Raw genomic sequence first — 113,037 nt, forward strand, 5'->3', positions numbered from 1 at the left:
GACCCCCGCAGCAACACCGCCGCTCGCTGGCGCGAAGATCGGCGGGCCGTTCTCGCTGACCGATCAGGACGGCAAGACCGTCACCGACAAGAGCCTCGGCCCCAAGTATCGCATCATGTATTTCGGCTACACCTATTGCCCCGACGTCTGCCCGACCACCGCGCAGACGATCGGCGCGGCGATGCGGAGCCTGGACAAGAGCGATCCGGAAGTGTCGGCGAAAGTGACGCCGGTGTTCGTGACGGTCGATCCGGCGCGCGACACGCCCGCGGTGCTCAAGCAATTCGTCTCGGCCTTCTACCCGCGCTTCGTCGGGCTGACCGGGAGCCAGAATGCGATCGACATGGCGCGCACCGAATATGGCGTGTTCGCGGCCAGGGATAAGCCGTCGCCGGGCGGCGGCTATCTGGTCGAGCATTCCAACGCTGCCTATCTGATGGACCCGACCAACAAGCCGATCGCCTTGCTCCCGACCGAACAGGGGGCGGCAGCGGTCGCCGACGAGATCAAGCGCTGGGTCAAGTGAGCGATAGATTCTGGGAGACGAAGACGCTGGCCGAATTGGATCGCGGCCAGTGGGAAGCGTTGTGCGACGGCTGCGGCAAATGCTGCCTCCACAAGCTCGAGGACGATCAGAGCGGCGAGCTCTATCCGACCAACGTCGCGTGCAAGTTGCTCGACCGCCGCACCGCGCAGTGCAAGGACTATCGCAACCGCCGCACGTTCGTGCCCGATTGCGTGCGGCTCGACATCGCCAACGTCTTCACCACCGACTGGCTGCCCTCGACCTGCGCGTACCGGCTGCGCGCCAATGGAGAGACGCTGCCCGACTGGCACTATCTGGTCAGCGGCGACCGCGAGGCGGTGCACCGCGCGGGCGAATCGACGCGCGGCTGGACGGTCAGCGAGGACGATGCCGGCGAGCTCGAATTCCATCTGGTCGATCGTACGCTGTGACGCCTGACATCCATATCGTCCGCCATGCGCGCGCGCGGCGGATGCGGCTGTCGGTCGATCCGGCGAGCGGGCGCGTGCGGCTGACCTTGCCGCCGCGGGCGTCGTTGAAGCGCGCAATGGCCTGGGCGGAGGAGCATCGCGGCTGGATCGAGGCGCAGCGCGGGCGCTTCCCCGACGCGCGGCCGTTCGCGCCGGGCGCGCTGATCCCGGTCGAGGGTGAGGACGTGGTGATCGACTGGTTGGCGGAGCGCCCGCGGACGATCCGTGTCGAGGAAGGGCGGCTGGTTTGCGGCGGTCCGCTCGAGGGTCTGTCGCGGCGCATCGAAAGCTGGCTCAAGCGCCGCGCGCTCGCCACGCTCTCCGACGAAACCGCCGAGTTCGCCGCCAGGGCCGGCGTCGCCGTCACCCGCGTGACGGTCGGCGATCCCAAGGCGCGGTGGGGGAGCTGCGCCTCGACCGGGGCGATCCGCTACAGCTGGCGGCTGATCTGCGCGCCGCCGCACGTCCGCCGCGCGACCGTCGCGCACGAAGTCGCGCACCGGCTGCACATGGACCATTCGCGCGCGTTCCACACGGCGTTGCGCGGCCTCTATGGCGCCGATCCGGCACCGGCGCGCGCGTGGCTCAAGCGCCACGGCGCGAGCCTTCACTGGCTGGGGCGGTGTTCCTGAACGTCGCGCGGGCGATCCGCCGGGCCTGAGCGGTCGGGCGCCGGATTGCGCGGCGGCGGCCGGCCGCCGCTCGCATCGCCGCCTGTCACTCGATCGAGCCACCTTCTGTCGAGCCGCTGCGGCGGCGCCGGGGGCGCCGAGTCGCCGTCGGGCGCCATCTGCGGCTGGTCGTCCTCCGAAGAAGGCGGCAAACCCGCGTCCCCGCCGCCCGTCTGTGTGTCGGGCGCGATCTGGTCTTGCGGGATCGGGTTGCCGTCGGGATCGACGAACACGCCGTTGTCGGGGCCGCCGAAATCGCCTTCGTTATCGAGCTGGAGCTCGGGCAAGGTCACCGCCGTGTCGAACTGCTCGACCGGGCGCCCGGCGACGGCGACCTTCATGAAGGCGGCGAACGCGCGCGCCGGCGCGGTGCCGCCTTGCAGCCCGGGTACCGACCGAGCGTCGTCGCGGCCCATCCACACCCCGGTGGTCAGCCCCGACGAAAAGCCGAGGAACCAGCCGTCCTTGTTCGACGTCGTCGTGCCGGTCTTGCCCGCCACGGGACGGCCGATCTGCGCGGCGCGGCCGGTGCCGGTATTGACCGCGGTCTGGAGCAAATCGGTCATCTCGGCGGCAACGTAGGGCGCGACCAGCACGTGGCTGCGATCGACCTCATGGCTGTAGATCGTCTCGCCCATGCTCGTGACCTTGGTGATCCCGTACGGCGTCACCGCCACGCCCTTGGCGCCGACGCTGGCGAACGCGCGAGTCATGTCGATCAGGCGGACGTCGTTCGACCCGAGCACCATCGACGGATAGGTCGAGATCGGCGTGGTGATGCCGAACCGGCGCGCCATGTCGGCAATGGTGGAGAAGCCGACTTCCTGGCCAAGCTGCGCGGCGACGGTGTTGACCGAGTAAGCGAACGCCGTGCGGACATCCATTTCGCCCGAATTGTGCCCCGACGAATTGCGCGGGGACCAGCCGTCGATCGTCACCGGCTGGTCGACGACTCGATCGCTCGGCCGCTTGCCGGCTTCGAGCGCCGCCAGATAGACGAACAGCTTGAACGCCGATCCGGGCTGGCGCAGCGAGGTCGTGGCGCGGTTGTAGATCGACGAGACGTAATCCTTGCCGCCGACCATCGCGCGCACCGCGCCATCGCGGTCGAGGCTGATCAGCGCGCCCTGCGCATTGCCGGGCGCGTTGGCGCGGATCGCCTGGTCGGCCGCGGCCTGCATCTTGATGTCGATCGTCGTGTACACTTCGAGCGGGCGAGTCGGCTCGTCGATCAGATTCTCGAGCTGCGGCAGCGCCCAGTCGGTGAAATAGCGCACGCTGTTCTGGTTGGACTCGGCGGCGAGCTTGACCGCCTTGGGATCGGCCGCCGCGGCTTCGGCGGGGGTGATCTTGCCGGTTTCCTTCATCAGCCCGATCACGACCCCGGCGCGGCCGACCGCGGCCTCGGCATCGGCGGTCGGCGAATAATGCGATGGCGCCTTGACCAGCCCGGCGATGATCGCCGCTTCGGACAGCGAGAGATGGTCGGCACCATGGCCGAAGAATTTGCGGCTCGCGGCATCGATGCCGTACGCGCCGCCGCCGAAATAAACCTTGTTGAGGTAGAGCTCGAGCACCTGGTCCTTGGTGAACTTGCGCTCGAGTGCCAGCGCCAGGATGCCTTCGCGGAACTTGCGGCCGAACTGCTTCGCGGAGGACAGGAAGATGTTGCGCGCGAGCTGCTGGGTAATGGTCGATCCGCCCTGCATCCAATGGCCTTCGCGGATGCGGACCTGGATCGACCGGACGACGCCGACGGGGTCGACGCCGATATGGCTGCGGAAGCGGCGATCCTCAACCGCGACCATCGCGTCCTTCATGACTTGCGGGATCTGGTCGTAGGTCAGCCATTCGCCATAGCTTGGCCCGAGGCTGACGATCGGCGTGCCGTCGGCGGCGAGGACTCGGATCATCTGGCCGTTGGGCGACGATTTGAGCTCGTCGAAGCTCGGCAGCTGCGACCGCGTGACATAGACCGCGATGATCAGCGCCAGCAGCCCGAGGACGAACGCCAGCCCGGCGATGCGCAAGCTCCACACCAGCCAGCGGCGCCACTTGGGATAAGTACGAACGACGCGCGCCACGGGCGGGTGGATACCGACTTAGCGGACTCTCGACAAGCGGCTGGTTAGCGGGGATGGTGAACGCGCGGCATGCAAGGCGAGCACCTCGAAAGCGAAAGTGTCTTGGTCGTCACTGCCTGATCCTCTAGCAAGTGCGAATATTCAGCCGGGGGGGCAGCGTGGTTTGGATTATCATCAGCGCGGCGCTCATCGCGACACTTGTATTATTCCTGCGTCCCAAATCCTCGCAGTCATCGTCGGCCACCCTGCATCAGACGACCCGCGCCGCACAAACACGCGCTATCGACCTCCCGCCTGAAGAGCGGGGCCGTTTGGCATCGGAGATCAGGGCCTCGGCGCTCGATGAGTACGATCGCATCGGCGAAGCCGCCCGGAGAGCTGGCAAAGACGAGTCATTCGCGCATCAAGCGGGTGTGCTCCAAGCGCTCTCCGCCATCACGGCCCCGGGTCGGCAACTGACGCCCCACGATCAGCGCGAACTTCAAATGGAAACAGTTCCCTTCAACAAGGCGCCGCCCGCCGAGGGGCGCATAGCCATCGCAGAGTACGCGGTCTGGAAATTCTTCGCCGCTGAGGCCGACGTGAATCTCTTTGCACCAGCGCTGCGTCGATTCCGCGACGAGATATATAACGACGAGAACGTGTCCAGCGATGTGACGTACGGCCTTCTTTACAGCATGAAGTACGACTGGCAGCGCTGGCTTTCTGATCACCGCACCGCCAGCGATCCCGCCTGATGCAACGCGCCACTAGAAGCCGTGAAGTTTCGTGAGCTTATTCCGAAGCGGCCGATGAACGAGCCGCCCGCGCCCGGAAGTCCAGGCTGACCGAGTTCATGCAATAGCGCAGCCCCGTGGGCGGCGGGCCGTCGGGGAAGACGTGCCCCAAATGGCTGTCGCAGCGCGCGCAGCGGGTCTCGGTGCGAGTCATGCCGTGGCTGGTGTCGGTGTGGTTGACGACGTGATCCTCGTCGATCGGTTGGGTGAAGCTCGGCCAGCCCGACCCCGAATCGTATTTGTCCGCGCTGTCGAACAAATCGAGCGCGCACGCCGCGCAGGCGTAGATTCCGTCCGCTTTATTGTCGTTGTAGAGCCCGCTGAAGGCGCGTTCGGTGCCGGCCTCGCGGAGCACGTGATACTGTTCGGGGGTCAGGCGCTTGCGCCATTCGGTTTCGGACAGCGAGAGATGTTCCATAATGCGATCCTTCGGCACGCGGTGGTCAGCCGTCAAGCCGCGAGTGATTGATCCTGGTCAGGTGCGCCGCGATTCGCGCAAGTTGTGGCGCGAGGCGCACAGCCCCGGTCAAGGCGGTCGCCCAGATTGGGCGCTCGGCGGCACGGCGGATCGCGCCGGCGATCGCGAAGGGGCGGGCGAGGCCGGCCGTCAATCGCTGCTGATAGCCGATCGCCGCTTCCGGGCCGTCGCGCAGATACGCGGTGGCGGCGCGCAAGCCGCTTTCGATCGCGATCCCCATGCCCTCGCCCGCGAGACTCGGGATGCACGCCGCCTGGTCGCCGAGCCGGAACAGTCCGGGCGCGGTGTCCCGGGCGCGCCAGCCATAGGGAACGTTGGCGATGGCATCGATCGCCGCGCCGCCGTCGCGAAGCGCCAACCGCTCGCCGAGCCGCGGCGACTCGACGGCGAGCGCGTCGAGCAAGGCGTCGGGCGACCCCGCTTCGCTCAGCCGCGAGCGGTGCACCGCCATGCAGCAATTGACCGTCCCGTCCTCCTGCCGCGCCAGCCCGGCATAGCCGCGATCGAACAGATGCAGCTCGATCGTCGCGCCGACCAGGCGGTCGAGCGCTCCACAGGGGCCCAGCCGGACGCGCAGCCCAAGCGCGGGGTCGCCGTCGCGCTCGACCGGGCGGGCGAGCCCGCGCAGGTCGTGCTTGCCGGTCGCGAGAAACAGCGCGTCGGCGGCGATCGCGCTTTCGTCGGCGAGGTGGACGGTGAGGCCCTGGCCCCCGCGTACCGCGACGCCGCGCTCGACTGCCCCGCCGGCGTCGATCGCATGGTCGAGCAGGATCGTGTCGAGCCGCCGGCGCGACACCGCGAGCGCCGGTTTGGGCAAGCGAGCCTCGGCGATGTGCCGCCCGGCGAACACTCTCAGCCGCTGGATGTCGTCGCGGTTGAGCGAGTCGCGCGGGATGCCGATCGCCTCCAGGGTCTCCAGCGTTCGCCAGCTCAGGAACCCGCCGCACAAGGCGTCGCCGGTTTCGCTGGTGCGCTCGACCAGCAGATGCGGCGCACGCGCGCGTGCCAGCATCAGCGCCGCGACCGCCCCCGCCGGCCCGCCGCCGACGATCAGCGCAGGCGTTCGACGCACAGCCGGAAGGGAAAGGCGCGATAGACTCGCGCATCGGTAACGCCCGCCTCGGCAAGGATCGGCGGCCATTCGTCCGGGCGGTACGACCGTGCGATCGACAGCGTGCCGTCGAGCCGCACGATGCGATGCCAGCCGAACGCGCGCGCCAGCACCGGGAAGCCGCGATGCGCGAAGCCGTGGCGGTGGAGGTCGTTGACCAGCCATCCCATCGCCGACTCGGCCTGCATGAAGCGCAAGAACGCAACCAGTTGGTCGTGGGTCATGTGATGCGCGACCAGGCTGGAGACCACCATGTCCCAGCCCTGCCCGGCAAGATCGGCATAGTCGCCGGTGATCCAGCGGATCGGCATGCCGGGCGGCGTGTGCTGCTTCGCTGCCAGCTCGCTGCGCGGGTTGAGGTCGACCCCGACCAGTTCCGCATCGACGCCCCGCTTCGCCGCCCAGCGCGCGATCGTCCGCAGCATGTCGCCATCGCCGAACCCGACATCGAGCAGCTTGAACCCCCGCCCTGCGCTCGCGCGCCGCACGAAATCGAGCGTCGGGCGCCGCGCCATCGTCACCCCGTTGACTCGCGCAAGGTCGCCGACGACCGCGGCGTAGGTGGCGGGATCGAGATCGTCGGCGTCCATCAGCTCCTCGGCGATGGCGCGCTCGGCCAGGCTCACGCGGCGCTCCGGAATCCGAATCCCTCGGCGGCGAGCCCGGGCCCGAACGCCAGCGCGACGCCATGCTCGACGCTGGGCCCGCCGAGCATCTTTTCGAGCGCGAACATCAACGTCGCGGACGACATGTTGCCGTAGTCATGGAGCACCTCGCGCGACGCCCATAATGCGCCCTGCGGCAGCTCATAGGCGCTTTCGACCGCGTCGAGGATCGACCGGCCGCCGGCATGCACCGCCCAGCCGTCGATCTCCTCCGCGCGCCGCCCGCCGAGCGCGGCCGCCGCGAAATCGGGATCGGCGAGCCCCGCCGCGATCCGCCCCGGCACCTCGCCCGACAAGTGCATCGCAAAGCCCTGATCGGTGATGTCCCAGCGAATCAGCCCGGCCGAATCGGGCAACGTCGTCGCGAACGGCGCATCGAGCGCGAAGCCCGCCGGCTCGCTCGACACCAACGCCGCCGCGGCGCCATCGCCGAACTGGAGCATCGCGAGCAATTTCTCGACCTCGGGCGTGTCCTGCAAGTGCAGCGAGCACAGTTCGACGCACACCACCAGCACGCGCGCGCCCGGTTCCGACCGCACGATATGCCGCGCGCTGCGCAATGCGGCGACCGCGGCATAGCACCCCATGAACCCGACCAGCAGCCGCTCGACATTGAACGACAGGCTGATCCGCGCGGCGACGATCTGGTCGATCCCCGGGGCCACGAACCCGGTGCAGCTCGCCACTACCAGATGCGTGATGCCGCGAATGTCGACTTGCTCGGCGAGGGCGTCAATCGCGGCGATGCTCAGCGCGGGAGCTTGCTCGGCATAGACCGCCATCCGCGCCGCCGTCCCCGGCATGAAGCCGCCCTCGTAGAACCCGCCGGGCGCGATCGGCGACCCGCCGCCCGGGGCTTCGGGGAGCACCGTCCAGCGATGCTCGATCCCCGACCGCGCGACCATCCGCCCGAAGATTTTGGCGAGCCGCGGATCGGCGATCCTGGGCGCCGCCCAGTCGATGAACGCCTGGTGCGCTTCATGGCCCGGCGCCGCGGTGCCGATGGCGTTGAGATAGGCGGTACGATCCTGCACGCTGATCTTTCTTGTGGCGGTTCGACAATCAACGCGCGACGCCGCAATTCGGCTTCTATGTCGCGATCCGGGCATCGATGGTTCAACGACGCCTGTCCGGATCGGAGCGCGAGGACTGCCAGCGGGCTACCCGCGATGGCGGCTTGTCCGTCGCGGAATATTCCGGCTAGACGAGACGCCGGATGTTTATTTTCAAATTCATGTGGTTGGCCGCCGCGGTCGCATTGGCACCCCTTCCGCCTGTGTCGATGATCATCGCAGCAGACGAATCGACGACGCCCTTTGCCGACATTCCGAACGTGACGGTCATTTCCTATGACGTGGCGGGCCGAAATCCCGCGGCGATCCGCCGTTCCATCAACGCGGCGCGACCCACGGACCCCAACGACGGCATGCGGGTCGACGGATTGAGCCATTACGAATTTCGTTGGCGCTGGCGGCGCGATGCGCAGGGCGCGTGCAGCGTGGCGCCCGAAGACGTTCTTTTCAGCGCGACAGTGACGGTCCCACGGCTGATCGGTGATGACGCTTCGGCCAAGTTGCGCGAACAATTCGACCGCTATCGTCAGTCGCTGCTGGCCCACGAAGACGGGCATATCCGCTATGCCTGGAATCATCGCGGCGACATTGCCGCTGCGATGAACGCCGCGACCTGCGCCACCGCCAGCGAAGCCGCCAAAGCGGCGGTGAAGGCGATTGCCGACCACGACATCGCGTACGACAAGGTTACCCGACACGGCGCGACCACCATCCTGCCGTTTGGCTAGGCACAACGACAAGCCTTCTTTCGAATGCCGAGCCGGTGACGGCCCTCGGTCGCGCTCCCGGTGGTTCGAACTCGCGCGGGTCGAGCGCGGCGGGCGGCGCCGGACGTTGCCGCTGTCGCCCCCGAACCCTAAGGGAGCGCGATGACCGTCACGCGTTTCGCGCCGAGCCCGACCGGCTCGCTCCATATCGGCAATATCCGCACCGCGGTGCTCAACTGGCTGTTCGCACGGTCGACCGGCGGGCATTTCGTGCTCAGGATCAACGACCTCGATCCGCCCATCGAAATCCAGCCTGCCGCGCTTGACATCGTCGCTCAATAGCGACCGGATGCCCTCGATTGCCTTCGCTCGGGCGGCCGCCAAGCTCGGCAGCTCGAACCCTTCCTCATCCTGCGCGAAGCCGAGCTTGTCGTGGATGTTCAGGAAGAACAGGGGCACCCGCTCTCATCTCCTTGCCGACACCCCAGGTTTCAGGCTGCTTGGCAGATATCTGCAGATCCGCCGGACTCTCGTGAGCACGATCCAGATAAAGCCCGGCAAGCATCGAGTGCGCCTTGCGCGCCTCCGGGTTCGTCGCCTGTTCCGCGAGCCTCAGCTCCGCTTCGGCTCGGCGCAGAAAATAGGCTGCGTCCTCATTCCGCATTGCTGGCCCTTTCCTGTACAGATTTGCGGCTCCGAACCGCCTCCTCGGGTTGGATGTGTAAATAGTCGTCGCTGAAGCCCGCGACCGAGGCCAAGCTCTGCCAATCGGCTATCGTGATCGACTTCTTCTGACGCTCAATCAGCCCTTCCTCGGAGAGTGAGCGCAGGACGCGGTTCACATGAACGCCAGTGAGGCCGGTGGCGTCGGCGATCTGCTCCTGGGTTAGAGGGAGGTGGAATTCGATCGGGGTTCCAATCTCGGCCGCCTGTTGCAGGACAGCCTGTTCGCACAGAAGATGGGCAAGCCTGCTCCGTGCGTCTCTCCGCCCGACATTGGCCACCCACTCGCGATGGATGGAAGCATCTACCAAGGTGTCGGTCCATAGGGCCCGCCCGACTGCGGGCCGGCTGAAGGCGAGGCTCAGAAGCTCAGCGTGGGAAATGACGGCTGCCTCGACGCTGCCCAATGCCTGAATGCTATGGTCGGCGTGCGAAAGCAGCGCTCCCTCCAGATCAACCAGATCGCCCCTGGTATGCACCGACACGATCTGCCGACCGCCGTCGCTGACGATTTTGTGCCGGCAAACAAAGCCCGAGAGTATCAGCTGGCAGCTGCGCGACGTCTCACCCTCCCGAACGATCCACCCGCCGGGCTCGAACCGCCGGACCGAATGGGGCAGCGCGAGCAATGCGGCACGGTCCTCTGGGGACAGCGATGAGCGGAGTTCGAGCTTTTGAATCAAGGGTAGCAAAGGTGATTTAGGCATAGTCACGAGCATCCGGTGAATGTCGAAAGCCTGCCCTCACGATAATCGGAAGGCGCGGCGCGCTACAGACGGAACAGGCGAGCCGGAGGGCGTGCAACACGCAGCTCGGCCTACCCAATCTAGCTACGGAACCTTGATCAGGGCGTCTGTTCGGTTTCGCACCAAGCCGTTGAATGCATATATTTTGCCGATCCATGCCGGTTTCGCACTAGGTGATCGGCGCGTTCGCTGCTAAGCCCTTCCCCATCGTTCGCACGCTCCCAGGGCGCGAGCGGCTGAGAGAGACGCGCTCCCGCCCCAATTTCAAGGGGCTTTCGTGTCTCTCATAGATCAGACGGAATCCGGGAACTGGCTTCTCCAGACCCTCAGTGAGAGCGACTTCGGGTTGCTCCAGCCGCATCTGAGGCGAATAGACCTCAAGGTCCGCGACAATCTCTATGAGCCTGACCAGCCCATTGAGCACGTGCACTTCCTCGAGGCAGGGGTCGCATCGATCGTATCGGCGCAGGAGGGTGGCGAGCAGATCGAGATCGGTCTCTATGGCCGCGACGGGATGTCCGGCTCGGCGGTGGTGCTCGGCGCAGGTCAATCACCGCACGGTTCGATGATGCAGGTCGATGGCGCGACATCGCTTCGGATCCCCTCCGACCGGCTGGCCGATGCCTGCGACGAGAGCCGGAGTTTGCGCAATCTCCTGCTCCGTTATGTCCAGACGCTCGCCTTGCAGGCTGCCCAGACAGCCGCCGCGAATGCCCATTACGCCCTTCCGGAGCGGCTCGCCCGCTGGCTCCTTATGTGTCACGACCGGGTGGACGGAGACGAGATCCCCCTGACGCACGAGTTCATGGCGATGATGCTGAGCGTCCGTCGCTCGGGTGTGACGGTAACCGTGCATACGCTCGAAGCGACCGGCGCGATCGGAGCCAGCCGCGGCTTGATCGTTGTCGCCGACAGGGACCGGCTGGAGGAAATCGCCGGCGAGTCCTACGGCGAGGCCGAGACTGAATATCGGAGGCTGATCGGACCTTTCGGCAAGAACCGCGCGTAATCCGGGCAGATCACGCCCCTGTTTGTCGATGGCGCTCGGTTCGCGCCGTTGCCGCTGTCGCCCCCGAACCCTAAGGGAGCGCGATGACCGCCACGCGTTTCGCGCCGAGCCCGACGGGCTCGCTTCATATCGGCAATATCCGCACGGCGGTGCTCAACTGGCTGTTCGCGCGCTCGACGGGCGGGCGGTTCGTGCTGCGGATCGACGATACCGATCGCGAACGCAGCGAAGAGCGGTTCGTCGAATCGATCCGCGCCGACCTGGCGTGGCTCGGGCTGACCCCCGATGCCGAGGTGCGGCAGTCGGCGCGGTTCGATCTCTATCAGCGCCGCTTCGAGGAGTTGCGCGCGGCGGGCCGGGTCTATCCGGCCTACGAAACCGCGCAGGAGCTCGACCTCAAGCGCAAGGTGCAATTGGGGCGCGGGCTGCCGCCGATCTACGACCGCTCGGCGCTGGCGCTGAGCGATGCCGAGCGGGCCCGGCTCAAGGCCGACGGCGTGCGCCCGCATTGGCGTTTCAAGCTCGATCCCGGGATGATCGAATGGGACGATTTGATCCGCGGCCACCAGCATTTCGATGCGGCGACGATGAGCGACCCCGTCATCCGCCGCGCCGACGGGTCGTGGCTCTATATGCTGCCCTCGGCGATCGACGATATTGATCTCGGGATCAGCCATGTCGTGCGCGGCGAGGACCATGTCTCGAACACCGCGCTCCAGCTGCAGATGTTCGAGGCGCTGGGCGCGCCCGTCCCGGCGTTCGCGCACGCCGCGTTACTGACCGGCGCGGAGGGCAAATTGTCGAAGCGGCTGGGGTCGCTCGGGGTCGAGCATTTCCGCGCGGGAGGGATCGAGCCGCAAGCGATCGTCGCGTTGCTCGCGCGGATCGGCACGAGCGATCCGGTCGAGCCGTTCGCCGATCCCGCGCCGCTGATCGCGGCATTCGACTTTTCGCGCTTCGGGCGCGCCCCGGCGCGGTTCGACGAGGGCGAGCTCGCGCAGTTGAATGCGCGCATCCTGCACCAGCGCGATTACGGCGCGGTCGCCGATCGCTTGCCGGCCGGCATCGACCAAGCGGCGTGGGAAGCGATCCGGCCGAACCTGACGACGCTCGCCGATGCCGCCGACTGGTGGCACGTGATCGAGGGCCCGGTCGAGGCGAGCGTGGATGCAGAGGATCGCGACTTCCTCGCCGCCGCGCATCGCATCGCCGGGGCGATCGATTGGGCGAATGACCCGTGGCACGCGCTGACCAACGCTCTCAAGGAAGAGACAGGGCGCAAGGGCAAGCCGCTATTCCTGCCGCTGCGCCGCGCGCTGACCGGGCGCGACCATGGTCCCGACATGGCGGCGTTGCTCCCGCTGATCGGCCGCGACCGCGCGCTGGAGCGGCTCGCGGCGCTTTGATGCAGGTGCTGCGGCGCAGGCCGGAGCGTTGGCGAAGATGTGCTGCCCCTGGCCAAGGCTCCGGCCTGCGCCGGAGCACGGTATCTGTGAAGCTTTTCATTGACCTGTTGTAAACAATAATGTGACGTTGTATCATCACGCGAGTCGCGACACCAAGATCGCGCCAACGTGAGAGGATATGGCGATGTACGCAGACAGACATGCGGGCCGGCCCGCGATCAAACCGGGAAGCATGACCTTGGCGCTGGCGATGACCGCGCTGCCGATCGTCGGGCTGATCACATCGACCCAGGCGTCGCGGATCATCGCGGCGCTCGACCCGCCGATCACCATCCTGACCGTGCCGCCGGTCAAGGATCCCCCGCTCGATCCGCCGAAGCAAAAGACCAAGGCCGCCGATCCGATCGACCAGAAGATCTACGTGCCGCCGGTCGACCTGCCGCCGCTCGACCACCCCAGGCTCGACACCACGCCGACCTTCCCGCCGTTCCCCCCGCCGCCGCTCCCGCCGGGCGCCGGCACGGCGATCAAGGCGGTCACGCCGCCGCCCCCGCCGGCGGTCATGGTCAACGCGGAATACGATCCGCGTTACGCCTATGCGCTCCAGCCGACTTATCCCACATCCGAAATCCGCGCGGGCAATAGCGGGCGAGTCGTGCTGCGCGTGCTGATCGGCCCAGACGGGCGCGTGAAGCAGGTCGAGCGCGTGTCGGCCGCCAGCGACGCCTTCTTCGCCGCCGCCGAGCACCAGGCGCTGACCAGGTGGCGTTTCAAGCCGGCGACCCGGGACGGCGTGGCGATCGAGCAATGGAAGACGATGAGCCTGAGCTTCGTGCTCGACGAGCAATGACGTCTTTTTCCCGCTCACGCGGGAAGCGGTGCCGACCCACGCCCCCGCCCGGCCGCCCATAGAATATCCTGACTGGGCGGTCGGGCGGGGGTGTGGGCCGGCACCGCAAATTGACGGCTATTGGCATCGCGCCGGCCCAGCGCCTATCTTGAGGCGATGAGTGTTCTGCGCCGTTTCAATCCGTTCCGTGCCGTCGGCGATCTGCGCCGCTACCTCGCCGCGCGCCAGCGGCACGAGGTCATCTTCCTGTTCGTGTCGCTCGCGGCGGTGGTGCTGATCCTATCGGTGTTCGTGGCCGGATCGCAGGTCGAGAAGCCATACAAGCCGCCCGACATCATCTACGTCCAGTCGTGGCGCGCCGATCGCAGCGACGCCGATATCATCGCCCAGCAGAAGATCGACGCCGCCAAGAAGAAGATCCAGGACGCCAAGGAAGCCAAGTTCGAGGCAGAGAAGCGCGCCGCGTTCAAGCGCGCGAGCGATACGCTGCGGAAGTTCGGCATCTGAGCGCCGACGCGCGCTGGATGCACGCCGCGCTGGCGCTGGCCGAGCGTGGCCGCGGGCGGACCGCGCCCAATCCCAATGTCGGGTGCGTCATCGTCCAGCCTGCCCCGGCGAAGGGCGGGGGCAAGGTGGTGGGGCGCGGCTGGACTCAGCCCGGCGGGCGCCCGCACGCCGAGGCGATGGCGCTGGCGGCGGCGGGCGAGGCGGCGCGCGGGAGCACGGTCTACACCACGCTCGAGCCGTGCGCGCATGTCAGCCCGCGCGGGCCGGCGTGCAGCGATCTGCTGGTCGAGGCGGGGGTAGCGCGAGTCGTCGCGGCGCTCGGCGATCCCGATCCGCGCACCGACGGGCGCGGGCACGATCGGTTGCGCGCGGGCGGCATCGTCGTCGAAACCGGCGTCGAAGCGGACGGGGCGGCGCGATCGATGGCGGGGTTCCTGACGCGGCGCTCGCTCGGGCGGCCGCACGTCACGCTCAAGCTCGCGACTTCGCTCGACGGCTGCCTCGCGCTGGCGAACGGCGAATCGAAGTGGATCACCGGTGCGGAGGCGCGCGCGCACGCGCATCTCGAACGTGCGCGGCACGAGGCGATCCTGGTCGGGCGCGGGACGTACGAGGCGGATGCGCCCAAGCTCGATGTGCGATTGGCTGGATTGGAAGGTCGTTCGCCGCGGCGCCTCGTTCTCTCTTCCCGTCATCCCCGCTTTCGCGGCGGTGACGGTTGGGAGATGGTGACGTCCCCGCAATCTGTCGCGACCCTCGAAACTGTCGACCACCTCCTCGTCGAAGGCGGTGCGCAAACCGCCGCGGCCTTCCTCGCCGCCGACCTCGTCGACCGCCTCCTCCTCTACCGCGCACCGATCCTGATCGGCGGCGGCAAGCCCGCGATCGGCGATATCGGCCTCGCCAGCCTCGCCGACGCGCATCGCCGCTGGCGGTTGCGCGACCGGCGGATGTTGGGCATCGACACTTTCGAAGAATTCGAGCGAGTACGCTAAGCCATGTTCACCGGAATCATCACCGATATCGGCGCGATCGAGAGCATCGAACAGCGTGGCGACCTGCGCGTGCGGATCGCGACCGCCTACGACACCGCGACCGTCGATCTCGGCGCGTCGATCGCGTGTTCGGGCGTGTGCCTCACGGTCATCGACAAGGGCCCGGGCTGGTTCACCGTCGACGTGTCGGGCGAGACCGTATCGCGCAGCGCGCAGGGCCAGTGGCGCGAAGGCCGCAAGCTCAACCTCGAACGCGCGATGAAGCTCGGCGACGAACTCGGCGGGCATATCGTCACCGGGCATGTCGACGGAGTCGCCGAAGTCGCGTCGGTCGCGCCGTCGGGCGATTCGCGGGTGGTCACCTTCCGCGTCGCCGCCGACCTCGCGCCGTTCGTCGCTGCCAAGGGGTCGATCACCGTCGACGGCGTGTCATTGACGGTCAACACAATTGCCGATGGCGCCGACGGCAGCGAATTCACCGTCAACCTCATCCCGCACACCCAGGCCGTCACCACGCTCGGCGCGCTGGCGGCGGGGCATTCGGTCAATATCGAGATCGACGTGCTGGCGCGCTATCTTCAGCGGATGCAAACCCTCGCGGGGAAATGAAGGCTGGCAATGTTGGATTCGATCTGACATCGACCTTCACATTCCAAGGTGAAGGCGACGATGGCGAGCGCTCCATTCTTCTTCTTATTTGCGCGAGATTCGGGAAATTTCCCGCGGCGCTCGGTCGCGCGGTGTGACTTCCGGCTTGCCAGATCACATCGTGATGTGATAGGCGGCACGCCATGAGCACGATGCTGATCGATCGCGTCCGCGATCTCGTCGCCGCCGGCGGGATTTCCCGCTCCGGCCTCGCCCGCGCCGCCGGGCTTCACGCCAACTCGCTGCGCAGCCTCGACGAGGCCGAGTGGAACCCCACCGCCGACACCCTCAGGAAACTCGAATCGTATCTCGACCTGCGCGAAAGACGCCCCGCGCTCGTCCCGATCGAGGAGATCATCGAGGAAGCCCGCAACGGCCGCATGTTCATCCTGGTCGACGACGAGGATCGCGAGAATGAAGGCGACCTCGTCATCCCCGCGCAGATGGCGACCCCCGACGCGATCAATTTCATGGCCAAGCACGGCCGCGGGCTGGTCTGCCTAGCGCTGACCAAGGAGCGCACCGACCAGCTCGGGCTCGAGCTGATGAGCCGCAACAACGGCACGCGTCACGAAACCGCCTTCACGGTCTCGATCGAAGCGCGCGAGGGCGTCACCACCGGTATCTCGGCGCACGATCGCGCGCGCACCGTCTCGGTCGCGATCGACGCATCGAAGCACAAGCAGGACATCGTCACCCCCGGCCACGTCTTTCCGTTGGTCGCGCGCGATGGCGGCGTGCTGGTTCGCGCCGGGCATACCGAGGCGGCGGTCGACGTCGCCCGGCTCGCCGGACTCAATCCGTCGGGCGTGATCTGCGAGATCATGAACGAAGACGGCACGATGGCGCGGATGGACGACCTCGTCGCGTTCGCCGACAGCCACAAGCTCAAGATCGGGACGATCCGCGACTTGATCGCCTATCGCCGCCAGCACGATCATCTGGTCGAGCGCCGTGCCGAGGCGCGCTTCACCAGCCGCTGGGGCGGCGAATGGACCGCGACGACGTTCTACAACAAGGCCACCGGCACCGAGCAGATCGCGCTGATCAAGGGCCGGATCGACCCCGACCAGCCGACGCTGGTGCGGATGCACGCGATGAACGTGTTCGCCGACATATTCGGCGAGGAAGGCCCGCGCGGCGCGTTGCTCGCGCGATCGATGGAGTTGATCGGCGAGGCCGGATCGGGCGTCGTCGTCCTGTTGTCGCAGACGGGGCCCGGCGGGTTCACGCAGGCGCTGCAGCGCAAGTCGGGCGGGCCGCCGGGGGACGAGTTGCGCGATTACGGCGTGGGCGCGCAGATCCTGACCGATCTCGGCGTCGAGGACATGATCCTGCTCACCAACACGCACCATATATTGGTCGCGCTCGACGGCTATGGCCTCTCGATCGTCGGCGAGCGCGCGATCACGCCGCGGTGAGCGACCCGCAGCCGTTCCTGCCCAAGCGTATGCGCACGGCGGCCGACGAGGCGGCCGCGCCCAAATATGCGCATTGCGAGCGCGAGCGGCGCTGGCTGGTCGATGCCGCCGCGCCGCCGCCGGCGGTCGATCCGATCGAGATCCACGATCGCTACATCACCGGCACCCGGCTGCGGCTGCGCGAGATGCGTCGCGATGGCGAAATCGTCTGGAAGCTCACCAGGAAATACGAATGCGCCGACGCCTTGGCGCGCCCGATCGTCACCGCCTATCTGACGCGCGCGGAATATGACGTGCTCGCGGCGCTGCCGGCGCTCGGCGTCGCCAAGCAGCGCTTCCGGGTCAGCGAAGGCGGACGAGATTTTTCGCTCGACCGCTTCGCAGGCGCGCTCGACGGACTGGTGCTGTCGGAACTGGAAGCCGAGGACGACGCGACGCTTCGCGCGCTGGCCGACCCGGCATGGACGGTCCGTGACGTCAGCGACGACCCCCGCTACCAAGGCGCCAGGCTCGCCGCGCACGGCATCCCGAAAGGATATCCATGGCCAGAGTGCTGATCGTCGAAGCGCGGTTCTACGACCATCTCAACGACCTGCTGCTCGCCGGGGCGCGCGCCGCGATCGAGGCGGCGGGCCACGCGCACGAGACGGTGACGGTGCCGGGTGCGCTCGAAGTGCCGGGCGCGATCGCGCTCGCGGCGGAGACCGGCCGTTACGATGCGTTCGTCGCGTTGGGGGTGGTGATCCGCGGCGAGACCTACCATTTCGAGATCGTGTCGAACGAAAGCGCGCGCGGCGTGTTGGCGCTGACGATGGACGGCATCGCGATCGGCAACGGCATCCTGACGGTCGAGGACGAAGCGCAGGCGATCGCCCGCGCCGACCCGGCACAGCTCGACAAGGGCGGCGGCGCGGCTAGGGCGGCGCTGGCGATGCTCGAATTGAAACGGCGCTTCGGCTGATGCGGCTCGAAGCGCCCCCCTCGCGCTACCGCGTGATCGAGCGCGACGGGCGGCTGGTGGTGATCGATCGGCAGGCGGGCGAGCAGCAGCTCCCGCTCTCGCTCGCGTCATCACCGCTCGTTCGGGTCGAACCGCCGATTTCGTCTCGACCGGCGAGTCCTTCGCCCAAGAGCATGATCGCCGACCCGCCCGGTCTGTTGCGCAGCGTCGCCGCCGCGGTGACCGGCGAGGTCCGCGACGACGACGGGCGCCTGCTGCTCGACACCGCGAACTGGTTTGATTCGAAGGCGCCGCGCACGATCGCGCTAAGCCCGGCGGGCGAGCGGCGACTCGGCGCGGTGGTGCTGGCGCTGGCCGCGGCCGCGCTCGTCGCGATCGCCCTGGTCGTGACGGGCAACGTGATCGGCTGGGTGATCGCGATCGGCGGGTTTGCCCTCGTCAGCAACGGCAAGCCGCTCGCGAGCAGCTGGCTCGACGGGCTGGCGGATGCCTAAAGCCGCGCGATCAGACGCGCTGGATCACCCCGCGGCGGTGGAGCAGATCGAGCACCTTGCGCCATACCGGCATCGACATCAGCCCGGGCTGGCCCAGCCACGGATTGACGAAGCACAAAGCCAGCGCCGTCGCCGTGCCGAGCAACACCGACCAGCCGCGCCGCCGGATCAGCGCAGCATATTCGGGGTCGAGATCGTCCGCCGCGACCGGCGGGGTGATCGCCATGCTGTTGTTCCACAAATTGCAGACGCCGACGAGCATCAGCCACAGGATGTAAGCGGCCGACGGCACCAGCTTGCCGTAATAGTCGCTGACCAAGGCGGTGAAGAACGGCATCCCGGCGACCGAGCAGAGCAGGCAAAGATTGGGCATCATCAGCTTGGGCGACCAACGCCGCGCACAGTCGAACGCGCGATGATGTCCGCCCCAGAACGCGCCGATCACGAAAAACGACACGAAGAAGCCGATGAACTGCGGCAGCATGTTGATCAGCGTGACCAGGAAATCCCGGTCACTCGCCGTTTTCGGCAAATGTGGGAATTTAAGCTCGATCACCAGCAACGTGATCGAGATCGCGAACACCGCGTCGGAAAAGAACACCAGCCGCTCGAGCGCATGCGCAGGCGCGCCGTGATGCATCGGGTGATCGGCTTCGATCGCTTTGCTCATGTTGGTCCCCCTGCGCCGAACCACGTTGCCGCAAACCATGCTGCCCGCCCCGACGCCGCTTGCCAAGCGCCCGCGTCGCCCGCCACAAGGTGAAGCAGGGAGAGCCGCATGTCCGACCAGAGCCTTTATCCGGTCCCCGCCGACTGGGCCAAGCACGCGAAAGTGAACCGCGCGGGGTATGAGAAGCTCTACGGCCGCAGCCTCGCCGATCCCGGCAGCTTCTGGCTCGAGCAGGCGCGGCGGCTCGACTGGATCAAGCGGCCCGAAATCGCGGGCGACTGGTCGTTCGACAAGGCCGATTTCCACATCAGCTGGTTTTCGGACGGCGTGCTCAACGTCTCGGCCAATTGCCTCGACCGGCACCTCGCGAAGAGCGGCGATACAATTGCCTTGATCTGGGAGCCCGACGATCCGTCGGAAGAGCCCAAGCGGATCACCTATCGCCAGCTCCACGCGCAGGTCTGCCGGTTCGCCAACGCGCTCAAGGATCGCGGCGTGCAGAAGGGCGACCGAGTCACGATCTACCTGCCGATGATCCCCGAAGCTGCGGTCGCGCTGCTCGCTTGCGCGCGGATCGGCGCGATCCATTCGGTAGTGTTCGGGGGCTTCTCACCCGAAGCGCTGGCGGGGCGAATCGAGGATTGCGGGTCGACCGTCGTCATCACCGCCGACGAAGGGCGGCGCGGGGGGAAGAAAGTGCCGCTCAAGGCCAATGTCGACGCCGCGCGCAAGCTCGCGCCGGGGTTCGAGACGGTGATCGTCGTCAAGGCGACCGGCGGCGAGGTCGCGATGAGCGACGGCGACCATTGGTACCACGAGCTGATCGAGGCAGCCGCGCCCGAATGCCGGCCCGAGCCCATGTCGGCGGAGGATCCGCTGTTCATCCTCTACACCAGCGGATCGACCGGAAAACCCAAGGGCGTGCTCCACACCTCGGGCGGTTATCTCGTCTGGGTCAGCCTCAGCCACGAACTGACCTTCGATTACCGGCCGGGGCAGATCTATTGGTGCGCCGCCGATATCGGCTGGGTGACCGGGCACAGCTACATCCTCTACGGCCCACTCGCCAATGGCGGCACCAGCCTGATGTTCGAAGGCGTCCCCAACTGGCCCGACGCGAGCCGCATCTGGCAAGTGTGCGACCGTCACCAGGTCGAGATACTCTACACCGCGCCGACCGCGCTTCGCGCGCTGATGCGCGAGGGCGACGCGTACGTTACGCGCACCAGCCGCGCGTCGCTCAAGCTGCTCGGTACGGTCGGCGAGCCGATCAACCCCGAAGCATGGCGCTGGTATCACGCGGTGGTCGGCGAAGGCCGCTGCCCGATCGTCGACACATGGTGGCAGACCGAAACCGGCGGGCACATGATCACCCCCTTGCCCGGCGCGACCGATCTCAAGCCCGGTAGCGCGACCTTGCCGTTTCCGGGAGTCGACCCGCAGATCGTCGATGCCAATGGCGACGTGCTGACCGGCCCGGCCGAGGGCAACCTTTGCATCGCGCGGAGCTGGCCGGGTCAGATGCGCAGCGTGTGGGGCGACCACGAACGCTTCTTCCAGACCTATTTCACCGCCTACAAAAGCAAGTATTTCACCGGCGACGGCTGCCGCCGCGACTCGGACGGCTATTACTGGATCACCGGCCGAGTCGATGACGTGATCAACGTTTCGGGGCATCGCCTGGGAACGGCAGAAGTCGAGTCGGCGCTGGTGCTCAACCACAAGGTCGCCGAGGCCGCGGTCGTCGGCTTCCCGCACGACATCAAGGGGCAGGGGATCTACGCCTATGTCACGCTCAAGGCGGGGGAGGCGCCGTCGGAGGCATTGCGCAAGGAATTGATCGGCTGGGTCCGCGCCGAGATCGGTCCGATCGCGGCACCCGACGCGATCCAGTTCGCGCCGGGCCTGCCCAAGACTCGCAGCGGCAAGATCATGCGCCGCATCCTGCGCAAGATCGCCGAAGGCGACACGTCGAACCTAGGTGACACCTCCACGCTCGCCGACCCGGGGGTCGTCGACGATCTGGTCGCGAACCGCGTCGGCTAGATGAAACAGGCGACGGCGCGCATCCCGGGCGGGAGCGGATAGCCCGTCACCTTGACGCCCGCGGCGTCGAGCCAGGCGTGCGCGTCGATCGGCTTGGCGTCGGTGATCTGGGCGCCGAAATACATCACGCTGACGATCCCACGGCGGCGGAGCATGACCTGCGCCGCCATCGCCTGTTGGAGGCAGACCGACCGGAACGGCATGAACGGCGCCGCGGCGCGGATCGCCCAGCGTACGTCGCGCGCGATCCGTGCCTCGACTTCGGTCGTGGCAGCGGCACGGGCGGTGGCGCGCGGATCATCGATTTGGGTGAACTCGCCGAGCGATCGCGCCACCTGCGCGAACGGCCGAGTCGCGAGCCTGAGCCGCGCCCCCAGCATCGCTGCACAGGCTTCGGCAACCAGCGCCTGGCGCCGCACGCCGACGGTGGCGAGGGTCTTCACCTTGCGGGGCATCGCGCGTGACATTGCCAGCGCGGTGCCACGAAAGGCCCGGCAAGTCGATTGCGTGTTCCCGACGGCCCCGCTATAGCGGCGTAACACACACCGGGTGGAGAGATTTTCGATGAATACCCAGGCATTGACTCGTCTGGCGCTGGGCGTCGCCGCGCTGGCGATCGCGATCCCGACGGTCGCGCAAGTCGCCAAGCCGCGCTACGGCACGTTCGGCATCGACCTGACGTCCGAGGATAAACAGGTGAAGCCAGGCGACGACTTCTGGACCTATGCCAACGGCGCCTGGGCCGCGCGCACTGAAATCCCGGCGGACAAGGGCGGCGTCGGCTACGGCAACATCCTGACCGACGAGGCCGAGGCCAACGTCCACGCGATCCTCAACGACATGGCTGCCAACCCAGCCGCTTATGGCGCGACCGGCAAGCAGGTCGGCGATTTCTACGCGAGCTGGATGGATCAGGCGGGGATCGACGCGAAGGGCACCGCGCCGCTCAAGCCGTATCTCGACCGCATCTTCGGCGTGAACGACCTGACCGGTTTGCAGACCTTGTTCGCGAGCGTCGGCTACGCCTCGCCGATCGAGGTCGGGGTGATCCCCAGCCTGTCTGACCCGACCCACTACACCGCGGTCGTCGGCCAGGGCGGCCTCGGCATGCAGCGCGATTATTACCTGCTGCCGGGCGAGAAGTACGATGCCTTCCGCGCGGCCTACAAGGCGTATATCGGGCACATGCTGCAGCTCGCCGGTGTCCCAGATGCCGGGGCGAAGGCGGAGGCGATCTTCGCGCTCGAAACCGCGATGGCCAAGGACCAATGGTCGCCGGCCGAAAGCCGCGACATTGCCAAGCTCAACGATCCCGAGACGATCGCGGGGCTCAAGGCCAAAGCGCCCGACGTCGACTGGGCGCTGATGCTCAAGACCGCCGGACTCGATTCGTCCCCGATGGTGCTGATGGCGAACAACACCGCGTTGACCGCGATGGGCAAGATCATGGTCGCGACGCCGTTGCAGACCTGGAAGGACTATCTCGCCTTCCACTTCATCAGCGATCACGCGACCTTCCTGCCCAAGGCTTTCGACGACGCGCAGTTCGATTTCTATTCGAAGACGCTGGGCGGCGTGCCGGTGCAGCGCGATCGTTGGAAGCGCGGCGTGCAGCTGATGAACGGCGCGCTCGGCGAAGCGGTGGGCGAAATCTACGTCAAGAAGTACTTCCCGGCGACTAGCAAGGCCAAGATGGGCGAGCTGATCGACGATCTTCGCGCTGCCTATGCCGAGAAGATCAGCAACGCGCCGTGGATGGACGCCACGACCAAGCAGAAAGCGCTCGCCAAGCTCGCGGCGTTCGAGCCGCGCGTCGGCTATCCGGTCAAGTTCATCGACTATTCGTCGCTCCAGGTCGACCGTGGCGATCTGCTCGGCAACGCGATGCGCTCGGGCGAATTCGAGCACCAGCTCGAACTGTCGCGCTTCGCCAAGCCGGTCGACCGGACCTTGTGGGGTATGACCCCGCAGACGGTGAACGCCTATTACAACCCGCTGGCGAACCAGATAACCTTCCCGGCGGCGATCCTGCAGCCGCCTTACTTCGACCCGAACGCCGACGCGGCGGTCAATTACGGGGCGATCGGCGCGATCATCGGCCACGAAATGGGCCACGGCTTCGACGATCAGGGCAGCCAGTTCGGCCCCACCGGCAAGTTCGAGAATTGGTGGACCCCGGAGGCGAAGAAGGCCTACGCCGAACACACCGCCGCGCTCGCCGCGCAATACGACCAGTATGAGGCGATCCCCGGGACCAAGATCAACGGCAAGCTGACGCTCGGCGAGAATATCGGCGACCTTAGCGGGATCGAGGCGGCCTATGCTGCGTACCAGCGTTATCAGGCGAAGCACGGCAAGGCGCCGGTGATCGGCGGGCTGACCGGCGACCAGCGCTTCTTCCTCGCCTTTGCCCAGGCGTGGCAGACCAAGGTGCGCGATGATCGCCTGCGTCAGCAGCTGCTCGGCGATCCGCACTCGCCGGCCAAGTACCGGGTCAACGGCGTCGTCCGTAACTTCGACCCCTGGTACAAGGCGTTCAACATCAAGCCGGGCGACAAGCTGTATTTGCCGCCCAACGAGCGCGTGCATATTTGGTAGGCGCGGACGGCCCGGATTTGCCTCGGCAAATCCAGGACTCGTCGCGGCGGCCGGCAAGCCGGCTCGTCCGGCTTGTCCGATGGCGTGACTTGGAGGGGCGCTCGCGGCGACGCGGCGCCCTTTCTGTTGACGCTCTCCCTTCGCCCTGACACGCCGACCAGCATGAAGGCGCTCGTCATCTCCGCGTTCGTTTCGGACTTTGCCGGTTGCACGCTGGCGGAGGTGCCCGATCCGGTTCGCGCACCGGGGCAAGTCCTGATCCGAGTGCGCGCGGCATCGCTCAACTTCCCCGATCTGCTGATGACCGAGGGCAAGTATCAGCTCAAACCCGACCTCCCGTTCGTGCCCGGCATGGAAGTCGCGGGTGAGGTTGTCGCGGCCGATGTCGACAGCGGCTTCGTAGCAGGCGATGCGGTGGTCGCAGGAACTCGGCTCGGTGGATTTGCCGAACGCGTCGCGGTCGACGCGCGGAGCGTTCGCGCGATGCCGGGTAACCTCGACTGGGCCACGGCGGCGAGCGTCGGCGCGGCATACAACACCGCCTATGTCTCTCTAGTCCGGCTCGCGAACGCTCGACCCGGCGAGTGGGCGCTCGTCCATGGTGCAACCGGGGGAGTCGGGCTCGCCGCCGTCGATCTCGCCAAGGCACTCGGCTGCCGCGTGATCGCCACCTCGCGTTCGGCGGACAAGCTCGCGGTCGTGGCGAAGGAATACGCGATCGATGCCGTCTTGCCAGCGCCGGGTTTCCGTGACGCGGTCAAGCAACTCGCCGGCGGTGGCGCGGACGTGATCTTCGATCCGGTCGGCGGCGATGTGTTCGACGAGAGCACGCGCTGCATCGCGTTCGGCGGGCGACTGCTGGTGGTCGGCTTCACTTCTGGACGCATCGCGACCGTTCCCACCAACATCCCGCTGATCAAGGGTTTCTCGGTGATCGGCGTCCGCGCGGGCGAATATGGGCGGCGCTTTCCAGACTTAGGCCGCGAGAACGCCGATGCGATCTGGTCGATGGTCGCCGGCGGCCGCCTGCGTCCGCGCGTCGATCGCCGCTATGCGCTGACCGATTGGCGCGACGCGTTCGAGGCGATGCGCGACAGCCGGATGATCGGCAAGATCGCGATCGAGCTCTAGATCCCGGCGAATGCGCGCAACGCCGCGCGATCGGTGACGAGCAGCGAGCGATAGAGCGGCACGACCCATTCGCGCCGCGCGAGCGCGAGGATATGGCCGCTCGCCGACTTGCGACTGAGGCCGCACATTTCGGCCAGGTCGGTTTGAGTCGCCGGCACCACGCCTTCCTCGTCGGCCAATTGCGCGAGCCGCGCGGCGATCCGCTGGCGCGGGTTGAGGCCGAGGTTGAGCGCGGCGGCGTGCACTGCCGCGTCGAGCTGGTCGTAGAGCAATGCGATCACCGCCGCCCACACCCCCGGCGCGCGGTCGGCGATCGCTGGGAGGGCGGCATCGGGCACCAGCAGCACGTGCGCCGGTCGCTGTGCGCTCGCGGTGACGATCCGCCGTCCGCCGCCGAAGCGCCGCGACTGGCCGATCGCCTGCCCCGGCCCGACCAGTCCGATCAGCACGCCCCGCTCCAGCCCCGCGCTGGCTTCGAGCCGCAACACGCCGTCGACGACCAGGCACAGCCCGGGCTCGGCGTCGCCCTCGCTGTAGATCCATTGCCCTTCGTCGAGCGCGCGGGTGCGGCCCGCCGCGACCAGCGCTTCGGCTAGCGCGGGATCGAGAGCGGCAAACCAGCGGCCGCGTTTTAGCGCCTCGATTACGTCCATCGCCAATTGCTACGATCGTAGCATTCGTATCGCAAGCGGTTTGGTATTAGCGGCGCGAGGGAGAGAGACGATGACCATCCATATTCAGCCGATCGCCGACCATTGCGGTGCCGAAGCGTCCGGCATCGACCTGCGCCAAATCGACGACGCCGGGATGAGCGCGCTCAAGGCCGCGGTTGCCGATCGCGGCGTGCTGTTCGTTCGCGATCAGGAGCTCAGCCCCGACGATCATATCGCGTTTGCGCGGCGTTGGGGCGACATCGACGTCAACAATTATTTCCCTGCAAACGGCGGCTATCCCGAAATCGCCGAGGTGCGCAAAGCCGAGACTCAGACGACCAATATCGGCGGCGGCTGGCATACCGATCACAGCTACGACCAAGTCCCCGCAATGGGATCGATCCTCCTCGCGCGCGAAACCCCGCCGAGCGGCGGCGACACGCTGTTCGCGAGCCTTGGCGCGGCGTACGACTCGCTATCGGATGGCCTCAAGGCGACGCTCGAGGGTCTGCGCGCGGTGCATTCGGCCGACCACATCTACGGCCAGGACGGCATCTATTCGAAGACCGACCAGGGCGCCGACCTCAAGGGGCACGACATCCATGCTGCCGCGGTGCACCCCGCGGTGATCCGTCACCCGGTGACGGGGCGCAAGATCCTCTACGTCAATCCCGCTTTTACGCTCCATTTCGAAGGCTGGACTCGCGAGGAGAGCCTGCCGTTGCTGTCGTACCTCTACTCGGTCGCGATGCGGCCGGAGTTCCACTGCCGCTTGCAATGGGCGCCGGGGAGTCTTGCGGTATGGGACAATCGCTCGACCTGGCATTGCGCGATGAACGATTATCAGGGGCAACGGCGACTGATGCACCGGATCACGATTTCGGGGGTGGCGCTCAATTAACTCGTCATTCCGGCGAAGGCAGGGATCGCTCAATTAACCGGCGGCCCCGGCCTGCGCCGGGGCGACGGTCATTTCATCAGCACCAATTCCTCCGCCATCGTCGGGTGCAGCGCGACGGTCTGGTCGAACGCATCCTTGGTCAGCCCGGCCTTCACCGCCACGGCCGCGGCCTGCAATATCTCCGCTGCCTCCGGCCCGATCATGTGGATGCCCAGGATCTTGTTGGTCTCGCCGTCGCAGATCATCTTATAGAGCGCGCGTTCGTTGCGGCCGGCCAGCACGTTCTTCATCGGGCGGAAGTCGCTGACATAGACCTTGACCGATCCGTGTTTCTGCTTGGCCTGGCTCTCCGTCATCCCCACCCCCGCCATCTGCGGGTGGCTGAACACCGCGGCGGGGACGCAATGATAATCGACGCGGGTCGGCTTATTGCCGAACACTGTGTCGGCGAACGCTTGCCCCTCGCGGATCGCCACCGGGGTCAGCTGAATGCGGTCGGTGACGTCGCCGACCGCGTAGATGCTCGGGACGTTCGATCGGCTGTCCTCGTCGACCTTGACCGCGCCTTTCTCGTTGGTTTCGACGCCCGCCGCGTCGAGCCCCAGATTCTCGGTGTTGGGGACGCGCCCGGTCGCAAACATCACGCAATCGACCTCGATCGGCGCGTGATTCGACATCGACACCTTGAGCGCGCCGTCCGCCTGCTGTTCGATTCCTTCGAACTTGGCGTTGAAGCGGAATTGAAGGCCCTTGGTCATCGATATCTGGAGCAGACGGTCACGGATCTGCTCGTCATAGCCACGCAGGATCTGGTCGCTGCGGTTGATCAGCGTCACTTCGGCGCCGAGTTCGTGGAAGATGCCGGCGAATTCGTTGGCGATGTACCCGGCGCCCGCGATCAGAATTCGCCTGGGCACGCTGTCGAGGTGGAACGCCTCGTTCGAGGTGATGCCGTATTCGTGTCCGGGGCAAGTCGGGATGTGCGGCCGCGCGCCGCTCGCGATCAGGATGTATTTGGCGGTGACTTCGCGCCCCGAGGCCAAGCGGACATTGTTCGGCCCGGTCAGTTCGGCGCGCTCATGGATGATCTCGGCGCCATGGGTTTCGAGCGTGGCGGTATAGGCCTTGTTGATCCGGTCGACTTCCTCGAAGACGTTGCCGGTGAGCACTTTCCAGTCGAAGCTGCAATCGGGAACGTCCCAGCCGAAACGGCGCGCGTCGGCGAGATCCTCCGCAAAGTGCGCACCATAGACGAGCAGTTTCTTGGGTACGCAGCCGCGGATCACACAAGTGCCGCCGACTCGATATTCCTCGGCCACCGCCACCCTGGCGCCGTGCGCCGCGGAGACTCGTGCGGCGCGCGTGCCCCCCGATCCCGCGCCGATAACGAACAGGTCGTAGTCGTATTTGGCGTCGGTCATTCTCTACCTCTCGTCATGCTGTGTTTTCAGCATCCACGTGCCACCGGCACAGGCTTTCCTTGTTGCACGTTGGACCCTGAAACAAGTTCAGGGTGACGGCGCGTTGGGGATCAACCGAACGCGCGCTTCAACAGATCGGTCGTCGAAACGTCGAAATCCTCGCCGCCCTTCTGCGCTGCCTTGGCCATTTCCTTGCCGAGCTCGACCCCGAACTGATCGAACGAATTGATGTTGAGCAGCACGCCGTTCACGAACACGCGATGCTCGTGATACGCGATCAGCGCGCCGAGCGTGCGCGCGTCGAGGTCGTCGAGCAGCAACGTCGTCGATGGGCGGTCACCGGGATAAGCGCGGGCGAGGTCGTCGGGGGTGACCTTGCCCTTCATCAGCGCGGCGCCTTGCGCGAACATGTTGGTGAGCAGCGCCTTGTGGTGATCCTCCGCCAGCGTGTCGCCGGGCTCGACCACGCCGATGAACTCGAGCGGAACGAGGTGCGTACCTTGGTGGAGCAGCTGGAACACTGCGTGTTGCGCGTCGGTGCCGACCCCGCCCCAGGTGATCGCCGCGGTAGGGCGCCCGACCGGCTGACCGTCGAGCGTCACGCCCTTGCCGTTCGATTCCATCTCGAGCTGCTGGAGGTAGGACGGGAGCAGCCGCAGCCGCTCGTCGTAGCAGAACACGCCGCGAGTCTCGCAGCCGAACGTTTGCGTGTAGAGCAGGTCGGAAAATGCGGCGAGCACGGGGACGTTCTCGTGCAGCGCCGCAAGCCGGAAGTGGCGGTCCATCTCCGCCGCGCCCTCAAGCAGTTCCGAGAACGCGTCCCAGCCGAGCGAGATCGCCGCCGGAAAACCGATCGACGACCATAACGAATAGCGTCCGCCCACGGTGTCCGCGAACGGCAGCACGCGCGTTTCGTCGACGCCCCATTCGATCGCCTTGTCGGGCTCGGCGGTCAGCGCGACGACTCGGCCATAGGGGTCGTCGACCCCGCCCTCGCGCATCCATTGCAGCACGCTCTCAGCGTTGAGCATCGTCTCGGTGGTGGTGAAGGTCTTCGACGCGACCGCGAGCAACGTCGTGGCGGGATCGAAGCGTTTAAATACATCCTCGAGTGCGACGCCATCGACGTTGGAGACGATCGCGACGTCGTAGCGAGTCTCGTCGCGGCCGAGCGCGTCGCACAGCAGATCGGGGCCAAGCGCCGACCCGCCAATCCCGACATGGAGGATGTTGCGGATCGGCCCCAGCGCCCCCGCTTCGATCGCATCGATCAGCGCGCGCATCCGGGCATGGAGCGCCTGCGCCTTGGCGACATCGTCTTCGGCCCCCTCGCCGCGCTCCGCGGTGTGCGTGACCGCGCGATCCTCGGTGGTGTTGATGACCTGGCCCGAAAACAGCGCCTCGCGCTTGCCGGCGAGGTCGCATGCCTTGGCCAGCCGCTCGAACGCCCTCATGCTGTCGTCGGTGAGGTGGGTCTTCGACCAGTCGAAATGGATGCCCGCAACATCGGCGCTGTACTTGGCGAGACGGTCGGGATCGGCGGCGAACAATTCGGTCAGCGGGGTGCGCTTCAGCGCCTCGATCTCGCTCCAGTCGGCCATCCATTCACTCCTTCTCGACTCGTCGGGCTTCCAATGGGCGTTCGCCTGCTTGGGTTCAAGGAACGCGCGGGGAAGAGGGAGGTGCCTTGACCTTGCCACACACCATGCGCAAACCGCCCGCCATGACCGACACGCCAGAGGCGCCAGCCGCCGCCCCGGAACCGACGCCAAGCGAGCCGGCGGCAGAGACCGTTGCCGCCAAGCCCGCCAAGAAGGAGGATTGGAAGGACACGCTCGGCTTTCTGGTGAAGCTCGCGATCGTCGTGTTCATCTTCCGCAGCTTCCTGTTTTCGCCCTTTTCGATCCCGTCGCAATCGATGCTGCCGCGGCTTTACATCGGCGACTATCTGTTCATCTCGAAATGGAATTACGGCTATTCGCGGCACTCGCTGCCGTGGAGCTTGCCGCTGATCCCGGGACGGATCTTCCCCGGCACGCCCACTCGCGGCGATGTCGTCGTGTTCAAGAGCCCCGCCGGCAATGGCGAGGACGTGATCAAGCGCGTGATCGGCATACCCGGCGACACGATACAGATGCGAAACGGCCAGATCATCCTCAACGGCGTTCCGGTGCCCAGGGCGCGAGTCGCCGATTTCGTCATCCCGCTGACTCCGAATTATCGCGACCCCAAGCCCGGCGACGATGGCTGCCCGCCGCAATCTCGCGATGCCGCGCAGACCGTGTGCCGCTACCAACAGTTCCGCGAGACGCTGCCCGCGGTCAACGACAAACCGGCAGTCAGCTACAACGTGCTCAACCGCGGCAACTATCCTGGTGCGGATTATACCGGCCTCTACGCCGTGCCGGCCGGTCGCGTCTTCGTGATGGGCGACAATCGCGACGACAGCGGCGACAGCCGGTTCCCGGTTCCCGACGGCATGGGCTACGTGCCTTTGGAGAATGTCGAGGGCAAGGCGCTCTTCACCTTCTGGTCGACCGACGGCAGCGCCCAGTGGCTGCTGCCCTGGACGTGGTTCACTGCGGCACGATGGAGCCGAATGGGGCAAGGGTTTTGAGCGATAGCGATCTTGCCGCCTGGATCGGCAAGACGTTCGATCACCGGCCGAACGATCTCGCCCTGTTCGAGCGCGCGCTGACGCATGGCAGCCAGGCCGCTGACAATTATGAGCGGCTGGAGTTTCTCGGCGACCGCGTGCTGGGGCTTGCGGTGGCGGAATGGCTGTACGCGACCTTCGCCGTCGAGCCCGAAGGCGCGCTGTCGAAGCGATTGAACGCGCTGGTCACCGGCGCGGTGTGCGCGGAGGTGGCGCGCGGGATCGGCGTCCAGGCGTATCTACGGCTCGGCAAGCAAGCGCGCGACGACGGCGCGAGCGAGAGCGACAACGTGCTGGGGGACGTGATGGAGGCGCTGATCGGGGCGCTCTATCTCGACGGCGGCTACGCCCCGGCGCGCGACTTCGTGCGCTCGGCCTGGCGTGCGCGAGTCCATGCCGGCACCAGCGCGCCGCAGCACCCCAAGTCGGCGCTCCAGGAATGGGCGGCGGCGCACAACCGCAAGACGCCGACCTACGAAGTGATCGACCGCGCCGGCCCGCAACACGCGCCGCGCTTCACCGTCCGGGTCAGCCTCGGCAGCTTCGCCGAAGCCGAGGCGAGCGGCACGAGCAAGCAGGAAGCCGAGACTGCGGCGGCGGCGGCATTGCTGGCGCGCGTGCAGCCTTAATTATCCGCCGTTCGTGCTGAGCTTGTCGAAGCACCGCTCTTATTCGTAAGTGAGCTTATGAGCTTCTGGTGTTACATGCTCCATTGTCGCGGCGGGGCCTTCTACGTCGGGCATACCGATGATCTCGACGCGCGAATTAGTCAGCACCAGAGCGGACTGATACCGGGGTTCACCCGGACCTATGCGCCCGTGACGCTGGTTTGGAGCCAGGAGTTCGCTTCGCGGACCGAGGCGCTCGAAGCCGAACGCCGGATCAAGGGATGGAGCCGCGCGAAGAAATTGGCGTTGATTCGCGACGATTGGGTCCTGATTTCCGCTCTGGCCAAGAACAAGAACGGCCCTTCGACGAGCTCAGGGCGAACGGGTGTGGGGGCGGTCTCATGACTCGGCACTGCGGTCTCGTCGCGGTGCTCGGCGCGCCCAATGCGGGCAAGTCGACGCTGGTCAATGCGCTGGTCGGGCAGAAGGTCGCGATCGTCAGCCCCAAGGCGCAGACCACGCGCACGCGGTTGCTCGGCGTGGCGATCGCCGGCGAGACGCAGCTGCTGCTGGTCGATACGCCGGGCATCTTCGAAGCGCAGCGGCGGCTCGACCGCGCGATGGTCGCGGCGGCGTGGGGCGGAACCGAAGGCGCCGACGTCACCGCGCTGGTGGTCGATGCCAAGGGCGGGCTCGGCCCCAAGGTGATGCCGATCGCGGAGAGCATCGCCGGGCGCCCCGAGCGCAAGTTCCTGGTGCTCAACAAGGTCGATCTCGCCGACAAGGCCAAGCTGCTGGTGCATGCCGAGCGACTCAATGCGGCAGTGGCGTTCGACGAGACCTTCTTCGTGTCGGCGGCGACGGGCGACGGCTTGCCCGAGCTCAAGCAAGCGCTGGCGCAGGCAATGCCCGAGGGACCGTGGCATTTCCCCGAGGACCAGGTCAGCGACGCCACCGAACGCGCGCTCGCGGCCGAGGTGACTCGCGAGCAGCTCTACCTCCAGCTCCACGCCGAATTGCCCTATGCCAGCGTGGTCGAGACCGAAAAGTTCGACGAACGCGAGGACGGATCGGTCGAAATCCACCAGCAGATCCTCGTCGCTCGCCCGACGCAACGCGCGATCGTGCTGGGCAAGGGCGGCGCGCGAATCAAGGAAATCGGCGCGCGCGCACGGGCCGAACTCAAGACCGTGCTCGACCGCCCGGTCCACCTCTACCTCCACGTCAAGGTCAAGCCCGATTGGGACGAGGACCGCGACGTCTATCGCGGGATCGGGTTGGATTGGGTGGACTGAGCGCTGCAACGAAATAGCGGAGCTATTTCAAGCCCGGCAGCGCTCACGTCCGGTGCCGCGTCAGCGGCGGCCGACGGCGCGAATTCACTTCGCGCCGATGCCCGGCAGGCTCTCGACCCAAGCCGGCACCAAGTCGCCCGCTGCCCCTCGCAGGCTCTCTCCAAACCAGCCGCTGCCTTCCGAGCGATCGAGGTTGAGCTCGAGCGTGTCCGCCCCATGATACCGCGCGGTCTGGACGAACCCAGCGGCGGGATAGACCGCGCCCGACGTGCCGATCGACACGAACAGGTCGGCCTCCGCCAACGCGCGCTCGATGCGATCCATGTGATACGGCATCTCCCCGAAGAACACGATGTCGGGGCGCATCCTCGGCGACCCGCACGCGGCGCAGACGGTGCCCGGCGGCAGGTCGCCATGCCACTCGCGCCTGTCACCGCAATCCGCGCAAAGCGCCGACTTCAGCTCGCCGTGCATGTGGAGCATCCGCGTCGCGCCGGCGCGCTCGTGAAGGTCGTCGACATTCTGCGTGACGATCAGCAATTCGCCCGGCCATTCGGCGTCGAGCCGTGCAAGCGCGCGGTGCGCAGCGTTGGGTTCGACGCTCGCCAGTGCGGCGCGGCGCAGATCGTAGAACCGATGCACAAGCGCAGGGTCGCGCGCGAGCGCCTGCGGGGTACAGACGTCCTCGACGCGGTGCCCCTCCCACAGTCCGCCCGGCCCACGAAACGTCGCGACCCCACTTTCGGCGGAAATCCCGGCACCGGTGAGGACGACGATATTGCGAATCGCGCTCATTTCGAGCCGCCGAAAGTCACGAAAGTCATGGCACGTCAGCGTCGAAATGCGGTGAACCGATGGGGCGTGGCAATCGCCATGAGAGTCACCGTGTCAGAGGAAATCCAACATTGCCAGCGCCTCTTTACATCGCGCCGATTTGCGGGCCTGACGGCGGCATGACCGATTTCGCGGCGACCCGGCGGCTGTTCCACCTGCCCGAGGGGATGATCTATCTCGACGGCAACTCGCTCGGGCCGTTGCCGGTCGCGGCCGAGGCGCGGGTGCGCGACGTCTTGGCTCGCGAATGGGGCGGCGAACTGATCAAGGCGTGGAATAGCGCCGACTGGATCAACCTGCCGGCCCAGGTCGGCGATCGGATTGGGCGGTTGATCGGGGCGCCGGTGGGGAGCGTCGCGACCGGGGACACGCTGTCGGTCAAGGTGTTCCAGGCGCTCGCCGCGGCGCTGGCGTTGCGGCCGGAGCGCAAGGTGGTGCTGTCCGACACCGGCAACTTCCCGTCGGACCTGTATATCGCCGACGGGCTGCTCAAGGCGCTTGGCGGCGGGCTCGAGCTGCGGCTGGTCGCGCCCGAGGACGTGGCGGACGCGATCGACGACAGCGTCGCGGTGACATTGATCACTGAAGTCGATTACCGCACCGGACGGCGCCACGACATGGCGGGGCTGACGGCCAAGGCGCATGCCGCGGGAGCGATCGCAGTATGGGATCTCGCGCATTCGGCGGGGGCGATCCCGGTCGATGTGACCTCGGCGGACGCCGATTTCGCGGTCGGGTGCACGTACAAATATCTCAACGGCGGGCCTGGCGCGCCAGCGTTCATCTATGTCGCGCCGCGCTTTGCCGAGTGCGCGCGGCCGATCCTGTCGGGATGGATGGGGCACGAAGCGCCGTTCGCGTTCGATTTGGATTACCGCCCACACAGGAGCGTCGAGCGGATGCGAGTCGGGACGCCGCCGGTGCTCGCGCTCGCGGTGCTCGACGCCGCCCTCGACGCGTGGGAGGGCGTGAGCATGGCGGACGTTCGTGCCGCGTCGATCCGCCTGTCGGAACGCTTCATCGCCGAGGTCGAAGCGCGCTGCCCCGACCTCACCCTCGCTTCCCCGCGCGACCCCGCGATGCGCGGCAGCCAGGTCTCGTTCCGCCACCCCCAGGGCTATGCGATCATGCAGGCGTTGATCGCCAATACTGTGATCGGCGATTTTCGCGCGCCCGATTTGGTTCGCTTCGGCTTCACGCCGCTCTATCTGTCGGAGGATGCGGTGGTCGATGCTGCCAAGGTGCTCGAACGCGTGATGCGCGAGCGGTTGTGGGACGATCCGGCATACGCGACACGGAGCGCGGTGACATGACAGATGAGCCCGAAACCGATTTCGTCAACAAGATGGCCTATGGCGATTACCTCCGCCTCGACCTGATCCTCGACGCGCAGTCGCCGCGATCGACCGCGCACGACGAATTGCTGTTCATCATCCAGCACCAGACCAGCGAATTGTGGATGAAGCTCGCGGTCCACGAGCTCGAATCGGCGCGCGACGCGATCGCCGCCGACGAGTTGCCGCACGCGTTCAAGATGCTCGCACGCGTGTCGCGTATATTGGAACAGCTCAACAACGCCTGGGACGTGCTGCGCACGCTGACGCCGAGCGAATATACCGAGTTTCGCGACAAGCTCGGCCAATCGTCGGGGTTCCAGTCGCACCAATATCGCGCGATCGAGTTCCTGTGCGGCAACCGCAACGCCGCGATGCTCAAGCCGCATGCGCACCGCCCGGCAATCGTCGGCGAGTTGCAAGCGATCCTCGCGCGCCCGAGCCTGTACGACGAAGCGGTCCGGCTGCTCGCGCGCTCCGGGTTCGATGTCGGCGAGGAGCGCGGCGATCTCGCCGAACAGCGCACCGAGAGCGACAAGGTCCAGGCGGCGTGGCGCGCGGTGTACCAGGCGCCCGGCCAGCATTGGCCGCTCTACGAACTCGCCGAGAAGCTGGTCGATCTCGAGGATTATTTCCGGCGCTGGCGGTTCAACCACGTCACCACGGTCGAGCGCGTAATCGGCCTCAAGCGCGGGACCGGCGGCACGCAGGGCGTCGCGTACCTGCGCCGCATGACCGAGGTCGAGTTGTTCCCCGAGCTATGGCACGTGCGGACCGAACTCTAGCCCCGCCATTGCGAGCGCAGCGAGGCAATCCACGGCTGTTCCCCGACATGGATTGCTTCGCTGCGCTCGCAAAATCGATCGATGGGGTTGACGGCACCATACCCGATCTTCCAATTCCGTCGAGCCCAGCATCCGTCAAGCGATGCGGCACGGGAGAGCCGGATGACCGCGTGGGTCTATGCCAATATCTGGGAATCGGTCGCCGCTTCGATCCCCGACGAACCGGCGATCGTCCAGGGCGACCGAGTCGTCAGCTTCGCCGGGTTCGATGCGCAGGCCGATGCGCTCGCGGCGCACTTGCTGGCGGCGGGGCTGACTCGGCAAGCCAAGGTCGCGGTCTACGCCACCAACCGCCCGGAATTCCTGATCGCCTATTTCGCCGCGTTCAAGGCCGGGCTCGCGCCGTTCAACGTCAATTATCGCTACGGCCCCGAAGAAGTCTGCTACCTGCTCGACAATGGCGATGCCGAAGCGGTGGTGTTCGAGGCCGCGTTCGCGAGCATCCTCGAACCGATCCGCGCCGCGATGCCGCAGGTCAAAAGCTGGATCGCGATCGGCGACGGTGCGCCCGATTGGGCGGAGGATTTCGCCTCGCTCGCCGCGCAAGTGCCCGTCGAGCGCCCAGTCGTGGCACCATGGAGCCGGCACGAGGACGATTTGCTGCTGATCTTCACCGGCGGCACCACCGGCATGCCCAAGGCGGTGATGTGGCGGCAGGGCGATTTGATGGCGAAGGGCGGTTATGGGTCGAACCCGCTGCTCGGGATCGGGCCGCTGGAGAAGCCCGAAGATGCCGGACCGCGCGCACTCGCTACACCGATCAAGCTGCGCTCGCTGATCGCGCCGCCGCTGATGCACGCGACCGGGCTGATCGCGGCGTTCGGAGCGATCGGATTCGGCGGCACCGTGATCCTGTTGCCGCACGGCAAGTTCGATCCGGAGCAAGTGTGGGATTCGGTCGAGCAATGGCGCGCGACTCGGATGACGATCGTCGGTCAGCCGTTCGCGCAGCCCTTGCTCGAAGCGCTCGATGCCAATCCCGGGCGGTGGGATCTGAAGTCGCTGTTCGTGATCGGATCGTCGGGCGCGATGTGGAACCGCGAGAACAAGCTCGGACTGATCCGACACATGCCCCAGATCCAGCTGATGGACAGCTATTCGTCGTCCGAAGCCTTCGGGATGGGTATTTCGAACACCAACGCGCAAGGCGAAAGCGCGACCGCCTCCTTCGCCCTCGGCCCCGATTGCGCAATCTTCACCGAGGATGGGCGCCGCGTCGAGCCGGGATCGGGCGAGAGCGGCCGGCTCGCGGTCGGCGGGTACATCCCGCTCGGCTATTATAAAGACGAAGCCAAGACCGCTTCGACCTTCCCGACCTATGAGGGCAAGCGCTGGTCGATGCCCGGCGACTGGGCGAGCGTCGACGCCGACGGCACCGTGCGCATCCTCGGCCGCGGATCGCAATGCATCAACACCGGCGGCGAGAAGGTGTTTCCCGAGGAAGTCGAGGAAGCGCTCAAGCGCCACCCGGCGGTGCGCGACGCCGCGGTGACGGGAGTGCCCGACACTCGGTTCGGCGAGCGGATCGTCGCTCTGGTCGAGCGGCATCCGGGGGCGGCAGTGGACGAGGCGCAATTGCGCGAGCACGTCAAGAGCCAGCTCGCGACCTACAAGGCACCGCGGCACGTGCTGGTGGTCGACTCGGTCGCGCGCGCGCCGAACGGCAAGCTCGACTACAAGGCGATCAAGGAGCGCGCACTGACGGCGTTCGGGGAGCAAGCGGCGTGACGATCCGGAACAAGGCCTACATCGCCGGAGCGTTCGAGCATCCGACGCGGCTCGCGCCCGACAAGTCGACGCCGCAGCTTCACGCCGAATGCGCGGCGGGGGCGCTCGCCGATGCGGGGCTGAGCCTGGCCGACGTCGACGGCTATTTCTGCGCGGGCGACGCGCCGGGGTTCGGCGGGATGTCGATGGCCGATTACCTCGGGCTACGCTCGCTGCGCCACATCGACAGCACCGAGACTGGGGGGTCGTCGTACATCCTTCACGTCAGCCACGCCGCGCAGGCGATCGCCGCGGGCAAATGCTCGGTCGCGCTGATCACGCTCGCCGGCCGCCCGCGCTCGGAGCCGTTCACGCGCGGCCGCCCCGGCGCGCCCGAGGAAGCGTTCGAAGGATGGGTCGGGCAGTCGACGCACAACAGCTACGGGATGTGCGCCGCGCGGCACATGCACGAATTCGGAACGACCTCTGACCAGCTTGCCTGGATCAAGGTCGCGGCGAGCACGCATGCGCAGCACAACCCGCACGCGATGCTGCGCGACGTGGTGACGGTCGACGATGTGCTCGCCTCGCCGATGATCTCGGACCCGCTCCATCGGCTCGATTGCTGCGTGGTATCGGACGGCGGCGGTGCGTTGCTGGTCGTCGCACCCGAAGTGGCGAAGGCGTTGAAGCGCCCGCTCGTCGCGGTGCGCGGCGCGGGCGAGCATATCAAGGGTCCGATGGGCGGCATGAACCTCGACCTCACCACGTCCGCGGCTGCGGTCTCGGGGCCGGCGGCGTTCGCCGAGGCGGGGTGCGGCCCGGGCGATATCAAATACGCCTCGATCTACGACAGCTTCACGATCACTGTGCTGATCCAGCTCGAGGATCTGGGGTTCTGCGCGAAGGGCGAGGGCGGGCGGTTCGTCGCCGACGGCAACCTCATTTCGGGCGTCGGCCAGCTGCCGTTCAACACCGACGGCGGCGGGCTTTGCAACAATCACCCGATGAACCGCGGCGGGATCACCAAGGTGATCGAGGCGGTGCGGCAATTGCGCGGCGAGGCGCATCCGGCGGTGCAGGTGCCGAATTGCGATCTCGCGGTCGCGACCGGGATCGGCGGCGCGCTCGGCGCTCGGCATGGTGCCGCGACCCTCGTGCTGGAGCGGCAGTGATGAGCAATGGGATGACCGAGCAACGCAAGATCCCGGCGCCGCAGCCGAACCCGGAGAACCAGCGCTTCTTCGACGCCGCGGTCGAGGGCAAGCTGCTGATCGGGCAGTGCGCTGCGTGTGGCCAATCACATTATTATCCGCGCGCGCTGTGCCCGTTCTGCCTTGCCGAGAGCCGCTGGGTCGAGAGCGCGGGAAACGGCGCGATCTATTCGCTGTCGACCATGCGCCGTGGCGCGGGCGCCCCCTTCACGCTCGCCTGGGTGACGCTCGACGAGGGGCCGGCGGTGCTCACCAATATCGCGACCGACGATCACGACGGTTTGCTCATCGGGCAGCGTGTGATGGTCAGGTTCACCCCGACCGAGGGCGGTCCGCCGGTCGCGATGTTCGCGCCGGCCGAGGTTTGAACGGCTTGCCCCCACCCTCCCGTCACCCTGAACCCGTTTCAGGGTCCAATCTTCCACGGGCGGTGGTTGCGATTGTAGAGCGATGGATGCTGAAACAAGTCCAGCATGACGGATGGTTGTGATGGAAGGCGAGGTCGCGCCATGATCGCGATCCCCGGCGACACGCGCACCCTCGCCGAACGCGAAGCGGAGTATGATGCGTTCGTCGGCGCCAACCTTCGCCGCAACTACACCGCGCATTTCATCCACGGCATGCTGGGAATGACCGGGTTCCGGCTGATCTACGCGCCGACCTTCATCCCGACCTACATCCACCGTCTGACCGGATCGGACGCGTTGGTCGGGCTCGGCACTGCGTTGCTCCAGTTCGGCGCGATCCTGTCGCCGATCTTCAGCGCGTCGCGGTTCGAGACCAAGGCGCGAATCCTGCCTTACGCGATCCGCACCGGCACGATGATGCGAGTGATGATCCTGGGGATGGCGCTCGCCGGCTGGTTCCTGTCGGGCGACGTGCTACTCGTCGTGACGCTCGGCCTGTTCTTTCTGCTCGGCGCGTTCAACGGGACTCAGCGCGTCGCCTTCCAGATGCTGATGTCGAAGGTCATCCCGATCAACCGCCGCGGCCGGTTGCAGGCGTATCGCAACGTCACCGGCGGGATCATCGCCGCCGCCTTGTCGTACGCGGCGGGGCGCTGGCTGATCGGCGGCAATGTGCTCGGGAACGGCTATGCCACGACGTTCTTCGTCGCGTTCGTGCTGACCAGCATGGGGCTGACCGTGCTCAAGCTTCGGATGGTCGAACCGGTGCCGGTGACGCTTCGCGCGCCGATGAGATTCATCGACCGAGTCCGCACCTTCCCGCAATTGCTCGAGGATCGCGGCTATCGCTGGTTCATCCTGGCCGAGGCGTGCTGCGTGTGCGCGCGAATCTCCACGCCGTTCTACATCCTTTATGCCGGGCAGCAGCTCGGGCTGTCGGGGGTGGTGATCGGCGAATTGTCGCTCGCCTATCTCGGTGCCGATACCGTCTCCAACCTGCTCTGGGGCAATCTCGGCGATCGTACCGGATACCGATCGACCTTCACGCTCGCGGCTTGCCTGTGGGCGGGTGCGATCGTGCTGCTGCTCAGCGTCCACCATCCGTGGGCGGTGTTCGTCGCATTCTGCGGGCTCGGCGCCGGCAATTGCGGGTATCAGATGAGCCAGCAGACGATGGTGCTCGAATTCGGCGAGCGCGCCGATGTCGCGATGCGGCTGGCGCTGTCGACGACGATCGAAGGGACGATATCGGCCATCGGCCCGCTGATCGGCGGGCTGATCGCGTATCGCTTCGGCTATCCGCCGGTGCTGTGGATCGCGTTCGGGTTTCTCGGCATCGCAATCGTGCTGCTGATCTTTCGCGTGCGTGACCCGCGACAACGCCATGTCGCGCCGGTATTGGAGGGCGATCTTCCCAACCCCGAAAGCGCATGATGACCCTTCCGACGCGCCAGATCGGGCCGTTCACCGTCTCTTCGATCGGCCTCGGCTGCATGAATCTGTGCCACGCCTACGGCATTCCGCCGTCGCCGGAGGATGGCGCGAAGCTGCTCAACCGAGCGCTCGATCTCGGCGTGACCTTCCTCGACACCGCCGCGATCTACGGCCTCGGCGCAAGCGAGCGGCTGATCGCGAGCGCGGTGATGCACCGCAAGGACGAGTTCACGCTCGCGTCCAAAGGCGTGATGGACGCGATCGACGGCAAGCGCGTGCTCGACGGCTCACCCCTTGCGATCACAGCGACGCTAGACCGCGCGCTGCAACGGCTCGGGACCGATCGTATCGACCTCTATTACCTTCACCGGCTCGACCGGAAGGTGCCGATCGAGGAGTCGGTCGGCGCGCTGGTGCGGGCCAAGGAAGCGGGCAAGATCGGCGCGATCGGCCTCAGCGAAATGGGCGCCGCCACAATCCGCCGCGCGCATGCCGTCCATCCCATCGCCGCGGTGCAGAGCGAATATTCGCCGCTGGTGCGCAATCCCGAAGTCGCGGTGCTCGATACCTGCCGCGCGCTCGGGATCGGCTTCGTCGCCTTCTCGCCGGTCGCGCGCGGGATGCTCGCGCGGGGCGTGCGCGACGATGGTTACGAGCCGCACGACATCCGCACCACGATGCCGCGCTTCCTGGGCGACAATCTCCTGCACAACCTCGAAGTCGTCGCGAAGTTCGAGACGCTCGCCGCCGGCATCGGCTGCACACCGGCGCAGCTCGCGCTCGCCTGGGTACTCGCAAAGGACGACAACATCGTCCCGATCCCGGGCACGCGCAGCATCGCGCATCTCGAGGAAAATGTCGGTGCCGCGTCGGTCAGCCTGACGCACGAAACGCTTGCGGCAATCGAGGCGATCTTCGCCGGCACGATCCGCGGCGCGCGCTATGCGCCGTTCGCACAAGCGACGGTGGACACTGAACTGCTCCCCGACGAAGAGCTCGCCTAGGCGTCGTCGCGAAGCCGCTCGTGGTGGCGGATCACTTCGTCGATGATGAAGCGCAGGAACTTCTCGGTGAATTCGGGGTCGAGCCGCGCATTGGCGGCGAGCGAACGGAGCCGCGCGATCTGACGCTCCTCGCGCGCCGGGTCGGCCGGCGGCAGCCCGGCCTTCGCCTTGTACCGCCCGACCGCCTGGGTCACCTTGAAGCGCTCGGCGAGGATGTGGACCAACGCCGCATCGATATTGTCGATGCTGCTGCGATAGGCGTCCAGCATTTCGTCACTCATCGTGGGTGCTCCCTCGCTGCGGCCTTACTGCGCATGCAGCCCGGGTTGCGCAAGCCGCGCTTGCCATCACGAGCGCGCTCGGCCACAGCGCGGCCACGATGAGCGCCACGATCCATCGCCTCGATCCCAGCCGTCCGCAACCGAGCCTCGAGCCGATGATGGCGCTGGTCGCCGCCGACATGAACGCGGTCAACGCGGTGATCCTCGACCGCATGCAGTCGGAAATCCCGCTGATCCCGGAGCTGGCCGGTCACCTCATCGCAGGCGGCGGCAAGCGGATGCGGCCGATGCTGACGCTCGCGAGCGCAAAGCTGCTCGGCTATACCGGAACGCGCCACCACGCGCTCGCCGCCGCGGTCGAGTTCATCCACACAGCGACGCTGCTGCATGACGATGTCGTCGACGGCAGCGACTTGCGCCGCGGCAAGCGCACCGCGAACCTGATCTGGGGCAACCCGGCGTCGATCCTCGTCGGCGACTTCCTGTTCAGCCGCAGCTTCGAGCTGATGGTCGAGGACGGCAGCCTTAAGGTGCTCAAGATCCTGTCGAACGCATCGGCCGTGATCGCTGAAGGGGAGGTCAACCAGCTCACCGCCGCGCGCCGGGTCGATCTCGGCGAGCAACGTTATCTCGACATTATCGGGGCGAAGACGGCGGCGTTGTTCGCCGCCGCGTGCCGCATCGCCGCGGTGGTCGCCGAGCGCCCCGAAGGCGAGGAAGCCGCGCTCGACGCGTTCGGCCGCAACCTCGGCATCGCGTTTCAGTTGGTCGACGATGCGATCGACTACGTGTCCGATGCCGGCACGATGGGCAAAGACAGCGGCGACGATTTTCGCGAAGGCAAGGTCACGCTGCCGGTGATCCTGGCGTACGCGCGCGGCGACGAAGCCGATCGCCAATTCTGGAAGGACGCGATCCTCGGCCACCGCGCGTCGGATGCCGACTTCGCGCGTGCGGTCGAACTGGTCCGCGACACCCGCGCGATCGACGACACGCTCGCGCGGGCGCGCCACTATGGCCAGCGCGCGATCGACTCGATCGCCGGTTTCGCTCCCTCAAAGGCGCGCGACGCGATGAGCGAGGCCGTCGAGTTCGCGGTGGCGAGGGCGTATTGACGGGCGCAGGCGCGGCCACGTCCGCGCCGGTGCCGAAGGCAGCGCTCGGCACGGCCGGCGGTGGCGCAGCCCACGGCCGACGACGGCTTTGCCGTCGTCTCGCTCGTCGGCTACGACCGTCCAGCTTGGAGGGTGAGGCGCGTGACAAAGCTGAATCGGCAGGAAATCCATGAGCGGGCACTGCAGGCGCTTGACGCCCATCCACAGGGCATTCGCTGGTCTGATTTGCTCCGCATCGTCGAAGCTGGCGCGGAAGACACGCCTCACAACAGCATTCACGGCGGTATTCATAATCTGTTGACGACACGAACCGCGGACATCGTGAAGGTGGCACGGGGAACTTACCAGCTCTCCAAGTATGTAGAGGCCGACGACGCGGTCGCGACAGCGCAAGAGGTGGAAGTTGTTGATCTGACGGTACGGTCAGAAACGGCTGGGCCTTATACGCTGACCGAGCAGGATTTTTACGCAAGCTTCGCCGAGTGGCTGGAAGAAAATGATGAAGCGACGGTGGCTGCTGCCCTTGGGCGCGCTAGTCTAGGCGGAAAGTGGGGTACGCCGGATGTAATTGGCGTGCTGAAGCCGCGCGCGCAGGACATTTTCAAATTCGAACCCCAGATCGTCACAGCCGAGATCAAGGCCGTGCCAGGCCAGCCAGTCGTCGCGTTTGGCCAAGCCGTCGCTTACCGTTTGTTCTCGCACAAAAGCTATATCGTCGTACCGAAATCTACGAGTAGTGACGACATGAACCGGCTCAAGTCGCTGTGCAGCATTCATGGGGTAGGCCTTATAACTTTCACGCTGGATAAGGATCGGCCAGACTACGCTGTAGTCGTTCTTCCGGAAACGGCAGCCCCGGACATGTTCTATGTTAACAACATGCTTGAGCGATTGAAATCCAGCGAACCCAAACTGCTGAACCGGCTATTTTGAACTGCCGGGCGCGGCCTAGCAATCGGTCCCACAACTTCCGTCGCGCTCGATCTGGATCGTCGCGTGGCCGATCGCGAAACGCTGGTGGAGCATCGTCGCGGCATCGGCCAGTAGGGTCGCGCCAGGGTCAGTGCGCACCACCAGATGCGCGGTCAGAACCGTTTCGGTGGTCGACATCGGCCAGATGTGGAGATCGTGCATCGCGCTGACCCCCGGCAACGCGGTTAGCGCCGCCTTGACCTCGTCATAGTCGATCGCGCGCGGCACTGCGTTCAACGACATCTCGATCGTTTCGCGCAGCAGCCCCCAAGTCTGCCAGAAGATGATGACAGCGACGACGATCGAAACGACCGGGTCGATCCACCCGGCGCCGCTCCACCAGATCGCGACGCCCGCCAGCATGACGCCCGCCGAGACGGTCGCGTCGGCGGCCATGTGGAGGTAGGCGCCGCGCAAATTGATGTCCGATTTCTGCCCGCGCGCGAACAACCACGCCGTCGCGGCATTGACCAGGATGCCGATCGCGGCGACCACGACGACGACGGCGCCCTTGACTGCGCTGGGCTGGCCGATCCGCATCACCGCCTCGAACACGATCGCGCCCATCGCCATCAGCAGCAGGAGGGCGTTGAGCAACGCGGCGAGGATCGTCGAGGCCTTGAGCCCGTAGGTGAAGCGCTTCGACGGCAGCGCCTTCGCCAAGGTCGCGCCCGCCCAGGCGACGCTCAAGCCGAGGACATCGGACAGGTTGTGCCCGGCATCGGCCATCAGCGCGACCGAATGCGCGACGAAGCCTGTGCCGAACTCTGCGATCACGAACAGGATGTTGAGCGTGATGCCGATCGCGAAAGCGCGGTCGAAGGTCAGCGGGCCGTGGCTGTGCCCGCCGTGCCCGTGCCCGCCGGCGCCATGCTTGTGCTTATGCGCGTGACCGTGGTCCTGGCTGTGGCCGTGATGGTCGTGCCCGTGCATCTGTACGAAGCGTAGCATCGCGGTCGGGAGATGCTAGCGCACAGTTCGCGTCGGAAATTTCATGCTTGAAATTTCTCGCCGAGCGGCCGACGCTGCCGGCATGGCGCTGGACAGCCCCGAGCGGATCGCGATCGTCGGCGGGGGACCGGCCGGGCTCTATTTCGCGATCAGCATGAAGGTGCGCGACCCCCGCCACGACGTGACGGTGTTCGAGCGCAACCGTGCCGACGACACATTCGGCTGGGGCGTCGTGCTGTCCGAGGAGACGCTCCAGAACCTCGCCGCCAACGACCCCGACAGTGCCGCCGCGATCCGCGAGCATTTCGCTTATTGGGACGATGTCGCGGTGGTGAAAGGCGGCACGCGCACGGTATCCACCGGGCACGGTTTCTGTGGGATCGGCCGGCGGCAATTGCTGCTGTTGCTGCAGGAGCGCGCGCGCGCTCTTGGCGTCGATCTGCGGTTCGAGGACGAAGTGGCGGACGTCGCCGCGCTGATGGCGGAGCACGACCTCGTGGTCGCCGCCGACGGGCTCAACTCACGCTCGCGCGACGCATTCGCCGACGTCTTCCACCCCGACATCCAGCTCTATTCGAACAAGTTCGTCTGGCTCGGCACGCACCAGAGCTTCGACCAGGCGTTCACGTTCATCTTCGAGCCGACCGAGCATGGCTGGATGTGGGCGCACGCCTACCAGTTCGAGCCCGGCACCGCGACGTTCATCGTCGAATGCTCGGAGGCGACGTGGGCGCGCGCGGGGTTCGGCGACATGAGCCGCGACGGATCGATCGCGGCGTGCGAGGCGGTGTTCGCCGCGCATCTCGGCGGGCACCGCTTGCTGTCCAACGCCAATCATCTGCGCGGGTCGGCATGGATCAGCTTTCCGCGTGTGCTGTGCGATGCATGGCGGCACGATAATCTGGTGTTGATGGGCGATGCGGCGGCGAGCGCGCATTTCTCGATCGGATCGGGCACCAAGCTCGCGCTCGAAAGCGCCGTCGCGCTGGCCGACGAGCTGCATGCCGGAAAGCCGCTCGACGAGGCTCTGGGAGCGTACGAGGAGGCGCGGCGGATCGAAGTGCTGCGGCTGCAATCGGCGGCGCGCAATTCGGCCGAATGGTTCGAGGAGGTCGAGCGCTATCTCGACTTGGATCCGATCCAGTTCGCCTATTCGCTGCTCACCCGGTCGCAGCGGATCAGCCACGAGAATCTGCGGCTGCGCGATCATGCCTGGCTCGGCGCGGCGGAAGGGTGGTTTCAGGAGCGGGCGGGCGGCAGCAATGCGCCGCGCGCGCCGATGTTCGCGCCCTTCAAGCTGCGCCGGATGACGCTCGCCAACCGAGTCGTCGTCTCGCCGATGGCGCAGTACAAAGCGATCGACGGCTGTCCGACCGACTGGCATTTCGCGCATTACGCCGAGCGCGCCAAGGGCGGCGCGGGTTTGGTCTATACCGAGATGACTTGTGTCAGCCCGCAGGGGCGGATCACGCCGGGCTGCCCCGGTCTTTACGCGCCAGAGCACGAGGCGGCGTGGAAGCGGTTGGTCGATTTCATCCATGCCGAAACGCCGGCGAAGATCTGCGCGCAGCTTGGCCATTCGGGCGCGAAGGGATCGACGCAATTGGGGTGGGAGGAGATGGACGTGCCGCTTGCCGAGGGCAATTGGCCGTTGGTCGCCGCGTCGGCAGTGGCCTGGTCGCCGGCCAATCAGACCCCCAAGGCGATGGACCGCGCCGACATGGATGCGGCACGCGACCAGTTCGTTGCCGCCGCGCGCATGGCCGACCGCGCCGGGTTCGACATGGTCGAGCTCCACATGGCGCACGGCTATCTGCTGTCGAGCTTCATCACCCCGCTGACCAACCGCCGCGACGATGACTATGGCGGCAGCCTCGAAAATCGCATGCGCTATCCGTTGGAAGTGTTCGCCGCGGTGCGCGCCGCCTGGCCCGACGACAAGCCGATCTCGGTGCGCATCTCGGCGAGCGACTGGGTCGGCGAGGACGGCGTGACATCGCAGGAAGCGGTGGCGATCGCGCGAATGCTCAAGGACGCCGGGGTCGACATCGTCGATGTCTCGGCGGGGCAGACTTCGCTCCAGGCGCGGCCGGTATATGGCCGCATGTTCCAGACGCCGTTCTCCGACCGAATCCGCAACGAAGTCGGCATCGCGACGATGGCGGTCGGGAACATCTATCTGCCCGATCACGTCAACTCGATCCTGATGGCGGGGCGGGCCGACCTCGTCTGCCTCGCGCGGCCGCATCTCGCCGACCCGTACTGGACGCTGCATGCGGCGGCGCGATTAGGCGATGCGGGCGTGGCCTGGCCCGAGCCGTATCTCGCCGGGCGCGACCAGCTCTATCGGCTGACGGAAAGGGGCGAGATATGAGCCACGCGTTGGTCACCGGCGGCGGCAGCGGGATCGGCCGCGCGATCGCCCTGGCGCTGGCCGAAGCAGGGATCGCGGTGACGATATGTGGCCGGCGTGCGGAGGCTTTGCAGGCCGTCGAGCATCCGCGAATTCACGGCATCGTCGCCGATGTCACCGATCCGGCATCGATCGCCGCGCTGTATGACCAAGCACACGCTGCGCGCGGACCGTTCGACATCGTCGTCGCCAATGCCGGCGCGTCCATGAGCGCGCCGGCGGCGAAGGTGACGCTCGACGAGTGGCGCGCGGCGCTCAACGTCAACCTGACCGGCGCGTTCCTGACGGTGCAGCCGGTGCTGGCGGCGATGACGAAGGCTGGCCAAGGCCGGATCGTGTTCGTCGCTTCCACCGCGGGCCTCAAGGGCTACCCCTACGTCGCGCCCTATGTCGCGGCGAAGCACGGCGTGATCGGGCTGATGCGCGCGCTCGCTGCGGAGACGGCGAAAAGCGGGGTGACGGTCAACGCGGTGTGCCCGGGCTTTGCCGAGACCGTGATGCTGGAGCGATCGATCGACGCGATCGCCGCCAAGACTGGCCGCTCCGAGGCCGAAGCGCGCGCCGCACTCGCCAATCCGCAGGGGCGGTTTGTCACGCCGGAGGAGGTCGCCGCGGCCGTGCTATGGCTGGTCAGTGACGCCGCGCGGTCGGTTACCGGGCAGGCGATCTCGATATCGGGCGGCGAGACGTGGTGAGCGTCGTCGCCTGGCACGACGACGATCGCAGTCGGCTGCGGCTCTGGCTGCGGATGCTGCGCACGACGCGCGCGGTCGAGCGGCAATTGCGCGAGCGGCTGTCCGCCGAATTCGGCACGACGTTGCCGCGCTTCGATGTCATGGCCGCGCTCGACCGCGCGCCCGCGGGCATGATGATGGGTGAGCTCTCACGCTTCCTGCTGGTGTCGAACGGCAACGTTACCGGAATCGTCGAGCGGCTGGTCGCCGACGGGCTGGTGACTCGCAATCCGCGCGACGGCGACCGCCGCGCCGCGATCGTGCGGCTGACCGAGAACGGCCGCTCCGCGTTCGCCGCGATGGCGGCGGCCAATGCGCGCTGGATCGACGAACTGCTCGGCGGCGTAACAGCTGCCGAGGCGAAGCAAATGACCGCGATCCTGGGATCGTTCCGCAGCCAATGGGAGGACCGGCAATGAGCAACCTGGCAGGGCTGACGCCGCGCCATTTCCTGTGGGAGATGCATGGCCGCGTCGCCGCGATCCGGCTGGCGCGGCCCGAACGCAAGAACCCGCTGACCTTTGATAGCTATGCCGAATTGCGCGACACGTTCCGCGCGCTGGCCGATGCCGACGACCTCGACGCCGTGGTGATCCTGCCCAATGGCGGCAATTTCTGTTCGGGCGGCGACGTCCACGAGATCATCGGGCCACTCGTAGGCATGGACATGAAGGGGCTGCTCAAGTTCACCCGGATGACCGGCGATCTGGTCAAGGCGATGATCGGGTGCGGCAAGCCGGTGATCGCGGCGGTCGACGGCGTTGCGGTGGGCGCGGGGGCGATCATAGCAATGGCGAGCGACCTCCGGCTCGCGACGCCCGAGGCGAAAACGGCGTTCCTGTTCACCCGCGTCGGGCTCGCGGGGTGCGACATGGGCGCATGCGCGATGCTGCCGCGGATCATCGGTCAGGCGCGCGCGGCGGAACTGCTCTACACCGGGCGCACGATGCGCGCCGACGAGGGCGAGCGCTGGGGGTTCTACAACCGGCTGGTCGCCGCCGACGCGATCGAGGCCGAAGCGCTCGACCTCGCGCAGCGTATCGCCGCCGGACCGACCTTCGCGCACGGCATCACCAAGACCCAGCTCAACCAGGAATGGTCGATGGGGCTGGAGCAGGCGATCGAGGCCGAAGCGCAGGCGCAGGCGATCTGCATGCAGACTCGCGATTTCGAGCGCGCCTATCGCGCGTTTGTCGCCAAGCAGCAGCCGGTGTTCGAGGGCGACTGATATGCCGCAGGCAGCGCTGGGGCCGACCGGTCATATCGACGGCTTCGCCCGCGCCAATCTGCCGCCGGTCGAGCAGTGGCCAGACCTCCTGCTCGATGAATTCGATTATCCCGAGTGGCTTAACGCGGGCGTCGAATTGTGCGACGCGCAAGTCGCCGCCGGGCATGGCGATCGTGTCGCTCTGATCGGCAACGGGCGGTCGCGGACCTATAAGGAACTCGCCGATTGGTCGAACCGGATCGCGCACGCGCTGGTGGAGGATTACGGCGTGATCCCCGGCAATCGCGTGCTGATCCGCGGACCCAACAATCCGGCGATGGTGGCGTGCTGGCTCGCGGCGACCAAGGCCGGCGCGGTGGTGGTCAACACGATGCCGATGCTGCGAAACAGAGAGCTCGCCAAGATCGTCGACAAGGCCGAGGTGAGCTTGGCGCTGTGCGACACGCGCGCGCTCGACGAGTTGGTCGCCTGCGCCAAGCATAGCCGCTTCCTCAAAGCGGTAATCGGGTTCGACGGCACCGCGAACCATGACGCCGAACTCGACCGCGCGGCGCTCGCCAAGCCGGTGCGGTTCGACGCGGTGCGCACCGGGCGCGACGACGTGGCGCTGCTCGGCTTCACCTCGGGCACGACCGGCGAGCCCAAGGCGACGATGCACTTCCATCGCGACTTGCTGATCATCGCCGACGGTTATGCCAGGGAAGTGCTCGGGGTGACGCCTGACGATATTTTCGTCGGGTCGCCGCCGCTCGCCTTCACCTTCGGGCTCGGCGGGCTGGCGATCTTTCCCTTGCGCTTCGGCGCGGCGGCGGCATTGCTCGAACAAGCCTCGCCCGCCAACATGGTCGAATTGATCGAGCGCCACCGCGCGACGATCAGCTTCACCGCGCCGACCGCATACCGCGCGATGATGGCGGCGATGGCGGAAGGCGCGGACCTCTCATCGCTGCGCCTCGCCGTGTCCGCGGGCGAGACCTTGCCCGCACCGGTTTACGAGGAATGGACTCGGCGCACCGGCAAGCCGATCCTCGACGGCATCGGCTCGACCGAATTGCTTCACATCTTCATCACCAACCGCGTCGATGATCGCGCGCCCGGCGCGACCGGGCGGCCGGTCGGCGGCTACGAAGCGAGGATCGTCGACGACGAGATGCGCGACGCCACGCCGGGCGAGATCGGGCGGCTTGCGGTGCGCGGGCCCACCGGGTGCCGCTACCTCGCCGACTCGAGACAGCGCGATTACGTGCGCAACGGCTGGAACCTGACCGGCGACAGCTTCTACCAGGACGACGACCGCCGCTTCCACTTCGCTGCGCGGTCGGACGATATGATCGTATCGGCCGGGTACAACATTGCCGGGCCCGAGGTGGAGGCAGCGTTACTCGCGCACGCTAATGTTCGCGAATGCGCGGTGATCGGTGCGCCCGATGCCGATCGCGGACAGATCGTCGAGGCGCATGTCGTGTTGGTCGAAGGCGTGGCGGGCGACGCGGAGATGGCCAAGCTGCTCCAAGATCACGTCAAGGCGGCGATCGCGCCGTACAAATATCCGCGCTCGGTGCGCTTTGTTGAGACACTGCCCAAGACCGCGACCGGCAAGATCCAGCGCTTCCGCCTGCGCGGCGCTTCGGGAGATCGATGATGCACCACATCCTGCAGCCACCGGGCTGGGCGCCCCCCATCGGCTACGCCAACGGGGTCGCGGCGGAGTCTGGCCGCACGATCCATGTCGGCGGCCAGATCGGCTGGAACGCCGAGCAGCAGTTCGAAAGCGACGATCTCGTCGATCAGGTCGAGCACACGCTCGCCAACGTCGTTGCGGTGCTCAACGAAGGCGGCGCGACGGCTGCGCACCTCGTCTCGCTGACCTGGTATCTGACCGACGTCGACGATTATCTCGCCAACGCCAAGGCGGTCGGGCGCGCGTATCGGGAGACGATCGGCCGGCACTATCCCGCGATGGCGGTCGTAGGGGTGACTCGGCTGGTCGAACGCCGAGCCAAGGTGGAAATCCAGGCGGTGGCGGTGGTGCCGGACTGAACGCCCGGATCAGCGGTCTGCTATTTCCACCACGACAAGCGATACATTGTCGGTGCCATCGCGGCGGAGCGCGTTGCCGAGCAAACGGTCGCACAATTGTTCGGTGTCGCCATCGACCGCGTCGTCCGGCTGGAACGAGCGCGACAGCCCGTCCGAGCACAGCAGCAGTCGATCGCCTGGTGCCAGCGGGGCACTGGTCATTTGCAAACCCGGATCGTCGCAGATGCCGAGCGCGCGGGTGACGACGTTCGATTGCGGATGCCGTTCGGCGGCCGCGGGCGTCAACAGCCCGGCATCGATCAACTCCTGCACCAGGCTGTGATCATGCGTGAGAAGCTGGAGCCCGCCGTCACGTATGCGATACGCGCGGCTGTCGCCGGCCCAGGCGATGTGCGCGGTGGCGCCATCGATCAGCGCCGCGACGACGGTCGTGCCGGCGTCGAACCCGTTGGTGTCGTTGCGGTGGCGGATATCGGCGTTGGCCTGGCCGAGCGCGACGAGCATGTCGGTGAAGTCCGCCACGCGGCGCGATGCGGTCAGTGCGCGCAACCGTTCGACCACGGCTTGCGCCGCCAAGTCGCCGCCGCGATGCCCGCCCATGCCGTCGGCGACCGCCCAGATGCCGGCTTCGGGACAGTCGAACACGCGATCCTCGTTGATCGACCGCACGCGGCCGACATGGCTGCGCGCGACCGAGCGGAAGGCGGTGGCGGGATCGGCGGCGATCGGCGCTACGGGCAGCGCGTTCACGAGCGCTCCTCCGCATTGGCTTGCGCTTCCGCGGCGTCATAGGCCGCGACGAACGCGCGTTCGAGCGACCCGCCATCGCCCTCGGCGAGCTGGCGCAAGAGGTCGGCGTGGCGCTGGGCGACTTCCTCGGCCTGGCACGCGGCGCGGCTCTTGAGCAGCCCGGCGCGGTCGCCGACGGCGGCGTCGAGCGCGGCGGGATCGAACGTGTCGATTGCCGCATGCAAGCTGCCGTGCAGCCCGGCAAAGGTTGCGATCAAGTGGCGCTTGATGTCGCGGAACGATGCCTTGAGCGCGGCCGGGCCCGACAGGAAATTGCCGCTTCCGGCAAGCAACAGGTCGATCGCGAGCCGCTGCGTCGGCGCCCATTTGAACGGATTGTTGTTGCTGCCGCCGATCGTCGTGCGCGACAATTTATACTGCCCGCGCGCTCGGTCGCGCTCAGTCATGAGGTCGCCGATGCCGAGCACCATCTGGCGATACACCGCGCCGGCGCGGCGCATGATCTCGGCGGGGTCGTCGCTGGACAGGAGCGACGCGTCGAGCCCTGCGCCTTCGCAGAATGCTTCGAGCAGCGAGCCGTTGCCGCTGGGGAGCGGGGCTGATCCGTCGCTCCAATCGTCGGGCACCGCGGTCGAATCGCCGAGTGGCGGGGTCAGCACCATCGTCCGCGCGGCATCGACCGGTTCGTCGCCGTGCGGCGCATGGCTCGCCTTCAGGCGGAAGCGGCCGAAGCGCAAGGTCGATGGGATCGGCACCGCGACGTCCACCGCGTCGGGGAAGCGATCGCCGGTGGCGTCGTCGAACACGCCGTTGGCGCCGAGCGCGCGGAGTTTGAGCGCGCCGTCGGCGACTTCGAGCTCGCAATGCGCGCGCGACAATTCGCAATCGGGGTCGGCGATCGACCAGTCGGCGGCGCTGTCGCGCCCGATCCGCATCAGACCGTCGCGGATCAGTCGAGCGTCGATCGGTTGCAGGTCGTTCGCCGTGTCGAACAATTGAAGCATGTACATAAAAGCGCGTTCCGTCAGGCGGCGATGCGCGACACGCGCGCGATCCGCGTCGCCAGTACCGCGGCCTCGGCATCTTCCTGGCTGCCGCCCGCGAGCTGCGGCTCGACGCTCGCGGCGGCGCGGTTGAACGCGTCGAAGGCCGCGCCGAATTCGTCGCGGCGGCGGTGCGATATGCGTAGCGCGAATCCGCTGTTGCTTGCTTCGTCGAGCGCGCGGCGCAACCGGCCGAGCGGTCGCGCGACCATCGCGCCGCTGAGATAGCCGATCAGCAGCACGACCAGCATCACCACCGCCGACAGCATGATCAGCGAGGTCCGCGCGTTGGCGATCGCGGCGTCGAGCGCGGTGCGCGTGACGACCAGATCGACCTTGCCGAAATCGGCGCCCGCGTAACGGATCGGCCGCACGAAACGTATCCCCGCTCCGCGGCCGCTATCGGGCGCTGCGGTGACGCTGGTCAGGCTATCGGCTTCCATCACGGGCTCTCCGGAGCGCGCGTAGCTGTGGCCGACCAGCTTGGTGTCGCCCGCTGCGCGGATGACGCCACCGGTATCGACGACGACGAGGTCGCGGATCGCTGGGTCGCGGCTGGCGGAGATGGCGAACGCCTGAAGCGCCGACCAGTCCTGCTGATCGGCGGGCAGTCCGGCGTTTTCGGCAGCGAGCACCGCGGCGTTGTTGGTGACGAACGAAGCGGTCGATTTGCCCGAGACGATCGCCATGTGTTCGAGCGTCTGGCGCTCGCGGCCGAGCGTGGTGGCGACGCAGGCGAACAACGCGGCGGCGGTCACCGCGGCCAGCGTGAGCGGCAGTTTGAAGCGTAAGGGAAGCCCGCGGCGGTTCGCGGTCGGCATGTCCTGTTGCGCGGCGATCTCGCGCGCCAACGCCGCTTCGAGTGCCTCGCCGTCGGCGAAGCGCTGTTCGGGCTTCTTGGCGAGCAATTTGTCGATGATGAAGCGCAGGCCGGGCGGGCAGTCGGCGGTGCTGCGGTCGATCGGCTCGACCTTTTCCTGCGCGATCTTGATCGCCAAGGTCGCCAGCGCGGTGCCGGGGAACGCGACCTTGCCGGTGATCATCTCGTACAGCACGACACCGAGCGAGAACAGGTCGGAGCGCTGGTCGACCGGGAGGCCAAGCGCTTGCTCAGGACTCATGTAGCGCGGCGTACCGATTAGCTGTCCGACCTGCGTCTTGGCGAGCTGGCGGTCGGCGGTGGCGGCGTCCATCTCGGCGATCCGCGCGACGCCGAAGTCCAACAGCTTGGCGGTCTTGCCGTCGGCCGAGAGCAGGATGTTCGACGGCTTGATGTCGCGATGGACGACGCCGTTCTTGTGCGCATAAGCGAGTGCTGCGGCAAGCTGCTGCCCAATCGAGAGTACGCGTTCGTAGGGCATCCGCCCCTGCGTTTGGAGCACGGCGTCGAGCGGCTGGCCGTCGATCAGCTCCATCGCAATATAGGCCGCGCCGCCCGCCTCGCCGACGTCGTAGATCGTCGCGATATTGGCGTGGCTCAGCGCGCCCGCCGCGCGTGCTTCGCGCAGGAAGCGCGCGCCGAGTTCGGGGTCGCGCGCGAATTCGGGTTTGAGGACCTTGATCGCGACGGTGCGGCCGATATCGGGATCGTGAGCGCGATAGACGTCGGCCATCGCGCCTTCGCCGAGGCGGTCGTCAATTCGATAGCGGCCGAGCATGGTCATCGCCTGTATCCCGATCCCAGGTCCGGGACTGGCCATAAGTTCAAAGGTTTAAACATTTGCTGCCGTTACTTGCGTGCGCGCACGGTCGCGGCGATGCGCTCGGCACGCGCGAGGTCGCGCGCAATCGCTGGATTGCCGGGGTCGAGCTGCGCGGCGCGGCGCAACAGCCCGACCGCGCGGCCGACATTGCCCTGGTTGAGCGCGGCCAGCCCTGCGGTACGCGCCTGGCGCGCCGCGACGGGATTGCCGGCGGGAGCGGTGACGGTCGGCGCCGCCGGCTTGGGTTTGGGCGCGGGCGTGGTCGGCGTCGATCTGCCCGGCGCCGGCTCGGAGCGGCGGACCGGCTCGACTCGGGGAACCTCGATTCGTGGGGGCTCGCCGGGGATGCGCAGGACCTGGCCCTCGACGAGCGTCGCCGGCGCCTTCAGCCCGTTATAGCGCAGCAGCTGATACGCCTTCATCCGGTTGCCGAGAAAGCGTTCGGCGAGGCCGACGATCGTGTCGCCCGGACGCACGACATAGGGATAATTTTGCGGGCCGAGCAGCTCCTTGGGGTCGCGCGCGATCGAGTCGCTGAGCAATTGCGCGCCGGCGTTCATCGGCTCGCGCTTCTGCACCGCCTTCAGCCGCTTCCTGGCGCCGGCTTCATCGCCCTGCATCAAAAGGCCGAATGCCGCGTCGACGTCGCCTGCCGAGGTCGCGGCGGGCGGCGCGGGCACGTTCTTGACGCGTGCGGGCCCCCCAGAACAAGCGGCGAGCGCCAGCGCGCCCAGCCCCACCGCGGCCATCTTGAAACGCACCATCGTCATGCCCTCAACCTTTCTTCGATCTGTTTCGGCGTCGTGCCGAGCCGCAATACATCGCGCAGCTTGTCGGTATCGCGGACGAACGCGGCGAATGCCTCGCCGCTCATCGGCCGCGCGAAATAAAAACCCTGGAAATGGTGACAGCCGTGGCGGCGCAGCCATTCATATTCCTGCCGCCGCTCGACCCCTTCGGCGAGCACGCGGATGCCGAGACCCCGGCCGAGCGCGACGATGCTCTGGCAGATCGCCTGGCTGTCGCGCCGCGAGTCGACACCGGTGATGAACTCGCGGTCGATCTTGATCTTGTCGAACGCCAGCGTGCGAAGCGAACTGAACCCCGAATAACCGGTACCGAAATCGTCGACCGCGAGCTTGACGCCCATCGCGCGCAGTTGCTGGAAGATGCGGCGGCAATGGTCGGTATCGCTGGTCGCGATGCTTTCGGTGAGCTCGATCTCGAGCGCGGCGGCGCCGAGGTCGTGACGCTCGAGCGTGCGCTGGACGAGGATCGGCAGATCGTCGCGTTCGAGCTGGAGCCCCGAGACGTTGACCGCGATGCGCAGATTGCCGAGGCCCGCCGCACGCCATTCGGTCGCTTGCCGCGCGGCGGCGTTCAATGCCCACATCCCGATCTCGCTCGCCAGCCCCATCGCCTCGACGATGGGGATGAATCGGGCTGGCGGGATCGACCCGCGCTCGGGATGGTTCCAGCGGATCAGCGCCTCGGCACCGCACGCGCGCCCCGCGCCGGCATCGATCAGCGGCTGGAAATCGAGCCGCAGCTCGCGCCGCGCGATCGCCTGGCGCAGATCCTGTTCGAGCGCGTAACGGTCGCGCGCGAGATCGGCATAGTCGCCGGCCGGCGTCGTTGCCGCCGCGGCTCCGGCGGACAAGGTGAACGAAGCGAGCGTTCGGGCGAGGAACGCGCCGGCCTCGATCCCGCCGCCCTGATCGAACTCCGCGAGCCGGACCTTGATCTGCGGGACGATCCTCTTGCCGTCGGCTTCGATTTCTTCGCCCAAAGCGTAGGCAATCGCGTCGAGCTGCGCGCGCGCCTCCGATTCGGTTGCCGAGACGCCGAACCAGATGCCGACATGGCCGCGATCGACCTGCGCGATGAATCGGTCGGGCGGCAGCATCGCGCGAAGCCGCGCCGCCGAGGTCGCGAACACACGCTCGCCGAGCGCCGGGTCGAACGCGGTCAGCCGGTCGAAATCGGCGAATGCGATCGCACCGAGCAGGCCATGCCGATCGGCGTTCATCTGCGCGAGCAACGCTTCGCGCACTGGCAATCCGCTGACGGGATGCATCGGCGCCAGGCGATGATGGAGCGCGGCGAGCCGCTGCTCCAAGCTGTCGATGCCGCCGTTGGTCGATTCCGAAGTGTCGGGGAGAGTGGTTTGGATCGCTTCGAGCCGCGCGGTAGCGCGCGTCATGCCGCGGTCGAGGTGCCAGTTCCATGCCAGCAGCGCAGCCGCGACGACCACGAACGATGCCGTTGCGATCGTGCCGTGCGCAACCGCGGCGAATGCCACGGCCGCCGTAATCGCGGCGGCAGGCAACGCTCGACGAAGCACGCGCCGCCGGGGGGGGAGCAGGTTGGCCACACCGCGAGTCCTACCGGCAAAAGGATACGACCTCGTTAAAACAAACTTGATGCAAATCAGGCTGTTGCCGACGCCATGCTGATCGCGTTCGGCACGAGGAGCACGGTCTCCGACCGGTGCCCGCTCGTATTTCGGAGCATGTCGCTCGTTCATGCGTTGCCGCTGGATAACGAAAGGGAGCTTATGGTGGCGCAAGCCCAATCGACTCGCGCGCGGCTGGCTATTCCGATCCACGGAATCCTCGGCGCCTACCCTCTGGTCTGCTTCACCGCGGCGCTGATCACCGACCTGGCCTATGCCGATACCGCCGAGATGCAGTGGGCGAACTTCTCGGTCTGGCTGATCGCCGGCGGCGTGGCGATGGGCGTCATCGCGGCGATCGCGGGGGTGGTCGACGCGATGGTGACTCGCGCGCGGCGGCAAGCACGATCGTGGCATTCGGTCCTGACGATCATCATGCTGATCACCGCGATCATCAACGGCTTCATCCATAGCCGCGATGCCTGGACCTCGGTCGTGCCGAGCGGACTGGTGCTGTCGGTGATCACGAGCATTCTCGCTTTGGTCACCAGCTGGCTGGGCTATTCGGCGGCTGCGCTGCCGCGGACGGAGGCGGCATGATGCGCACCACTCTTATCGCCGCGACCGCGCTCGCGCTGGCCGGATGCGCGCGCGGCGGCGGCAATGCCGACGAACAGCTCGGCCCCGATCCGAAGCTCCCTGCGATCAATCAGTATCTGATGCCGCCGATGCACGTTGCGGGGGTGGCGCCGTGGGGCAACGACAAGCCGACCGTCGCGCCGGGCCTAAAGATCGAAGCGTTCGCGACCGGGTTCAAGGACGTGCGCTCGATCTACGTCCTGCCCAATGGCGACGTGCTGGCGGTCGAGCCCAAGGGCCCCGACCGCCCGATCCTCCGTCCCAAGGACTTCGTTGTCGGCTGGATCGAAGGCTTCGGCCACAGCAAAGTCGAGGGCGGCAACCGCATCACCTTGCTTCGCGATGCCGATGGCGACGGCAAGCCCGAGCTGCGCAGCATATTCCTCGACCATCTGATCGGGCCGTTCGGCGTCGCGCTTGTCGGCAGCGACCTCTACGTGGCCAATGACGATGCGATCGTGCGCTATCCCTACGTCACCGGCCAGACTCGGATCACCGCGCCGGGCACGCTGCTGACCGAGCTGCCCGGCGGCCCGATCAATCACCATTGGACCAAGAGCCTCGCCGCCAGCCCGGACGGCAGCAAGCTCTATGTCGGGATCGGATCGAACAGCAACATCACCGAAAACGGCATCGGCGCGGAAAGAGGGCGTGCGCAAATCTGGGAGGTCGATCGCGCGACGGGCGCACACCGGCCCTATGCGACGGGCCTGCGCAATCCCAACGGCCTGACCTTCAACCCCGATACGGGTCAGCTCTGGACCGTGGTCAACGAACGCGACGAACTCGGGCCGGACCTCGTCCCCGATTACGTCACCTCGGTGACGCCGGGCGCGTTCTACGGCTGGCCGTACAGCTATTGGGGTCAGAACGTCGACCCGCGAGTCCGGCCGCAGCGGCCCGACTTGGTCGCGAAGGCGATCAAGCCCGATTACAGCCTCAGTTCGCACGTCGCCCCGCTCGGTCTGACCTTCTACACCGGCACAGCATTGCCCCCGCCGTTCCGCAACGGCGCGTTCATCGGCGAGCATGGCAGCTGGGATCGCGGCAAGCTCAACGGCTACAAGGTGATCTTCCTGCCGTTCGCCAACGGCCGCCCCTCCGGCAAGCCGATCGACGTCGTCACGGGCTTTGTCGGCCCGGGCGGCAAGGCGCGGGGCCGGCCCGTGGTCGTCGCGATCGATCGCACCGGCGCACTCCTGGTCGCCGACGATGTCGGCAACGTCGTCTGGCGAGTCACCGCGGCGCGGTGATGCATTGGCGTGCGATAGGGTTCGCGGCGGTTGCGCCGGCGGTGTTGACGGGATGCGGCCACGCTGGCCCTCCCGGCGAAGATCCGCAGCGCGGTGCAATCGCCATTACGCGCCAGGCGTGCGGCTCGTGCCACGTGATCCCGGGGATCGCGGGAGCCGACGGCAGCGTCGGCCCGCCGCTCACGCACTTCGCGTCGGAGGCCATGCTCGAGGGGCAGCTTCCGAATACCCCCGCCAACGCGATGCGCTTCATCAGGTCGCCACGGAGGTTCGTGAACGGCAGCGTGATGCCTGATCAGGACCTGAGCGATGCGCAACTGGGCGACGTGGCCGCCTATCTCGAAACGTTGAAATGACGGCATGACCAAACCGACCATCAAGATGCTGGCCTGGGGGTGGCTGCTCGGCATCGCCAGCGCGGCGCTGGTCGGTATCGTCATCCTCGTGCTGGTGCTGACCGGGGTGGCCTTCAACACCAGCGCCACCAGCGCGGATTCGCAAATATTCGCCGCGGCGATCCACGCGACCATGACCAACTCGGTCAAGCGGCGAGCGTCCGGTGGCGCGCCGCGCTTGCCGCTCGATACCGCGACATTGCTGGCGGGCGCGCGCGAATATGAAACGCACTGCATCGCGTGCCACGGCGGGCCGGGCGTGGCGCGGGCGCCATGGGCGAGCGCGATGTTGCCGACGCCGCCCTATTTGCTCGATACGCCGAACCGCTGGTCGCACGCCGAACTCTATACGATCGTTCATGACGGGGTGAAGATGACCGCCATGCCGGCGTGGGGCGAAGTCGAGTCGGATCGCCAGATCGCGGCCATCGTCGCCTTTCTCGAAGTCTTGCCCAAAATGACGACGGCGCAGTTCGACCGCGTCCGGCAGCGCGCGCGCCCTCCGTTGCTCGCGCGCTGATCGTTCGGACCGGCGATCGAGCTTCATGGCGGCAGTGCGCTAGCGATAGGCCAGGTCGTCGGCTTCCGCGGGCACGCGCGCTCGTGGAACCAAGACATGCAAGAGACGTTCGGTTACGGTCGAATTGTGCAAAAGGGGTTTGACGATTTTTAGGGGGCGAGCCGCGCAAACCGGCCTGGGCATCGTGGCGGCGCTGGTTGCCTCACCCGCATGCGCGCAATCGGTCGACGAGCTGAAGTCGCTGTCGCTTGAGCAACTGGCCAAACTCGACGTGACTTCAGTGACGAAGTCGAGCGAAACGCTCGCCGATGCGCCGGCATCGATCTTCGTGATCAGCCGCGACGACATCGTTCGTTCGGGCGCCACGACGTTGCCGGAGGCGTTGCGGCTGGCGCCCAACCTCCAGGTCGCGCGGCGCGGCGCGGCGGATTGGGTCATCACCGCGCGCGGACTGTCGGGCAATGCCGGGGCGCAGAACTTCCCCAACAAATTACTCGTCCTGATCGACGGCCGCAGCGTCTACACGCCGCTCTATTCGGGCGTCTATTGGGACATGCAGGACGCCGAGCTGTCGGATGTCGAGCGGATCGAAGTGATCAGCGGCCCCGGCGCGACCTTATGGGGGGCGAACGCCGTTAACGGCGTGATCAACGTCATAACGCGAAAATCGGCCGACAGCCAGGGCTTGCTCGCCCAAGCGGTGGGCGGTCCGCGCGAGGCGAACGGCAGCCTGCGGTACGGCGGACGCATCGGCGCGAACGCGACCTACCGCGTCTATGCACGCGGATCGTGGGACGACAGCTTCGCCACCACGACCGGCGCGTCGGCGCGCGATCCGTGGTGGCGGCTCCAGGGCGGCTTCCGGGTCGATTGGGCGCCGTCCGCGCGCACCGGAGTCACGCTTTCGGGCGACGCCTATCGCGGCTTGACCGGTCACTTCGGCAGCGACGAGACGATTGCGGGGCGTAACCTGACCGCGCGCTGGACTCGGACGACCAGCGATTCGCCGACCGCCGGCACTTTGCAGGTCCAGCTCTATTACGACCGCACGATGCGCAGCGACCCGTCCAACGGGCGCTTCGCGCTCGATACCTACGATTTCGATGCGCAGGACGATTTCACGTGGGGGCGCCAGCATATCGTCTGGGGCGGCGGGTTGCGCCTGTCGCGCTACGATATCGCCGGCACAGCGGGCCTGACCTTCTCGCCGCCGCGCCGCACATTGTTCCTCGGCAACGCCTTCGTCCAGGACAGCCTGACGTTCGGGCCTGCGACGTTGATCGTGGGGCTGAAGGCGGAGGACGATCCCTATGCGGGTGTGTCGCTGCTGCCGTCGGTGCGCGCATCGCTCAAGCTGGGTCCCAACTTCACCGGCTGGGGCGCGATTTCGCGCGCGGTGCGCTCACCCACGCCGTTCGACGTAGATGTCGTGGAGCTCGGCGGTGGGGCGGTGTTGTTGAATGGGGACAAGAATTTTCGCACCGAAAAGCTGACTGCGTTCGAAGGCGGTTTGCGCGGCCAGATCGGCAAGCTGGTGACGATATCGATCGCCGGCTTCTACAATGTCTATGACGATCTGCGCAGCATCGAGCCGGCCCCGGGCGGCTTCTTTCCGCTGCGCTGGGACAATCAGATCAACGCGCGCACCTGGGGCCTCGACGCCAGTGCGGTGATCCAGCCGGCGCCGTGGTGGCGCCTGACGGCGGGCTACAATTTGCTGCGCGAGCGGGTCGATTTCGATCCGGGCGCGAGTGGCCTTGCGGGTCCTTCGCAGGTTGGCGACGACCCGCGCTGGCAGGCCTCGCTGCGATCGACGATGGATATCGCGCGCGGATTTACCTTGGACGCCGCGTTGCACCATGTCGGCGAACGCCCGAATCCGCTCGTCCCCGCCTACACCGAGGCCGATCTGCGGATCGCGTGGCGCGCCTCGCCGCGGCTCACATTGTCGATCGCCGGACAGAATCTGCTCCATGCCTGGCACATCGAATATGCCGGCGGCGAGCGGGTGCCGCGTTCGATCCTGGCGGGCATTCGATGGACGCCTTGAAGTGCGGGCTCGGGCTCATCAGCGCGCTGGCATTGTGCTGGGCCCCGGCCGCCGGCGCTGACACCGGCGTCGCGACCGCGGTCAAGGCGACCTATCTCGTCAAGTTCGCGCAATACGTCGCCTGGCCGCCATCGACGTTCGCCAACCCGTCCGCGCCGATCAATCTATGCATCGTGGGCCGCGATCCGTTCGGGTCGGGGATCGATCAGGCCGCGAAGGGCGAGCGAGTCGATCGCCATCCGATCGTCGTCCGCCGGATGGCGTCGATCGACCGCAATTCGCCGTGCCACATCGCCTTCGTCGCCGGTGCGGTCGCCGCGAAAGCGCTGCCCGCCGTCGAGGGCGCGCCGATTCTTACGGTGACCGATTTGAGCGAAACCCGGCTGCACGGATTGATGCAGTTCGACTTGCGCGGCGGGCATATCGGGTTCCAGATCGACGATGTCGCCGCGCGCCGCGCCGGCCTCGACATCAGCTCGCGACTGCTCGCAATCGCCTTTTCGCTCACCTCGCGGCCGGCGCAATGAGCGTGGAGGCGCCCCCCGCCCGCGCGCCGCTCGGGCCGCGCGTCGCGCTCGGGCTGGCGCTGATGCTGCTGATCCTCGGGGTCGCCGTGATCTTCTACAGCGATCATCAATATCGATTGGAGCAACAGCAGCAGATCGAAACGCAAGCGCGCGTCGTGGCGTCGGGGATCATCGCGCCGCTCGACTTCGACGATATCGCGTCCGCGCAGGATTATCTCTCCGCGCTCAGCGCCGATCCGCGGGTCGCCGACGCGACGGTGCGCGATCGTGCCGGGCGCGCGTTCGTCACTTATCGGCGTTCCGGCGGCGCGACGCTGGCGACGACCGCCACCGCCACCGTGCCGGTGCTGCGCGGGCAAGACAGGATCGGGTCGGTCACCCTGGTCGAGACGATCGATCCGCTGTGGCGCCGCCTTACGCGTTATTCGGTGCTGATCCTGCTGACCGTGATGGCCGGGCTGTTGGTGATCGTGTTCGCGATCGGGCAGGCTGCGCTGCACCGCGCCAATGCGGCGTTGTCACAGCGCGCCCGGGCGCTTGGCGAAGCCAACGAAGCGCTCGGACGAGAGATAGAGGATCGTGCGCGGGCCGAAGATCAGCTGCGCCAGGCGCAGAAGATGCAGGCTTTGGGTCAATTGACCGGGGGTATCGCGCACGATTTCAACAACCTCCTGACGGTGGTGCGCGGCACCGCCGACCTGTTGCGGCGTCCGGGCCTGGCCGAGGCGCGGCGCATGCGCTACGCCGAATCGATCGCGCAAGTCGCCGAACGCGCGGCGCAACTCACCAGCCAATTGCTCGCGTTCAGTCGCCGCCAGCCGCTGCACCCGGAGGTGGTCGATCTAAACGCGCGGCTGCAGGGCATGCTGATGATGTTCGAGCGGTTGCTCGGCGCGCAATATTCGGTCGATACCGACTTCGATCCCGGCCTGTGCCCGGTCGAAGTCGATCCCACCCAGCTCGAGGTCGCCATCCTCAACATCGTCGTCAACGCGCGCGATGCGATGGCGGAGGGCGGGATGCTGACGGTGACGACCAGCCGATGGCCGCGCGACGCCGCGGAAGACGACCAGAAATTCTCGGCAGTGAGCATTTCGGACACCGGCACCGGGATGGACGCCGAGACGCTGGCGCGTGCGATGGAGCCGTTTTTCACGACCAAGATCGTCGGGAAGGGCACCGGTCTGGGGCTGAGTCAGGTCTATGGCTTCGCCACGCAGTCCGGCGGCGAGGTCATGATCGACAGCATCGTGGGCCGCGGCGCGACGGTGCGGCTGATCCTGCCGTGCACCACCAACCAGCGCATGGTCGAGATCGGGTCCGCGTCGGTGCCGGCTTCGGGCTGGCGCGGGCGCATCCTGTTCGTCGAGGACAATGTCGAGGTGGCGGCGTTCGCGCGGACGTTGCTCGACGAGCTCGGCCACGACGTGCTCTACGCGCAAACCGGCGAGGCGGCGCTCGAACTGGCCGCGCGCAACGCGCCGTTCGATCTGCTGTTCAGCGATATTGTCATGCCGGGGATGAGCGGCTTCGATCTGGCGGAGGAGGTGCGGCGATTGCGGCCCGACGTGCCGATCTTGCTCACCACCGGGTATAGCGACCGCTACAATGAGGAAGGATCGCGCGGCTTTCCTGTTCTCACCAAGCCCTATTCGCTCGACCAGTTGCTGGCGGCGATCGAAGCCGCCGTCGGGCGCGAAGGTACTGAACCGGCATAGAGCCGCGCCTGTGCTCAGTTGTTGAGGCGCACACGGACGTGGTCAGCCGACGCTAGCTCGATCTCGTCACAATTATCCCCGGGGCCGGTCCGGTCGATGACGAGAAAGTCGCTCTCCGCCTCCAACGCGAGCACGAAATGGTGCCAGACGTTCTTGGCGTAGTGCACGCCCTGATGCGGCTCGGCGTGAAACAGCCGCACGCGGGCCGGATCGAACGCGCCGTCCGGCGCGACCGCGACAAGATAGGGCCGCCCGCTTAGCGGCATGAAGCTCTGGCTGCCGAGCGGATGGCGTTCGAATATCTTCAGCACCAGCGGGTCGAGCGGCCGCGCGCGGAAGATGCTGATCGCGCCGCCGCCGCCTTCGTCCGCGACGTCGAGTTCGGCGAGACGATCGAAACGGTCGGTCCAGCCATAATTGATCGCGATCCGCTCAGCGCGGTCGGAGACCTCGATCACGCTGCCGAACGGCGCAAACGCGGCGGCGGTGAGCGGCTCGGGGACCATGTCGCGCATCAATCGCCCTTCGCGCCGGCGTTAATCCACGCGCCGAGCTTGGCGCGCTCGGCGGGGGTCATTCCGGTCTCGTTGCCCAGCGGCATGTTATTGGTCAACACCGCGCGCTGGTAGATTTCGGGCGCGTGCCGGCGAAGCGCGTCGGCGCTGTCGAACACCGCGCCGTTGGGCGGCGCGGTGATCCCCGGATGCGTGGGCGTGGTCGAATGGCACATGGTGCAGTGCCGATCGACCAGCGCGCGAATGTCGGCATAGGCCGGGGCGCCCGCCGCGGACACGGCGGGGCGCGGCTGCGCGCTCTGGTTGAGTTCGGCGACCACGATGAACACGATCGCGCCGACCGCCAGCACCCAGGGACGCACGATCCCTGCATTCTTCAAATTGAAGAAGTGGCGAATGGTGGCGCCGCTGATGCATAGCCCGACCAGCCACAGCCAGTTGAGCGGTGCGCCGAAAATCATCGGGTAATGATTGCTGATCATGATGAACAGCACCGGCAGCGTCATGTAATTGTTGTGGATCGACCGTTGCTTGGCCTGCGCGCCGAGCCGAGGATCGGGGGTCTGGTGCGCCAGGACCTGTGCCACCACCTTCTTCTGGTTGGGGATGATCACGAGGAAGACGTTGGCCGCCATCACCGTGCCGATGATCGCGCCGACATGCATGAACGCGCCGAGATCGGCGAAGATACGCGTCAGGAAGAAGCCGGCGGCACCGATGACGGCGAGCCAGACGATGCCGAATAGCGCAAGGTTCCTGATCGCGCGGCACAGCAATTCGTAGACGATCAGCCCGCCCGCGATCGATCCAAGCCCGATCAGCACCGCTTGCCATGGATCGATCGCGAGCTTGCTGCGGTCGATCAGGTTGGCCTGCGCGCCCATGTAGAAGATCAGCGACAGCAGCAGGAAACCGCTGATCCACGTCCAATAGGCTTCCCATTTGAACCAGTGGAGCTGCTCGGGCATCTCGGCCGGGGCGACGTTGAATTTGTGCTGGCGATAGAAGCCGCCGCTATGGACGCTCCACAATTCGCCCGCGACGCCCTCGCGCGGCGGCACCGGCGGGCGCAAATGGCTGTCGAGCCACATGAAGTAGAAGGACGATCCGATCCAGGCGATGCCGGCGGTGACGTGCAGCCAGTGCACCGCCAGCTTGACCCAATCTCCCCAACCGCCCCCCATGCCGCAATTCACTCCCGTACTTTGCCCACGCCTCGATAGGGCAGCATGAATCCCGGGGGCAACCCCGGGCGCAGTGCGGCAGAGCGATCGCATTTCGCGGGTTGCGCGCCAAACGCCCGCGTTTCATCTTGGCGGTTTATGCGGGGCTCGACTTGAACCACGAAGATTATCCGCGCGACCTGACCGGCTACGGCCGCACGCCGTCGCAGGCACAATGGCCCGGCGGCGCGCGGATCGCCGTGCAGTGCGTGCTCAATTACGAGGAGGGTGCGGAAGCCAATATCCTCGACGGCGATCCCGGCGCCGAAACCTTCTTGTCGGACATCGTCAACGCCGCGCCGGTGCCGAATGCTCGGCACATGAGCATGGAGCAGATCTACGAATATGGCGCGCGCGCCGGGGTGTGGCGACTGCTTCGGCTGTTCGAGCGCTACAATTTGCCGCTGACGGTGTTCGGCGTTGCGCTGGCGATGCAGCGCAACCCCGCGGTCGTCGATGCTTTCCTCGAGGCGGGGCACGAAATCGCCTCGCACGGCTGGCGCTGGATCAATTATCAGACCGTGCCCGAAGCCGAAGAGCGCGCCGACATGGCGCGTGCGATCGAGGTTCACACGCAATTGACGGGCGAGCGCCCGCTCGGCTGGTACACTGGGCGCACCAGTCCCAACACGCGCCGGATCGTCGCGGAGGAGGGCGGGTTCCTGTACGACGCGGACGATTATTCGGACGATCTGCCGTTCTGGACCTCGATTGCAGGGCGACAGCAGCTGATCGTGCCCTATTCGCTCGAGACCAACGACATGCGGTTCGCCGCGACCAGCCTGAACACCGGCGACCAGTTCGGCGATTATCTGCGCGATGCGTTCGACGTGCTTTATGCCGAAGGTGCCGAGCGGCCGCGGATGATGTCGATCGGGCTGCATTGCCGGCTGGCGGGGCGGCCGGGCAAGATGGCGGGCCTCGAGCGGTTCCTGCGTTATGCGCTCGGCCATCAAGACGTGTGGTTCTGCCGGAGGATCGACATTGCCCGGCATTGGCGCGCGGTGCATCCGCATGCGGCCTAGCGCGCTCACGAAGCGGGCGTTCGTCGACCGGTTCGGGCCGGTCTACGAAGCCTCGCCGTGGGTGGCCGAGGGCGTGTGGCCCGCGGTCGAACACGGCAGCCTCGACGATTTGGAGACGCTGGCGAGCGCGATGCGCGAGGTGGTCGACTCCGCGCCTCGCGAACGTCGGCTCGATCTCATTCGCGCGCATCCGCAGCTGGCGGTGGCGAGCAACATGGCGCCGGCGTCGATCGACGAACAGCGCGGCGCGGGTCTCGACCGCTGCTTGCCGGAGGAGCTGGCGGAGTTTCAGCGGCTCAACGCGGCCTATGTCGAGCGCTTCAGTCATCCGTTCATCGTCGCGGTCAAGGGATTGTCGCGCGGTGACATACTCGCGGCCTTCGAAGCGCGGCTGGATAACGACGCCGAAGCCGAGTTCGCGACCGCGCTGAGCCAAATTCACCGTATCGCGGGATTTCGCCTTGCGGCACTCTTCGGTACGGAATGACGATGTTCGACAGCTTGCGCCGCCAGTACGTCAATCTCGCTCAGCCCCGCCTCGGCGCCGAGGTGGTCTATGCCACCGACGATTTCTTCGCTGATAAAGCGCGACTGATCGACCCTGCGGAGCCCGTATTCATCCCCGGCAGATATGACGAGAACGGCAAGTGGATGGACGGCTGGGAGAGCCGTCGCAAGCGCATTCCCGGCCACGATTGGTGCGTGGTTCGGTTCGGCGTGCCGGGGCTGGTCGCCGGCTTCGAGATCGATACGCGGCACTTCACCGGCAACTACCCGCCCGGCGCCGAGATCGAGGTGTGCCGGAGCAACGCGTTCGTGCCCGACGACGAGGCCTGCTGGACCAAGGTCACGCCGCGCCTGTCGGTCAACGGCAACGACCGCATTTACGTGCCCGTCGACCATGCCGACCCGGTGACGCACGTACGGCTGCATATTTTCCCCGACGGCGGGGTTGCGCGACTGCGCGTGTGGGGGCGCGTGGCCAAGGATTGGTCGATGGTCGACGCCGGCACGAGCATCGACTTGCTCGCGATGGAGAATGGCGGGCGCGGGATCATCGCCAATGACGAGCATTTCGGCGTCGTCGAAAATCTCACTGCGCTCGGGCGCGGGGTCGACATGGGCGACGGCTGGGAAACTCGGCGCCGGCGCGAGCCGGGACATGATTGGGCGGTGCTCGAACTCGGCGCGCCGGGACGGATCGAGGAAGTAGTGGTCGATACCGCGCACTTCAAAGGCAATTACCCCGACCGCTGCTTCATCCAGGCCGCGGCGGAGGCGGCAGGTTCGCCCGACGAGATCGCAGCACGGTCGGAGGGTTGGCCGGTGCTGTTGCCCGAGGTCAAGCTGCAGGCCGACCACGTCCACGTTTTCCGCGACGGACTGGCCGATCTCGGTCCAATCCGCTTTGTCCGCCTCAACATCATCCCCGATGGTGGGGTAAGCCGATTGCGGCTGATCGGAAAAGCGGCATGACCAGCTTGAGCACGCACGTCCTCGACACCGCCCACGGCCAGCCAGCGCGCGGCATGAAGCTGTCGCTGTGGCACGATGGCGCGCGATTGTATGACGGCGCGACCGACGACGACGGGCGGTGCCTTGGGCTTGGCGCGGGCAAGTCGTTCGCCGCCGGGGCGTACAAGCTGCAGTTCCACGTCGCGGATTACTTCCGAGCGCAGGGCGTGACGCTGCCCGACCCGCCATTCCTCGGCTTGGTCTCGATCGACTTTGGCATCGCCGACGACGGGCATTATCACGTGCCGTTGCTCGTCTCGCCGTTCGCCTATTCGACCTATCGGGGCAGCTGAATGGTGCCCGATTCCGACATTGGTTTCGTGCTCGACGGCGAGATCGTCAGCGTCGCCGCAACCGAGCCCAGCGCCACCGTGCTCGACCTGCTGCGCTACCGCCTGCGCCGCACCGGCACCAAGGAAGGCTGCGCCGAGGGCGACTGCGGCGCGTGCACGGTGGTGCTCGGCGAGCTCGACGGCGACAGCGTGCGGTGGCGCGCGGTCAACGCCTGCATCCTGTTCGTGCCGATGCTCCATGGAAAGGCGCTGGTGACGGTCGAGAGCCTGTCGCGGGACGGCACCCTGAACCCAGTCCAGCGCGCGCTGGTGGAGGGACACGGCTCGCAATGCGGCTTCTGCACGCCGGGCTTCGTGATGTCGCTCTATGCGCGCAGCATCGGCGCCGAAGGCACGCGAGCGACGCCGGTCAAGGATGTCATCGCTGGCAATCTTTGCCGCTGCACCGGCTATGGCCCGATCCTCGCGGCCGGCGAGGCCAATCCGGCGCACGCAGCCGATGACGGCGCGGTCGTGGCGCTGCTGCGGAGCATCGAACCGCGGCGGAGTGGGTCAGGCTGGTTCGCGCCGCGCGACAGCGACGAGCTGGCGGCGCTGCTGCTCGAACACCCGGAAGCGCGGATCGTCGCGGGCGCGACGGATGTCGGGCTGTGGGTCACCAAGCAATTGCGCGACCTCGGCACGATGATCTTCGTCGGCGATGTCGCCGACCTGCGGCGGATCGAAGAGGACGACGATGGCCTGACGATCGGCGCCGCCGTCCGCTACAGCGAAGCGCGCGACGCGCTGGCGCGACTGCACCCCGATCTCGGCGAACTCGTCCGGCGGATCGGCGGGCTGCAGGTGCGCAACGCGGGGACGATCGGCGGCAACATCGCCAACGGATCGCCGATCGGCGACATGCCGCCGGCGCTGATCGCGCTTGGCGCCGAGCTGACGCTGCGGCGCGGCAGCGGGCGGCGGACGATGCCGCTCGAGCAATTCTTCCGATCCTACGGCGTCCAGGATCGCCAGCCCGGCGAGTTCGTCGAACGCGTCCGCATCCCGCGCCCCGCGCCCGACACGCTGATCCGAATCGTCAAGCTGTCGAAGCGGTTCGACAGCGACATCTCCGCGCTGTGCGGCGCGTTCGCGTTGCGCCTGGAGGGCGGCCGCATCGCCTCGGCGCGTGTCGCGTTCGGCGGGATGGCCGGAATTCCCGCGCGCGCGCCGGGTTGCGAAGCCGCGCTGACGGGGGCGACCTGGAGCGAGGAAACCGCCGAAGCTGTCGCTCAGGCGCTGGCGCACGATTACGCGCCGCTCAACGATCTGCGCGGATCGGCAGAGTATCGCATCGCCGCCGCGGGCAACTTGCTTCGCCGATTGTGGCTCGAGTCCGAAGAGTCGGTCAGCGTGCTCGATGGCTGACGCTGGCCCCCTGCCGCCCGGCGCGGTCCACGCCGCGCTGCCGCACGACAGCGCGGTCGCGCACGTCGCGGGCAGCGCGCGCTACGTCGACGATATGCCCGAGGCGCCTGGCACGCTGCACCTCGCCTTCGGTCTCGCGGCCGAAGGGCATGGACGGATCGTCGCGCTGGACCTGACCGCCGTCCGCGCCGCGTCCGGTGTCGTCGCCGTGTTCACCGCCGCCGACATTCCCGGCGTCAACGATGTCAGCCCGGTAGTCCACGACGACAAGCTCTTCGCCGAGGACGAAATCCTCTACCCCGGCCAGCCGCTGTTCGTCGTCGCGGCGACCGGCAACCGCGCAGCGCGGATCGCGGCGCGGCTGGCTGTCGTCGAGATCGAGCCACTTCCCGCGCTCGTCACGATAGGCGCGGCGCGCGACGCCGGATCGGTCATCGAGGAGACGCAGCGCATGGCCCGCGGCGATGCTGAAACCGCACTGGCCGCGGCGCCGCACCGTCTGTCGGGCAAGGTCGCGATGGGCGGTCAGGAGCATTTCTATCTCGAAGGGCAGGCCGCGCTGGCGACCCCCGGCGAGCAAGGCCAACTCCATGTGCTGAGCTCGACCCAGCACCCCAGCGAGCTGCAACACCTGATCGCCAAGGTGCTCGGCCTGAGCCACGCCGACATCACCGTCGAAGTCCGGCGGATGGGCGGCGCGTTCGGCGGCAAGGAAAGCCAGGCCGCAGCGTATGCCGCCGCGTGCGCTTTGGTCGCGGCGAAGACCGGGCGGCCCGCCAAGATTCGCGCCGACCGCGACGACGATTTCGTGATGACCGGCAAGCGTCACGATTTCGCGATCGAGTACGACGTGGGGTTCGACGATGCCGGACGGATCGAAGGCATCCGCTTTGACCTCGCCTCGCGCTGCGGCGCCACCGCGGACTTGAGCGGCGCGATCAACGACCGAGCGATGTTTCACGCCGACAATGCCTATTATTTTCCGGCAGTCGAGATCGTCTCGCACCGGCTCAAGACGCACACGGTGTCCAACACTGCGTTCCGCGGGTTCGGCGGGCCGCAGGGGATGATGGGGATCGAGCGCGCGATCGATGCCATTGCCGCGCATCTCGACCTCGATCCGCTCGATGTACGGCGCGCTAATCTCTACGGCCCCGGCCGCGATGTGACGCCGTATTACATGACAGTCACAGACAACGTAGCACCCGAACTGATCGCCGAACTGGCCGAGCGCAGCCGTTATGCGGCGCGGCGACAGGCGGTGGACGAGTTCAATGCGGCGCACCGCGTGCTCAAAAAGGGGCTAGCGCTGACCCCGGTCAAGTTCGGCATCTCGTTCACCACCAGCCATCTCAACCAGGCCGGCGCCTTGGTCCATGTCTATGCCGATGGGTCGATCCACCTCAATCACGGCGGCACCGAAATGGGGCAGGGGCTGATGATCAAGGTCGCGCAAGTCGTCGCCGATGTTTTCGCGGTGCCGGTCGACCGCGTGAAGGTCTCGGCAACGCGCACCGACAAGGTGCCCAACACCTCCGCCACAGCGGCATCGTCGGGCGCGGACCTCAACGGCATGGCCGCGTTCAACGCCGCGGAGACGATCCGCCAGCGCATGGCCGAGTTCGCCGCCGGACATTTCGGGGTCGATCAAGCGGCAGTGCTCTTCGCCCGCGACGGCGTGGTGGCGGGGAACGAGCGCGTGGCGTTCGACGATCTGTGCCGCCTCGCGCATCTCGGTCGCGTGTCGCTGTCCTCGACCGGCTTCTACGCGACGCCGCACCTTCATTACGACCGCGCGACCCATACCGGCCGCCCGTTCCTCTATTTCGCGTACGGCGCGGCGCTGAGCGAGGTCGTGATCGACACGCTGACCGGCGAGCATCGCGTGGTCGCGGTCGACATCCTCCACGATGCCGGGCGTTCGCTCAATCCGGCGATCGATCTCGGCCAGGTCGAGGGCGGCTTCGTCCAGGGAATGGGCTGGTTGACCACCGAGGAACTGGTGTTCGACGATCGCGGCCGGCTGCTCACGCACGCACCATCGACCTACAAGATCCCGACCGCGAGTGATCGGCCCGAGCGGATGACGATCGAGTTGTGGCAGCGCGGGCGCAATGTCGAGCCGACGATCCACCGTTCCAAGGCCGTCGGCGAGCCGCCGCTGATGCTCGCCATCTCGGTCTTCTCCGCGCTCACGCAGGCGGTCGCCGCCGTCGCCCCGGGCAAGGGCTTACCGACCCTCGATGCCCCCGCGACGCCCGAGCGGATCCTCGCAGCGATTACCGAGCTGCGCGCGCGATGATCCCGGATTGGCTGGAGGCATTGCGCGCCGCGCGCGGCCATGAGCCCGTCGCGCTCGTCACGATCCTCTCCACCGAAGGCTCCGCCCCTCGCCGCGCCGGCACGCGCATGGCGGTGACCGGCGGCGAGAGCATCGGCACGATCGGCGGCGGCGCGCTCGAGCATCAGGCGATCGACCAGGCGCGCCGCCTGCTCGCCGAGCCGCCGGGAAGCTGGCGCGTGCAGGACTGGCCGCTCGGGCCGTTGCTCGGCCAGTGCTGCGGCGGACAGGTGCGACTGATGATCGAGCACGTGGATGCCGACCCAGAGCGCTGGGACTGGACCGATTATGTCGAGCGCCGCAAGCCGATCGCGACCTTCTTCAACGACGGCAAAGCCCCGGTGACTCGCTTCCCCGCCGAGCATGTCGAAGCGGGCGTCCAGCCGCCGCTGCCGCCGCGCTCGGCCAAGCCCGCCAAGGGCACGATCTTCATCGAGCCCGACGATCGGCGGCCCGAGCGGCCGCTGCTGATGTTCGGTGCCGGCCATGTCGGCGTCGCCATCGCCGCGCGGCTGCCGCGCTTGCCGTTCCGGCTTGCCTGGTTCGACTCGCGCCAGAACCGCGCGATCCCCGGCGTGTCGCTCCAGGACGAGGATGCGATGGCGGCCTGCGCCGGCGAGGCGGAGGACGGAGCGGCGGTGCTGATCTTCACGCACGACCACGCGCTCGATTACCGCCTCACCGCCGCGGCGCTGCGCTCGCCGGCACGCTTCGTCGGGCTGATCGGATCGGAGACCAAGCGCGCGCGCTTCCTGTCGCGGCTGAAGGAGGATGGCGCGGATGCGTCGCGCCTGACCTGCCCGATCGGTGTCGCCGGCATTCCGGACAAGCATCCCGACGTCATCGCCATCGCGGTGATCGCCCAGCTCCTGACGCTGGCACCCGACGCATGAAGGCGTTTCGCGGCGAAATTCTGAGTGTGCCCGAAGACCCCGCGACGGCGGGTGCCGAGGCGGTTCGTCACTTGGCGGACGGGCTGCTCGTCGTTGAGAATGGTCTGGTCATTGCGCGCGGCGCTTACGCCGATCTGGCTCAACGGTTCGCCGAAGTGGAGACGGAAGCCCTGCCCGGGCTGATCGTCCCGGGGTTCGTCGATGCGCACGTCCATTATCCGCAGACCGAACGCATCGCCTCGCACGGCGAACAATTGCTGCACTGGCTCGACCGTCACATCTTCCCGGCCGAAGCTGGGTTCGCCGATCGCGACCATGCCGACGCGATCGCTGCCTTCTTCCTCGACGAGCTGCTGCGCAACGGCACCACCTCGGCGTTGGTGTTCGCGACCGTCCACGCTTGCTCGGTCGACGCGCTGTTCGAAGCGGCGCTCGCGCGCAACATGCGGATCGTTTCGGGCAAGGTGCTGATGGATCAGGGGCCGGCGACGTTGCGCGATACCGTCGCCGATGGGCGCGCCGATACCGAAACGCTGATTGCGCGGTGGCGGGGGCGGGGGCGGCTCGGCTACGCGGTGACGCCGCGTTTCGCGCTAACCTCGTCGGATGTGCAGCTCGTCGATGCCGGCGAGTTGCTCGCGGCGCACCCCGACGTGCTGATGCACACGCATCTGTCCGAGAATTTGGGTGAGATCGCCGCCGTGGGCGATCGCTTTGCCGACGCGCGCGATTATCTCGACGTCTATGATCGCTTCGGCTTGGTCGGTCCGCGATCGGTGTTCGCGCATTGCGTGCACATGAGCGATGCCGCGCTGGCGCGGATGGCGCAGGCGGGCGCGGGAATCGTGCTGTGCCCGACCAGCAACCTGTTCCTCGGTTCGGGCTTGTTCGACCTCGCGCAGATCGACCGGCACGGGGTCAAGATCGGCATCGGCACCGATATCGGCGCGGGCACCAGCTTTTCGGTGCTCCACACGCTGGGTGAAGCGTACAAGGTCTGCCAGTTGCGCGGGGCCAGCCTCGACCCCTTCCGCGCGCTGCATCTGGCGACCGCGGGCGGCGCGCGCGTGATGGGGATCGCCGACCGGGTCGGTGCGCTGGAGCCCGGGCAGGAGGCCGATTTCGTCGTGCTCGACCCCGCGGCCACGCCCCTGCTCGCGCGCCGCACTGCGGGCGCCAGCCTGTTCGACCGGCTGTTCGCACTGCAGGTGCTCGGCGACGATCGCGCGGTGGCGGCCACCTACGTCGCCGGTGATCGAGCTTATGCGCGCCCGCCTTGCCAAGCCCGGACGATCCACGCCTAGGCGTCGGGCTTGAACTCGGCGATCAGGTCGAAGCGATCGCCCGGGAATAATTGCCGCACCCTGGTCACGGGCGCACCGTTGCGCCACGTCGTCCTCAGCAGCTCCAGACACGCGGTGCGCGGGCGCAGATCCAACATCCTGGCTTCGGCGCGGTCGGCCTCGGTCGCGCGGATGCGGTGCCGGGCCGACGTCCACGGCACGTGCTGGAGCAACCACGTCCCAGGCGCTTCGGCGGCAAAGCTTTCGTCGGCAGCGCCCGGCACCGCGCCGAGACTGATCAGCCGCTGCTCGAGCGCAAAGGGCGCGCCGCTTTCGAGATGAAGTCCGTCGATTCGAAGCGCGGGCGACGGGAAGTCCGCCACGACCGTTTCGACCCGCCGATTCATCAGCGACCAGCGATAATCCCCGCCGCGCGCGGCGATGACTTGCGCCAGATCGGGGACTTCGAGCACCGCCGAATGGACTTGCGGATGCGCGACGAACGACCCGGCCTTGCGCCGGCGCTCGATCAGCCCGGCGTTGGACAGGCTGCTGAGCGCCTTGCTCACGGTCGCGCGCGAGCAACCGTAAGCCGCCACCAGCTCATGCTCGAACGGGATGCGATGCCCCGGCTTCCATTCCCCCGAATAGATGCGCGCTTCGATCTCCTGGCGAATGCGCGCCTCGACCGTCATGCCAGCAGGGCAGCCACGGTCGCCCGGTAGCGTTCGGCGATCGAGTCGGCGGCAAGGTGTCGCCCGTGCTCGACCACCTTTTTGCCGCCGCGCCAGACGCGGTCGATCGCCGGCGAGCCTGCCGCGAAAATCCAGCGGTCGAGAAGGTCGGTTCCCGCACCGGCCATCGAAGGATGATCGAGGTTGAGCGACACGATGTCGGCTGCATTTCCCGCTGCCAGGCCGCTCGTCACGCCCAAGGCTTGCGTGCCGCCGCTTTGCGCCATGGCGAACAGCTTGGCGCCGACCGATGGCTCGTTTTGGTCGACCAAGAGCGCGCGCTTGCGGCGCGCGAGCCGCTGCGAATATTCGAGCGCGCGCAATTCGCCCGCCGCGTCGATCAGGATGTTGGAATCGGTGCCGACGCCCAAACGCCCGCCCGCGGCGAGATAATCGACCGCCGGGAAGATGCCATCGCCGAGATTGGCTTCGGTTACCGGGCAGAGACCCGCTACCGCGCCGCTCGCCGCCAGGCGCGCGGTCTCCTGCGCGTCGATATGGGTCGAGTGGATCAGGCACCAGCGAGCGTCGATGTCGGCGTTGTCGAGCAGCCATTGCACAGGCCGCGCGCCGCTCCACGCGACGCAGGCCTGGACCTCGCGCACCTGTTCGGCGGCGTGAATGTGGATCGGGGCGCCATCGGCGAGCGGGAGGATGGCGGCAAGCTCCTCGGGCGTGACCGCTCGCAACGAATGCGGCGCGATGCCGAGCACCGCGTCCGCCGGAAGCTTGACCCGGCTCGCCTCGACCAGCCGCGCGAAACCGTCCACGTCGGAAATGAAACGGCGCTGGCCCGGCGTCGGCGGCGCACCCCCGAAATCGCCATGCGCATAGAAGACGGGGAGCAGCGTCAGGCCGATCCCGCTCGCTTGCGCCGCCGCGACGATCGACCCGGCGGTTTCCGCGGGATCGGCGTAACGTCCGCCGCTCGCGTCGTTGTGGAGGTAGTGGAACTCGCCGACGCGCGTGAAGCCGCTTTCGAGCATCTCGACATAGGCTTGGGCACTAATGGCGGCGATGTCGTCGGGCGTCAGCCGGTCGAGGAAGCGATACATCACTTCGCGCCAGCTCCAGAAATCGTCGTCGGGGCGGCCGCGGCGTTCGGACAGGCCCGCCATGCCGCGCTGGAAGCCGTGGCTATGGACGTTGCATAGGCCGGGGATCGCGGCGCTGTGCCGCGCGTCCTCGACGCCCGGCTCGACCCCCGTCTCGAGCGCGGCGATCGTCGCGCCATCGACCGTGACTCGAACCCGTTCGGCCCAACCTTGCGGCAGCAAAGCGCGTTCGAACCAGAGTTGCGGCATCGATCCTCCCGTTGATTATGTCTAGACATAATGGGGGTCGCGGGCAAGGATGCCGGGCATGGAGCGGACCTGGACCAATGCCCGACTCGCGACGATGGCCGGCGACGGTCTGGGCATCGTCGAGGACGGCATCGTGGTGTGTCGCGACGGCCGGATCGCGTATGCAGGCGCAACGGCGGATTCGCCGCAGCCGGTGGGCGAAGTGATCGATTGCGGCGGCCGCTGGATCACCCCCGGGCTGATCGATTGCCATACCCATCTCGTCCATGCCGGCGACCGCTCGGGCGAATGGGCGCAGCGGCTCGAAGGCGCGTCGTACGAGGATATCGCCCGCGCCGGCGGCGGCATCGTGTCGACGATGCGCGCGACTCGTACGGCGAGCGAGGCGGATTTGGTCGAGATCGCGCTGCCGCGGCTCGACGCATTGCTCGCCGAGGGCGTGACGACGATCGAGATCAAGTCGGGATATGGCCTCACCGTCGAGGACGAACTCAAGATGCTCCGCGCAGCCCGCGCACTAGAGCGCGAGCGCCAGGTGCGCGTCGCGACCACTTTGCTCGGCGCGCACGCTCTGCCCCCCGAATATGCCTCGCGCGGCGACGATTACGTCTCACTCGTCACTGACGAGATGATCCCCGCCGCACGCGGCCTCGCCGATGCCGTCGACGCGTTCTGCGAAGGAATCGGCTTTTCGCCCGCGCAAACCGATCGCGTGCTCGCCGCCGCACGCGACGCCGGGATGCCGGTCAAGCTCCACGCCGAGCAATTGTCCGCGCTCCACGGCGCGAGCCTTGCCGCGCGCCACGGCGCGTTATCGGCGGATCATCTCGAATATGCCGACGAGTCCGACATCGTCGCCATGGCGGCGGCGGGAACGGTCGCGGTGCTCCTGCCCGGCGCTTTCTATTTCATGCGCGAGACCAAGCTGCCGCCGGTCGACCTGTTCCGCGCGCACGGCGTGCCGATCGCGATCGCGACCGACTGCAACCCCGGCACCTCGCCGACCACGTCCCTGCTGTTGATGCTCAACATGGCGGCGACGCTGTTCCGGCTGACCGTGGGCGAGGCGCTGCGCGGCGTGACGGTCAACGCCGCCCGCGCGCTCGGGCTTGTCCAGGAGATCGGCACGCTCGAGGCCGGCAAGGCGTGCGATCTCGCGATCTGGGACGTCTCCGACCCGGCCGAATTGGTTTACCGGATCGGCTTCAATCCGCTCCACGCCAGGGTGAAGGACGGCGCATGCTGCTGACTCCCGGCGCCGTCCGCTACGCTGCGTGGCAGGCGATCTACGAAGGCGCGGTGCCGACGCTCGACCCTGCCTGCCGCCCGGCGATCGCCGAGAGCGCGGCCGCGGTGGCGCGCATCCTCGCGCGGCACGAGCCGGTCTATGGCATCAACACCGGCTTCGGGAAGCTCGCCAGCGTCCGGATCGGCGACGAGGATCTGGCGACGCTCCAGCGCAACATCGTGCTGAGCCATGCCGCGGGCGTCGGCGATCCGATGCCCATGCCGATCGCGCGGCTGATGATGGCGCTCAAGCTCGCGAGCCTGGCGCGCGGCGCGTCGGGCGTGGCGCCGGCGACGGTCGAGCTGCTCGAGGCGATGCTGGCCAAGGGGCTGATGCCGGTAGTGCCCGCGCAAGGATCGGTCGGCGCGTCGGGCGATCTCGCCCCGCTCGCGCACATGACCGCGGCGATGATCGGGGTCGGGGAGATCTTTGTCGGCGAGGAGCGGATGCCTGCTGCCGACGCGCTGGCCGAAGCCGGGCTCGCGCCGCTCGAGCTTGGGCCGAAGGAAGGGCTCGCGTTGCTCAACGGCACGCAATTTTCGACCGCTTATGCGTTGGCCGCGTTGTTCGAAGCCGAGCAGCTGTATCGGGTGGCGCTCGTCACCGGCATCCTGTCGACCGAAGCAGCCAAGGGATCGGACGCGCCTTTCGATCCCCGTATCCACGCGCTGCGCGGCCATCGCGGGCAGATCGAAACCGCCGAAGCGCTGCGCCGAATGATGGAAGGATCGGCGATCCGCGCGTCGCATCGCGAGAGCGATGCCCGAGTTCAGGACCCCTATTGCCTGCGCTGCCAGCCGCAGGTGATGGGCGCGGTGCTAACGCTGTTGCGGCAAGCCGGCGAGACGCTGGTCACCGAAGCCAACGGCGTGTCCGACAATCCGCTGATCTTCCCGGAAACCGACGAAGCGCTGTCGGGCGGCAATTTCCACGCCGAGCCGGTCGCCTTCGCCGCCGACATGATCGCGCTGGCCTTGTGCGAGATCGGCAGCCTCGCCGAGCGCCGCATCGCGATGCTGGTCGACCCGGCGCTGTCGGGGCTGCCCGCGTTCCTGACGCCCAGACCCGGGCTCAATTCCGGCTTCATGATCCCGCAAGTGACCGCCGCCGCCTTGGTTTCGGAGAATAAGCAGCGCGCTACGCCGGCCAGCGTCGATTCGATTCCGACCTCGGCCAATCAGGAGGATCACGTGTCGATGGCGGCGCACGGGAGCCGGCGGCTGATCGAAATGGCCGCGAATGTCGATGCGGTGCTCGGGATCGAGTTGCTTGCGGCCGCGCAAGGCTGCGATTTCCACGCGCCGTTGCTGTCGAGCGAGCCGGTCGAGCATGCCCGCCGGCTGTTGCGGGAGCGCGTGCCGACGCTGACCAAGGATCGCCACATGGCACCCGATATCGCGGTGGCGACCGAGCTGGTGCGGTCGAAGCGGTTTTTGGTCGCGGTGGGTGAGTTGCCGGGGGTGGCGCCATGACCTGGCTCCACGTCGAACCGCGCGACACGCCGCTGATCCTCGCCTTCCCCCACGGCGGGACCGAAATCCCCGACTCGCTTCTCCCAAGCTTCCGCTCGCACTGGTGGGCAATCCGCGATGCCGACTGGCACATCCGTGCGCTCTATGACGGGCTCGCCGACGCGACGATGATCTGGACCGACGTGTCGCGCAGCGTGATCGACTGCAACCGTGATCCGTCGGGTGCCTCGCTCTACCCTGGGCAGGCCACCACGGGACTTTGCCCGACCGAGACGTTCGACGGCGAACCGCTCTATCGCGACGGCGCCACGCCCGACGTGGCGGAGCGGAGAGAGGCCTGGTTTGCGCCCTACCACGCCGCGATCGAAGCGGAGATCGCTCGCCTGCGAACGCTCCATCCGCGCGTCGTGATCTACGATTGCCATTCGATTCGCAGCAACATCCCGCGCCTGTTCGATGGCGAGCTGCCCGAACTCAATATCGGTACGGATAACGGCGCGACTTGCGACGCGGCGTTGAGCGACGCGGTGGTCGCGGCATGCGCCGGCCGCAGCTACGTGCTCAACGGCCGCTTCCGCGGCGGCTGGACCACGCGGCACTATGGCCGCCCCGAGACCGCGGTCCACGCGATCCAGATGGAAATCGCGATGCGCGCTTATCTCGACGAGCCGCAGGGCGAGCCCGACGAGAGTAATTGGCCGCCCGCCTGGGATCCCGACCATGCCGCCCCACTGCGCGCCGACCTCGCGCGCGTGCTTGCGGCAGCACTCGCGTTCGCCAAGGACTCCGCATGACCCGTATCGACAATCAACGTCACATTGCGGCGCCGACCGGCACCGATCTTTCGGCCAAGTCCTGGCTGACCGAAGCGCCGCTACGCATGCTGATGAACAATCTCGACGCGCGCGTCGCGGAAAACCCGCACGAACTGGTCGTCTATGGCGGGATCGGCCGCGCCGCGCGCGACTGGGAAAGCTACGACCGCATTGTCGAGACGTTGCGCCGGCTCGAAGGCGACGAGACGCTGCTGATCCAGTCGGGCAAGCCGGTCGGGGTGTTCCGCACCCACGAGAACGCGCCGCGCGTGCTGCTCGCCAACTCGAACCTCGTACCGCACTGGGCGACCTGGGAGCATTTCGCCGAACTCGATCGCGCTGGGTTGATGATGTACGGCCAGATGACCGCCGGATCGTGGATCTATATCGGCAGCCAGGGCATCGTTCAGGGGACCTACGAGACCTTCGTCGAGATGGGCCGCCAGCATTATGGCGGTAGCCTCGCGGGCCGCTGGCTGCTCACCGCGGGCCTCGGCGGAATGGGTGGCGCGCAGCCGCTCGCGGCGGTGATGGCGGGTGCGTCGTGCCTCGCGATCGAATGCCAGCCGAGCCGGATCGAGATGCGGCTGGCGACCGGCTATCTCGATCATCGCGCCGACACGATCGAGCAGGCAATGGACATCCTCGACAGCGCCAAGGCCGCGGGCAAGGCAGTATCGGTCGGGCTGACAGGCAACGCCGCCGAATTGCTGCCCGAGATGTTCCGCAGCGGCATCCGCCCCGATTTGCTGACCGACCAAACCTCGGCGCACGATCCCGCCAACGGTTATCTCCCGCTGGGCTGGACACTCGATCAATGGTTCGAGGGCCGTGAGCGTGACCCCGAGGGCGTGGCGAAGGCGGCCAAGGCGTCGATGGCGGTCCACGTCCGCGCGATGCTCGATTTCCAGAAGGCCGGCGTGCCGACGGTCGATTACGGCAACAACATCCGCCAAGTCGCCAAGGACGAGGGCGTCGCCAACGCGTTCGATTTCCCGGGGTTCGTGCCCGCGTACATCCGCCCGCTGTTCTGCCGGGGGATCGGACCGTTCCGCTGGGTGGCGCTGTCGGGCGATCCCGAGGACATCTATCGCACCGATGCCAAGGTGAAGGAACTGCTGCCCGACAACGCGCCGCTTCATCGCTGGCTCGACATGGCGCGCGAGCGGATCCAGTTCCAGGGACTGCCGGCGCGGATTTGCTGGGTTGGCCTGGGCGATCGCCATCGGCTTGGGCTCGCGTTCAACGATATGGTCGCCAGCGGCGAATTGAAGGCGCCGGTGGTGATCGGTCGCGACCATCTCGACAGCGGATCGGTCGCCAGCCCCAACCGCGAGACCGAGGCGATGCGCGACGGCTCGGATGCAGTGTCCGACTGGCCGCTGCTCAACGCATTGCTTAACACCGCGAGCGGCGCCACCTGGGTGTCGCTCCACCATGGCGGTGGCGTCGGCATGGGCTTTTCGCAGCATGCCGGCATGGTCATCGTCGCCGACGGAACGCCCGAAGCGGCGGCGCGGATCGAGCGCGTCTTGTGGAACGACCCGGCATCGGGCGTCATGCGGCATGCCGATGCTGGTTACGACAGCGCGATCGATTGCGCGCGCGCGTCCGGGCTCGATCTGCCAAGCGTCGGCCGCTGACACCGCTAAGTTGTTCTGGACAGAGGCGAACCACCGTCCCACGATAGGTTCGGTCAAAGGGGACGGGCATGGCATCGGGATATAGCGAGACCGGGCGGACGGTATCGATCGGCCGCATCTTTTCGCGAACGTTCGGCGCGATCGGCAGCAATCCCGCGGTAATGCTGTTGATCGCCTTCGTGATCGGCGCGCTCCCGCAAACCGTGATCAGCTATTATCAGCAGACGCTCGAGGGGCCGATGCGGGCGGGGCTGGTCCGCCAGCGCGATTATTACATCGTGATGATCCTCGGCCTGCTCGCAAACATGGTGCTCGGCCTGATCGTCCAGGGCGGGCTGGTGCGCGCGACGATGACCGCGGCGGAGGGGCATCGCGCGACCTTGGGGGAATGCCTGTCGACCGGCTTGCGTCGCGCCCTGCCGCTCCTGGGGTTGGCGATCGTCATGGGCCTCGGCCTCATCCTGGGCTTCGCGCTGCTGATCGTGCCCGGCGTGATCCTGTATCTCGTCTGGTCGGTCGCGGTGCCGGTGACCGTGGTCGAACGCCGCGGCGTGATCGAGTCGCTGGGTCGCAGCGGCGAGCTGACCAAGGGCGCGCGCGGCACGATCTTCGCGCTGTTCGTGATCGTCTGGGCAATCATGCTCGCGGCGACGATGGTCGCGAGCGCGGCGGTGATGGCGATCTACGGCCTTCAGGGCTTCGCGCGCGCGCTGCAAAGCGGGCTCCCGGTGGCGTTCTTCATCGTCAATGGCGTGGTCACGACGCTGGTGAGCGTGTTCACCTCGGCGCTCCCGACGGCCCTTTACGTAGAGCTGCGCGACTGGAAGGAAGGCCCGACTGGCGAAACGCTGAGCGACATCTTCGCCTGATCGGCGGTGCGGCAGGGGAGCTAATGGCCCACCGGCATGGCTCTGGACTTCCGGAGCGATAGCTGTAGCCGTTATCTGGGGCTTCATGGACGAGTGAGGTTTGATGACTGCACTCGCCGGCTTCTGGGCACTGGACGGCTCGGGGGACCCGGCCGCCGCTTGCGAGCGGATGCTCAAGGCGCAGCAAATCTATGCCCCTTCCGATCGTCCCGTCGTGTGCCGAGACGATGGTGCGGCCATCGGCCGGCGGCTCTTCCGCCTGCTGCCGGAGGATCGCTTCGACCAGGGCCCCGCCCGTGGCCATGGCCGTTCCTCGCTCCTCGTCGCCGATGCGCGCCTGGACAATCGCCAAGACCTTTGCGCCGCGCTCGGCATCGGAGCGGAAGAAGCGCAACGTCTGCCCGAAAGCGCGCTGATCATGCAGTCCCTGGAGCGCTGGGGCGTCGAGTGCGTCGATCGCCTGCGCGGCGACTTCGCCTTCGCTTGGTGGGACTCGGCCGAGCAGCGGCTCGTCCTCGCCCGAGACTTTTTCGGCGGCAGGCCGCTCCATTTTCACCGTGGCAATGGCTTCTTCGCCTTCGCCAGCATGCCAAAAGGTCTCCATGCGCTGAGCGAAGTCCCGCTCGGGCCTGACGCGGAGGCCGTGGCCGGGTTTCTGGCGGTGATGCCGGAATCGGGAACGCGGACATTCTTCCAGGACATCGAGCGAGTCCCGCCCGCGAGCGTCTGCATCGTCACGCCAGAGAGCGTTTCGCTGCAGCGCTATTGGAATCCGGCTCCGCGCTCGCTGGCGCTGAGTCGCGAGGGATATGCGAGCGCGGTCCGAGCGCAGCTTGAGAAGGCAACTGTCGCGCGGCTGCGAGGGGTGAATGGCCGGGTTGCCAGCCATCTGAGCGGGGGCCTCGACAGCAGTGCCGTCGCCGCGACGGCGGCTCGGCTGTTGGCTCCCGATGGTCGGGTGGTGGCGTTCACGGCCGTGCCGCGTGCCGGCTATGATGGGCGTCTCGGCCCCGGCCGCTTCGGCGACGAAGGCGATCACGCGGCGGCGGTTGCCGCGCTCCACCCCAATCTCGAGCACATTCTGATCCGGAGCGGCCACCGCTCTCCGGTCGAACGGATCGACCGCCACTTCTTCATCTACGAACGGCCGCTGCTCAACCTGTGCAACGCCGTGTGGTCGGATGCCATCATGGACGCCGTCAAGGGACGCGGGATCTCCGTGCTTTTGACCGGCCAGTTCGGGAATACCAGCTTCAGCTATTCTGGACTCGAGCGGCTTCCCGAGCTGCTCGCCGGTGGCAGACTCATCCGGCTTTGCCGCCTGATGCTCCGCCTGCGGCGCACCGGCATGCCGCTTCGGAGCACCGCATCGCACGCGCTCGGACCTTTGCTTCCCGCCTGGCTGCGGACTGCGGTCGATCGATTGCGCGGACGCCGCACGACGATCAGCGACTATAGCGCGATCGATCCATCAGCGGCCGAGCGGGTTCGTGGTGACGCCCGCGCGGTGGGACGCGATTTTTCGGATCGCTTACGCCGCGATCCGGTTGCGGCGCGGCTCTGGACCATCGGACGATTTGACCCGGGACCTTACCAAAAGGGGTATTTGGCGGAATGGGGGGTCGATGTTCGCGATCCGACCGGCGACCGCGATCTGGTCGAGCTCTGCCTTTCGATCCCGTTGGATGCCTTTTTGGCGGGAGACCGCGCGCGCGGTCTCGCTCGCGACGCGTTCGCCGATCGACTCCCGCCGGCAGTGATCGACGAGACCAGAAAAGGCTTGCAGGCGGTGGACTGGCATCACGGGCTAGTCGCGGGGCGTGAGGCACTTTGCGATGAGGTCGACCGCATCTCCCAGCTCGCGGAAGCCGAGGGGCTGATCGACACTCAGATGCTGAGCCGTCTTGCCGCTGACTGGCCGGAAACCGATTGGAACGTCGGCGGCAATCAGGGCCGATACCGCCTCGCGCTGTTGCGCGGCGTCTCGGCTGGGCATTTCTTACGCAAGGCCACCGGCCGCAACTGACCCGCACACCCTGGAGGAGGCGATCCGCGAGCCGCCCGGTGGTTGAACGCTGCCCCTCAGGAGCCGAAGGCATTGTCCGGAAGGTAAAACGGACCTTGCTCGGTTGCGCTCATATCCAACTTCGACAGCTTCGGTTCCACCCACGGCCTGCGGCCATCCGCCGGTTGGGCTGGTCCTTGCGGAGTTTTCTCGGAATTACCGTCCATGATCTTCTCCGTCAGAGGATTCAGCAGCAACTCGTTTCAAACGTACGTAACCTAGCGCGACCGTCATGCCAAGAAGTCCATGTCCAGCCGATCGCGCAACGCCTGCGCAGCCTCCGCGTCGGCACTGCGCGACACCAGCCGCCGCCAATGGAGAACCACCCTTTCACGCGCCTCCCTGTCCGGCGACCGCAGCCGCCGCACGAAAAGGTCGGCGATCCGTTCGAGCTCGTCCTGTCCAAGTGGGGCGTTGCCGACCGCGAGGTCAAAGAGGGATCGCTCGTCCGCATCGGCCTGCGGCACGAGCTGCGCAAGATGCTGCATCTGGAGCTGGCGCTGCCGGTAGGCGGCAAGGGCGACGAGCCGATTGGTCTTCTGGCTGGGATGGATCCGGTAATCGGTGAGGATCCGCGGCAAGTTGGCGGTTCGGTATCGGGGCAATAGATGCAGCAGCTGCACCATCTCCGTCCGGACCACTGCCGAAGGAGGATAAGGATTTTCGCGCAGCACCTCCCCGCGAAACAAGGTGGCCGAATCGAGGATCGGACACGTGAACAGCGCCTCGTATCGTATGGCTTCATGCCCGCACGGAAAGCGTATCACGTCGCTCGCGTCGCCGAACCTGCGGACCCAGCTGCCGCAGACGTCCAAGCTATTCTCGGTCATATGGATGATCTGCGCGGCGAGCCGGTCCCGATGCCACAGGTCGTCATGGTCGATCCGCGCGAGATACGCGCCCTGCGCCTCTGCGATGCCCTCGTTCAGCGCCAGCGCCTGACCGGCATGGCCGCGCTTGAGGAGCTTTACGCGCGGGTCGCGCTGAGCCCAGCCCCGGACCAGATCCCGCGTCGTATCGGTGGAACCGTCGTCGACGACCAAGAGCTCCAGCGCCTCGTGGCTTTGCGCGAGGACCGAAGCGATCGTCTCGTCGATGAAGTTCGTGCCGTTGTGAACGGCCATGATCACCGAAACGAGGGGTCGGCCCCGTTCTAGGGCACGCAAGCGAAAAGGCCTTGGTCCAGCAGCGCTTCGACGGTGCTGAGCACTTGGCTTTCGCACGCGCCTCGATCGACCGCATAGAGAAGCAGAAGGGCGTCACAAATTTCGCCGACGCAGACCGGCCGAGCTGCCGCTTCCCATATCGCGACGCCGCTGCCCTGGAGCGCAAAGCAGTCGTTCAGCGCCTCCCGGATCAGCAGCAGCTCGTCTTCCCCCGGGGCGGCCAGCACGCCAGGCGCCTGCACGACGCGGGTGTGCAGCGACAATGGCGAAACCGCCGTCACAGCGAAGCCAGGGCGCGTTCGGCGCAGGCGACGGTGCCAAAAAATATCTGCCTCACCCCCGGTGTCTTGCATGGTCGCAATGGGGGCGCAACGGCCGAAGGACGCCGACAGCGCTGGATGCCCCGTGAGGATTCGAACCTCAATTAACGGAGTCAGAGTCCGTGGTCTTACCTTTAGACGACGGGGCACCAAGGATCGCGTGCTAGGCGGCGCGCTCTAGGGCAAGCGCGGCGAGCGGGTCAAGGGGCTCGCGCGCGGCCGTTCGCGTCCCGGCCGGTTCGGGCCTTCGCCTTGTCGCGCCCGGCCGAATGCGCTAGTCCTGCTCCCAAGCAGCGGAGGGCTTTGGGCCGGACCGCAAGAATATAAAGAGCGACGGCATGGGAGATGATCCCACGACGATGCCGCACCGGGACCGCGCCGCGCCGCAAGGCCCGGTACCGCCCCGTCCGGCCCCCAGCCCCAAAAGGCGCTGGCACGACGCGCCGCATTACGCCGCGCTCGACCTCGGCACCAACAATTGCCGGCTGCTGATCGCGCGGCCCACGGGGACCGGGTTCGCGGTGATCGACGCCTTTTCGCGGATCGTCCGGCTCGGCGAGGGGCTGGCGGCGACCGGGCAGCTGTCCGACGCCGCGATCGACCGCACCATCGCCGCCCTTCGCGTCTGCGCCGACAAGCTCCGCCGCCGCAACGTCACCGTCGCGCGGTCGGTCGCCACCGAGGCGTGCCGCCGCGCCGCCAATGGCGCCGACTTCATCGAGCGCGCGTATCGCGAGACCGGCATCCGGCTCGACATCATCTCCGCCGAGGAAGAAGCGCGGCTCGCGGTGCTCGGTTGCCATGCGCTGATCGAGCCCGGCGACGGGCCGGCGCTGATCTTCGACATCGGCGGCGGGTCGACCGAGTTGGTACTGGTCGACATGGCCGGCGACGAACCGCGCGTGCTCGACTGGCATTCGGCGCCGTGGGGGGTGGTGTCGCTGACCGAGCATGCCGGCGGCGGCGACGACGAGGCGGCGCGCCTCGCCGCCTATGCGCGGATGCGTTCGCTCGCCGCGGAGAGCTTCGCCGCGTTCGCCGAGCGGCTGCCGCCATCGCCGGTGCGCCCGCGCTTGCTCGGCACTTCGGGCACCGTCACCACACTCGCCAGCGTCTATCTCGAGCTCGACCATTACGATCGCGCGCAAGTCGACGGCCTGATCGTGCCTGCCGAATCGATGCGCCGGATCAGCAGCGACTTGTCGGGCATGTCGCTCGGCGAACGCGCGCGCTTCCCGTGCATCGGCACCGAGCGCGCCGACTTGGTGGTCGCGGGCTGCGCGATCCTCGAAGCGATCCTCGACGTCTGGCCCGCAGAGCGGCTTGGCGTCGCCGACCGCGGCATCCGCGAGGGCATCCTGCGCCGCTTGATGGGGGCGAACCGGCCATGAGAGATTTGGCATGAGGGGAACCGGCGGCGGCCGCACGCGAGTCAAAACCGCGCGCCGGCGGACCGCGCAATCGACCCGCTGGCTCGAGCGCCAGCTCAACGACCCCTATGTCAAGCGCGCCAAGGCCGAGGGCTATCGCAGCCGCGCTGCGTATAAATTGATCGAGCTCGACGAGAAGTTCGGGTTCCTCAAAGGGGCCAAGCGCGTCGTCGACCTTGGTCTCGCGCCCGGCGGCTGGAGCCAGGTCGTGCGCCGCGCGGCGCCCAAGGCGGCGGTGGTCGGCATCGACTTGCTGCCCGTCGATCCGATCGATGGCGTCACCATCCTGCAGATGGACTTCCTCGCCGACGCCGCACCTGCGCGGCTGATCGAGGAACTCGGCGGCGCGCCCGATCTGGTGTTGTCGGACATGGCGGCGAACACCGTCGGCCACCCGCAGACCGACGCGCTGCGCACGATGGCCTTGGTCGAGACCGCGCTGGCGTTCGCGATCGACGTACTGCAGCCGGGCGGAACGTTCGTGTCGAAGGTGTTCGCCGGCGGCGCGGATTCGGCGCTGGTGGCAGAGATGAAGCGGAATTTCGCGAGTGTGAAACACGCCAAGCCCCCGGCGAGCCGCAAGGGCTCGGTAGAGTGGTTTGTCGTGGCGCAGGGGTTCAAGGGGCGGCCGGAGGGGCTTGACGCCTGAAATCGATCGGGCAGGATCGTCATCGCTTGGCTGGGGAGCCGCAGCGAAAGGGGGCGTCGATGTTTTTCATTTCCTGGGGCTCAAGAGGCGCGATCTCGGAGGTCGGCCCAGCGGGGTTGCGTCACTGTCTGCGCTGCGACCAAGACTCGTGGTTCACGAAGATGGTCGCTTACCGGGTTCGCCATATATACTGGATCTTCCGCTGGGTGACGGAGCGTGTTCCGTACATGATTTGCGGCAATTGTGGCGCGGAACACAGCGCGGACGAAGGCGATTACGATTCGCCCGAGACGAAGGGCGCGATTTCGAAGTGGGATCGTCTGGGCTGGGCAATCGGCGCCGGCGGTATCGGTGCGTTGATCGCCACTGGATCGGTGGCGATGGCGTTCGACAAAGCCGCCAATCAAACCGAGATCGCGACCCCACGGATCGGCGATGTCTACGAAACCAATCTCGCCAAGCTTGTGACGAAGCCTGAAGCGCCAGTGATGTTCGGCGCGATGCGCGTGGTGAAGGTCAGCGCGACCGAAGTCGAGCTGGAAGTCAGCAACACGTATTACACCGACTCGCGCGGGGTTGAGCGCGATATGCGTGAAGGCAAGACGGCGGACGAAAGCTACTACGGCGGGAATCATCTGAACGTGCCCAAAGCATCGCTGGAGAAGATGTATGCCGACGGTGCCGTCACCGACGTGAGCCGCTAGCTCGACGTCGCGAGCGCCCGTACATCTGCAGACGCTTTTGATCCGGTATGTCTGTGAAGCTTAGCGCGATCGGCCGCGCCGCGACACCGTGAAGTTTGTGAACTTTGGCGCGCCGGTCGTTCACGCGTGCCCTTGCAGCTTGCGCGCTCGCCTCTATCCTGCCGCTTCCCAACGGAGGCACGCGTGGACGAGAAATCGGGGCGGATCGCCGGCGCTGTCGCCTGGCTCCGCAACAATGGCGGCCACGTCCTCGTCGAGGCGTTGGTCAATTTCATCCTGCCCTACGCGATCTACACGTATGCGGAAGCGCCGCTCGGTGAGGTCAAGGCGCTGGTCGCTTCCTCTGCACCGCCGACTCTGTGGAGCCTGATCGAGTTCGCGCGGCACCGCCGGATCGATGCGCTGTCGGTGCTGGTGCTGAGCGGAATCGTTTTGTCGTTGCTGGCGATGCTCGGCGGCGGCGGGCCACAGTTCCTGCTGCTGCGCGAGAAGCTCGTCACCGGCGCGATCGGGCTAGTGTTCCTCGGCTCGGCGCTGATCGGCAAGCCGCTGGTCTACGAACTGGCGCGTGCGAGCATGCGCCGCAAGTCGGAGGACCAAGCGCAGGAGTTCGAGGCACTTCGGGTCCACGCCGCATTCCGCCGCACGATGACGGTGATGACGTTGGTCTGGGGGTTCGGCCTGATCGCCGATGTCACGGTGGCGGTGGCGCTGGTGTTCACGCTGAGCGTGCGCGAATATCTGATCGTCAATCCGATCCTCGGCTATGGCACGATGGGCGCGCTGACCTTGTGGTCGTTTCTCTACGCGCGGCGGGCGAGGCGGCGCGGCGAGGCTCGGCGCGCGGCGGCGGAGGCGGAAGCGGTGGGGCTGGAGGGTGCGGCTGGGTAGGGGCGGTTACGAAGAAGGGCCCGCGATTGCTCGCGAGCCCCTTCTCTATCTCGCTGCGCCGCGGCAAAGCCGCGTCGTCGGTCGGGCTTCGCCGCCGGCCGTGGTCTCGGCTAGTTCCGGAATTAGCTTTCGCTAATTCCGGGCCTCAACCATCATAATCCCCACCCAGATTCTGGTTCCGCGGCGGCGCCGCCGCGGTCAGGCGGAGCGCTTCGGCCGATTGCGACAGCGAGCCGACCTCGTCGGGCGTGTCGTCGTCGTCGACCTGGACCTTCTGCATGCCGCTGATCACCGCTTCCTGCAAGTGATCGGGGCGCACCGTTTCCTCCGCGATCTCACGCAAGGCGACGACCGGGTTCTTGTCGCGGTCGCGGTCGATGGTGAGGTCGGCTCCGCCCGAAATCTGGCGGGCGCGCTGGGCTGCGAACAGCACCAGGTCGAAACGGTTGGAAATCTTGTCGACGCAATCCTCGACGGTGACGCGCGCCATGAAACGCTTCCTTCGCAAAAACCGGAATATGGGAAGTCGGGGCGCATAGGGCAACGCGCGCCCGAGAGTCAAGAAAATCGCGCGCTTGCCCGCGGCCGTAACGCTCGCGATATGAGGGGGTAATGGCCGCGCAACCCAGCTTCACCGTCGATGGCGATACGCTGCGGCTGATCACCGAGGGGCCCGAGCGGTTGCAAGCGTTGCTCGACCTCATCGCCGGGGCCGAGCAGTCGCTGCGCGTGCTCTATTACATCTATGTCGACGACGAGGCGGGGGCGAAGGTCCGCCAGGCGCTGATCGATGCCGCCAAGCGGGGAGTCGACGTGCGGCTGATCGTCGATGGGCTGGGCAGCGAGCATGCGCAGGCGCACAATTTCTTCGATCCGCTCAACGAAGCCGGCGTGGCGGTGTGCCGCTTCGTGCCGCGCTGGGGCCGGCGCTATCTGCTGCGCAACCACCAGAAGCTCGCGCTCGCCGACGAGAGCCGCGTGATCATCGGCGGGTTCAACATCCAGGATTCGTATTTCGGCACCGCCGAGGATCAGGGGTGGCGCGATCTCGGTTTCTATGTCGAGGGCCCGTCGGCGGCGCATTTGACGGGCTATTTCGACGCGCTCGATGCCTGGGCGAAGCGCGAGCATCCGCCGCTCCGCTCGCTGCGCGCCTTGCTGTCCAAGTGGAGCGAGCCGGCGGGCAAGACTCGCTGGCTGTTCGGCGGCCCGACGCGCAATCCGTCGCCATGGGCGCGGTCGGTGCGTGCCGATCTCGACCGGGCGATGCGCGTCGACCTGATCAGCGCTTATTTCGCGCCGAGCCCCGGCATGCTGCGCCGCCTAGACCGGGTCGGGCAACGCGGCGCCGTGCGGCTGGTGCTGGCGTCAAAGAACGATCACGGTGCCGCGATCTGGGCGTCGCGCTTCACTTATGCGGGGCTTCTCAGGAAGCGCGTCCGGATCTACGAATACCAGCCGACCAAGCTCCATACCAAGCTCTTCGTGATCGACGATATCGTCTATGTCGGCTCGGCCAATTACGACATCCGCAGCCTGTTCCTAAACCTCGAGCTGATGCTCAGAATCGAGGACAAGGCGTTCGCGGACTATGCCAGGGGCTATGTCGATGGCGAGATCGCCAATTCGGAAGCGATCACCCCGACGCTCTACAAGGCGCGCACGAGCCTGTGGACGCGGATCAAGCAAGCCGCGGCATTCTTCGTGATGACGGTGCTCGATTACAACGTGACTCGGCGGCTCAATTTCGGCCGAGAGAAGCTGACGCGCGACGACGTCAGTTAGCGTCGCCTGTGTCTTTCCACGCCCAGAAATTGTGGCTCGGCGGAATCGCGCGCCATTCGACCTTGTAATCGATCTTCGACCAGTGCGGCGTCAGGAAGTCGCGCACCTTGGGACGGAATTGATAGACCAGGAACGCGCCGCCGGGTTTGAGCGCGCGGTGGGTGGCGGCGGCGATTTGCGGCGCGACGCCCTTGGGCAGCGTGGAGAAGGGCAGCCCCGACAGGATATAGTCGGCCTTTTCAAACCCGTGGTCGGCGATGATCTTCTCGACGTCCTCGGCCGACCCGAGCACCGGAATGAAGCGCGAATCGGTGAACTTGATGCGCAGGTAATCGATGAAATCGGGGTTGGTATCGATCGCGATATAAGTGCCGTCCGCGGGCAGCCGGTCGAGGATCGCCTGGCTGTAGGTGCCGACTCCGGGACCGTATTCGACGAACAATTTGGTGTTCGGCCAGTCGACTCGCTTGAGCATCGTGTTGATCAGCGATTTCGACGACGCGATCACCGAACCGACCATCACCGGGTGCTTGAGGAACCCGCTCAGGAACATCGCCCACGGCGAAGGGAGCTTGCGCGCACGCGTCTCCTCATGGTCGAGGGCTAGGCGGGGGTTGGCCATGATCTTCCTTAGCTGTTCCGGCGCGCGGGCGCGGGGCGAGCGGCCCCTGTCGCAAAGCCCGAACGTTCGATCAAGCTTTTAGGACGCAGCCGGATCGCGTGAACGGGTTGCACCGGGGCCTTCGCGGGTTCATCGGCGCGGGATGGTGCAGCGACCGGCTGGTGAAATCGCGGTGATCTTCGTTTCGGATGTCACCGGCACCGATTCGGACGGGTACGAGGCCGCGGCGGCGGCGATGGGGGCACTGGCCGCGTGCCAGCCCGGCTATCGCGGGATCGACAGCGCGCGCGGCGGTGACGGGAGGGGAATCACCGTCTCCTATTGGGCCGACGAGGCGGCGGCCGTGGCGTGGCGCAAGAATGCCGAACACGCCGCCATCCGCGAGCGCGGGCGGGGCGTGTGGTACAAATCCTATTCGCTCCACGTTGCCCGCGTCGAGCGGAGCTACGACTGGCAAAAGCCGTGATCGCGCCGCGGCGGTTCGACCGCGATTTCGCGTTGCTGTTCACCGTGATGCTGACGATCGCCGCGGGCAATACCGCGTTGCAATCGGTGCTCCCCGCGATCGGCCGTTCGCTCCATGTTCGCGACAATGCCGTCGCCGCCGCCTTCTCGGTCTCCGCGCTGTTGTGGGTGCTCGCGGCGCCGTACTGGGCGGCCCGATCGGATCGCCAGGGACGTCGCGCGATGATCCTGCTGGGCGTGGGTGGCTTCACCGTCTCCCTGACCTTGTGCGGCACATTTCTGCTCGCCGGGATCAACGGCTGGATCGGCGGGACCGCGGCGTTCCTGCTCTTCATCGTCGGGCGCCTGATCTACGGCACGCTCGGCGCCGCCGCGCCGCCGGCGGTGCAAGCGATCGTCGCAGGGAGGACGACGCGCGAGGAACGAACCAAGGCGCTGACCCTGCTCGGCTCGGCGTTCGGTCTCGGCACGATCCTGGGTCCGGCGATCGCGCCATATCTGTTGCTCGGCGGCATCGGCGCGGTGACGATCGGGCTGTCCGGCCCGGCTTTCCTGTTCGCTTTGTTCGGGGCGGGCATGTTCGTCACCGTCCGCCGCATGCTGCCCGACGACCGCACCGAGGCATTGCTGGAGGAACCCGGCAGCCATGGCGCGGTCAACGCCTATCCGTCGATCGGCGGGCAGTCGTCGGGCGCCAGCATCACCGCCGCCACCGCGCTGCGCAGCGAAGCCGTGGGCTTCCTCGACCCACGCGTGCGAGCCTGGATGATCGCCGGCCTTGTTTTTGGACATGCTCAGGCGATGACCGGTCAGGCGATCGGGTTCCTCGTGATCGACCGGCTGCATTTGCCGCCGACCGAGGCGCTCCAGCCGACCGGCATCGTGCTGATGATGGGCGCGGGCGCGGCGCTACTGGTGCAATGGGGGCTGATCCCGTTGCTCAACCTGACCCCGCGCTGGATGATGCTGGTCGGGCTGGCGATCGCTGCGGCGGGATGCGCGCTGACCGGGCTCGCCACCTCGCTCTACGGCATCGCGACGGCCTACGCGCTCGCCAGCGTCGGGTTCGGCTTCACCCGCCCGGCCTTTACTGCGGGCTCGAGCCTCGCGGTCGGCCCCGACGCGCAAGGATCGGTCGCGGGGAAGGTCACGAGCGTCAACGGCGCCAGCTTCGTGCTCGGGCCGAGCATCGGCGTCGGGTTGTACGAGGCGCAGCATTCGCTGCCCTACCTGGTCGCGGGAGCAGCGTGCCTGGTGCTGGCAGGCTATTGCTGGCTGGTGCTCCGGCCGGCCTCCCATCGGGTGTGACCGGCTGCGGTTGAGGATTATCCGTGCCCGCGCCGATCTCCGCTAGCGGGTTCGTCGGATCATCCGACTTTTGGTTGTCGGACGACGGACCATGAGGGGGCTACGCTTGGCCACAGCCGCCGCCACGCGCTCGCTGTTCAGATAGGCGCGAGCAAATCCGGTGTCCGCAGTCGCAACGACGTCCGCGATGCAATTGGCCTGTTGTTTCTCGTCCCGGATCGGCAGGCAGACCTTTCTTGCGATCGAAATATCGAGTGTCTTGGGCACGACCGGCGTTTTGTTGATGACGCACGCCCCGGTCTGTGGCGGCCAGCTTTTGACAGTGAACGAGCCAGTCGAGGCACCCGCGGCATAGTCGAACAATGTCGTGGCATTTGTCACTCGCCAGCTGTTCGCAAATTTGCCGTACAGGTCCGCGTAACGCTGGGGCGGCGCCGCCGGCAGCGGGCCGAGCGACCCGCCGTTGGCAAGTCTCGGCAACCAGCTGTCGGCCGCGATCGCGCCCATGATCCCGTCGGATGCGCGGGTGTTGATGACGGCGATGCTCAAATACCAGATGTTATGCGGCGCGCCCCAGAAGTTCGGTAGGAGCGTGATCGTCGATCCGTCTGGCGTGTCCACCAGCAAACCGCCGCCGGCGGGCGACAGGCGTCCGCCTCCTGGCAGGCCGAAACCGCCGGCGGGGACAGGCGTCAAAACGCCGTTGACGCGTACCTGCATCCCCGATGCGTTGCTTTGAGCGCTCGGGTTCGGTTGGTAGGTGACGCGGTTGCCGCCGACGCGCATCGCTGCCGCCGTGTTCACGCTGACGCAACTCGAAAGCCCGGTATGTGCGTTGTAGACGATCGCTCCCGTCGGGACCGGCGTCTGGCGGGTCTGGAGTTCCAGGCTGCCATCGCGCAGCGCGACGAATTCGCCGGCAGCCTGAAAATCGTAGGGGACGCCGTCGACCGTGGTGATATGCGGATCACCGTCATTCTGCCCGGTGGAAAGTGACCCCCAATGCAACAACTCGTTGGGAGAGCCCGCGCCGCGACTGCCGATGCCGGACCAGCCGGAGGTGCCAGGGTTCAGGTCATCGGCAGCGTGGATCGCCGCCCAGACTTGGGCGGGCGTGGCCAGAGGGTTGAGTTGGAGGAACTTGGCGGCGGTGCCGGCAACGTGCGGCGACGCCTGCGACGTTCCGGAAAAAGTACTCGTGGCAGTATCGCTGCCATTGCCTGCCGCCTGGATGTTCACACCGGGCGCATACAAATCGAGGCAGGTGCCAATGTTCGAAAATCCCGCTTGTACGTCGCTGCCCGGGTCGATCGCGCCGACGGTGATCGCGTTCGCGACATGCGCGGGAGAAAACGTACAAGCGTCCGCACCGCTGTCGTTGCCCGCCGCAACTACATAGGTCACGCCGCTTGTGATCGAATTGTTTATCGCGGTGTCAAGCGCGGGCTGAACGGGGCCGCGCAGACTCATGTTCGCCACTGCTGGATGGACGGCGTTGGCGGTAATCCAATCGACTCCGGCAACGAGAACCGACGTCGTCGCGCCGCCGCCTGCGCAGGTGAAGACGCGAACCGGGTGCAAGGCAACGTTCTTGGCGACGCCATACGTCCCCCCGCCGACGATACCGGCAACATTGGTTCCGTGGCCGTGGCAATCGTTCGTGCCGTTGCCGTCCATGATCTCCGTCACGCCGCCACTAACGCGACCGCCGAACTCGACATTGGTCGCCCGGATTCCGGTGTCGACGATGTAAACATTCACGCCTGCACCGGTCTCGGAATAGGTGTATCGATGGTCGAGCGGTAGCAGCCGTTCGCTGGTCCGGTCCAAGCCCGGCACCGGGTTGAGTTGAATCGTGGTCAGTTCGTTCAATTGGTCCGGTTCGATATAGTCGATACTAGGATCCGCACGGAGCTCTTTCAGCCCCTTCGGAGAGATCCTGACGCTGAACCCGTTCAGCGCGGTGCGATATTCGTGTAGAATCGTTCCACCCAGAGCCTTGACGCGTTCACGTGTCGCGGACGTTACAGCGCGCGCGACGCCCTTCTTGAACACGACGATATATTGATCGGGCACCACTTTGCCCTCGACGCGCAGGATCGGCGCCAAGCCGGTTTTGCCGGTTCGCTGGGCCACCGCCGCACCGAACACGGCTAATCCAGCCAAGACTGCAACCACTAAGAGCGTGGCGAACTTGTTCATGATCCCCTCCCGAGATTTAGAACAGTAACTCCGCCTATCTTCTCATCTCTATTTTAGAGAGAGTCAAGGTTCCGTATTGTTAAAGGGTCTATTGAAATCCGTAAAAATACATCCAATGCGAGTTAGGCGAATCATTTAAGCTATAGCTGGCGCCATACTATAGCTAAGGCCATGTTCGATAGGGTATTTATCGTCGTGCTAACGCGCACCTCGCGACTGTGAGGTGCGCGCGTCGAGTGAGCCAGGATGACTTTACGCCACCACAAACAGTCTTCGTGAAAGATGTAGAGATAATCTTGGGATTGAGCAGGCATCGCGCGCGGCAAGTTTACGCGGCGGACGATCGCGACAAATGCGCGAATCAGGCCATGTCGCCTAATCGATCCCCTTCGGTCCGTGCGGCCGCAACTGTCCCGGTGCAATGAACCCGATCGGCTGCAGTGCGGCCGCATCCTGTTTGAGCCGCGCCGCCATCTGTTCGTAGTCGCGCTCCATCTCGGGCGTCACGCTCGCGCGAGACTCGTCGAGGGCAACGTCGAAATCGGCAATCGTCACCGTCTTGGCATCGAGGCTCTTGCGTAGCGCGGTCAGGCCGGCGCGGCGCGTGAGATCCTCGAGGTCGGCGCCGGTGAAGCGGTCGGTGCGTGCCGCCAGCGCGTCCAGGTCGACGTCGTCGGCGAGCGGCATCTTCCCCGTCTGAATCGCGAGGATCCGCCGCCGCCCCTTCTGGTCGGGGACGCCGACATAGATTAACTCGTCGAACCGGCCGGGCCGCAATAGCGCGGGATCGATGAGGTTGGGGCGGTTGGTCGCGCCGATCACCACCACCGACTGCAGCTCTTCCAGCCCGTCCATTTCCGACAGGATCGTGTTGACCACGCGCTCGGTGACTTGCGGTTCGCCCAGGCCGCCGCCGCGCGCGGGCACCAGGCTATCGAGCTCGTCGATGAAGATCACGCACGGCGCGACCTGGCGCGCGCGGGCGAACAATTTGGCGATCTGCTGCTCGCTTTCGCCATACCATTTGCTGAGCAGGTCGGAGGACTTCGTCGAGATGAAGTTCGCCTCCGCCTCGCGCGCTACCGCCTTTGCCAGCAAGGTCTTGCCGGTGCCGGGCGGGCCATAGAGGAGGAAGCCCTTGGCCGGGCGGATGCCGAGCCGACGGAATGCGTCGGGGTCCTTCAGCGGCAGTTCGACGCCTTCCTTCAACCGCATCTGCGCATCGTCGAGCCCGCCGACATCGTCCCAGCGGACGCGAGGCGCCTCAACCATCACTTCGCGCATCGCCGACGGCTGGACGCGTTTTAGCGCGTCGAGGAAGTCCTCGCGAGTCACCGCCAGCGTGTCGAGGACCTCGGGCGGAATCGTGCGCTCCTCGAGATTGAGCTTGGGCATGATCTTGCGCACCGCCTCGATCGCCGCTTCGCGCGCCAGCGCGGCGAGGTCGGCGCCGACGAAACCATAGGTCGTGCGCGCCAACTCGTTGAGATCGACCCGGTCGCCGAGCGGCATACCGCGCGTATGGATCGCTAATATCTCGCGCCGCCCGCGCTCGTCGGGCACGCCGATAACGATTTCGCGGTCGAACCGGCCGGGGCGACGCAGCGCTTCGTCGATCGCTTCGGGGCGATTGGTCGCGGCGATCACCACCAGATTGGCGCGCGCCTCGAGCCCGTCCATCAGCGTCAGCAGTTGCGCGACCAGCCGCTTTTCGGCTTCGCCCGACACTTGGCCCCGCTTGGGCGCAATCGAATCGATCTCGTCGATGAACACGATCGACGGCGCGTTCTTGGCGGCTTCCTCGAACACCTGGCGCAGCCGGCCTTCCGATTCGCCATAGGCCGAGCCCATGATTTCGGGTCCGTTGATCAGGAAGAATTGCGCGTCGCTCTCGTTCGCCACCGCGCGCGCGAGGCGAGTCTTGCCGGTGCCGGGCGGGCCATGAAGCAGCACGCCCTTGGGCGGATCGACGCCCAGGCGTTGGAACAATTCGGGGTAACGGAGCGGCAATTCGACCATCTCGCGCAGTTGGTCGATCGTCGCCGCCATCCCGCCGATGTCGTCGTAGGTGACGTCCGCACGCCGTGCGTCCTTGGGTTCCTCATATTCGGGGCGAAGCTCGATTTCGGTATTCTGGTCGATCTGGACGACACCCTTAGGCACCGTCGCCACCACCGCGAGGCGGATTTCCTGCAGCGCATAAGCGGGCGCGCGAAGATATTGCGCGACATTGGGCGGCATCCCCTCCGGATCGACACGCTGCTGCCCCGCGGTCGCGACGATGTCGCCCTGGCACAGCGGCCGCCCGACGAAGGTGCGGTGGAGCGCGGCGGTCGATCCCTGCAGCCGCAGATTCTGCTGCGCCGGCGCGAACACCACGCGACCCGCCGGCTTCACTTCGGCGCGGCGCACATCGACATAATCGCCCGACCCGGCCCCGGCATTGGCGCGCTGCAACCCGTCGATGCGGATCAGCTCGAGGCCTTCATCCTCCGGATACGGCGCGACCGCACGCGCGGGTGTGGTGGTCTTGCCGACGATCTCGATCACGTCGCCTTCGCCGATCCCCAGCCGCGCCATCACCGATCGCGGGATGTGGGCAAGCCCGCGGCCGCTATCCTCGGGCCGGGCATTGGCGACCTGGAGCTTGCGCGGGGGAGCGTCGTCGCCGTCTGCCATTCGAATTCACCTGCTCGCTGCGCAATTGGGGGAGCGCGCGAGATAGCGAGCCGGTTCCCGATGCGCGAGGGCAGCGGGCAATCGGGCGCAAAAAAAGGCCGGACCCAAAGGCCCGGCCGGAAAAGTTTTTAGGAGAGGATGCCTGAAAGGCACGGCTGATGTGCCGCGCGGCAGTTTATTGTGCAAGTGCGAAGAGAACCGCCGCAGTTGCACGTATTGCAATCGGGGGTGGATTTCCCACGAGAGGAAGTGGTAGCAACAGCGCGGGGCCCTTCGTGACGCATCGCACAACAAAGAGGGAGAGGATATGCGCCGACTGCCGCCGCTGACGGCGATCGAAGCCTTCGTTCAGGTCGCTCGCACCGGCTCGGTGAAGGCGGCGGCACAGGAACTCGCGCTGTCCGCCCCCGCGCTCAGCCGCCGGGTCCAGGCGCTCGAACGCTTCATCGGCAAACCATTGTTCGAACGCCGCCACCAGGCCGTCGCGCTCAACGAGGACGGCGAGCGGCTACTGCAGCAGATCGCGCCGGTGCTCGATCGTTTGACCGACGCGGTCGAGTTCATGACCAGCGGGACCGAAGTGCTGCGGCTACGGCTTGGAGTGCTCCCGCTGTTCGCCGCGCAACGGCTGTTCCCGCATCTCGCCGACTTGCGCGCCTGGCACCCGCAGCTCCACCTCGACATCGACACGGCGGCGCACAACATGGCGCGGGTAGGCGATGGGCTCGACGCCGCGATCGCCTTGCTGCGCGAGCCCGACCCGAGCCTTTACGCACAGCGGCTCGACCGCAACCAGGTCTATGTGATCGGCGCGCGGTCGCTAGTCGACCGGCCCGATCCGATTACGCGGCCGGAACAGGTCGCCGGGCTCACCGCGCTGATCCACCGCGACATGCCCGACACGTTCGGCGCGTGGCGCCACGCCGCCGGGCTGGACGAACTCGAGCCCGCCGCGATCGATCATTTCGATTCGGGCGCGTTGATGCTCGAAGCGGCGGCGCAAGGCCTCGGCGTCGCGTTCATGCACGACAGCCATTTCGACGAAGCGCACGACTCCCGGCTGGTCAAACTGTTCGATATCGAGGTGGCGAGCCCGTACAGCTATTGGTTCGTCTGCCGTCCCCGCGCGATGCAGCAGCGCCCGGTCAAGCTGTTCCACGATTGGCTGGTCGAAGTGCTGGCAGCGGATTAGCGTCAGCTATCCGCGAGGAGCCAGCACCGTGGCCGGCGCGGCACCGCCACGCCGCTTGCCATCGGGTCCCTCGAACATGCCTCGCGTGTCGTTAACCATATCGAAAATGGTTCGTCCTACGAAGCACCCGTGGACTTAAGTGGGGAATCGATCATGACGAACCTTTTCAAGCGCCTTCGCGAAACGCGCGCCGCCACCGCGATCGAATACGGCTTGATCGCCGCGCTCATCGCCGTCGCCGCGATCGCCGCGATGCAGGGCCTGGGCAACCAGCTCAAGAAGACCTTCACCAACGTTTCATCGAACATGAAGGCTTCGTGATGCCGTCGGCCAGCGGTTCGCCGCCGGCCGCAGCCTCACGGACCCCTCACCGGCCAATGACGATGCTTGCTTCAGCTGCTACGGCAGGCTCAACCGGCCTTGCCGAATATCGCGGTCTCGCCGACTTCCGCTACCATGTGCGCCGATTCTTCGCGTTCAGCGAAGCGACGACCAAGGCAGCGGGAGTCGCACCCGCGCAATATCAGGCGATGCTTGCGATCCGCGCGCATGACGGGCCCCGGGCGATGGACGTCACCTCGCTCGCCGAAAGGCTTTGCGTCAAACTCAACAGTGCGGTCGAGCTGGTCGCTCGGATCGAGGCGGCGGGGCTGATCGAGCGCAGCCGCTCGGTCCGCGACCAGCGGCGGATCGAGCTTCGCCTGACGCCGCGCGGACTCGATCTGGTCGATCGCATAGCCGCTCAGCATCTGGCCGAACATCGGCGCAACCTCGCCGAACTCGCGCGGATCGTCGCGGCGCTCGGCGCGGTTTAACCGCCGAGGCTACTCCGCGCGCGCCTTCAAAATCTTGCCCGGCTCGCGCGGCGGCTCGCCTTTGGGGAGCGCATCGATATGCTCCATGCCGCTCTCGACCTGGCCCCACACGGTGTATTGCCCGTCGAGGAAACGCGCGTCGTCGAACACGATGAAGAACTGGCTGTTGGCCGAGTTGGGATCGTTGGTCCGCGCCATCGATGCGGTTCCGCGGACGTGCGGCTCACGGCTGAACTCCTGCGGCAGGTTGGGCTTGTCCGATCCGTGCATCCCGGTGCCGGTGGGATCGCCGCCCTGCGCCATGAAGCCGGGGATGACCCGGTGGAACACGACGCCGTCGTAAAAGCCTTCGTTCGCCAGTTCGGCGATGCGATCGACATGCTGCGGCGCGAGGTCGGGGCGCAGCTTGATGACGACATCGCCGCTGTCGAGCGTCAGGGTCAGTTTTTCGGGGGCGTCGGCCATGGTCATGCTCCTGAATATATTCGGTTGGTGCGGCCCTAGACGGCGCGTTCGGCGCTGGCAAACCGCGTTAAATCGGGGTAACGGCGCCGATATGGACATTCCCGCGCCCGAACCAAGGTCAGACGATGAGCGAGACCGATCTGGCGCCGACCGAAGGCGCGACCGAACTCGATAACGTCGCCGATCAGCTGGACGAGGATGACCGGCTGAAGCCCGAATTCGTGCGCGCGGTGCTCGACGCGGTCGAGGCCGACGATGCTGCCGCGGCGCACGCTTTGGTCGAGCCGCTCCATCCCGCCGACATCGCCGATCTGTTCGAACTGACGCCGCACGAGGATCGCGGTCCCCTCGCGCTGGCGCTCGCCGACTTGCTCGACGCCGACGTGTTCGCCGAGATGAACGATTACGTCCGCGAGGACCTGATCGATGCGCTCGAGCCGCAGCAAGTCGCCGACATCGCCTCCGAACTCGACACCGACGACGCCGTCGCGATCATCGAGGATCTCGACGCCGACGATCAGCGCGAGGTGCTGCGCGCGATGGAGCCCGACGATCGCGCCGCGATCGAGGAGGCTCTGTCCTATCCCGAGGAGTCGGCCGGGCGCCTGATGCAGCGCGACCTGGTCGCGGTGCCCGAACATTGGACCGTCGGCGACGCGATCGACTATCTTCGCGGGCATGACGAGCTGACCACCGATTTCTGGGAGATCTTCGTCGTCGACCCGGCACACAAGCCGGTCGGCACCTGCCAATTGTCGTGGATTCTGCGAACCCCGCGCAGCGTCGCGATGGCCGACGTGATGAAGCGCGAGCAGACCTTGATCCCGGTCGACATGGATCAGGAGGAAGTCGCGCTCCGTTTCCAAAAATATGCGTTGATCTCGGCCGCCGTAGTCGACGCCGCGGGACGGCTGGTCGGCATGGTCACGGTCGACGACATCGTCCACATCATCTCCGAAGAAGCGGGCGAGGACATTACCCGGCTGTCGGGCGCGGGCGATGGCGACATCAACGAGCCAATTCAGCTGACGGTGCGCACGCGGCTGACCTGGCTGGTGGTCAATCTCGGCACCGCGATCCTCGCGGCGTCGGTGGTCGGGCTGTTCCAGGGCGAGATCGCCAGGTTCGCGTTGCTCGCGGTGCTGATGCCGATCGTGTCGGGGATGGGCGGCAATGCCGGCACACAGACGCTTGCGGTGGTGGTGCGCGCGATCGCGACCAATCAGCTGACCGAATCGAACACCTGGTGGATGATTGCGCGCGAGTTCCGTATCGCCGCCGCAAACGGCGTCGCGCTGGGGGCGGCGATCGGGCTCGGCACGCTGCTGATCTTCCACAACGCCGATCTGTCGATCGTGATCGCGCTGGCGATGGTCATCAACAATCTGATCGCGGGGCTATCCGGGGTGCTGATCCCCGTCACGCTCGACCGATTGCGGATCGACCCCGCGGTGTCGTCGGCGGTGTTCGTGACGATGATGACCGATTGCATGGGGTTCTTCTCGTTCCTCGGGCTCGCGCTCTTGTGGGGCCTGAGCGGGTAGCCATATCGGGCGAATGCCACTTCATATCAGCAAGGTAGCATTCGGGATCGCCAGCATCGACCTGCTCGTCGCACGCTGGAAGGCGCGCGAGGGCGCAGCGTTCGAGATCGGCACGCGCTATCTGCCCAAGCGCTGGGAGGAAGTGGCGGGGCAGGGCTCGCTGTTCTGGATCGTCAAGCATCAACTGGTGGCGCGGTCGCCGATCCTGGGTTTCGGCGATCTGCCCGGCGGGCGCACTGCGATCCGGCTCGACCCGCGGCTGGTCCTGGTCGAAGCGCGGCCCAAGCGCGCGCACCAGGGCTGGCGCTACCTCGAGCATGCCGACGCGCCGCGCGATCTCGGGACGGGCAGCGAAGGCGTTGGCTTGTTGCCGCCCGAGCTGATCGGCCGACTCGCGGAATTGGCGCTGATCTAGGTGCTAGGGCGCCGCGTCCGGCCCGCACAGGATCGGGCCGCCGGCCTGCGCATGCGCGGTGCACCTTGCGTTGCCTGCGACGACGATCCGGCCGAGCCCGGTCGAGGTCAGATCGGCGGTGAAGCGCGCGCTCACTTGCGTTTCGCCCGGCCCGTCGAGCCGCACCAGCACGTCACCCACGCTCAGCGGAATCGCCGCGATCGATCCGTTGCCGTTGGTCAACAGACGCGCTCGCGCGCTCTTGCCCGCCAGCGTCACATTGCCGTTGCCGACCAGCATTACCGCCAGATCGTCGGTATCGATACCGCGCGCATCGATCGACCCCGCACCGGTGATCTGGAGGTCGAGCCGCGCGCTGCGCACCACCCCCGCGATCGCCAGCTTGCCGCCGCCGATCACGGTCGCGCTGCGCAGCGCCGGCGCGGCGATGGTGATGATCGGGGCGGGCCCGTCGACCTTGCCTTGCTCGCTCCAGCCTTGCGTCCCCTTGCGCACGATCAGCGTATCGCCTTGCACCTCGATCGACAGGTCGGCGATCACTCTGTCGTCGCCGCTCGCGCTCGCGTGCGCGCCGCCGGCCCCGACCGTCAGCCGAACCTCGAACGGCCCATCGACGCGGACTCGGTCGAAATTGGTCACGACATAGGAGCGGTCGGCCGCCAAAGCGGGCGTCGCCAGCGCGACAAGCGCAAGGCCGATAAGGGCGCGGATCATGCGGCGAGCATCGCACCCGCAGCACTGGACATGCAAGAGGCGCGCGTAATCAGGCGTCGCAGCTCAGCTGCAGGTGACGCTGCCCGATCCCATCTTCGAGGTCGTGCACTTGGCGCCGCCGGTCAGCGTGACGTCGCCCGACCCCATGACATCGACGTTCGCCGGTCCCGCGACGCTTGCGGCGACGTTGCCCGATCCCATCACGCTGACCTCGGCGCTCGACAGGTTGAGCTTGCCCGCGTCGACGTCGCCCGACCCGGTGATCGAGACCTTGCCGCTCTTCGCGGTGCCGGCGGCGGTCACTCCGCCCGATCCGGTCAGCGACAGTGATACCGACTGGACGTTGATCGATCCGACCGACACGTCGCCGGACCCAGTCGCATCGACCGTGAAGGCGTTGCCGTCGACATGATCGACCGCCATGTCGCCCGATCCGGTCGCGCTCGCCGCGGTGATGCGCGGCATGGTGATGTAGACCTTGGCATGACCGCTGCTGCCCCAGCTGAACCCGCTGCTTGACTTGCGCCGCACTTCGAGCGTGTCGCCGTTCTTGACGATCTCGAGCTTGTCGAGCGCCTTGGCGTCGCCCTCGGCGCGGACCGAGAAGCCCGACCCGACGCGCACATCGACATCGTCCGGCCCAGTCGCCTCGACCGCGCTGAAGCCGTCAGCCGCAAACGTCCGGTTGCCGCCGGCGCCGCTGGCGGCGACGCCCTTTTGATCGTCGCCGACATGGCACCCAGCGAGCGGAACCAAAACGAGCAGGGCGAGATAGCGCATCTTAGCCTCCATTTGTGTATTGTTAGAATAACACACCCGGAAGCTTCGTCAACCCGCTACGATCCGCAGCGTACCTGCGCCTTCCCCATCCGCGTGACGCTGCATCGCGCGTTCGGCCCCAGGTCGATCGTGCCGCTGCCGATCACCGACACTTGCGCGGACCCGTCGACGGTGACGCGGATCGTCCCCGACCCTGCGCTCGAGACTTGCGCGCCAGCCGCTCGCAGGCCCGGCGCCTGCAAGCCGCCCGACCCGCCGAGATTGACCCGAAGGCTCCGCGCCGAGCCGCTTGCGGTGACGCTGCCGGATCCCCCGATCGCGACATCCGCGCGATCGACCGCGATGGTGCCGAGCGAGAGGCTGCCCGATCCGCCCAGCGCCGCATCGAATGCCGTGCCGCTGACTCGATCGACCGTCATTCGGCCCGATCCGCCCAGCGCGACGCCGGTGAGGCGAGGCACCGTGATCACGAAATGGACCTGGCGTTCGATCGGAGCGTCGACCTTGCGATCGCGATAGCGATGGTCGATCGTCAGCGTACCGTCCTTGGTCGTCACGCGCAGATTGGCGAAGGCGGCTGCGGGGCCGGTCGCGCGAACCGACCAGGCGGGGCCGACGCGGATGTCGACTTCGCCCGGTAAGCCATAGGCAATTTTCTGGAAATCGGCGGCGCGGTAACTGGTCATGTCGCCTTGGCGATCGCTGGCTATACCCGGGCCGCGATCGGCATCGTCAGTCCCAGCGGCGGTGAGCAAGAAGGGCAAGGCTAGCAGGGGCAACAGGCGCATCGATTCTCTCCCGACGATCGTGTGTCACGGAAGCAATACGCTTATCGACTACATATGTAAACACCATAGCTCGCAGTGCGGCTCAACGAAAAAGGGCGGCCCCGCAAGACCGCCCTCTTCGCTTGGAGGAGACGCGTTTACGCCAGCTCCTTGTCCTTGTTCCACACCGCCGCGGCCTTGCGCAGGATGTCGAGGATCTTCTCAAGCGCACCCTTTTCGTCGGTCTCTTCCATCGCCGCGAGCTCGCGGGCGAGGCGGCTGGCGGCCGCTTCGAAGATCTGGCGCTCGGAATAGCTCTGCTCGGGCTGGTCCTCGGCGCGGAACAGGTCGCGGACCACTTCGGCGATCGACACGAGGTCGCCCGAATTGATCTTCGCTTCATATTCCTGCGCGCGGCGCGACCACATGGTGCGCTTGACCTTGGGCTTGCCCTTCAAGGTATCGAGCGCCTCGCGCAACGTCTTGTCCGACGACAATTTGCGCATGCCGACGCTTTCGGCCTTGTTGGTCGGCACGCGAAGCGTCATCCGCTCCTTTTCGAACCGGAGCACATACAGTTCCAGCTGCATGCCCGCGATTTCTTGCTTGAGCAGTTCGACCACACGGCCAACGCCGTGCTTGGGGTAAACAACGTAATCACCGACGTCGAAGGACAGCGCCTTGGCAGCCATGTAGCTTCAACCTTTCCATTGGGATGCCCCAAACGATCTTCGGCGCCAGTTCATGGCACCCGTCGGGGCGGTTATGATGCGTGTGTCTCCACACGAGAGACTCGAAACAAGGGCTCTCGTCCTGCCCTATTTAACAGAGTCGTAATAAAATTACCAGTGCTACGTCGGCCCGAGGCGATTAGTCGCGCTAATCGCCGCTCGCGGGCCGACACGGCCGGCGGGCCGGCGCAGTTGGCCCGACCGACGCCGGCGGTTTCGCCGCCGGCCCGTTGTTACCAGACGTGCACACGATCCCCGGGCGCCAGATATAGCTTATCCCCCGGCTTCACCCCGAACGCGGCGTACCAGGCATCGACGTTCCGCACGATCCCGTTGACTCGATATTCCTCGGGGCTGTGCGGGTTCGAGAGCAACTGCGCGCGCAACGCGCCCTCGCGCGCCTTGCCCTGCCAGCTCTGCGCAAAGGCGATGAAGAAGCGCTGGTCGCCGGTGTAGCCGTCGATCACCGCCGGCTCGCCGTGTCGCGAGACATAACGGCGATATGCAGCATAGGCGACTTCGAGCCCGCCGAGATCGGCGAGGTTTTCGCCGAGCGTCAGCTGTCCCTTGATATGCACGCCGGGGATCGGCTCGTAGCCGTTGAACTGGTCGACCAGCTTCTGCGCGTGCGCGCTGTAGCGGGTGGCCGATTCCTTGGTCCACCAGTCGCGCAACTTGCCGCTCGCGTCGAACTGCCGCCCTTCGTCGTCGAAGCCGTGACCCATTTCGTGCCCGATCGTGGCACCTGTCTCGCCGTAATTGACCGCCGGATCGGCGGCGGGGTCGAAGAACGGCGGCTGCAGGATCGCCGCCGGGAACGTCACCTGGTTCATCAGCGGATTATAATAAGCGTTCACCTCCTGGACGTTCATGTCCCAGAGCGAGCGGTCGACCGGCTTGCCGAGCCGCGACAGTTCGAGCTTCCATTCGAAGTCGTCGGCATTGATCGCGTTGGCGAGCGGATCGGTGCGCGACACGCGCATCGCCGAATAGTCGATATATTTGGTCGGATGCCCGATCCGCGGATCGAACGAGGCGAGCTTGGCGAGCGCTTCCTTGCGCGTCGGCTCGTCCATCCACGCCGCGCCCAGGATCTTTTCCTTATACGCCGCGCGCAGATCGCCGATCAGCTCGGTCATCTGCTTGTCGGTATCGGCGGTCCAGTGGACCTTGGCGTAAAGCTCCCCGACCGCTTCGCCGAGGCTGTTGTCGAGCAATCGCACGCCCCGCTTCCAGCGCTCGGCCTGCGATTGCACATCCTGCAGCGTGCGGCTGTAGAACCCGAACCGCGCATCGTCGAACGCCTTGGGCAGATATTGCGCGTGGTCGCTGATGAAGCGGAAGGTCATCCAGTCCTTCCAGGTCGAGAGCGGGGTCGCCGCGATCGCCTTGCCCGCCGCGGTGACCGCACTTGGTTCGGACACCACAACGACCGGCATGTTCGACAGGCCGATCTTCGCCAGAACCGGAGCCCAGTCGAACTGCGGCGCGAGCGCCGTCAGCTGCGCGCGAGTCATCGGGTTGTAGGTCTTGACCGGGTCGCGCCGCGCCTCTGGCGTCCATTGATCCTGTGCCAGCTTGGTCTCGAGCGCAATGATCGCATCGGCCTTGGCCGCGGCGTCGGGGATGCCGGCGAGCTGCTGGAGATTGATGATATAGTCGCGATACGCCTTGCGGAACGCGACGTACTTGGCGTCGGGCAGCAGGTAATAATCGCGCGAGGGCAGCCCGAGCCGCGCCTGTCCGGCGGCGGCGGTATAGCGAGTCGGGTCCTTGGCGTCGGGCTCGACCCCGATGTTGATCGGCGCGGGATAGCCGGGCTGCGCCATCAGCGCGACGAGTTCGTCGGTATTCCTGACCGCCGCGATCCGCGCGAGATACGGCTTGAGCGGCGCGGTGCCGCGCGCCTCGATTCCGGCTACGTCCATCCACGCGCCGTAGAAATCGGTAATGCGGCGCATCTTGGGATCAGCCGGGCTGGGGCCGGCCCCTTCGACCAGCTTGCGAACCTCGATCTCGGTCTGGTCGGGCAGATCGTAATTGTACCCGGCGCGCGACTTGTCGGGGGCGATCGGTGCGGTGCGAAGCCACGTCCCCTCGGCGTAGCGGAAGAAATCGTCACCCGGCTTCACGCCCTTGTCCATCGACGCATAGTCGACGCCCCACGGCCCATATTTGGGCTTGGGCGCGGTCGACTGCGCGAGCGCGATCCCCGAAATGCCGAGGAGGAACAGACCGGCAATATGTTTGATCGCCATGGGACGACTCTCCGCTCGGTGAAATCGATAGAGCGGTGTGTTGTCAGACTAGGGGGGCGTGGGGAAGGGGGATTTTGTCGGGGTGGGCCGCCGGCAAGGCCGTCAGCCGGATCGAGCGACGCTCGTCCGCCGTCCGTGCCGGGGCACGCGACGGCGATTAAGCGCGCTTAATCGCCTTGTCCCGGCTCGGGCGAGAAATACTTGTCGAACTTGCCCTCCTCGCCCTTGTGCTCGTCGGCATCGGCGGGGGTCTGGTCGTTCTTGCGCGTGACGTTGGGCCATTGCGCGGAGAAGGTGTTGTTGATCTCGAGCCATTTCTCCAGCCCGCTCTCGGTGTCGGGCAGGATCGCCTCGGCCGGGCATTCGGGTTCGCACACGCCGCAATCGATGCACTCGCTGGGGTTGATCACCAGCATGTTGTCGCCTTCGTAGAAGCAATCGACCGGGCATACCTCGACGCAATCCATATACTTGCAGCGGATGCAGGCATCGGTGACGACATAGGTCATGGCGGGCTCCAAAACGACGAATTCGGGCCGTGCTATTCGCCGATTCCGCCCTCGTCAATCGAGCGCTCGTTCCTGCGAGACGTTCGCAGTCGATAGCTCCTGATAGCAGCCTTGAGCTTCGGAGGGCGGGCCGCGGCGGATCGGAAGCGCCTCGACCCGAAGTGTGCGGATCCGGCCGAGGTGCGTTGCAAAGGTCAAGATGTTGCCGACCCTCACCGGTGCTGCGGCCCGATCGATGGCGCGGCCGTCGATGCGCAGATGCCCGCGCGCGGCGAGCGCTTGCGCAAAGCTGCGTGTCTTGGCGATCCGGGCGAACCACAGGAACTTGTCGAGACGCATGCTATCACTCACGCAGCATCCCCGCGAGCGCGGCGAAGGCGTTGTCCTTCCGCGGCGCGGCCGGTTTCGCGTTTGGGGTGAGGCCCCGCCACATCCATCGCGGCTTGCCCTCGGCATCGGGCTTGGCGGCGCGGAAGCCGAGCTGCGCCATCAGCCGAGCGAGCGTTTCGGGATGAAGCCCGATCGACGTCGCCAACGCCGGATCGGGCGCGAACGGTGCGCGGCCCTTGCGCGCATCGTGGCCGGCGCGCGCGATGCGCTCGACGAGATCGACGCGCACGGCCTGTTGCCCGAGCGGACGGAAGCCATGCGCCAGCTCCGCCCCGGTCGCACCGCGCGGCAGCACAGTCGCGCCTTCGCGCGGGAACTCGTCGAGCCGCATCAGCACGCGCCGCCACTCGGCGGCCGCGGGCTTGAGCAGCGCGGGGGCGAACAGATCGAGCGTCCCGATCGTCACGCCGATCTTGGCGAGCCGCTTGCGTGCTGGGCCGTCGAGCGCCTCGACCTGTGCCCCGACCGCGCGGCGCGGGAGCACGCCCCCGGCTTCGAGCAACGCGCCCGCCACCGCGCGCAACGGTCCGCCCGCCCCTGCGTCGCGCAGCACCGCGTCGAGCTTCTCGAAGACCGGCAGATGCCGCGCCATCTGCGTTGCCAGCCAAGCGTCGAGACGTGCCTGCACGGGCTTCCGAGCGGCTGGGTCAAGCGCCGCGATGGCGCGATCCACGACAACACGCGGCTGGGCGAGGTTGGAGCCGGGCGCGATATGCGCGACGGGAAACCCCCGCCAAACAACCTCGGCATATTCAACGCTTCCCCGGCGAAGCGTATCTCGTGCGGCGACCGACAGCACCCCATCCTCCGCTCCCGCCAATTCCCCCGCGCGCCGCGCCAATTCCGCGCCCAGCCGTTTTTCCGCTGCCGCCAGCAGCAACCTTTTGTCCGCGGCGCGCGCGTCCGCCGCGACTGCGAACGTGAACCCGCGGAGAGTCCCGATCGGGTGATCCTCGACCAGCACCTCGCCTTCGTCGCCGATCACCACCGGGAGCGCGCCGGCATCCTTGCCGATCTGGCGGAGCAGCACCGTGGTGCGCTTGTCGACGAAGCGCTGAGTCAGGCTGGCATGGAGCGCATCGGACAATCGCTCCTCGACTTGCGCCGTGCGCGCGGCCCAATGCGCCGGGTCGGCGAGCCAGTCGTTGCGGTGCGCGATATACGCCCAGGTGCGCACCCCCGCGATCCGCCCGGCGATCGTCTCGACATCGCCGTTCACATCGTCGAGGCGCGCGACCTCGCTCGCGAACCATGCCGCCGGGATGCGCCCGCCGCCTTCGCTCAGATGTCCGAATACTCGGCTCACCAAGCGGGTATGCTGATCGGCACCGAGCTTGCGGAAGTCGGGGACCCCGCACGCCGCCCACAACCGCCCAACCATGCCGGTGGAGCGAGCACGGTCGCGCACCCAATCCTCTTCCGCAAGTCGCTTCAGGACATTGAGATCGACTGCAGGCGGCGCAGCCCGAAGCGCCGGATGACCGGGCTTCGTCTCCAGGCTAGCGATCAGCCCCTCGGCCGAGCCGAGGTCGAGCTCCCCATCGCGCCAGTAGAGAAAATCGAGCGGCGGAAAGCGATGCTCCTCGATCGCATAAATCTCTTCGGGGGTGAACGCCCCAGGCCCCTCCTCGACCAGTGCGCCGAACGTTCCGTCGCGCTGGTGCCGCCCGGCGCGGCCGGCGATCTGCGCCATTTCGCTCACCGTCAGGCGGCGCTGGCGCTTGCCGTCGAACTTGCTGAGGCTGGCGAACGCGACGTGGCTCACGTCCATGTTGAGACCCATGCCGATCGCATCGGTCGCGACGAGATAGTCGACCTCGCCGGCCTGGAACATCGCGACCTGGGCGTTGCGGGTGCGCGGGCTGAGCGCTCCCATCACCACCGCAGCACCCCCGCGCAGCCGCCGGATCATCTCGGCGACGGCATAGACTTCCTCCGCGCTGAACGCGACGATCGCCGAGCGCTTGGGCAGCCGCGATAGCTTCTTCGCGCCGGCATAACTGAGCGTCGAGAAGCGGGGGCGCTCGACGATCTCGGCCTCCGGGACGAGCGCTCGAATCATCGGACGTAGCGTCTCCGACCCCAGGATCATCGTCTCGGTGCGGCCGCGCGCGCGCAGCAACCGGTCGGTAAAGACGTGTCCGCGCTCCGGGTCGGCGCCGAGCTGCGCTTCGTCGAGCGCGAGAAAGCTAACATCCCTGTCGGCGGGCATGCTCTCCGCAGTGCACAGGAACCAGCGCGCGTTGAGCGGCACGATCCGCTCCTCGCCGGTGATCAGCGCGACTTGATCCTTGCCCTTGATCGCGACCACCCGGTCGTACACTTCGCGCGCCAGCAGCCGCAGCGGGAACCCGATCATTCCGCTCGAATGCCCGCACATCCGCTCGATCGCGAGGTGCGTCTTGCCGGTATTGGTGGGGCCGAGCACCGCAGTGACCGGGCGATCGTACGCGTTCATACTGATGACAACATCGGGGCGTTGGCGTCCTGACGCAAGCAACCCAGGATAAGTAGAGCGCGATTCCCGCGATTTGGCTTGCCACTCGCCCGAATAGCCAAGCCGCGCCGAGCCACAGCGGCAAACAACGCGCTCGCCACTCGAGGCCCGGACGTTCCGCTACAACCCGACGTTTGTCCCTCAGCCTGCACGGCTTGCCGCAACGCCGTGCGCACCCGCGGCGCTTTAAATTGACTTTAACCACGCATCTACAGAGTGATTCCGCCTGCGCCGGGGGTGGATCGGCGATGATGTTCCGGGGACTTTCGCGCCGTGTTTCTGCGTAACGACCAGTTCGAGCAAGCGGGCGGCACCGCCGTGCGGTCGTTCGGGCATGCGGCCGTTCCGCTCGATCTGTCGCTGGTCGATCGTCTGCGCAGCGGTTTCGAAAGCATCGACTGGACCCCCGATCTCGGAGCGCGGATCGGGTCGCGCGACTGGTTCCGCGGCACCGCGACGTGCGTTGCTCTACTCGCCGCCACCTATGCGCTGTCGCCTGGCCTGGCGCGTCCGATCGTCGGCGAGACGCCAGCGGCGCTCCGCGGTGCGGCCTGGGACAATGCGCGCGCGCAAGCGATCGCACCGCTCGCTTGGGGGGCCGATACCGGCCAACGCATGGCGGCGAACGACCTCGTCCGGCCGCTTGGCGAGAGCCCTGACAGGCCGCACTTGCCTTTCTCCTCGGCGATGAGCGACGGCGATAGCCTCGCCGCATTGCTGCGCCGCGCCGGCGCGACCAGGAACGACATCGCCCAGATTTCCGACCTCGTCGGGGGCGTGATGTCGCTCGACGACATTCGTCCCGGCACGCGCTTCGAGGGCGTGCTCGGCCCGCGCGCGCGCAAGAGCGACCCGCGCCCGATCGAGACGCTGAGCTTCCAACCCGCGTTCGATTTCCGCCTGACCGTCACCCGCGGCGCCAACGGCCTGTCGATGCAGCGCCAGGCGATCGCGATTGACGACACGCCGCTTCGTATCCAGGGGCTCGCGGGGTCGAGCCTCTACAAGTCGATGCGCGCCGCTGGCGTGCCGGCCCAGGCAGCCGCCGATTACCTCAAGGCGATGGCGACACGCATCTCGCTGACCAGCGACGTAACTGCGGGCGATCCGTTCGACATCATTCTCAAACAGCGCCGCGCCGCGACCGGCGAGGTCGAGTTGGGCGACGTCGTTTATGCCGGGCTCAACCTCGGCAACCGCAAGGTTCAGCTCGTCAAATGGTCGGGAAACAGCGACGATGACGACAGC

The 113,037-nt window shown here is 66.9% G+C and carries 111 protein-coding genes, 1 tRNA gene and 2 pseudogenes (2 of these 114 only partly in view); 74 read left to right on the forward strand and 40 right to left on the reverse strand.

All coding sequences use genetic code 11. The features are described 5' to 3' along the window. The 3 genes in view from VH326_RS11440 to VH326_RS11450 are tightly spaced (each overlapping or abutting the next) and all read left to right on the forward strand, a layout consistent with a single transcriptional unit that may run on beyond the window. Positions 1-526, forward strand: partial view of an SCO family protein gene (locus VH326_RS11440; RefSeq protein ID WP_329631950.1) — the 3' portion only. Its footprint begins 53 nt before the window's first position; the window shows 526 of its 579 coding nt (coding positions 54-579); its start codon lies beyond the left edge, outside the window; the stop codon is at positions 524-526. Next, positions 523-957 carry a YcgN family cysteine cluster protein gene (locus VH326_RS11445; protein ID WP_414714272.1) on the forward strand — a complete coding sequence of 145 codons (435 nt, stop codon included), beginning with the start codon at positions 523-525 and terminating at the stop codon, positions 955-957. The genes VH326_RS11440 and VH326_RS11445 overlap by 4 nt, the downstream gene beginning before the upstream one ends. After that, the gene (locus VH326_RS11450) at positions 954-1,628 is read left to right on the forward strand and encodes a SprT family zinc-dependent metalloprotease (RefSeq protein ID WP_329631951.1); all 675 of its coding nucleotides are present in this window, start codon (positions 954-956) and stop codon (positions 1,626-1,628) included. The genes VH326_RS11445 and VH326_RS11450 overlap by 4 nt, the downstream gene beginning before the upstream one ends. On the opposite strand, the gene VH326_RS11455 is transcribed toward VH326_RS11450, so the two are convergent. Then, on the reverse strand, positions 1,604-3,697 hold the full coding sequence (locus VH326_RS11455) for a transglycosylase domain-containing protein (RefSeq protein ID WP_414714279.1): 2,094 nt from the start codon (positions 3,695-3,697) through the stop codon (positions 1,604-1,606). The genes VH326_RS11450 and VH326_RS11455 overlap by 25 nt on opposite strands. 212 nt (positions 3,698-3,909) lie before the next feature. On the opposite strand from VH326_RS11455, the gene VH326_RS11460 reads away from it, so the two are divergent. Continuing rightward, positions 3,910-4,488, forward strand: a complete 579-nt coding sequence (locus tag VH326_RS11460; RefSeq protein WP_329631952.1) for a hypothetical protein — start codon at positions 3,910-3,912, stop codon at positions 4,486-4,488. A gap of 37 nt (positions 4,489-4,525) precedes the next feature. On the opposite strand, the gene msrB is transcribed toward VH326_RS11460, so the two are convergent. From msrB to VH326_RS11480, 4 genes are read right to left on the reverse strand one after another with little or no spacing between them, the layout of a single operon-like run. Continuing rightward, positions 4,526-4,945 (reverse strand): peptide-methionine (R)-S-oxide reductase MsrB, encoded by a 420-nt coding sequence (gene msrB / locus VH326_RS11465; protein WP_329631953.1) that lies wholly within the window; start codon positions 4,943-4,945, stop codon positions 4,526-4,528. Positions 4,946-4,970: 25 nt separating this feature from the next. Then, positions 4,971-6,077, reverse strand: coding sequence for an NAD(P)/FAD-dependent oxidoreductase (locus VH326_RS11470; protein WP_329631954.1), 1,107 nt, complete (start codon positions 6,075-6,077; stop codon positions 4,971-4,973). Then, a complete protein-coding gene (locus VH326_RS11475) occupies positions 6,056-6,742 on the reverse strand; it encodes a methyltransferase domain-containing protein (protein ID WP_329631955.1) in 687 nt (228 codons plus the stop codon). The genes VH326_RS11470 and VH326_RS11475 overlap by 22 nt, the downstream gene beginning before the upstream one ends. Then, a complete protein-coding gene (locus VH326_RS11480; protein WP_329631956.1) occupies positions 6,739-7,815 on the reverse strand; it encodes a type III polyketide synthase in 1,077 nt (358 codons plus the stop codon). The genes VH326_RS11475 and VH326_RS11480 overlap by 4 nt, the downstream gene beginning before the upstream one ends. Positions 7,816-7,826: 11 nt before the next feature. Here VH326_RS11480 and VH326_RS11485 point away from each other — a divergent pair, with 11 nt between their 5' ends. The 3 genes and pseudogenes from VH326_RS11485 to VH326_RS11495 form a co-directional block, all read left to right on the forward strand. Beyond that, positions 7,827-7,985, forward strand: a complete 159-nt coding sequence (locus VH326_RS11485; protein ID WP_329631957.1) for a hypothetical protein — start codon at positions 7,827-7,829, stop codon at positions 7,983-7,985. 36 nt (positions 7,986-8,021) lie between these two features. Beyond that, the gene (locus VH326_RS11490; protein WP_329631958.1) at positions 8,022-8,582 is read left to right on the forward strand and encodes a DUF922 domain-containing protein; all 561 of its coding nucleotides are present in this window, start codon (positions 8,022-8,024) and stop codon (positions 8,580-8,582) included. A 141-nt stretch (positions 8,583-8,723) separates the two neighbouring features. Continuing rightward, positions 8,724-8,879, forward strand: a pseudogene (locus VH326_RS11495) (glutamate--tRNA ligase family protein); the annotation flags it as partial. Between the two features lie 12 nt (positions 8,880-8,891). On the opposite strand, the pseudogene VH326_RS16055 reads toward VH326_RS11495, so the two are convergent. Continuing rightward, a pseudogene (locus tag VH326_RS16055) lies at positions 8,892-9,020 on the reverse strand (DUF6894 family protein); the annotation flags it as partial. Between the two features lie 194 nt (positions 9,021-9,214). Continuing rightward, complete coding sequence (locus VH326_RS11500) at positions 9,215-9,967, reverse strand: Crp/Fnr family transcriptional regulator (RefSeq protein WP_329631960.1); 753 nt, start codon at positions 9,965-9,967, stop codon at positions 9,215-9,217. Between the two features lie 340 nt (positions 9,968-10,307). Here VH326_RS11500 and VH326_RS11505 point away from each other — a divergent pair, with 340 nt between their 5' ends. From VH326_RS11505 to VH326_RS11550, 10 genes are all read left to right on the forward strand, one after another. Next, on the forward strand, positions 10,308-11,039 hold the full coding sequence (locus tag VH326_RS11505; RefSeq protein WP_329631961.1) for a Crp/Fnr family transcriptional regulator: 732 nt from the start codon (positions 10,308-10,310) through the stop codon (positions 11,037-11,039). 83 nt (positions 11,040-11,122) lie between these two features. Further along, positions 11,123-12,445: a glutamate--tRNA ligase gene (gene gltX, locus VH326_RS11510; RefSeq protein ID WP_329631962.1), complete on the forward strand. Its 1,323-nt coding sequence runs from the start codon at positions 11,123-11,125 to the stop codon at positions 12,443-12,445. Positions 12,446-12,629: 184 nt separating this feature from the next. Continuing rightward, entirely contained in the window at positions 12,630-13,295 is a 666-nt protein-coding gene (locus tag VH326_RS11515; protein ID WP_329631963.1) for a TonB family protein, read from the forward strand. A 156-nt stretch (positions 13,296-13,451) separates the two neighbouring features. Further along, positions 13,452-13,802 (forward strand): hypothetical protein, encoded by a 351-nt coding sequence (locus tag VH326_RS11520; RefSeq protein ID WP_329631964.1) that lies wholly within the window; start codon positions 13,452-13,454, stop codon positions 13,800-13,802. A 17-nt stretch (positions 13,803-13,819) separates the two neighbouring features. Next, entirely contained in the window at positions 13,820-14,797 is a 978-nt protein-coding gene (gene ribD, locus VH326_RS11525) for a bifunctional diaminohydroxyphosphoribosylaminopyrimidine deaminase/5-amino-6-(5-phosphoribosylamino)uracil reductase RibD (RefSeq protein ID WP_329631965.1), read from the forward strand. A gap of 3 nt (positions 14,798-14,800) precedes the next feature. Beyond that, complete coding sequence (locus VH326_RS11530) at positions 14,801-15,406, forward strand: riboflavin synthase (RefSeq protein ID WP_329631966.1); 606 nt, start codon at positions 14,801-14,803, stop codon at positions 15,404-15,406. Positions 15,407-15,588: 182 nt separating this feature from the next. Next, positions 15,589-16,866 carry a 3,4-dihydroxy-2-butanone-4-phosphate synthase gene (gene ribB, locus VH326_RS11535; protein WP_329631967.1) on the forward strand — a complete coding sequence of 426 codons (1,278 nt, stop codon included), beginning with the start codon at positions 15,589-15,591 and terminating at the stop codon, positions 16,864-16,866. After that, a complete protein-coding gene (locus VH326_RS11540; RefSeq protein WP_329631968.1) occupies positions 16,863-17,423 on the forward strand; it encodes a hypothetical protein in 561 nt (186 codons plus the stop codon). Before ribB ends, VH326_RS11540 begins: the two co-directional genes overlap by 4 nt. Next, positions 17,408-17,827 (forward strand): 6,7-dimethyl-8-ribityllumazine synthase, encoded by a 420-nt coding sequence (gene ribH, locus VH326_RS11545; protein ID WP_329631969.1) that lies wholly within the window; start codon positions 17,408-17,410, stop codon positions 17,825-17,827. Before VH326_RS11540 ends, ribH begins: the two co-directional genes overlap by 16 nt. Then, a complete protein-coding gene (locus VH326_RS11550; protein ID WP_329631970.1) occupies positions 17,827-18,321 on the forward strand; it encodes a hypothetical protein in 495 nt (164 codons plus the stop codon). Before ribH ends, VH326_RS11550 begins: the two co-directional genes overlap by 1 nt. Positions 18,322-18,331: 10 nt before the next feature. Here VH326_RS11550 and VH326_RS11555 read toward each other — a convergent pair whose 3' ends face one another. Beyond that, complete coding sequence (locus VH326_RS11555; RefSeq protein WP_329631971.1) at positions 18,332-18,991, reverse strand: TMEM175 family protein; 660 nt, start codon at positions 18,989-18,991, stop codon at positions 18,332-18,334. A gap of 108 nt (positions 18,992-19,099) precedes the next feature. Here VH326_RS11555 and acs point away from each other — a divergent pair, with 108 nt between their 5' ends. Then, on the forward strand, positions 19,100-21,037 hold the full coding sequence (acs, locus tag VH326_RS11560) for an acetate--CoA ligase (RefSeq protein ID WP_329631972.1): 1,938 nt from the start codon (positions 19,100-19,102) through the stop codon (positions 21,035-21,037). Here the strand turns inward: acs and VH326_RS11565 are convergent. Beyond that, positions 21,034-21,504 (reverse strand): lasso peptide biosynthesis B2 protein, encoded by a 471-nt coding sequence (locus tag VH326_RS11565; RefSeq protein ID WP_329631973.1) that lies wholly within the window; start codon positions 21,502-21,504, stop codon positions 21,034-21,036. The two genes, acs and VH326_RS11565, sit on opposite strands and share 4 nt — an antisense overlap. A 97-nt stretch (positions 21,505-21,601) precedes the next feature. Here VH326_RS11565 and VH326_RS11570 point away from each other — a divergent pair, with 97 nt between their 5' ends. Both VH326_RS11570 and VH326_RS11575 read left to right on the forward strand, forming a co-directional pair. After that, positions 21,602-23,635: a M13 family metallopeptidase gene (locus VH326_RS11570; protein ID WP_329631974.1), complete on the forward strand. Its 2,034-nt coding sequence runs from the start codon at positions 21,602-21,604 to the stop codon at positions 23,633-23,635. 162 nt (positions 23,636-23,797) lie between these two features. Next, complete coding sequence (locus tag VH326_RS11575) at positions 23,798-24,766, forward strand: NADPH:quinone oxidoreductase family protein (protein ID WP_329631975.1); 969 nt, start codon at positions 23,798-23,800, stop codon at positions 24,764-24,766. Here VH326_RS11575 and VH326_RS11580 read toward each other — a convergent pair. Then, entirely contained in the window at positions 24,763-25,419 is a 657-nt protein-coding gene (locus VH326_RS11580; RefSeq protein ID WP_329631976.1) for a Crp/Fnr family transcriptional regulator, read from the reverse strand. The genes VH326_RS11575 and VH326_RS11580 overlap by 4 nt on opposite strands. Before the next feature lie 70 nt (positions 25,420-25,489). Between VH326_RS11580 and VH326_RS11585 the strand changes: the two genes are divergently transcribed. Beyond that, a complete protein-coding gene (locus tag VH326_RS11585; RefSeq protein ID WP_329631977.1) occupies positions 25,490-26,320 on the forward strand; it encodes a TauD/TfdA dioxygenase family protein in 831 nt (276 codons plus the stop codon). Between the two features lie 68 nt (positions 26,321-26,388). On the opposite strand, the gene gor is transcribed toward VH326_RS11585, so the two are convergent. Beyond that, positions 26,389-27,741, reverse strand: a complete 1,353-nt coding sequence (gene gor, locus VH326_RS11590; protein WP_329631978.1) for a glutathione-disulfide reductase — start codon at positions 27,739-27,741, stop codon at positions 26,389-26,391. A gap of 110 nt (positions 27,742-27,851) precedes the next feature. Then, complete coding sequence (gene pgi, locus VH326_RS11595) at positions 27,852-29,441, reverse strand: glucose-6-phosphate isomerase (protein ID WP_329631979.1); 1,590 nt, start codon at positions 29,439-29,441, stop codon at positions 27,852-27,854. A gap of 23 nt (positions 29,442-29,464) precedes the next feature. On the opposite strand from pgi, the gene lepB reads away from it, so the two are divergent. Genes lepB through era form a run of 4 tightly spaced genes read left to right on the forward strand, consistent with a single transcriptional unit; the run spans position 29,465 to position 32,300 of the window. Further along, positions 29,465-30,358: a signal peptidase I gene (gene lepB / locus VH326_RS11600; RefSeq protein ID WP_329631980.1), complete on the forward strand. Its 894-nt coding sequence runs from the start codon at positions 29,465-29,467 to the stop codon at positions 30,356-30,358. After that, on the forward strand, positions 30,331-31,026 hold the full coding sequence (gene rnc / locus VH326_RS11605) for a ribonuclease III (RefSeq protein WP_329631981.1): 696 nt from the start codon (positions 30,331-30,333) through the stop codon (positions 31,024-31,026). The genes lepB and rnc overlap by 28 nt, the downstream gene beginning before the upstream one ends. Positions 31,027-31,083: 57 nt before the next feature. Then, positions 31,084-31,410: a GIY-YIG nuclease family protein gene (locus VH326_RS11610; RefSeq protein ID WP_329631982.1), complete on the forward strand. Its 327-nt coding sequence runs from the start codon at positions 31,084-31,086 to the stop codon at positions 31,408-31,410. Next, the gene (era, locus tag VH326_RS11615) at positions 31,407-32,300 is read left to right on the forward strand and encodes a GTPase Era (RefSeq protein WP_329631983.1); all 894 of its coding nucleotides are present in this window, start codon (positions 31,407-31,409) and stop codon (positions 32,298-32,300) included. Before VH326_RS11610 ends, era begins: the two co-directional genes overlap by 4 nt. Positions 32,301-32,384: 84 nt before the next feature. On the opposite strand, the gene VH326_RS11620 is transcribed toward era, so the two are convergent. Further along, entirely contained in the window at positions 32,385-33,095 is a 711-nt protein-coding gene (locus VH326_RS11620; protein ID WP_329631984.1) for an NAD-dependent deacylase, read from the reverse strand. A gap of 158 nt (positions 33,096-33,253) precedes the next feature. Here VH326_RS11620 and kynU point away from each other — a divergent pair, with 158 nt between their 5' ends. From kynU to VH326_RS11655, 7 genes are all read left to right on the forward strand, one after another. Further along, a complete protein-coding gene (gene kynU, locus VH326_RS11625) occupies positions 33,254-34,447 on the forward strand; it encodes a kynureninase (protein WP_329631985.1) in 1,194 nt (397 codons plus the stop codon). After that, positions 34,444-35,253 (forward strand): tryptophan 2,3-dioxygenase, encoded by an 810-nt coding sequence (gene kynA, locus VH326_RS11630; RefSeq protein ID WP_329631986.1) that lies wholly within the window; start codon positions 34,444-34,446, stop codon positions 35,251-35,253. Before kynU ends, kynA begins: the two co-directional genes overlap by 4 nt. A 162-nt stretch (positions 35,254-35,415) precedes the next feature. Continuing rightward, positions 35,416-37,041, forward strand: a complete 1,626-nt coding sequence (locus VH326_RS11635) for an AMP-binding protein (RefSeq protein WP_329631987.1) — start codon at positions 35,416-35,418, stop codon at positions 37,039-37,041. Continuing rightward, the gene (locus VH326_RS11640; RefSeq protein WP_329631988.1) at positions 37,038-38,195 is read left to right on the forward strand and encodes a thiolase domain-containing protein; all 1,158 of its coding nucleotides are present in this window, start codon (positions 37,038-37,040) and stop codon (positions 38,193-38,195) included. Before VH326_RS11635 ends, VH326_RS11640 begins: the two co-directional genes overlap by 4 nt. After that, the gene (locus VH326_RS11645) at positions 38,195-38,602 is read left to right on the forward strand and encodes a Zn-ribbon domain-containing OB-fold protein (protein ID WP_329631989.1); all 408 of its coding nucleotides are present in this window, start codon (positions 38,195-38,197) and stop codon (positions 38,600-38,602) included. The genes VH326_RS11640 and VH326_RS11645 overlap by 1 nt, the downstream gene beginning before the upstream one ends. A 141-nt stretch (positions 38,603-38,743) precedes the next feature. Next, a complete protein-coding gene (locus tag VH326_RS11650; protein WP_329631990.1) occupies positions 38,744-40,075 on the forward strand; it encodes an MFS transporter in 1,332 nt (443 codons plus the stop codon). Next, on the forward strand, positions 40,075-41,079 hold the full coding sequence (locus VH326_RS11655; RefSeq protein WP_414714273.1) for an aldo/keto reductase: 1,005 nt from the start codon (positions 40,075-40,077) through the stop codon (positions 41,077-41,079). The genes VH326_RS11650 and VH326_RS11655 overlap by 1 nt, the downstream gene beginning before the upstream one ends. Here VH326_RS11655 and VH326_RS11660 read toward each other — a convergent pair. Further along, positions 41,076-41,360: a chorismate mutase gene (locus VH326_RS11660; RefSeq protein WP_329631992.1), complete on the reverse strand. Its 285-nt coding sequence runs from the start codon at positions 41,358-41,360 to the stop codon at positions 41,076-41,078. The two genes, VH326_RS11655 and VH326_RS11660, sit on opposite strands and share 4 nt — an antisense overlap. A 98-nt stretch (positions 41,361-41,458) precedes the next feature. On the opposite strand from VH326_RS11660, the gene VH326_RS11665 reads away from it, so the two are divergent. Next, a complete protein-coding gene (locus VH326_RS11665; protein WP_329631993.1) occupies positions 41,459-42,475 on the forward strand; it encodes a polyprenyl synthetase family protein in 1,017 nt (338 codons plus the stop codon). A 60-nt stretch (positions 42,476-42,535) separates the two neighbouring features. After that, on the forward strand, positions 42,536-43,408 hold the full coding sequence (locus tag VH326_RS11670) for a hypothetical protein (RefSeq protein ID WP_329631994.1): 873 nt from the start codon (positions 42,536-42,538) through the stop codon (positions 43,406-43,408). A gap of 15 nt (positions 43,409-43,423) precedes the next feature. On the opposite strand, the gene VH326_RS11675 is transcribed toward VH326_RS11670, so the two are convergent. Next, the gene (locus tag VH326_RS11675) at positions 43,424-44,398 is read right to left on the reverse strand and encodes a cation diffusion facilitator family transporter (RefSeq protein ID WP_329631995.1); all 975 of its coding nucleotides are present in this window, start codon (positions 44,396-44,398) and stop codon (positions 43,424-43,426) included. Positions 44,399-44,480: 82 nt separating this feature from the next. On the opposite strand from VH326_RS11675, the gene VH326_RS11680 reads away from it, so the two are divergent. The 6 genes from VH326_RS11680 to VH326_RS11705 are packed head-to-tail and all read left to right on the forward strand — an operon-like array spanning position 44,481 to position 50,813. Next, positions 44,481-46,772: a bifunctional salicylyl-CoA 5-hydroxylase/oxidoreductase gene (locus VH326_RS11680; RefSeq protein WP_329631996.1), complete on the forward strand. Its 2,292-nt coding sequence runs from the start codon at positions 44,481-44,483 to the stop codon at positions 46,770-46,772. Further along, the gene (locus VH326_RS11685) at positions 46,769-47,506 is read left to right on the forward strand and encodes an SDR family NAD(P)-dependent oxidoreductase (RefSeq protein ID WP_329631997.1); all 738 of its coding nucleotides are present in this window, start codon (positions 46,769-46,771) and stop codon (positions 47,504-47,506) included. Before VH326_RS11680 ends, VH326_RS11685 begins: the two co-directional genes overlap by 4 nt. Continuing rightward, complete coding sequence (locus VH326_RS11690) at positions 47,503-47,964, forward strand: MarR family winged helix-turn-helix transcriptional regulator (RefSeq protein WP_329631998.1); 462 nt, start codon at positions 47,503-47,505, stop codon at positions 47,962-47,964. The genes VH326_RS11685 and VH326_RS11690 overlap by 4 nt, the downstream gene beginning before the upstream one ends. After that, the gene (locus VH326_RS11695; protein ID WP_329631999.1) at positions 47,961-48,773 is read left to right on the forward strand and encodes an enoyl-CoA hydratase family protein; all 813 of its coding nucleotides are present in this window, start codon (positions 47,961-47,963) and stop codon (positions 48,771-48,773) included. Before VH326_RS11690 ends, VH326_RS11695 begins: the two co-directional genes overlap by 4 nt. Before the next feature lies 1 nt (position 48,774). Then, the gene (locus tag VH326_RS11700) at positions 48,775-50,415 is read left to right on the forward strand and encodes an AMP-binding protein (RefSeq protein ID WP_329632000.1); all 1,641 of its coding nucleotides are present in this window, start codon (positions 48,775-48,777) and stop codon (positions 50,413-50,415) included. Then, positions 50,415-50,813: a RidA family protein gene (locus VH326_RS11705; protein ID WP_329632001.1), complete on the forward strand. Its 399-nt coding sequence runs from the start codon at positions 50,415-50,417 to the stop codon at positions 50,811-50,813. The genes VH326_RS11700 and VH326_RS11705 overlap by 1 nt, the downstream gene beginning before the upstream one ends. Positions 50,814-50,822: 9 nt before the next feature. On the opposite strand, the gene VH326_RS11710 is transcribed toward VH326_RS11705, so the two are convergent. The 5 genes from VH326_RS11710 to VH326_RS11730 form a co-directional block, all read right to left on the reverse strand. Further along, complete coding sequence (locus VH326_RS11710; protein ID WP_329632002.1) at positions 50,823-51,563, reverse strand: PP2C family protein-serine/threonine phosphatase; 741 nt, start codon at positions 51,561-51,563, stop codon at positions 50,823-50,825. Continuing rightward, positions 51,560-52,567, reverse strand: coding sequence for a type VI secretion system-associated FHA domain protein (locus VH326_RS11715; protein WP_329632003.1), 1,008 nt, complete (start codon positions 52,565-52,567; stop codon positions 51,560-51,562). The genes VH326_RS11710 and VH326_RS11715 overlap by 4 nt, the downstream gene beginning before the upstream one ends. A gap of 20 nt (positions 52,568-52,587) precedes the next feature. Continuing rightward, positions 52,588-54,270 carry a serine/threonine-protein kinase gene (locus VH326_RS11720; RefSeq protein ID WP_329632004.1) on the reverse strand — a complete coding sequence of 561 codons (1,683 nt, stop codon included), beginning with the start codon at positions 54,268-54,270 and terminating at the stop codon, positions 52,588-52,590. 65 nt (positions 54,271-54,335) lie between these two features. Beyond that, positions 54,336-55,079 (reverse strand): LysM peptidoglycan-binding domain-containing protein, encoded by a 744-nt coding sequence (locus VH326_RS11725; RefSeq protein WP_329632005.1) that lies wholly within the window; start codon positions 55,077-55,079, stop codon positions 54,336-54,338. Further along, complete coding sequence (locus tag VH326_RS11730; protein WP_329632006.1) at positions 55,076-56,683, reverse strand: EAL domain-containing protein; 1,608 nt, start codon at positions 56,681-56,683, stop codon at positions 55,076-55,078. The genes VH326_RS11725 and VH326_RS11730 overlap by 4 nt, the downstream gene beginning before the upstream one ends. A 186-nt stretch (positions 56,684-56,869) precedes the next feature. On the opposite strand from VH326_RS11730, the gene VH326_RS11735 reads away from it, so the two are divergent. From VH326_RS11735 to VH326_RS11765, 7 genes are all read left to right on the forward strand, one after another. Further along, the gene (locus tag VH326_RS11735; protein WP_329632007.1) at positions 56,870-57,304 is read left to right on the forward strand and encodes a DUF2231 domain-containing protein; all 435 of its coding nucleotides are present in this window, start codon (positions 56,870-56,872) and stop codon (positions 57,302-57,304) included. Beyond that, positions 57,304-58,596, forward strand: coding sequence for a sorbosone dehydrogenase family protein (locus VH326_RS11740; RefSeq protein WP_329632008.1), 1,293 nt, complete (start codon positions 57,304-57,306; stop codon positions 58,594-58,596). Before VH326_RS11735 ends, VH326_RS11740 begins: the two co-directional genes overlap by 1 nt. Next, positions 58,596-58,952 (forward strand): c-type cytochrome, encoded by a 357-nt coding sequence (locus VH326_RS11745; RefSeq protein WP_329632009.1) that lies wholly within the window; start codon positions 58,596-58,598, stop codon positions 58,950-58,952. Before VH326_RS11740 ends, VH326_RS11745 begins: the two co-directional genes overlap by 1 nt. Before the next feature lie 4 nt (positions 58,953-58,956). Next, a complete protein-coding gene (locus tag VH326_RS11750) occupies positions 58,957-59,511 on the forward strand; it encodes a cytochrome c (protein ID WP_329632010.1) in 555 nt (184 codons plus the stop codon). A gap of 184 nt (positions 59,512-59,695) precedes the next feature. Next, positions 59,696-61,561 (forward strand): TonB-dependent receptor plug domain-containing protein, encoded by a 1,866-nt coding sequence (locus VH326_RS11755; RefSeq protein ID WP_329632011.1) that lies wholly within the window; start codon positions 59,696-59,698, stop codon positions 61,559-61,561. Continuing rightward, complete coding sequence (locus VH326_RS11760) at positions 61,549-62,088, forward strand: YfiR family protein (RefSeq protein ID WP_329632012.1); 540 nt, start codon at positions 61,549-61,551, stop codon at positions 62,086-62,088. The genes VH326_RS11755 and VH326_RS11760 overlap by 13 nt, the downstream gene beginning before the upstream one ends. A 2-nt stretch (positions 62,089-62,090) precedes the next feature. Further along, positions 62,091-63,806, forward strand: a complete 1,716-nt coding sequence (locus VH326_RS11765) for a response regulator (RefSeq protein ID WP_329632013.1) — start codon at positions 62,091-62,093, stop codon at positions 63,804-63,806. Between the two features lie 14 nt (positions 63,807-63,820). Here VH326_RS11765 and VH326_RS11770 read toward each other — a convergent pair whose 3' ends face one another. Next, positions 63,821-64,321: an ureidoglycolate lyase gene (locus VH326_RS11770; protein ID WP_329632014.1), complete on the reverse strand. Its 501-nt coding sequence runs from the start codon at positions 64,319-64,321 to the stop codon at positions 63,821-63,823. Then, complete coding sequence (locus tag VH326_RS11775; RefSeq protein WP_329632015.1) at positions 64,321-65,505, reverse strand: urate hydroxylase PuuD; 1,185 nt, start codon at positions 65,503-65,505, stop codon at positions 64,321-64,323. The genes VH326_RS11770 and VH326_RS11775 overlap by 1 nt, the downstream gene beginning before the upstream one ends. A 128-nt stretch (positions 65,506-65,633) precedes the next feature. On the opposite strand from VH326_RS11775, the gene puuE reads away from it, so the two are divergent. From puuE to guaD, 8 genes are read left to right on the forward strand one after another with little or no spacing between them, the layout of a single operon-like run. Then, the gene (puuE, locus tag VH326_RS11780; RefSeq protein ID WP_329632016.1) at positions 65,634-66,569 is read left to right on the forward strand and encodes an allantoinase PuuE; all 936 of its coding nucleotides are present in this window, start codon (positions 65,634-65,636) and stop codon (positions 66,567-66,569) included. Continuing rightward, positions 66,559-67,056: a 2-oxo-4-hydroxy-4-carboxy-5-ureidoimidazoline decarboxylase gene (gene uraD / locus VH326_RS11785; RefSeq protein WP_329632017.1), complete on the forward strand. Its 498-nt coding sequence runs from the start codon at positions 66,559-66,561 to the stop codon at positions 67,054-67,056. Before puuE ends, uraD begins: the two co-directional genes overlap by 11 nt. Beyond that, positions 67,053-68,045, forward strand: coding sequence for an allantoicase (gene alc / locus VH326_RS11790; protein WP_329632018.1), 993 nt, complete (start codon positions 67,053-67,055; stop codon positions 68,043-68,045). The genes uraD and alc overlap by 4 nt, the downstream gene beginning before the upstream one ends. Beyond that, positions 68,042-68,377, forward strand: coding sequence for a hydroxyisourate hydrolase (gene uraH, locus VH326_RS11795; RefSeq protein ID WP_329632019.1), 336 nt, complete (start codon positions 68,042-68,044; stop codon positions 68,375-68,377). Before alc ends, uraH begins: the two co-directional genes overlap by 4 nt. Then, the gene (xdhA, locus tag VH326_RS11800) at positions 68,378-69,784 is read left to right on the forward strand and encodes a xanthine dehydrogenase small subunit (protein WP_329632020.1); all 1,407 of its coding nucleotides are present in this window, start codon (positions 68,378-68,380) and stop codon (positions 69,782-69,784) included. It abuts the gene before it with no gap. Continuing rightward, on the forward strand, positions 69,777-72,086 hold the full coding sequence (gene xdhB, locus VH326_RS11805) for a xanthine dehydrogenase molybdopterin binding subunit (protein WP_329632021.1): 2,310 nt from the start codon (positions 69,777-69,779) through the stop codon (positions 72,084-72,086). Before xdhA ends, xdhB begins: the two co-directional genes overlap by 8 nt. Further along, entirely contained in the window at positions 72,083-73,018 is a 936-nt protein-coding gene (gene xdhC / locus VH326_RS11810) for a xanthine dehydrogenase accessory protein XdhC (protein ID WP_329632022.1), read from the forward strand. Before xdhB ends, xdhC begins: the two co-directional genes overlap by 4 nt. Beyond that, entirely contained in the window at positions 73,015-74,322 is a 1,308-nt protein-coding gene (guaD, locus tag VH326_RS11815; RefSeq protein ID WP_329632023.1) for a guanine deaminase, read from the forward strand. The genes xdhC and guaD overlap by 4 nt, the downstream gene beginning before the upstream one ends. Here guaD and VH326_RS11820 read toward each other — a convergent pair. Further along, complete coding sequence (locus tag VH326_RS11820) at positions 74,319-74,996, reverse strand: UTRA domain-containing protein (RefSeq protein WP_329632024.1); 678 nt, start codon at positions 74,994-74,996, stop codon at positions 74,319-74,321. The genes guaD and VH326_RS11820 overlap by 4 nt on opposite strands. Further along, a complete protein-coding gene (locus VH326_RS11825; RefSeq protein ID WP_329632025.1) occupies positions 74,993-76,339 on the reverse strand; it encodes a formimidoylglutamate deiminase in 1,347 nt (448 codons plus the stop codon). The genes VH326_RS11820 and VH326_RS11825 overlap by 4 nt, the downstream gene beginning before the upstream one ends. 58 nt (positions 76,340-76,397) lie before the next feature. Between VH326_RS11825 and hutI the strand changes: the two genes are divergently transcribed. The 6 genes from hutI (at position 76,398) to VH326_RS11855 (ending at position 84,452) form a co-directional block, all read left to right on the forward strand. Continuing rightward, positions 76,398-77,588: an imidazolonepropionase gene (hutI, locus tag VH326_RS11830; protein ID WP_329632026.1), complete on the forward strand. Its 1,191-nt coding sequence runs from the start codon at positions 76,398-76,400 to the stop codon at positions 77,586-77,588. After that, positions 77,579-79,099 carry a histidine ammonia-lyase gene (gene hutH / locus VH326_RS11835; RefSeq protein ID WP_329632027.1) on the forward strand — a complete coding sequence of 507 codons (1,521 nt, stop codon included), beginning with the start codon at positions 77,579-77,581 and terminating at the stop codon, positions 79,097-79,099. The genes hutI and hutH overlap by 10 nt, the downstream gene beginning before the upstream one ends. Next, positions 79,096-79,893 carry an N-formylglutamate deformylase gene (hutG, locus tag VH326_RS11840; protein WP_329632028.1) on the forward strand — a complete coding sequence of 266 codons (798 nt, stop codon included), beginning with the start codon at positions 79,096-79,098 and terminating at the stop codon, positions 79,891-79,893. Before hutH ends, hutG begins: the two co-directional genes overlap by 4 nt. After that, the gene (gene hutU, locus VH326_RS11845) at positions 79,890-81,557 is read left to right on the forward strand and encodes a urocanate hydratase (protein ID WP_329632029.1); all 1,668 of its coding nucleotides are present in this window, start codon (positions 79,890-79,892) and stop codon (positions 81,555-81,557) included. Before hutG ends, hutU begins: the two co-directional genes overlap by 4 nt. A 68-nt stretch (positions 81,558-81,625) precedes the next feature. After that, positions 81,626-82,426, forward strand: coding sequence for a hypothetical protein (locus tag VH326_RS11850; RefSeq protein WP_329632030.1), 801 nt, complete (start codon positions 81,626-81,628; stop codon positions 82,424-82,426). A 103-nt stretch (positions 82,427-82,529) separates the two neighbouring features. Further along, positions 82,530-84,452 carry an asparagine synthetase B family protein gene (locus VH326_RS11855; protein ID WP_329632031.1) on the forward strand — a complete coding sequence of 641 codons (1,923 nt, stop codon included), beginning with the start codon at positions 82,530-82,532 and terminating at the stop codon, positions 84,450-84,452. 269 nt (positions 84,453-84,721) lie between these two features. Here the strand turns inward: VH326_RS11855 and VH326_RS11860 are convergent, their stop codons facing one another. From VH326_RS11860 to VH326_RS11870, 3 genes are all read right to left on the reverse strand, one after another. Continuing rightward, a complete protein-coding gene (locus tag VH326_RS11860; RefSeq protein WP_329632086.1) occupies positions 84,722-85,615 on the reverse strand; it encodes a glycosyltransferase family 2 protein in 894 nt (297 codons plus the stop codon). A gap of 29 nt (positions 85,616-85,644) precedes the next feature. Next, positions 85,645-86,010, reverse strand: a complete 366-nt coding sequence (locus VH326_RS11865) for a PqqD family peptide modification chaperone (protein ID WP_329632032.1) — start codon at positions 86,008-86,010, stop codon at positions 85,645-85,647. Positions 86,011-86,052: 42 nt separating this feature from the next. Next, positions 86,053-86,126, reverse strand: a tRNA-Gln gene (locus tag VH326_RS11870). Between the two features lie 210 nt (positions 86,127-86,336). On the opposite strand from VH326_RS11870, the gene VH326_RS11875 reads away from it, so the two are divergent. The 4 genes from VH326_RS11875 (at position 86,337) to VH326_RS11890 (ending at position 89,651) form a co-directional block, all read left to right on the forward strand. Next, positions 86,337-87,368, forward strand: a complete 1,032-nt coding sequence (locus tag VH326_RS11875; protein WP_329632087.1) for a Ppx/GppA phosphatase family protein — start codon at positions 86,337-86,339, stop codon at positions 87,366-87,368. Between the two features lie 10 nt (positions 87,369-87,378). Continuing rightward, a complete protein-coding gene (locus VH326_RS11880) occupies positions 87,379-88,056 on the forward strand; it encodes an RlmE family RNA methyltransferase (RefSeq protein ID WP_329632033.1) in 678 nt (225 codons plus the stop codon). A gap of 59 nt (positions 88,057-88,115) precedes the next feature. Next, a complete protein-coding gene (locus VH326_RS11885; RefSeq protein WP_329632034.1) occupies positions 88,116-88,760 on the forward strand; it encodes a hypothetical protein in 645 nt (214 codons plus the stop codon). 183 nt (positions 88,761-88,943) lie between these two features. Continuing rightward, positions 88,944-89,651 carry a VC0807 family protein gene (locus VH326_RS11890; protein WP_329632035.1) on the forward strand — a complete coding sequence of 236 codons (708 nt, stop codon included), beginning with the start codon at positions 88,944-88,946 and terminating at the stop codon, positions 89,649-89,651. 145 nt (positions 89,652-89,796) lie between these two features. On the opposite strand, the gene rpoZ is transcribed toward VH326_RS11890, so the two are convergent. Continuing rightward, positions 89,797-90,141 (reverse strand): DNA-directed RNA polymerase subunit omega, encoded by a 345-nt coding sequence (rpoZ, locus tag VH326_RS11895; RefSeq protein ID WP_329632036.1) that lies wholly within the window; start codon positions 90,139-90,141, stop codon positions 89,797-89,799. A 122-nt stretch (positions 90,142-90,263) separates the two neighbouring features. Here rpoZ and VH326_RS11900 point away from each other — a divergent pair, with 122 nt between their 5' ends. After that, positions 90,264-91,436: a phosphatidylserine/phosphatidylglycerophosphate/cardiolipin synthase family protein gene (locus VH326_RS11900; protein ID WP_329632037.1), complete on the forward strand. Its 1,173-nt coding sequence runs from the start codon at positions 90,264-90,266 to the stop codon at positions 91,434-91,436. Here the strand turns inward: VH326_RS11900 and VH326_RS11905 are convergent. After that, complete coding sequence (locus VH326_RS11905) at positions 91,429-92,058, reverse strand: class I SAM-dependent methyltransferase (protein ID WP_329632038.1); 630 nt, start codon at positions 92,056-92,058, stop codon at positions 91,429-91,431. The two genes, VH326_RS11900 and VH326_RS11905, sit on opposite strands and share 8 nt — an antisense overlap. A gap of 142 nt (positions 92,059-92,200) precedes the next feature. Between VH326_RS11905 and VH326_RS11910 the strand changes: the two genes are divergently transcribed. Together VH326_RS11910 and VH326_RS11915 are read left to right on the forward strand one after the other, a co-directional pair. Then, positions 92,201-92,524, forward strand: coding sequence for an antibiotic biosynthesis monooxygenase (locus VH326_RS11910; protein ID WP_329632039.1), 324 nt, complete (start codon positions 92,201-92,203; stop codon positions 92,522-92,524). 47 nt (positions 92,525-92,571) lie between these two features. Further along, the gene (locus VH326_RS11915; protein ID WP_329632088.1) at positions 92,572-93,831 is read left to right on the forward strand and encodes an MFS transporter; all 1,260 of its coding nucleotides are present in this window, start codon (positions 92,572-92,574) and stop codon (positions 93,829-93,831) included. A gap of 42 nt (positions 93,832-93,873) precedes the next feature. Here the strand turns inward: VH326_RS11915 and VH326_RS11920 are convergent, their stop codons facing one another. Further along, complete coding sequence (locus VH326_RS11920) at positions 93,874-96,033, reverse strand: S8 family serine peptidase (protein ID WP_329632040.1); 2,160 nt, start codon at positions 96,031-96,033, stop codon at positions 93,874-93,876. 375 nt (positions 96,034-96,408) lie between these two features. After that, on the reverse strand, positions 96,409-98,712 hold the full coding sequence (locus tag VH326_RS11925; RefSeq protein ID WP_329632041.1) for a CDC48 family AAA ATPase: 2,304 nt from the start codon (positions 98,710-98,712) through the stop codon (positions 96,409-96,411). A 307-nt stretch (positions 98,713-99,019) separates the two neighbouring features. On the opposite strand from VH326_RS11925, the gene VH326_RS11930 reads away from it, so the two are divergent. The 3 genes from VH326_RS11930 to VH326_RS11940 all read left to right on the forward strand — a co-directional run bounded on the left by VH326_RS11930 (position 99,020) and on the right by VH326_RS11940 (position 100,719). Then, complete coding sequence (locus VH326_RS11930; RefSeq protein ID WP_329632042.1) at positions 99,020-99,904, forward strand: LysR substrate-binding domain-containing protein; 885 nt, start codon at positions 99,020-99,022, stop codon at positions 99,902-99,904. A gap of 153 nt (positions 99,905-100,057) precedes the next feature. Next, on the forward strand, positions 100,058-100,225 hold the full coding sequence (locus VH326_RS11935; protein ID WP_329632043.1) for a Flp family type IVb pilin: 168 nt from the start codon (positions 100,058-100,060) through the stop codon (positions 100,223-100,225). 137 nt (positions 100,226-100,362) lie between these two features. Continuing rightward, positions 100,363-100,719, forward strand: a complete 357-nt coding sequence (locus tag VH326_RS11940) for a MarR family transcriptional regulator (protein ID WP_329632044.1) — start codon at positions 100,363-100,365, stop codon at positions 100,717-100,719. Positions 100,720-100,728: 9 nt separating this feature from the next. Here the strand turns inward: VH326_RS11940 and VH326_RS11945 are convergent, their stop codons facing one another. Continuing rightward, on the reverse strand, positions 100,729-101,184 hold the full coding sequence (locus VH326_RS11945; RefSeq protein ID WP_329632045.1) for a peptidylprolyl isomerase: 456 nt from the start codon (positions 101,182-101,184) through the stop codon (positions 100,729-100,731). A gap of 125 nt (positions 101,185-101,309) precedes the next feature. Here VH326_RS11945 and mgtE point away from each other — a divergent pair, with 125 nt between their 5' ends. Further along, positions 101,310-102,728, forward strand: coding sequence for a magnesium transporter (gene mgtE, locus VH326_RS11950; protein WP_329632046.1), 1,419 nt, complete (start codon positions 101,310-101,312; stop codon positions 102,726-102,728). Between the two features lie 13 nt (positions 102,729-102,741). Continuing rightward, entirely contained in the window at positions 102,742-103,143 is a 402-nt protein-coding gene (locus VH326_RS11955; protein ID WP_329632047.1) for a DUF1489 domain-containing protein, read from the forward strand. 3 nt (positions 103,144-103,146) lie between these two features. Here the strand turns inward: VH326_RS11955 and VH326_RS11960 are convergent, their stop codons facing one another. The 8 genes from VH326_RS11960 to VH326_RS11995 form a co-directional block, all read right to left on the reverse strand. Beyond that, positions 103,147-103,857: a GIN domain-containing protein gene (locus VH326_RS11960; protein WP_329632048.1), complete on the reverse strand. Its 711-nt coding sequence runs from the start codon at positions 103,855-103,857 to the stop codon at positions 103,147-103,149. 63 nt (positions 103,858-103,920) lie between these two features. After that, the gene (locus VH326_RS11965; RefSeq protein WP_329632049.1) at positions 103,921-104,637 is read right to left on the reverse strand and encodes a head GIN domain-containing protein; all 717 of its coding nucleotides are present in this window, start codon (positions 104,635-104,637) and stop codon (positions 103,921-103,923) included. A gap of 56 nt (positions 104,638-104,693) precedes the next feature. Continuing rightward, positions 104,694-105,323, reverse strand: a complete 630-nt coding sequence (locus tag VH326_RS11970) for a GIN domain-containing protein (protein WP_329632050.1) — start codon at positions 105,321-105,323, stop codon at positions 104,694-104,696. 239 nt (positions 105,324-105,562) lie between these two features. Beyond that, the gene (locus VH326_RS11975; RefSeq protein ID WP_329632051.1) at positions 105,563-106,096 is read right to left on the reverse strand and encodes a CarD family transcriptional regulator; all 534 of its coding nucleotides are present in this window, start codon (positions 106,094-106,096) and stop codon (positions 105,563-105,565) included. 272 nt (positions 106,097-106,368) lie between these two features. Then, positions 106,369-108,393, reverse strand: a complete 2,025-nt coding sequence (locus VH326_RS11980; protein WP_329632052.1) for a M13 family metallopeptidase — start codon at positions 108,391-108,393, stop codon at positions 106,369-106,371. Positions 108,394-108,560: 167 nt separating this feature from the next. Further along, positions 108,561-108,902, reverse strand: a complete 342-nt coding sequence (gene fdxA, locus VH326_RS11985) for a ferredoxin FdxA (RefSeq protein ID WP_329632053.1) — start codon at positions 108,900-108,902, stop codon at positions 108,561-108,563. Between the two features lie 54 nt (positions 108,903-108,956). Beyond that, complete coding sequence (locus VH326_RS11990; RefSeq protein WP_329632054.1) at positions 108,957-109,241, reverse strand: RNA-binding S4 domain-containing protein; 285 nt, start codon at positions 109,239-109,241, stop codon at positions 108,957-108,959. A gap of 4 nt (positions 109,242-109,245) precedes the next feature. After that, positions 109,246-111,750: a helicase-related protein gene (locus VH326_RS11995; protein WP_329632055.1), complete on the reverse strand. Its 2,505-nt coding sequence runs from the start codon at positions 111,748-111,750 to the stop codon at positions 109,246-109,248. Between the two features lie 312 nt (positions 111,751-112,062). On the opposite strand from VH326_RS11995, the gene VH326_RS12000 reads away from it, so the two are divergent. After that, positions 112,063-113,037: the 5' portion of a M23 family metallopeptidase gene (locus VH326_RS12000; RefSeq protein ID WP_329632056.1), read on the forward strand. It continues 516 nt past the right edge of the window; only the first 975 of its 1,491 coding nucleotides appear in the window; it begins with the start codon at positions 112,063-112,065; its stop codon lies off the right edge, out of view.

Source organism: Sphingomonas sp. (assembly GCF_036269755.1).
Classification (GTDB): Bacteria; Pseudomonadota; Alphaproteobacteria; order Sphingomonadales; family Sphingomonadaceae; genus Sphingomonas.

Coding starts and splice junctions, on each gene's coding strand:
- VH326_RS11980 (WP_329632052.1), bottom strand. CDS start 108,393: ATGGCGATCAAACATATTGCCGGTCTGTTCCTCCTCGGCATTTCGGGG.
- VH326_RS11665 (WP_329631993.1), top strand. CDS start 41,459: ATGAGCGCCACGATCCATCGCCTCGATCCCAGCCGTCCGCAACCGAGC.
- VH326_RS11965 (WP_329632049.1), bottom strand. CDS start 104,637: ATGCGCTATCTCGCCCTGCTCGTTTTGGTTCCGCTCGCTGGGTGCCAT.
- VH326_RS11585 (WP_329631977.1), top strand. CDS start 25,490: ATGACCATCCATATTCAGCCGATCGCCGACCATTGCGGTGCCGAAGCG.
- VH326_RS11620 (WP_329631984.1), bottom strand. CDS start 33,095: ATGAGCGCGATTCGCAATATCGTCGTCCTCACCGGTGCCGGGATTTCC.
- VH326_RS11740 (WP_329632008.1), top strand. CDS start 57,304: ATGCGCACCACTCTTATCGCCGCGACCGCGCTCGCGCTGGCCGGATGC.
- xdhB (WP_329632021.1), top strand. CDS start 69,777: ATGGCTGACGCTGGCCCCCTGCCGCCCGGCGCGGTCCACGCCGCGCTG.
- kynU (WP_329631985.1), top strand. CDS start 33,254: ATGACCGATTTCGCGGCGACCCGGCGGCTGTTCCACCTGCCCGAGGGG.
- hutI (WP_329632026.1), top strand. CDS start 76,398: ATGGAGCGGACCTGGACCAATGCCCGACTCGCGACGATGGCCGGCGAC.
- VH326_RS11745 (WP_329632009.1), top strand. CDS start 58,596: ATGCATTGGCGTGCGATAGGGTTCGCGGCGGTTGCGCCGGCGGTGTTG.
- VH326_RS11900 (WP_329632037.1), top strand. CDS start 90,264: ATGGCCGCGCAACCCAGCTTCACCGTCGATGGCGATACGCTGCGGCTG.
- VH326_RS11970 (WP_329632050.1), bottom strand. CDS start 105,323: ATGACCAGTTACCGCGCCGCCGATTTCCAGAAAATTGCCTATGGCTTA.
- VH326_RS11975 (WP_329632051.1), bottom strand. CDS start 106,096: ATGGCTGCCAAGGCGCTGTCCTTCGACGTCGGTGATTACGTTGTTTAC.
- rpoZ (WP_329632036.1), bottom strand. CDS start 90,141: ATGGCGCGCGTCACCGTCGAGGATTGCGTCGACAAGATTTCCAACCGT.
- guaD (WP_329632023.1), top strand. CDS start 73,015: ATGAAGGCGTTTCGCGGCGAAATTCTGAGTGTGCCCGAAGACCCCGCG.
- uraH (WP_329632019.1), top strand. CDS start 68,042: ATGACCAGCTTGAGCACGCACGTCCTCGACACCGCCCACGGCCAGCCA.
- VH326_RS11725 (WP_329632005.1), bottom strand. CDS start 55,079: ATGACGATGGTGCGTTTCAAGATGGCCGCGGTGGGGCTGGGCGCGCTG.
- VH326_RS11660 (WP_329631992.1), bottom strand. CDS start 41,360: ATGAGTGACGAAATGCTGGACGCCTATCGCAGCAGCATCGACAATATC.
- gltX (WP_329631962.1), top strand. CDS start 11,123: ATGACCGCCACGCGTTTCGCGCCGAGCCCGACGGGCTCGCTTCATATC.
- VH326_RS11855 (WP_329632031.1), top strand. CDS start 82,530: ATGACTGCACTCGCCGGCTTCTGGGCACTGGACGGCTCGGGGGACCCG.
- VH326_RS11570 (WP_329631974.1), top strand. CDS start 21,602: ATGAATACCCAGGCATTGACTCGTCTGGCGCTGGGCGTCGCCGCGCTG.
- VH326_RS11865 (WP_329632032.1), bottom strand. CDS start 86,010: ATGCAAGACACCGGGGGTGAGGCAGATATTTTTTGGCACCGTCGCCTG.
- VH326_RS11930 (WP_329632042.1), top strand. CDS start 99,020: ATGCGCCGACTGCCGCCGCTGACGGCGATCGAAGCCTTCGTTCAGGTC.
- VH326_RS11550 (WP_329631970.1), top strand. CDS start 17,827: ATGCGGCTCGAAGCGCCCCCCTCGCGCTACCGCGTGATCGAGCGCGAC.
- VH326_RS11555 (WP_329631971.1), bottom strand. CDS start 18,991: ATGAGCAAAGCGATCGAAGCCGATCACCCGATGCATCACGGCGCGCCT.
- VH326_RS11825 (WP_329632025.1), bottom strand. CDS start 76,339: ATGCCGCAACTCTGGTTCGAACGCGCTTTGCTGCCGCAAGGTTGGGCC.
- VH326_RS11610 (WP_329631982.1), top strand. CDS start 31,084: ATGAGCTTCTGGTGTTACATGCTCCATTGTCGCGGCGGGGCCTTCTAC.
- VH326_RS11775 (WP_329632015.1), bottom strand. CDS start 65,505: ATGGGGGGCGGTTGGGGAGATTGGGTCAAGCTGGCGGTGCACTGGCTG.
- VH326_RS11880 (WP_329632033.1), top strand. CDS start 87,379: ATGAGGGGAACCGGCGGCGGCCGCACGCGAGTCAAAACCGCGCGCCGG.
- xdhC (WP_329632022.1), top strand. CDS start 72,083: ATGATCCCGGATTGGCTGGAGGCATTGCGCGCCGCGCGCGGCCATGAG.
- alc (WP_329632018.1), top strand. CDS start 67,053: ATGACGATGTTCGACAGCTTGCGCCGCCAGTACGTCAATCTCGCTCAG.
- VH326_RS11935 (WP_329632043.1), top strand. CDS start 100,058: ATGACGAACCTTTTCAAGCGCCTTCGCGAAACGCGCGCCGCCACCGCG.
- hutH (WP_329632027.1), top strand. CDS start 77,579: ATGCTGCTGACTCCCGGCGCCGTCCGCTACGCTGCGTGGCAGGCGATC.
- lepB (WP_329631980.1), top strand. CDS start 29,465: ATGACCGACACGCCAGAGGCGCCAGCCGCCGCCCCGGAACCGACGCCA.
- VH326_RS11675 (WP_329631995.1), bottom strand. CDS start 44,398: ATGCTACGCTTCGTACAGATGCACGGGCACGACCATCACGGCCACAGC.
- ribH (WP_329631969.1), top strand. CDS start 17,408: ATGGCCAGAGTGCTGATCGTCGAAGCGCGGTTCTACGACCATCTCAAC.
- VH326_RS11515 (WP_329631963.1), top strand. CDS start 12,630: ATGTACGCAGACAGACATGCGGGCCGGCCCGCGATCAAACCGGGAAGC.
- VH326_RS11990 (WP_329632054.1), bottom strand. CDS start 109,241: ATGCGTCTCGACAAGTTCCTGTGGTTCGCCCGGATCGCCAAGACACGC.
- VH326_RS11760 (WP_329632012.1), top strand. CDS start 61,549: ATGGACGCCTTGAAGTGCGGGCTCGGGCTCATCAGCGCGCTGGCATTG.
- msrB (WP_329631953.1), bottom strand. CDS start 4,945: ATGGAACATCTCTCGCTGTCCGAAACCGAATGGCGCAAGCGCCTGACC.
- acs (WP_329631972.1), top strand. CDS start 19,100: ATGTCCGACCAGAGCCTTTATCCGGTCCCCGCCGACTGGGCCAAGCAC.
- VH326_RS11565 (WP_329631973.1), bottom strand. CDS start 21,504: ATGTCACGCGCGATGCCCCGCAAGGTGAAGACCCTCGCCACCGTCGGC.
- VH326_RS11945 (WP_329632045.1), bottom strand. CDS start 101,184: ATGGCCGACGCCCCCGAAAAACTGACCCTGACGCTCGACAGCGGCGAT.
- VH326_RS11920 (WP_329632040.1), bottom strand. CDS start 96,033: ATGAACAAGTTCGCCACGCTCTTAGTGGTTGCAGTCTTGGCTGGATTA.
- VH326_RS11680 (WP_329631996.1), top strand. CDS start 44,481: ATGGCGCTGGACAGCCCCGAGCGGATCGCGATCGTCGGCGGGGGACCG.
- era (WP_329631983.1), top strand. CDS start 31,407: ATGACTCGGCACTGCGGTCTCGTCGCGGTGCTCGGCGCGCCCAATGCG.
- kynA (WP_329631986.1), top strand. CDS start 34,444: ATGACAGATGAGCCCGAAACCGATTTCGTCAACAAGATGGCCTATGGC.
- VH326_RS11885 (WP_329632034.1), top strand. CDS start 88,116: ATGTTTTTCATTTCCTGGGGCTCAAGAGGCGCGATCTCGGAGGTCGGC.
- VH326_RS11860 (WP_329632086.1), bottom strand. CDS start 85,615: ATGGCCGTTCACAACGGCACGAACTTCATCGACGAGACGATCGCTTCG.
- VH326_RS11635 (WP_329631987.1), top strand. CDS start 35,416: ATGACCGCGTGGGTCTATGCCAATATCTGGGAATCGGTCGCCGCTTCG.
- VH326_RS11715 (WP_329632003.1), bottom strand. CDS start 52,567: ATGCTTCAATTGTTCGACACGGCGAACGACCTGCAACCGATCGACGCT.
- ribD (WP_329631965.1), top strand. CDS start 13,820: ATGCACGCCGCGCTGGCGCTGGCCGAGCGTGGCCGCGGGCGGACCGCG.
- VH326_RS11530 (WP_329631966.1), top strand. CDS start 14,801: ATGTTCACCGGAATCATCACCGATATCGGCGCGATCGAGAGCATCGAA.
- VH326_RS11575 (WP_329631975.1), top strand. CDS start 23,798: ATGAAGGCGCTCGTCATCTCCGCGTTCGTTTCGGACTTTGCCGGTTGC.
- VH326_RS11750 (WP_329632010.1), top strand. CDS start 58,957: ATGACCAAACCGACCATCAAGATGCTGGCCTGGGGGTGGCTGCTCGGC.
- VH326_RS11770 (WP_329632014.1), bottom strand. CDS start 64,321: ATGCGCGACATGGTCCCCGAGCCGCTCACCGCCGCCGCGTTTGCGCCG.
- VH326_RS11820 (WP_329632024.1), bottom strand. CDS start 74,996: ATGACGGTCGAGGCGCGCATTCGCCAGGAGATCGAAGCGCGCATCTAT.
- VH326_RS11705 (WP_329632001.1), top strand. CDS start 50,415: ATGCACCACATCCTGCAGCCACCGGGCTGGGCGCCCCCCATCGGCTAC.
- VH326_RS11700 (WP_329632000.1), top strand. CDS start 48,775: ATGCCGCAGGCAGCGCTGGGGCCGACCGGTCATATCGACGGCTTCGCC.
- hutU (WP_329632029.1), top strand. CDS start 79,890: ATGACCCGTATCGACAATCAACGTCACATTGCGGCGCCGACCGGCACC.
- gor (WP_329631978.1), bottom strand. CDS start 27,741: ATGACCGACGCCAAATACGACTACGACCTGTTCGTTATCGGCGCGGGA.
- VH326_RS11655 (WP_414714273.1), top strand. CDS start 40,075: ATGACCCTTCCGACGCGCCAGATCGGGCCGTTCACCGTCTCTTCGATC.
- VH326_RS11850 (WP_329632030.1), top strand. CDS start 81,626: ATGGCATCGGGATATAGCGAGACCGGGCGGACGGTATCGATCGGCCGC.
- VH326_RS11580 (WP_329631976.1), bottom strand. CDS start 25,419: ATGGACGTAATCGAGGCGCTAAAACGCGGCCGCTGGTTTGCCGCTCTC.
- VH326_RS11905 (WP_329632038.1), bottom strand. CDS start 92,058: ATGGCCAACCCCCGCCTAGCCCTCGACCATGAGGAGACGCGTGCGCGC.
- uraD (WP_329632017.1), top strand. CDS start 66,559: ATGCGGCCTAGCGCGCTCACGAAGCGGGCGTTCGTCGACCGGTTCGGG.
- VH326_RS11995 (WP_329632055.1), bottom strand. CDS start 111,750: ATGAACGCGTACGATCGCCCGGTCACTGCGGTGCTCGGCCCCACCAAT.
- ribB (WP_329631967.1), top strand. CDS start 15,589: ATGAGCACGATGCTGATCGATCGCGTCCGCGATCTCGTCGCCGCCGGC.
- VH326_RS11720 (WP_329632004.1), bottom strand. CDS start 54,270: ATGACCATGCTCGGCCGCTATCGAATTGACGACCGCCTCGGCGAAGGC.
- VH326_RS11960 (WP_329632048.1), bottom strand. CDS start 103,857: ATGATCCGCGCCCTTATCGGCCTTGCGCTTGTCGCGCTGGCGACGCCC.
- xdhA (WP_329632020.1), top strand. CDS start 68,378: ATGGTGCCCGATTCCGACATTGGTTTCGTGCTCGACGGCGAGATCGTC.
- VH326_RS11695 (WP_329631999.1), top strand. CDS start 47,961: ATGAGCAACCTGGCAGGGCTGACGCCGCGCCATTTCCTGTGGGAGATG.
- VH326_RS11650 (WP_329631990.1), top strand. CDS start 38,744: ATGATCGCGATCCCCGGCGACACGCGCACCCTCGCCGAACGCGAAGCG.
- VH326_RS11955 (WP_329632047.1), top strand. CDS start 102,742: ATGCCACTTCATATCAGCAAGGTAGCATTCGGGATCGCCAGCATCGAC.
- mgtE (WP_329632046.1), top strand. CDS start 101,310: ATGAGCGAGACCGATCTGGCGCCGACCGAAGGCGCGACCGAACTCGAT.
- VH326_RS11925 (WP_329632041.1), bottom strand. CDS start 98,712: ATGGCAGACGGCGACGACGCTCCCCCGCGCAAGCTCCAGGTCGCCAAT.
- VH326_RS11915 (WP_329632088.1), top strand. CDS start 92,572: ATGCTGACGATCGCCGCGGGCAATACCGCGTTGCAATCGGTGCTCCCC.
- VH326_RS11520 (WP_329631964.1), top strand. CDS start 13,452: ATGAGTGTTCTGCGCCGTTTCAATCCGTTCCGTGCCGTCGGCGATCTG.
- VH326_RS11645 (WP_329631989.1), top strand. CDS start 38,195: ATGAGCAATGGGATGACCGAGCAACGCAAGATCCCGGCGCCGCAGCCG.
- VH326_RS11875 (WP_329632087.1), top strand. CDS start 86,337: ATGCCGCACCGGGACCGCGCCGCGCCGCAAGGCCCGGTACCGCCCCGT.
- rnc (WP_329631981.1), top strand. CDS start 30,331: ATGGAGCCGAATGGGGCAAGGGTTTTGAGCGATAGCGATCTTGCCGCC.
- VH326_RS11910 (WP_329632039.1), top strand. CDS start 92,201: ATGGTGCAGCGACCGGCTGGTGAAATCGCGGTGATCTTCGTTTCGGAT.
- fdxA (WP_329632053.1), bottom strand. CDS start 108,902: ATGACCTATGTCGTCACCGATGCCTGCATCCGCTGCAAGTATATGGAT.
- VH326_RS11685 (WP_329631997.1), top strand. CDS start 46,769: ATGAGCCACGCGTTGGTCACCGGCGGCGGCAGCGGGATCGGCCGCGCG.
- hutG (WP_329632028.1), top strand. CDS start 79,096: ATGACCTGGCTCCACGTCGAACCGCGCGACACGCCGCTGATCCTCGCC.